Genomic DNA, 113496 nt, shown 5'->3' on the forward strand with positions numbered 1-113496 from the left:
GCTCAGTCGAAAGACTGGGCCTTTTGTTTTATCTGTTGTTTGTCGGGAAACGCTCACCGGGAGCAGGACAACATCGCCGGCAACGCTGTTGAACCGCCGGAGGCCGGCCCAGGAGGGGGGGAGCATCAGGATGATACGACGACTCATGCACCGCGGCCAGCCATCAGTTCAGTAAAAAGCCCGTCCTCACCGACGGGCTTTTTGCGTTTTGGCGGTTGTCGGTACATATCGCTTTTCATATCTCGCGGTGCTGAATATATCCCGCTTCTTTTTATGACACTTTATTTATTAATAGAAAATATTATTTTCTGCGCTTATTAATGACGTAAAAACACAGAATAAAAAATCCAGATTTATATTTAAAAATATTTATTTGACTGATATTTTTTATTTTAATCATTATTTATCAGTATGTTAAAATAGTTTGTTTATATTTAACGACACGTGCTGTTGTAACTGGACTTTCGCAGGGAAATGTTTTAGTGTCATTAACAGTTTGTTAACTCGATCGAGTTCGTGTCACTGTAATATCGATATAATGTAGCGCGTACGATCTGTATTAATGCTATCCCGATGTCGCTGAGATACCCCTCCCCCCACGCAGTCTAATGGGTGTGGCATCAATGTTATCGAGCGGCACGATGAGAATATAAATGAAGATCCTTTTAAAATGGTCGCCTTTGCGCCGGTTCATCCGTTACCTGCAGGAACGCTTCACCTTTTTGGTTCTGCTGTGCTGGCCGGCGATTATCTGGGTTGCTTGCCGGGTGTGCGTCTGGGCCGTTGACAGCGTCATGCTGCTGATGGGGAAACCGGTAAGCGAATCCTTTACCGTCTACCTGCAGCCGCTGATGACGTTCAGCGCGTTAGTGCGTATTTCGCTGAGCTGGGTGGTTCTGCTGTTTATTCTGTTCAGCATGGCGATGGGCTTTACCTGGCTGCTACGTCGCGTGATCAACCGCAAGCACTAACTGGGTCCTTATCGCCGGTGGCCGCCACCTGACGGACGGCCACCGCGCGCCACTCACGCCATCGTACCAATCGTTTTACGAAAACGTAGCAGTGCGATAGTGAAGAACACGCCGCCGATGGCCATCAGGGTTAAAAACTGCGGCCAGACGATGGCAAAGTCAGCCCCCCGATACAGAATCGCCTGCGCCAGGCTGACAAAATGCGTGGTCGGCATGGTTAACATAATATCCTGCACCGCCTGCGGCATGCTTTCCCGCGGGGTCGAGCCGCCAGACAGCATCTGCAGCGGCAGCAGCACCAGAATCATCAGCAGCCCCAGCTGCGGCATCGAGCGAGCTATTGTTCCCATAAAGATACCGATGGACGTGGTGGCAAACAGGCTCAGGGCCACGCCCAGCATAAACAGCGGGATGGAACCTTCAATCGGCACCTGCAGCACTCCCTGGACCATGAGCAGCAGCGACAGCCCGGAAACCACCAGCACCACCAGCCCCATCGACCAGATTTTTGCCAGCATAATTTCGAACGGCGTTACCGGCATGACCAGCAGGTGTTCGATCGTACCGTGCTCGCGCTCGCGGATCAGCGCTGAGCCGGTCAACACGATGGCCAGCAGGGTGATGTTATTGATGATGGCCATGACCGCGCCAAAACGCTCCTGTTCGAGATTGGGGTTAAAGCGCATGCGCACCGCCAGCTCGACCGGTAGGGTATCGTTACCCCGATAGCGAGCTACGAAGCTGTTCACCTCCCCGCTAATAATATTCTGGATATAGCCATTGCCGGTAAACGCCTGGCTCATACGCGTGGCGTCGACGTTCACCTGAATTTCCGGCTGCCGTCCGGCGAGCACATCACGCTGAAAGTTGGGCGGGATATTAATGGCAAAGGTATAGTTCCCGGCATCCAGCCCGGCATCCATCTCATCTTCATTAATCAGCTCAGGCGGTAAAAACCACGGCCGATAAAAGCCGTTGATAATTCGCGAAGAGAGCTGCGATTTATCCATATCGGCAATCGCGACAGGCGCCAAATGCAGCGACCCCGGCATCACGGTCGCTGAGGAATAGACCGATACGGTAAAGGCGAACAGGATTAAGGTCAGCATCGCCTTATCGCCGAGCAGACTGCGCAGCTCCTTGATGCCGAGATGATAGATATTGCGTAATCCGCGCATCATCCCTCCTGTTTTTTCAGTAGCCACACGCTGAGGCCGAGCACCAGCGGGATGGCTATCAGCAGCGGTATAAAGGACGCCCACAGATCGGTCAGATTCAGGGCTTTTGAAAATGTGCCGCGGGCAATGGTCAGGAAGTGGCTGGTCGGGTAAATCTGCCCAATCCAGCGACCTGGCCCCTCCAGCGAAGCGACCGGGTCAATCATCCCGGAAAACTGCGTGGCCGGTATCAGCGTAATAATGGCGGTGCCAAAGATGGCCGCAATCTGGCTTTTCATAAAGGTCGAGATCAGCAGCCCCAACCCGGTAGCGATGGTGACATACAGCAGCGCCGCCAGCGTCAGGGTCAGAAAACTCCCCTTATGCGCCACGCCAAACACCAGGACCGACAGCGCGCACAGCAGGAAGAAGTTAAACATGCCCAGCGCGATATACGGCAGCTGCTTGCCCAGAAGAAACTCGCTGCGGGTCGTCGGCGTGACGTACAGATTGATGATTGAACCCAGCTCTTTTTCACGTACCACGCTCAGCGCGCTGAGCATCGCCGGGATCATCATCAACAGCAGCGGGATCACCGCCGGAACAATGGCCGGTAGGCTTTTCACGTCCGGGTTATAGCGATAGCGCGTCTCGATGGATATCAGCGAGGTATCGCGACCGGGCGTAGCCTGCCGTCCGGCCATCTCCTGCAGCCAGGCCAGATGCATCGCCTGGACGTAGCCGCGCACCGTCTCGGCCCGGTTAGGCATAGCGCCGTCCACCCAGACGCCAATTTTTACCGGCGTGCCGCGGGCAATATCACGGCCGAAATCAGGCGGAATTTCAATGGCGACGGCCAGCTCGCCGTTGCGCATCCGTCTGTCCAGTTGGTCATAGCTCTGCAGCGGCGGTTGCTCAATGAAGTAGCGCGAACCGGCGATATTCTGCGACCAGCCCTGACTGCTGAGGGTCTGGTCGCGATCGAGGACCGCGAAGCGCAGATCTTCCACGTCCATGCTAATGCCGTATCCCATGATGAACATCAGAATCACGGTACCCAGCAGCGCCAGGGTCGAACGTACCGGATCGCGCCGCAGCTCCAGCGCTTCACGTCGGCTGTAGCTAAACAGTCGCCGCAGGCTGAACGCCTGGCGTGGGGCCGTCGTTCCGGCGGGAGCGCTAACCGGCGGGGCGGGCGGTATTTGTTCGACGGGCCGCTGGGCATCCTGCAGCCAGGCGATAAACGCCTCTTCAAGGTTTGCCGCTCCGCGCTGCGCAACCAGCGCCTGCGGCGTATCGCTGGCCAGTACCTTCCCGGCGTGCATCAGCGAAATGCGATCGCAGCGCTCGGCTTCATTCATAAAGTGGGTCGAGATAAAAATCGTCACCCGATCCTGGCGGGCGAGATCGACCATCAGCTGCCAGAACATATCCCTGGCGACCGGATCGACGCCGGAAGTTGGTTCATCCAGGATCAGCATTTCCGGACGATGGATCACCGCCACGGCCAGCGAAAGGCGCTGGCGAATACCTAACGGCAGAGAGGCGGGCAGCGCATCTTCAACCTCCGTTAACATAAAACGCTGGCTCATTTCCGCCACCCGAGCGGGGATGTCGGCATCCGGAATGTGAAATAAACGGGCGTGCAGTTCGAGGTTCTGCCTGACGGTCAGTTCGCTGTAGAGGGAGAAAGCCTGCGACATATAGCCGACGCGGCGCCGGGTTTCGATATCCCTGGGATTGACCGGCTGACCAAATAGCCAGGCTTCGCCTTCGCTGGCGGGCAGCAGGCCGGTCAGCATTTTCATGGTGGTTGATTTACCGCAACCGTTCGAACCGAGGAAACCAAAAATCTCGCCGCGCGCGATGCGGAAGTTCACATGGTCGACCGCCACGAAGTTACCGAAGCGCATGGTCAGGCCACGGGCTTCAATCGCGATGTCATTTTCCTGAGCGTTACGCGGCGCAATGATCACCTCTTTATGCGCTTTGCGCTGGGCTTCCGGCAGCAGGGCGATAAACGCCTGCTCCAGGGTCTGACTGCAGGTTTGCGCTTTAAGTTCTGCGGCACTACCGGTCGCCAGTACTTCCCCCGCGTTCATCGCTACCAGCCAGTCGAAGCGTTCCGCCTCTTCCATATAGGCCGTGGCGACCAGTACGCTCATCTCCGGCTGGCGTTGGCGGATGCTGTCAATCAGCGCCCAGAACTGGGCGCGAGAAAGTGGGTCAACGCCGGTCGTGGGTTCATCAAGGATCAACAGCTGCGGGTCATGGATCAGCGCGCAGCACAGGCCGAGCTTCTGCTTCATCCCGCCGGATAATTTCCCGGCAGGGCGATCGCGGAAAGGATCCAGTCCGGTGCTGCGCAGGAGTTCATCGATGCGGTTCTCGCGTTCGGCTTTGTCATGACCAAACAGGCGGGCAAAGAAATCAACGTTTTCATACACCGACAGGGTGTGATAGAGGTTTTTACCCAGACCCTGCGGCATCCAGGCGATTTTGGGGCAAACATCCCGGCGGTGACGCGCATCGCGCATATCGCCGCCGAGCACCATCACGTTACCTTGCTCAATGACCCGCGCGCCGGAAATCAGCGACAGTAAGCTGGATTTGCCGACGCCGTCAGGGCCGATCAGGCCGACCATCTGACGAGCGGGGATGCTTAGCGTGATATCCCGCAGCGCGACGGTGGTGCCAAAGCGCTGGCCGACGTGTTCCAGCAGGGCGACCGGTGGGTGAGTATCCTGCTCAACGCCTCTCATTGCGGTAACCTCACCGTGAGCGTATCGGGCCACGCCCGCTGGCTATCCAGGCGGACATACGCCATGCCGGGCAGACCGGTTTTCACATACTCAAGATGCTGCTCCAGCAGCTCCGGCGGGATGCGGGCCTTCACGCGGAACATCAGCTTCAGGCGTTCATCGCTGGTTTCTACCGTCTTTGGCGTAAACTGCGCGACGCTGGCGACAAAGCTGATATGGGCAGGCACCACCAGGCCCGGCGCCGCGTCCAGCACGATGCGCGCTTCGCTGCCCAGCGCCAGCTGGCCTGCCTGCTCGGTAGGCAGGAAGAAGGTCATATAGACATCGGAGAGATCGACCATATTCAGCACCCGGCCGCCGGCGGCCAGGACCTCGCCCGGTTCGGCGACGCGATACTGAATGCGGCCGTCGCGCGGCGCTTTGAGTTCGCTATCGTCAATATCGGCGAGGATGCGCCGTTCGGTTGCCTGAGCGGCATCAACGCGGGTCTGGGCCTGAATAATGCTGGTACGGGCGGCTTCAATTGCCGCTTTTGCCGCTGAGACCTGGGCTCTGGCGGATTCGAGCGCTGCCCGGGCGCTTTCCGCTGCCGCCTGATCATCGTCAAGCTGCTGGGCTGACACCGCGCCGCGCTGTGACAGCGCGCTGGAGCGCACGTGGCGTTTGGCGGTGGAGTTTAGCTCCGCCTGCCGCTGTTTCACCACCGCTTCCGTGGCGCGCATTTCGCTTTGGCGCTGATCCAGCAGCGCTTTGGCGGCGGCGACCGCGCTTTCCGCCTCTTTAATCTGGGCGGCCGCTTCGAGGCGCTGTTCGTTCAGCACCCGAATATCCATCCGCGCCAGCACCTCGCCCTTGCGCACAAACTGCCCCTCTTTGACCAGAATGGCGTCGATGCGTCCGGCGGTTTTGGTGGCGATATCCACCTCGGTGGCTTCTATTCTGCCGTTGCTGCCGGCAAAGCCCTGCGGAAGTCCCGGCGGACGCAATGCCCACCATATCAGGGCGGCGATAACCGCCAGCAGGCCGATAAGGCACCAGGCCCAGTGCTGTTTGATTTTGTCCATACGCTACTCGCTCTGTTCCATATTGCTGAGTGATGCGCGTTTCTTCTCTCCGTCGCACGGAGCGTTATCCCTTTGAAAGACAGAGGTGGGGAGGGGCAAGGCCGACCGGCGCGCACGTCCAGCTGCGCGACTACCCGGTGAAATAGATGTGCTATGAATGTGGTCATCATCAGCAATCCTGGCCTTAAATGAAACACGCATAAATATAGCTACTGTCTATGGGATACTAGCATTTACCGCGAGTATGTCCATACGATTAACATGGGTTATTGCTGTCGCAGCGCCAATCGCCGCAAACGGTTGGACAGGCGAGCGGGAAGCCCGGTTGCTGAATTTTTAATCTGGTTGACCAGGGCGAACTGTTGTATGATTTGCGGCCTTGAAAATAGACTTATGTCGGCGAGTGCTTTATTTAATGAGCGATGAAAGCAAGAAATATATCTCAGTTATTTTTAAGGAGTGGTTGCCGTTGTATGACGGCCTGAAGCCGGAAGTGAAGGCGATTCTTAAAAATATTGCCGCTGAGCAGTCTGAGGCGCTGGCCGCTCGTTTTTATGACTTCATTTTTCAGGATCCCGATATCGCCCGCCACCTGACTTACGATCTGGTTCAGGAACGTCTTAGCCGTTCGCTGGCCGTGTGGGTCAACGACATTTTGACCAGCGAGAAAGATCAGCTGCAGGCGCTGGCAGAAAGGCAATACCATATTGGCAGTATTCATGCGCGCATCGGCATCCCCGCCGAGGCCGTACTGCGCGGCGCGCGCCAGCTCAAGGCCGGGCTGATTGAATATGTGCGGGATAACGATAAGATTGATCACCAGACCGGTCTTGCGACCATCCACTACGCGGTAATGGCGATTAATATGGCGATCGAGATGATGTGTCATGCCTACACCTTATCGCACTATCGGGCGACGAAAAATGAAGAAGCCTTTCGTCTGTATAGCCTGATGGATAATGTGCCAATGGAATATGGCAAACAGCAGGTTTCGCTCTCCGGCTGGGAAAATAGCGCGATTTTTAATATTGTCAGTGAAAATAAGAGCGATATTAACGGGACGTTATTATCTGAATCTGAGTTTGGCCTGTGGTTCCGTCATAAATGCGTGCGCTATTTTAACAAGAACGCGCAGATGGAAGAGATCGCCGACTTGATTACGCAGGTAGACAATTTAATCGCCGGCTGGAAATCCTCAGACAGCAGCGCAGAATATAAAAATACGCAAACTTTGCTCCAGAGCATCCACATCCATTGCCAGAAAATCAGCAGCCAGCTCGGGGTTATCTTCAGCAGTCTGTCGCAGATGCAGAACGGCAAAGACACCCTGACCAGCCTGCTAAACCGCCGTTATCTGCCGGTCGTCCTCAAGCATGAGGTCACGCTCGCTATGGAACATGAACTGCCGATGACGGTGGCGATTGTGGATATTGATCATTTTAAAGAGATTAATGATAACTGGGGCCATATGGTGGGCGACCGGGCAATCAAGCACGTTGCCGACCTGCTCAGCAATAACATCCGCTCCAGCGATTATATCTTTCGCTACGGCGGCGAAGAGTTTCTGCTGGTGCTGGTGGAAACCGGCGCGGCCGAGGCTTTTGCGCTCCTTGAGCGCTTACGTAAAAGCATTAGCCAGCTCCCGTTTAATGTCGGCGGCGAGACCAATATCGCGATTACCACCAGTGCGGGCTTTGCCGTGCATACCGGCCATCCGGATTATAACCGGCTGCTGCGCAACGCTGACAGCGCGCTGTACGTGGCCAAGCGCAGCGGGCGCGACTGCGTGAAGATGCATCAGGGTGAGCAGGACCCGCAGCATTAAGGCGTCGCGCCCGGCGCTCAGAACAGAACCGGCAATCCTAATCCGCGCATCACCTCATGCAACGTTTGCTGCGTGAGACGATGCGCACGTTTGCTACCCTGGCGCAGCACCTCCAGCAACATTCCTTTATCCGCAATATACGTTGCCCGGCGTTGGCGAATGGGCGCCAGCAGCGTCTGCAGACACTCCTCCAGCGCGTTTTTGCACTGTCGGTCACCCAGTCCGCCGCGTTGATAATGCGCCTTCATCTCGGCGACGAAGGCAGGGTCGGGATGGAAAGCATCGAGGTACGTAAAGACAACATTGCCTTCGATTTGGCCAGTATCGCTGACCCGCAGATGGGTCGGGTCGGTATACATTGCGCCGACCGCACGATGAATCTGCTCTTCGCTGGCCGAGAGCGTGAGCGTATTGCCCAGCGACTTTGACATCTTGGCGCCGCCGTCAATGCCGGGCAGACGGCTGACATCGCTGAGCAGCGCCCGGCAGTGCTGCAGTACCGGCGTCGTGGTCAGGCTATTCATTTTATGGACGATCTCATTGGTCTGTTCGATCATCGGCAGCTGATCGTCGCCGACCGGCACCAGACCCGCCTTAAACGCGGTGATATCGGCCGCCTGGCTGATGGGGTAGGCCAGAAAACCGACCGGTAGTGAACGGGAGAATCCCTTCTGGGCGATTTCACTTTTGACCGTCGGGTTACGCTCGACGCGGGCGACGGTGACGATATTCATATACAGCGCGCTCAGCTCCGCCAGGGCGGGAAGCGCCGATTGCAGGCAAATCGTGGTCTTGTGCGGGTCGATACCTACCGCCAGATAATCGGCCATCACCTCAAAGATATTGCTGCTGATTTTCTGTGGGTCGCTGCCGTTATCGGTTAATCCCTGCAGATCGGCGATGAGGATAAACTGTTGATGATCGTGCTGAAGCTGCACGCGCTGGCGTAGCGATCCCACGTAGTGGCCGAGATGCAGCTGGCCGGTGGGGCGATCGCCGGTAAGAATGGTCGGGTTGGTGTTCATCAGAGACTCCTTACGATGCTATTAAGCCGAAAGACGTCGCTGAGAAACGATAAAGCCGCCTTCCGGCGGCTTTAAAAATGGAAAAGTGAATCGTGCCGCCTGTTATGCAGGCAGCCACCAACGATATGGGCGGGCAATGACGACGATTCTGTTCATCAGACTATCCTGCCACGAAACGCGGCGGCAGTGAAAGCGGTTTTTTTTATTGCGGCAATAACGGTTTACAGAGTGCGGTTTTGCGCCCTCATGGAACTCAATGAAGGCGCAGGCGGGACTTACATGCTGGAGAAGACGTTCATGATGATGCCGCCGGAAATAATCAGCACCATGGCGAGGATCGCCGGCAGATCCGGTTTTTGTTTGTAGAGGATCATCGAGCAGATGGTGACGCCGACGATACCAAAGCCGCACCATAGCGAGTAGGCGACGCCCACCGGAATCGTGCTCATCGCGCGAGTGAGGGCGAAGTAGCACAGGCCGTAGGCGCAGACCACCAGTACCGATGGCGCCAGTTTGCTAAAGCCGTTGGTCTTTTTGATCATCGAGGTACCGGTGATTTCGGAGCCGATAGACAGCGCCAACCATAAAAATCCGAGATTAAACATATACGATTCCTTTTGCGTTAGTTGGCGACTTTTTTGTCCAGAGATGAGGGTGAAGCAACCGGTTTAGCTGGCGTATCTTCGCTCTCTTCGCTACCCATTTTGGAAAACAGATTCATGATAACGATGCCGCTGGCGATAACGGCCATGCCGATAATCGCCGCGGTGTCCGGATGCTGACCGTAAAATGCCATCCCCAGCGTCGACACCACCAGAATTCCGGTACCGGACCAGGTGGCGTATGCCAGACCAACGGGAATATCTTTCACCGCGCGGGAAAGGGAGTAGTAGCAGGTGCAGTACAGCAGCACCAGCAGCCCGAGCAGCAGCATTTTGGTGCTCCCTTCGCTGCTACCGAACATTTTCAGGGTGGAAGTGGCCGAGGTTTCCGAAAGGATAACCAACAGCATCCATAGCCAACATTTTGTTTTTGAAGACATAATAAACTCCGGATCTATTTATTAAGGTAGGGTTCTTTTTTTCTGTTTTTCAAAAAATCGATAGCGGCATCGGTTAACTGCGCTTCGGGGGCGCAGGCCAGCGCCGGATTATTCACGATGTCTGTGACAGTGAGATAACGCCGCGTGCCGGCGGTGGGTACCTGAGCGAGCGCCTCCGTTCCTGCCGCCAGCTTCGCCAGTAGCTCATTCATGGTGCACAGCGTGACACCGCATGCCGTCAGCCTCGTCAACGTGGACTGCATATGTTCGGCGTAGGGCGTAGCGCTGTCTGCTCCGCGCAGCTGGTTTAACTCGCTGGCCGGATCGCAGTGATAGCGCAGCGCCAGTACCGGCAGGCCGGCAAGCAGAGCTGCATGCAACCGCCTGGCTTGTGGGTTTTGCAAGGTGCCGTTCACCAGATCGGCCGCCAGCGGATAGTCGAGAAACGGCACCACCACGGCCCGCCAGCTTGCCGACGGCAGCGCTTCCTGCCAGGTATCGCCCGGCAGCGTTTCACCGACCGCCTGCCATTGCGCGGCATCCGGCACTCCTTCGTCCAGCGCCAGCTGCAGACGCTGTCCGCATCCCGCCAGACGGCTGCGGATGGCCTGGCGATAGCCCGCGGCCGGGCCAACCATCACCAGTACCGGCGGCCGCAGGCGCTGAATAATGCGTTCCACCAGGTATTCCATCTGTTCGTCGGTCATGGCTGGCCTCCGTTAAGCGATGAGCGTGACCTGCGCGCCGTTTTTCAGTCCGGCGGCATTGGCTTCTTCGGTATCAATATGAAATTCCAGCGCGAAGTCCTCGCGCACCCGCACCACCACTTCGTCGAAGGTCAACTGGCGTTCGCCGTTGCTGCGGACGCTCACCTTCTGGCCATTGGCGACGTTCAACTGCCGCGCATCCTGCGGCGACATATGGATATGCCGCCAGGCGCAGATCACCTGAGAACGCAATTCGACGTGGCCTGCCGGGCCGATCAGCAGCGCGTTACCCGCGTTCTCCAGCTGGCCAGATTCGCGAACCGGCGCTTTGATGCCGAGGGTAAAGCAGTCGGCGCGGGAGATTTCCAGCTGAGTCACCGGGCGGGTTGGCCCGAGGACGCGAACCTGAGCGAGCGAGCCCTTCGGGCCGACGACGGTAACGCACTCCTGGGCGGCAAACTGCCCCGGCTGGCGCAGGGGTTTAAACGGCGTCAGCGCATAACCCTGGCCAAACAGCGTCTCGACATCCTGCTGAGACAGATGAACATGGCGGTTAGAGATACCGACCGGGATATCGGGCGCGGAGCGCGTCAGCCGGGCGGTGATTTTTTCATGTAGCAGGGTGTCGATCATGCCTTCTTCCCTTTCTTCATCGCGGCATTTTTATCTTCAGGCTCCCCCGGTGCTGGCGGGGAAGGCGGCGTCTGCGGCGCGACTTTTTCCATCGGTAGCGGTACTGCGTTTTTCTCGTCCACGTTTTTCATGTCAGCGTGGTTCGCGGGCGTTTTTGCCTCCGGGCGACCTTTCAGATGACTCAGCGCCGCCACCACGCTGGGTTCCGGACGGGCGATGACCAGCGACTTGACGTGCTGCGCAGCGCCCGCCACCTCAACGCCGCGCTCAATAGCGGTGTGGATGGCGCTGATCTCGCCTTCGAAGCAGACGCTGACCAGCCCCGATCCGATTTTGCGATAGCCAATGCAGGTCACGCCTGCGGCTTTACAAGCGGCGTCTACGGCCTGAATGGCGGTGACCAGCCCTCGCGTTTCAATTACGCCTAAACTTTTCATTGTCGGCTCCTGTTAATGGCGGACTAAGCGAATATCAAAATCAAACTGCGTGAAGAACGTCTCCAGCTGGTTCAGCTCTTCGGACGAATAAGACGGGTCCTGGGTAATGGGGTAGGGCATATCCAGGCGCTCGTATTTTTTGCGGCCCAGCTGGTGGTACGGCAGCATGTCGATACGGCGGATATTTCCGCGCTTCGCCAGTTTCTGCACGTAATCAATAGCCCCGGTAATGGCATCGAATGAGTCGTTATATCCGCGAACCAACGGCATGCGAATAATCACGTTAGCGCCGGAGTCCACCAGCCATTCCAGATTGCGGCGAATACCTTCATTGCCGATGCCAAATAACGCTTTATGGTGTTCGCTGTTGATTTGCTTAATATCGAATAAGAAGGTGTCGGTTACCGGCGCCAGCTTTTGATAATTGGCCAGCGGGGTCGTACCCTGGGTTTCGATGGCGGTATTGAGCATCATCTTTTTGCATTCGCTGAACAGCGCCACGGCAAAATCGGTTTGCAGGCTCATTTCGCCGCCGCCGATGGTCACGCCGCCGCCGGAAGCGATGTAGAAGTCATAATCTTGCATGATGATATCCATCAGCTCGCTGACGGTGACGTCTTTACCCATAATATCCAGCGCGTTCTGGGTGCAAATCTCTTCGCATTTGCGGCAGCCAATACAGTCTTTATTACGGTCGACAAAATGCTTCATCTCGCCGTTTTCTTCTGCCCGGTAGTGAATGCCGGCCGGGCAGACATTGACGCAGTCGCCGCAGTTAATGCATTTGTCGTGCGAGAACATGACCTGGAACTGGCTATTCAGCCCCTCCGGGTTAGCGCACCATGGGCAGCGTATATTGCAGCCTTTGAAAAAAACCAGTGTGCGAATTCCATCGCCGTCGTAGATCGAATATTTCTGAATATTGAATATTCGCCCGGTTAATTCTTGTTTTGCGCTCACAGCTACCTCCAGTAAAACGATCGGGACATCCGTGTCCAAAAACGTCCGTGTCCTTATCAGAACTTCTCAATCACCGTACGGCTGATAATTTCGTCCTGTACCTCTTTGCACAGCTCAACGAAGTAGGCGCTGTAGCCGGCGACGCGGACGATCAGGTCGCGATATTTTTCGGGTTCCTGCTGGGCTTTTTTCAGCACTTCGTTATCGACATAGCTGAACTGCATCTGGCCGTTGCCGAGAATCGACGCCGTGCGTAGCAGGGTAATCAGGCCGTGACGACCTTCCGGAGTATCCAGCAGTCCCTGGAGGAACTTGAAGTTATGCACCATGCCGATGTTCATGGTCTCCACGTTCATCTTGCTGACTGACTTGATGATGGCGGTTGGCCCCTGCTTATCCGCCCCCTGCGTCGGGCTGATGCCGTCGGAAAGCGGCATCCATGCCAGACGGCCGTTCGGCGTGGCGTTGGTCAGCTCGCCAATCGGCGTGTTGTTGGAGATAGAGAGGGTGCCGTGGCTCAGCGTGGAGTAGAGCATTTTGTACTTGCGGCACTCGCGCTCGGTCCACTCGGTAATATCCAGTGCGTACTGGTCAACGTAGTTATCGTCGTTACCGTATTTCGGCGCGTTCAGGCAGTCGCGGCGCAGGGCTTCAAAGCCTTCGAAGTTCGCCAGCATCGCATCGCGCATCTGCTCGAGGGTGTATTTCTTATCTTCGAATACCAGCTTACGAATCGCCGCCATCGAATCGACGTAGGTCGCCAGACCGGAGAAGATCAGCCCCGGGCCGTGGTTGATCATCGCGCCGCCGGCGGCGACGTCTTTGCCGCTCTCCATGCAGCCTTCCACCAGCAGCGACATCAGCGGTTTCGGCGCCACGTCGCGGTGCACGCGCTGGCTGATCACTGTGCCAATGGCCGACAGACGGACGATATGGGCAATCTGCTGTTTCACCGCCGCGTCAAACGCTTCGAAGGTGCGCAGTTCGCGCAGGTCGCCGGTATCCAGCCCCTGATAACTATCAAACAGCACCATCCGGCCGCGGTTTAAGACGAACTCGATAGCGATAGGCCATTGGGTGTAACCGGTAGAGGTCCACTGATAGATACGGCCGGATTTCTGCGGTTCGACGCAGCCCATCAGGCAGTAGTCGCGCGCGTCTTCGAAATCGAAGCCTTTACGCAGCATCATTTTGATATGGGAGTCATCGAAGTGGCAGGCCGGGAAACCCATCCCCGCCTTGACGACGTCGACGATTTTTTCCATATATTTCTGCGGTGACTGGTTGTGGATACGGCAGGCCAGCGACGGCTGGTAAACCTTCACAAAGCGCACGGCGTCCATAATCAGGTAAGTCAGGTCGTTACAGGCATCGCCGCCGGAGCGCTTCTGTCCGCCAACGGTCAGGTTGATAAACGGCTGATAACCGGCGAAGTATTTCGCCCCCAGCTCGCTCGACATCCACATCAGCTCGGCGCATTTGATGATAAACGCCTGCAGCAGCTCCAGCGCAGCTTCGTGAGTCAGGCGGCCTTCGCGGATATCGGCTTCAAACATCGGGTAGCAGTACTGGTCTACGCGGCCCAGCGACAGCCCGGTCTGGTTCTCTTCAATTTCAAACAGCGACTCCACGGTCCAGATACTTTGCAGCGCTTCCTGCAGGGTCTTCGGCGGGTTTGCCGGGACGTTCTGGTTCACTTCGGCAATGGTCAGCAGCTCGGCGCGACGCTGGGCGTTTTGCTCAATAGCGGCCAGCTCGCGGGCGCGCGCGGCGATGCGGTGAGCGTAGTTGATCACCCCTTCGCAGGTTTCAATCGCCGCCTTGTAGTAGTAGATGCGGTCGATATCTTCCGGGTTTTCCATGCTCAGGCTGGCAAGATGCGCCTCAGCGTCGGCTTTAATGCCGTTCATCCCTTTGGTGAACAGCAGCACGTCATAGCCCGGGCAGGTATCGCCGCCGCCGTTGATCTGATGGTAGGAGAGGTCGCTGACGAAGGTTTCGCCGCTGAACGCCCACACGCCCGCTTCGCGGTACTGGGCTTCACAGATCTCATCCAGCGAGCGACCTTCCCAGAACGGTACGATCTCTTCGCGGATGGTTTTCTTATCTGCTTCGCTGATCTCAAACGGATCCTGCGGACGGGTGCTCATGGTATCGAGCTCGTCGCGCACCCAGCGCCAGGCGATATCCGGCGAGAAGGCCCCCGCGCGCGGCTTGCCGCACGGATGGCCGACGATCAGCTCATCGTCCTGAATCAGAATCGGCGCGGTTTCGCAGGCGTGACGGAAAGCTTTGGCGCGCAGCAGAATGGTCGGCATACCCGGATTCGCTTTCACCACCTCGGTAAAGGCCAGCGCGCGGTAAATAGAGACGCTCGGGCGCACCGTCAGGTAGTGGTTACGCAGGCGCTGCATGCGCGGGGTCAGCCCTTCTGCTGTTGTGGTTTCGCTACAGGCGGCAAATGGCGCGGCGGAGACCTTTTGTGCGCCGTGGAACAGACGTACCGGCAGATTGAGCGCGCTCAGATTGCGTTGTGCGCAGAGGAACAGCGCGGACAGTTCGTTGATGATCGTACTGGGGTCATCGAGGCTGGCGCCGTGGCGCAGGGCGTCGAACATCGGGTAGCCGTCGATGGCGCAGGCGGCGCGGACTTCGCTCAGCTGTGCCAGCTTGAACCACAGGCACTCAACGATTTCATAGGCCCGTTGCGGCGTCAGGGTGCCGTTGGCGATGTCGCGCTGATACCACGGCAGCAGCGCCTTATCGGCACCTTCCGGGTTCACCGCATAGCTGCCGTTGTCCAGCTGCAGCGCCAGCTGAAACAGATAAAATGCCTGGCAGGCCTCTTTGAAGTTACGTGCCGGGTGGGCCGGAACGTGATGCAGAATCGCCGCGCTCTCCAGCAGTTCGGCCTGGCGGTACGGGTTGCTTTCCGCCGCCGCGAGCGTTTCGGCGCTGGTGGCCAGATTCTGCGCCAGGGCGAGGAGGGCGTCGCAGGCATAAATGGCGGCGCGGCAGCCGTTGACTTCATCCATACCGCTGCGGCTGACGGCGCTACCCAGGCTGCGGGTTTTCTCTTCCAGCTGGTGTTTAATCGCCAGCACGCCTTTTTCAATAATCAGCCGGTAATCCGGGGAGTCCAGGTCGCTGCTGAGATTCAGGAAACGGAATGCCGACGGACGCTGCGCGGCGCTTTCATCGTGAAAAATTGCCCCGTGCGGTTTGCGGGTCTGGTCGCCGACAATGAGCTCATCGGGGCTGATGCACAGCGGCAGCTGGCGCATCAACTCATAGAAACGACGCGCCGGCTTGACGGCGGCAGGAATGCCCGCGATATCGCCATCAAGGGCGTTCAACGTGGCGGCATGTTCGGTGCACAGGGTGCTTTTTTGTGAGAGTAAACGTTCAGCCAGCACGTGGACGCGCGGCGTTAAGCTGTAGTGTGCCATGTAGTATTCTCCAGATGTTCTGTTCCGCGGCTGATAGCAACCCTGCGGTGAGTACTGTGTCTGTGTTTCTGCCGGGGGGCGGCTGACGCCTGACCCGGCCTGACATTCGGCCCCTTGTCGGCCCGCGCAAGCGCAGCGCCGCCGGGCAATTACCGGCTGCCGCTCCAGGCCCGGCGATAAAGCTCGATCAACGCGTTGGCGTCCGGCGTGCGTGGATTGGTCGGTGTACAGCTGTCGCGTAGCGCCTGGCCAACCATCTCCGTCAGGCGTTGCTCAAACTCAGCACTGGCAATGCCGGTGTCACTAATGCCGGTCGGCATCGTCATCTCATCTTTTAATGTCTGAATAGCGACCAGTAAGCTGGCGACGCCCTGGCGGGTATTGGCCGCAGGCAGATCCAGCAGATGGGCTAAGCGCGCATATTTGCGCGCGGCGTCGGTCGCGCACTGCCCGTGATAATCGGCGTTCCAGGCCACTACCTCAGCCATTAACAGCGCGTTCGCACGGCCGTGGGGGACGCGAAAAACGCCGCCCAGCGCATGGGCCAGACTGTGGGTAATGCCCAGCGAGGCGTTGGTAAACGCCATGCCCGCCATGCAGGAGGCGTTGTGCATCTTTTCGCGAGCCAGCAGGTTGTCGCCGCTGCGCCAGCAGGTGGGCAGATAGCGGAAAACCTGCTGCACCACTTTTTCAGCCAGCGCATCGGAAAAGTCGCTGGCGGCGCGGGAGACGTAGGCCTCCAGCGCGTGGCACAGAACGTCCATTCCGGTATCGGCGGTGATCGCCGGCGGGACCGAAGCCACCAGCGCCGGGTCGAGAATGGCGATATCCGGCAGCAGCGTCGGATCCACCAGCACCAGTTTTTCGGCATCGGCCTTGACGACCGAAAAGGCGGTCACTTCGGAACCGGTACCGCTGGTGGTCGGGATCGCCACGAAGCAGGGACGCTGGCGTCCGGCCTGCGGACGGGTCTGCGCCAGGGCGAAAATAACCGCTTTGGCCGCGTCAATGACCGACCCGCCGCCCAACGCCACCACCAGATCCGGATAGCTGGCATCCATCAACTTCATCCCGCGGACGATAGTGGCGATATCCGGATCCGCTACCACGTCATCCCAGACCTGGAAGGTGATGCCGCGCTGGCGCCAGGGGCCCGTCACGCGTTCGGCGAGACCAAATTTGACCATCGCCTTGTCGGTCACCAGCAGGACGTTGCGGGCGGGGAGCTCGTCCAGAACCGCGAGCGCGTCCTGGCCAAAGCGGATCCGGGGTTTCAGCAAAAATTCACTCATTGGGTTATTCACTCCTTAAGCGTCCCGAAACACGTTCTCGACAATGGCAACCACCGACATGGCTTTGTAATGCTCGGCGTTGAGCGCGAAATACTCTTCAGCCAGAACGATGTCGTGCATGCCGGCGCCGACGCTATCGACGGCGACCCAGGTCTGGTCCTTCATGGGCTGCTGGTCATCGTCCAGTTTGACGATCAGCAGCAGGTTACTGCCGCGTAGCTCAGCGCATTTCTGCGTGGCGACGACATGTCCGACTACCTTTGCGAGAATCATTGTTTTTATCGCCTTATTTCAATGCGTTACTGGCCTAAGCGCTCAAGCACCTGGCGGATGATGCGTTCCACGTTCTGCTCGTTGATCTCGCCTTCCGCTTCGACGGCGGCGACAGCAAAACGGTTATCTGCCCCTGCGCTGCCGGGGGTCGCGACGGGGGTCGCGGCGCCAGGAGAGGTGAAGCGCACGTCGTCGAGAATGCTGCGTTGCGGGTTAGCTGCCGGCGTGACGATGGTCGGCTGCGGTTCAGGGCGGCTGCCCGGCGCGCGCAGTTCATCGATGGAACGTACGCCGTAGCCGACCCGGCGGATGTTGAGCAGGTTCATCGGGCCGACGTTATCGGAGCTGGAACCGCCGCCAACGGCGCCGCAGCCGAGCGTCAGCGCCGGCGTGATATTGGTGGTTGCACCGATGCCCCCTAACGCCGCCGGGGTGTTAATCAAAATGCGGTTAACCGGTTTTTCGAGGCAGAACTGACGAATCACATCCTGATTGCGGGTATGGATTACCAGCGTATGGCCGAGGCCTTCGTTGGTCAGCAGTTCCATCACCCGGTGGCAGGCCGCTTTCCAGTCCTCTTCCACATACAGGCCGAGAACTGGACACAGTTTTTCGCGAGAGTAAGGGTTCTGGTGAGAGACGGTGGTCTGCTCGGCGATCAGCACTTTAGTGCTGGCCGGAACGCTGAAGCCAGCAAGCTGGCTGAGATACAGCGCAGTTTTACCCACCACTTTCGGGTTGATGGTGCCGTTCGGGCGCAGAAGCAGAGCCGCCATTTTGGCCGCTTCACCTTCATTCATGAAGTAGGCGCCCTGGGCTTCCAGCTCGCGGTGTACTTCGTCGTAAATGCAGCGTTCAACGATGATCGACTGCTCGGAGGCGCAGATCACGCCATTATCGAAGGTTTTGCTGGTGATAATATCTTTCACCGCGTGGTGAATATCGGCGCTGCGCTCGATAAAGGCCGGTCCGTTTCCCGGGCCGCCGCTGATGGTCGGGGTGCCAGAAGCATAGGCCGCGCGCACCATGCCTTCGCCGCCGGTGGCCAGAATCAGCGAGACGTCTTTACTGTGCATCAGTTCTGAAGTGGCTTCGAGGGTCAGCTGGCTAATGGCATCAACGCTGCCTGCCGGCGCGCCTGCGGCTTCGGCGGCGCGCTTGACGATCTCAATCGCTTTCCAGCTGCACTGACGCGCGCCTGGATGCGGCGAGAAGATAATCGCGTTGCCGGCTTTCAGGGCAATCAGCGTCTTATAGATAACCGTAGAGGTGGGGTTCGTTGACGGGACCAGCGCACAAATCACGCCCAGCGGCACGCCCACGTCCATCACTTTTTTTAGCGGATCGTCATGAATGATGCCGACGGTCTTCATATCTTTGATGGCGTCGTAGACGCGCAGCGAGGCGAAACGGTTTTTCAGCACTTTATCCTGCCAGTTGCCAAATCCGGTCTCTTCCGCGGCCATTTTCGCCAGCGCTTCGGCGTGGTGCGCTGCTTCCTGGGCCACGTTTTTCACGATGGCGTCGATTTGTTGCTGCGAAAAGGTGGCCAGAATCGCCTGAGCCTTTTTGGCGCTGCGCACCAGTTCCCGCGCGTTCTGGCGGGACAGCAAATCGTTATCCAGTTCAATCATGAGTCTATCCTTCATCAGACTAAAAGAGTGGAGACGGGGCGCGCCCTGTCAGGTCATGCCTTGTGCTGCGACGCGATTTTTTCGATATCGTTATGGGGGCGGGCAATGACGCGAGAGGTCACCACTTCGCCAATGCGTTTTGCCGCTTCGACGCCGGAATCTACGGCGGCATTGACGGCGCCGACATCGCCTTTCACCATCGCGGTGACCAGCCCGGAGCCGACGTTTTCATAGCCAATCAGCTCGACGTTGGCGGCTTTACACATCGCGTCCGCGGCTTCAATACAGGCCACCAGACCTTTGGTTTCGATCAGACCAAGCGCTTCTTTCATCATGTTGTCTCCCGTTATTCCGCGACTTTGTAATGCGCGACGATTTTGTTGATGTCGTTATGCGGGCGGGCGATAACCAGCGAGGTCACCACTTCCCCGATGCGCTGCGCCGATTCCACGCCGGAGTCCACCGCCGCTTTGACGGCGCCGACGTCGCCTTTCACCATCGCGGTGACCAGCCCGGAGCCGACGTTTTCATAGCCAATCAGCTCGACGTTGGCGGCTTTGCACATCGCGTCCGCCGCCTCAATGCAGGCCACCAGACCTTTGGTTTCAATCAGACCTAATGCATCACCCATTTGCGTTCTCCTGGCCTTAAGCCTTGTGTTTAATGACGATTTTGTTGATGTCGTTATGCGGGCGGGCGATAACCAGCGAGGTCACCACTTCCCCGATGCGCTGCGCCGATTCCACGCCGGAGTCCACCGCCGCTTTGACGGCGCCGACGTCGCCTTTCACCATCGCGGTGACCAGCCCGGAGCCGACGTTTTCATAGCCAATCAGCTCGACGTTGGCGGCTTTGCACATTGCATCCGCCGCTTCAATGCAGGCCACCAGACCTTTGGTTTCAATAAGCCCCAATGCATCACCCATTGTGATCTCCTCCAGAACAGGTTTTGTGATTCGGGAAAACCGTCCGCGTTACGGCGTCAACACGCGGTAGCGGCGTTCGACGTCCACTATAGGGAAATGAAGACTGAGTGAAATTTAAATCCGTGAAATGTTTATTTTTAGATTTTTACTCGGTTATTTAGCCTTTTATAGCCTCTGATTTATCTGTTTGTGCTGATGTATCGTGCGGGAATTTGGCGTTGCCACGGGGGGGTTTTAGCGCGTTGAGACGCGCCGCGGGGAATGTTAATGGGGTGCTAATTTATTGCGGACGCGGGGTAATATATCCCTCAATTAAATGTGGGTATGGTCATGTTTTTTTCCGCCAGATAAATGCAAAAAGTGCGCTTTCGCGGTGAGGGCGATACCGGGAAAGCAGGGGAGTGGGATTAATCGAACTGACTGCCGGATTTCAGGGTGCAGACATACAGCGGAGAGTTGATGGAGCTCAGCAGAATTGCCTTCTCGTTGAGCTTCTGGGCGTTAAGAAACAGGCCATCGTGGCTGTCGGACATCTCACGCATAAAATAGGCAAAGATCACGTCCGGGGACTCGTCGATGGACGAGGCGCTGGATTCCCATTTGCTGATGCGGTAGTGGCGCTCGGTGGCAGAGATGCGCTGGCTGGTCCAGTTAAATTTGACGTAGCGTTGCAGATAGAGCCAGCCGGCCGCAGAGTCGGTATAGCCTTCGACCACCATCGAGCCTTTGCCGTTGGCGGCAAAATTAAAATGGATATTGCCGTTCACGTTCTCTTTATCCATGTTCTCAAAACGCATGATGGCTTTGCTGGAACAGCTCATCACGCCGTCTTTTTCAACCGGCAGCAGTTTCCAGGCGCTGATCCCCGCGGCGGTGATAAACACCAGGGCCGAGAGAGCGAAGAAGGGACGGGGGGCGAGTCTCATTGCGGCTTCCAGGAGTAGTAGAAATAGTTATCGCAATAGCTGAACGGGTTGTCTTCATGCATGGCGCAGTGGGCGAGAAACACCCGGCCCAGGCCGTTAGTTTCCAGCCTGTCGCCATAGAAGAAGACGAAGCGTTCGCCGGGTTTACACTCCAGCTTCAGCCGCTGGCGCACCTCATCAAAATTTTTGCCGTAGGCGCTGGCGGAGACCGATCGCAGCATCTCGTCGCTGGCCAGCAGCTCGCACTGGCTGTGGGTCATCTGCGTCAGGGTGATGGGACGGGATTCACTGCCGCCGACGAAAGCAAACGTCAGCAACAGTAGCGCGATGGCCAGCAGACTGGCGCCGGCCATATACCAGCAGGTGCCCCGGGCATGCCGTGAGAGGGCGGGCGCTTCCTCGGCGCAGGCGAGGGGGGGCTCGGACTCCTGCACCGGCGCGACTTCTGCCGCGGGCGCGGGCGGTGCCTCCGGTATGTCGTCAATGATGGCGATGGTTAATTCGGGGTTGAGCTGCAGCATACCGCGCGACACCGTGACGATGATGTTCTCGATGTCGTAATGACGGAAGGTTTTGCGCAGCATGCTCAGATACTGGTTGAGGTTGCTATTGGATGATGTTAATCCGTTGTCATCCCAGACTTTTTTCAGTACCTCATCGCGGCTGATAACATCGGTATGGCGCAGGAAATAGTAGAGCAGCGCGCTGGCAGTGATAGACAGCTGGCTGTCCGGTTCGGTGCTTCCCGGTAGGGTGAGTGTGCCGTCCGTTGCATCATAAATGAGACGGGCATTGATGTTGTAGCGCATCGCGGCCTCAATCTAAGAGCCTACATGAGGCTATTTTATTTGTCAGTCTGGTCCAGGGAGCGTCTACATATTTCACGTATGCCCGGGTGCCCAGACGGCCTGCAACCATCCATGACGCCTGACGGGGCAGGCTTTTCCGGCATCACGCCGGAAGCGTCATCCGCGTCAGATCGCGCACCAGCGATCGGCGGTGGTCGGCGCCCATGGTGCGTCCTTCCGTCAGTTCCGACAGCCAGATACCGTCCGCCGCATAGCGCACCAGGGTGCCGGTATGGCTATTATCCAGCGCATCGCCCTGCGCCAGATGCCCCAGCATCCAGTCTCGCCAGCATTTTCTCAGCACCGGCTCATCCGGCATCGCCAGGGACAACACCATCAGCTGCCGGCTTTCGTCGGTATCCGTCAGGTCAGAGAGATAGTGCAGGTAGGCGCGGGTAAAACGGCCATAAGAGACATTATCGGCCGCCATCAGCCCCGAGATGGCCTCTTCCATAATGGCCAGCAGACGGGCGAACAGCGCAAAAATGAGCGCCTGCTTGTTGGGGAAATGATGCAGCAACCCGCCTTTACTGACGCCTGCTTCACGGGCGACGGCATTCAGCGAGAGCGACGCGATGCCATCCCGGCCGGCAATCATTGCCGCCGACTCCAGCAGCTGCTGATGCCGGCGGGCAGGATCTTTTTTTCGGTGCTGGGCTTCCATATTCATGGCCCGAATCATACCGACCAGACGGTATGATTATTTTTGATAGCGATCAAGATGCGGGGCGGTGTCGCGCCGTGGATTGTCGTTATTGCGCGGGGGGTCACAATTCGTCATATGAATTCCGGTGATATCTGCGGTATCTCAGCAATCACCGGGAAGACATGACTTTGTCGTCTGATGCAGCGCAAATCCGCATTCGCCAGGCGCCAGCTCCGGGCGCAGCGTCAGGGAGGGGATCAGATAGTCGCCGTGGTTTTGCCGGCGGAACGGGATGGGGGGCGTTTCCGCCAGCGTATCCAGCCGCTGCCCCAGCTCGCGGCACTGCCGGGCAAAGCGCTGCTCGTCCGTTTTCTCCGTGCGATAGAACACCAGCGGCGGCAACACCGAAAAACCGGGGTAGAACAGCATTCCGTGCTGGATGGGGAACAGGATGTCGTCGATGGGGCCGTTGATACCGCGCGGGGCGTAATGCTCCGCCCAGCCGCCGGTGGTGACGATCAGCATTGCCCGTTTGCCCGCCAGCGTCCCTTCACCATAGCGGTCGCCCCAGTGGCGGTCGCTGTGCTCGCCGACGCCATAGGCAAAACCATAGGCGTAAACCCGGTCGATCCAGCCTTTCATAATGGCGGGCATCGAGAACCACCACAGCGGAAACTGAAAAATCACCGTATCCGCCCACAGCAGTTTCTCTTGCTCCGCAACGATATCTGCGCTTTGGGTTCCTTGTTCAAAAGCCTGCTTTGAATCGAGCGTCGAGCGCCAGAACTCGCCAACCGGCGGGGCACTGCTGTCGTCAGCATCAAAGCCCGCTTTCCAGCGCATGGCGTAGAGATCGGAGACCTGCACCTCGTGCCCGGCCTGCTGCAGATGTTGCACGGCAAAATCTTTTAAACCGCCATTCAGCGAGCGCGGTTCCGGATGGGCGTAAATCAGCAGTACTTTCATGGTAATCACCTCTGAGCGATGGAGAGCTGCAGAGTAAGCAAGCTGACGCTATAGTAGAAATTAATTGCTTAAATCTCAGGTATAGCCATGATTAATTTACATCGTTTGGATCTCAACCTGCTGCGCACCCTCGACGTGTTGCTGAGTGAGAATAACGTCACGCGGGCGGCGCAGCGGCTCAACCTGTCGCAGCCGTCGGTGAGCATTCAGCTGGCGCGCCTGCGGGAAATTTTTGCCGACCCGCTGCTGCTGCCCGGGCCGCGCGGGATGCTGCCGACCGCCCGCGCTGATGAACTGCGCGGACCGTTGCGCGATGCGCTCGCCGCACTCGAGCTGGCGGTGGCGCCTGCCAGCCATTTTGATCCGGCGACGGCGGCGCAAACCTGGCGCGTCGCGGCGACAGATTATATGGCCTCGGCGATTTTACTTCCGGCGCTGCACACGCTGCGTCGGGCCTCCCCAGGCAGCCGCCTGGCGGTCTTTGAGCTGCAGCCCTCGCGGCTGGTGTCGCAGGCAGAGCGTGACGAAGTGGATCTGTTTTTCCATACCCGTGACGGCGCGCCGGCGGAGCTGCATCAGCGAGTCTTGTTCAGTGAACGCTATGTGCTGGCGGGCAGAGTCGGGCATCCGGCGCTGCAATCGGCGCTCAGCCTGGCGCAGTTCTGCCAGCTGGAACAGGTGATTGTTTCGCCGGACGGCGGCGGTTTTCATGCCGCGACCGATATCGCGCTGGCTAATCTTGGCCTGGCGCGACGGGTTGTCCTTTCGGTGCCACATTTCCTGTTTATGCTGGAGACGCTGCGCAACAGCGAGCTGGTGGCGGTGGTACCGGAGCGGCTGGCGCGTGGGGTAAGTGGTCTGATGGTCGTCGAGCCGCCGCTGGCGGTGGCCGGGTTTGATATGCTGATGCTGTGGCACGAACGCTGGCATCGCGACCCGGCCCATCAATGGCTGCGTCAGCAAATCGTGATGTCATTAGAGGATAAGTCATGTTAAGCGGATTGAATCACCTGACCCTGGCGGTCAGCCGCCTGGCGCCGAGCGTGGCGTTTTATCACCAGTTGCTGGGGATGACGCTGCACGCCCGCTGGGACGGCGGAGCCTATCTTGCCTGCGGCGATCTGTGGCTGTGCCTGTCCCTCGATCCGCAGCGGCGCATCACTCCGCCGGAGGAGAGCGACTATACCCACTACGCCTTTAGCATTGCCGAAGCTGACTTCGCCGGGTTTGCCGCCCGTCTGGAAGTGGCCGGGGTGACGATGTGGAAGGTGAACCGCAGCGAAGGGGCGTCTTATTACTTCCTCGATCCCGATGGCCACAAGCTGGAGCTGCACGTCGGCAGCCTCGCTCAGCGCCTGGCCGCCTGCCGCGAGCAGCCGTATAAAGGGATGGTTTTTTATGGCGAGGAGCCGCAGGCGAGCCGGAACCCGTAGCCCGGCTGAGCGCTGCGCCACCGCCTGAATCGCCCTGCGGTTGCTCCCCGGAGGCGGCGCCTGGCGCGCCTTGTCCGGGCTACTGGCTCCATCGGCTGCAAACCCGTAGCCCCGGTAAGCAAAGCGCCACCGGGGGACAAGCCAGTTCGCTACTGCCAAGAATTCACTCCATCGCCACCTTCACCGCATCCCCCAGCTTCACCATCACCTCCCGGTGCTTCTCGATCGGCGGCAGGGCGCAGTTGATCCTGACGCAATTGCGGTATTTCCCGGACGCCGAGAACAGCGAACCCGGCGCGACCTGGATTTTCAGGCGGCACAGCTGCTTTGCGACGCAGACCATATCGACGTGCTCAGGGAGCTCAACCCACAGCATATAGCCGCCCTTCGGTCGGGTGACGCAGATCCCGCAGGGGAAGTATTCCCGCAGCCAGCAGGTGTAGATCTCCATATTCCGCTGATAAATCTGCCGCATCCGCCGCACGTGGCGATGGTAGTGGCCTTCGCGGATAAAGTTACAGGCGGCCAGCTGGGTTGAAGGAACGTTGGTCCCGCTGGCGGCGTATTTCATCTGTAGCAGACGATCGTAGTAGCGGCCGGGCGCGATCCAACCGATACGCAGGCCTGGAGCGATAGTTTTGGTAAACGAGCTACACAGCATTACCCGGCCGTCGATATCCCACGAGTGAATGGTGCGCGGACGCGGGTAGTCGGTGGCCAGTTCGCCGTAAATATCATCTTCGAAAATGACGATATCGTGCCGCTGGGCGAGGGTCAGCACCGCGCGTTTGCGGGCGTCCGGCATGATAAAACCCTGCGGATTATTACAGTTAGGCACGAGGATAACGCCTTTGATCGGCCACTGCTCCAGCGCCAGCTCCAGCGCTTCAATACTGATCCCGCTGTCCGGATCGGTCGGGATCTCAATGGCTTTGATCCCCAGACCGCGCAGCAGCTGCATGGTGCCGTAATAGGTCGGCGACTCCACCGCGACGATGTCGCCAGGCTGGCACACCGACAGCAGGGCCAGCGACAGCGCGCTGTGACAACCGCTGGTGATCACCAGATCGTTGGCGGTGACGACGGAACCGCCGTCCAGCATCAGGCGGGCGATCTGCTCCCGCAGTTCGCGGCGCCCGGCCAGCTCGTCGTAGTTCAGCACCTCGTTGAGGTTATGCTGAATCACCCGGCTAAGCTCACGCCACAACGGTTTCAGGCTCGGCTGAGTGACGTCCGGTGAGCCGCCGCCGAAGGGGATGATGGTTTTGTCGTTACGGGCGTCGAGCATGGTCAGCACCTGATCCCACTGGGTGATCTCCACCGGGCGCTGAACCGGGCGCGACATCGGCGGTACCGGCGGCTGGGCTTTACGCGGGGCGACAAAATAGCCGGAACGCGGCTGCGGGGTGATCAGCCGCTGCTGTTCCAGCGTCTGGTAGGCCTGCTGCACGGTACTAATGCTGACACCGTGCTCCTGACTCAGGCTGCGTACCGACGGCAGTTTTTCGCCGTCGCGATACAGCCCTTGCTCAATACGTTCTGCCAGCAGACTGGCCAGATGTTGGTAACGCGTCATGCTGTATCCCTTATTGCCACCATACAGATAGATAAACCAGTACAGATGGATGAAAAAAAAGCCACGCAGATACCGTTTTAGCCAATCTGTATGTTAAAGAAAAGTATTTTGTGCATCTGTATTGTTGGGCTTCAGATCCGCGAAGATAAAGCCTCTGGCAAGGCGAGGAGGTAGAGGATGGAATTTCACGAGAACCGGGCAAAACAGCCGTTTATCGGCTTCGTATTACTGGGCCGCATGATAAGAAAATGGTGGTTACGGCAGCAAACGCGACGGGTTTTGCAGCGAATGAGCGATGAACAGCTCAAGGATGTCGGGCTGAGGCGAGATCAGCTCAATTAAAAAATGCGTTTTTCCCCGGATGATGGCCTAAACGCGCTATCCGGGCGACCAGTCCATAGCCCCGGTAAGCGCCGCGCGGCCGGGGTTTTCCCGGGGGGCGGTGCTGCACAGCTGTCCGGGCGACAAAACCGCACGATGCCATAGCCCCGGAAAGCGATAGCGCGAGCGGGGAAATGTCCGCCAGGATTATTACATTCACAATATTTATCAATTAATGCTTCTGCGCCCACTGTTTCTTGATACTTACCCTGATAAGTATTATTTTCTTCTCAGCTAACTGAGGAAAGAAACATGACCGAAGACGAACTGTTCGCCCGCCGCCCGATGGGGATGCGGATGGCGATGGTGGTCCGCCAGTGGCGCGCGACCATCGACTCTGCTATCACCGATACCGGACTGACCCAGTCAAGCTGGACGGTGCTGATGCAGCTGCATCAGCTGGGGGACAACGTGTCGGTCAGCGAGCTGGCGGAGGTGCAGGGTATTGAACTGCCGCCGCTGATGCGCACCCTCACGCAGCTGGAAAACCAGGGCTATCTGGTGCGTTCAACATCGCCATATGACAAACGCATACGCCTGCTGACGCTGACGGCGGAAGGCCGGTCGATACTGGAAGATCTGAACCGTGTGATTGAGACCTATCAATCCCGCGTCACCCGGACCATTCCTGCGGCGGATCTCGCCACCTTCAGCGCTACCTTAAATCACATCGCCTGCAATTTGCGGACAATCCGCGAAGAAGATAACAAGATCTAAAAAACTATGATGACCCCTGAACAAAAATTTGCCCGCTGGGTAAGGGTAAGTATTGTCGCGTTCCTGACGATATTCGCCTGGTTTATCGTTGCCGATATCTGGATCCCGCTGACGCCGGACTCGACCGTCATGCGGGTCGTGACGCCCGTTTCACCGCGCGTCTCCGGCTATGTGTCGCAGGTCTATGTGCACAACAATAGCCAGGTGAAGAAAGGAGACCTGCTCTATGAGCTGGATCCGACGCCGTTTATCAACAAAGTCCAGGCCGCGCAGATAGCCTATGAACAAGCGAAGCTGAGCAATCAGCAGCTTGATGCCCAGCTTGCCGCCGCGCGCGCCAACCTGCGCACCGCACAGTTCACCGCCCGCAACGATAAAGTGACTCTGGATCGCTATCAGCGCCTGAGCACCATGCAGAACGTTTCGCAATCGGATCTCGATAAGGTGCGCACCACCTGGCAGACCAGCGAACAGTCGGTCAGCGCGCTGAATGCCAGTATCCAGAATCTGCTGATCCAGCGCGGGGAGCGCGACGATAACCGTAACGTGACGCTGCAAAAATACCGCAACGCGCTGGAAGAGGCGCAGCTCAACCTTGGCTGGAGCAAAGTCTACGCCGAAACGGACGGGATGGTGAGCAACCTGCAGCTCAATCCGGGTCTGTATGCCACTGCCGCCACGCCGCTGCTGGCGCTGGTCAGCAACCATACCGATATTGTCGCTGATTTTCGTGAGAAGAGCCTGCGCCACACCGGGGTGAATACCGATGCCGCGGTGGTCTTCGATGCCCTGCCGGGGAAAGTCTTTCCGGCGCACGTGACCAGCAGCGACGCCGGGATTTTAGCCGGCCAGGAAGAGGTTAACGGCCAGCTATCGCAGCCGGAGCAGTCTACCCGCTGGGTGCGCGATGCCCAGCGGATGCGGATCCATGTCGCTCTTGATGAACCGCTGGACAAACCGCTGCCGACCGGCGCCCGTGCCACGGTTCAGCTCTATAACAGCGAGGGTCCGTTTGCTCGCACCTTTGCCGGCCTGCAGATCCATCTGGTGAGCCTGCTGCACTATGTCTATTAATACGCTGGCTCGCGTTTTTACCCCGCACGGTAATATCGTTTACACGGCGAATGACTTTCGTCAGACGCTGCGGATCGCCTTTGCCGGGATGATAGCGCTGAGTATCTCGACCTTCTACGATGTGCAGTACGGCGTCTTCTTTGTGGTCTATCCGCTGATGCTGCTGTCGCTGGTGCCGGTTTTTAATCGTCATGTCGCCAGGCAGTTTATCTTCAGTGCGGCGGTAAACTGCGTTGAAATGGTGCTGATCGTCGGCTATCTGTCGCAATGGCCGATTGTGATGACGCTGGTGGTTTTTGGCCTCTACGTGATGCGTTTTCGCTTCATGAGCCAGGGGCCGCTGTTTCTGCTGGGGTCGATGGGGGTGGTCTGTCAGAGCACGATGCTCAACTTTATGAGCTATCCCACCAGCAACTGGCACACGCTGCTGTTCTCTAATATGGAAGCCTGTGTGATGGCGGTGGCGCTCAGCGCGTTAATGAATTACCTGATTCCGGACGTCGAACCGCGTAAGCCGCCGCCGCGAATCGAGAAAGACGCCGCCAGGGTGCGCCATGAATCGCTGCTCTCCGGCACCGTCGCCACCCTGATTTTCGTGGTCTTCCAGATCTGCGATCTCAGTGACTCTCTTTCGGCGCTGATGGCGGGGATCCTGATCCTGTTCCCGATGCACTATCGCGGCGCGGTGATAAGCTCGGTGTGGCGTGTCGCGGGGGTGGTGTTGTCCTGCCTGTATATTCTGGTGGTGCAGCTGCTTATCTACGATTTCAGCAACCATATGGTATTGATGATGCCGCTGATTGGCCTGGGTCTGGCCTTTAGCGCCCGCCTGCACGTGATGGAAAAGGTTGGCGCCGGGGTGGGCTTCGCCAGCATCACCACCATCGGGATCATGTTCGGCCAGAACCTGCACCCGGACCAGGATCTGATCTTCAGCGATCTGTACCGTATTACCTCGGTGACCGCCTCGCTTATCATTACGCTGACGCTGGTTTTCCTTGTGCACCGGATTCTGAACTGCTTTGCGCCGACGCGGTTCGTCATCACGGAATAGCCTCAGGCCGCCAACGCGCTCTGCTGGCGATCGGGGGATTGATAGGGATCCCATGGGCGATCGCTACGGCCACTGCGCGCGCGTTATGCCGGGTGGCGGCTGGCGCCTTACCCGGCCTGCAAACAAGACCGGGGCTGGGCGGTCCGCGATCGGCTGTAGGCCCGCGCAAGCGAAGCGCCGCCAGGCGATGATTGACGCCCTGGCAGGGATAGCCCTTATGCCTGCTGCGGAAAGTTAGCCAGCAGCTGGTAATCATCCCCGGCAACGCGAAATATGGCTTCCGTTTGGCCGGGGATAACCCACTTCTGTTCTTCTCCCGGCAGACAGTGCAGATAAATGCACAGCCCGCAGCCGCCGCGCAGCTGACGTGGAATGTCCTTGACCTGAAAGGATAATCCCGCCGCCTGCAGGGCTTTGCGCATCCGTACCACCCCTACCGTCGAATGAAATAAAAACAGATATGCCGTCATCCTCGCCGCCTCAGGCGTTGGCCGATCAGCGCCGCGCCGATGGCGCCGGCAAACTGGGCGTCCGGGTGCCTGTGCACCGTCAGGCCGAGGTGACGCTCCAGCATCGCGGCGAACGTCGCGCAGTGGCTGACGCCGCCGGTAAACAGCAATGGCCCCTGCGCGGATAAGCGGCCGATAAAGTTCGCGCTGCGCCGGGCCATGGCGTTGATCACCCCGGCCAGAATCGCCTCCGGTGCGACCCCGGCTGAACGCAGGCTGATCACTTCCGATTCGGCGAATACCGTGCACATGCTGGTGATGGCGTGCGCTTCAACGCCTTCGGTAATGGCGTCCAGCTGCTCGACGCTGGCGCCGAGGGTTCGCGAAATCACCTCCAGAAAGCGACCGGTGCCGGCCGCGCATTTGTCATTCATCAGAAAGTCGCTGAGGTTGCCCTGCGCATCCAGCTGGATGACTTTGCTGTCCTGGCCGCCGATATCAATCACCGTGCGGGTTTCCGGCGCCAGCAGACGTGCGCCGAGCCCGTGACAGGAAATTTCCGTCACCTGTTTATCGGCAAAATCGACCAGTTGGCGACCATATCCGGTGAGGGTTAAAAAGGGCGTTTCCGCGAGGTCTGCGCGCAGCGTCTCCCAGGCGTCGTTGATGGCGTCGGCGGGGCGAAAGGGGGTCGGGCAGAGAAAACGGCGTGCAATGACGCCGTCTGCCAGCAGGATACCTTTTGTCGCGGTGGAGCCGGAGTCAATGCCTACCGTGTAGATCACGCGCGCTCCTTACAACATTTCGATAAATGCGGCGACACGGGTACTGAGCTGGCCGAGGTCTGCCGTCGAATAGTCGGTTTCAATCGCGATATAGGGAATGTCGTGCCGCTGACGTACGTGGCGCTTAATCGCCAGCGATTCAACGGCATAGGTATGGCAGGCCTGCAGGATGACGTCGACCACGCCATCGGCCTGATACTCCTCGACCATCTGGCTCAGCAGCTGCAGGCGCCGATCGTTGGGCGAAATGCAGGAGCAGCCAATAGCGAGATATTTATCGGTTAAGGCATCGTAGACGTCGCCGTCTTCCGCCACACAGTGCTCGGTAGCTTTCGCGCCGGTGCAGTTCTCATAACCCACCACCCAGCCGCCGTTGTCTTCGATGGCGCGGACCACTTTTTCCGCCGCACCGCCGATTGGGCAGCCGGTAATCAGAATACGCGGGCGGGCCTCCAGTCGTTGACCTTCGCGCCATTGCTGATGGATACGTTCTGCCATCGCGTTGAGTTCATCAATCAGCGCGGTTTTGTCGAAGCGGAAGGTCGCGCCGTAAACCACTTTCAGAATGTCGCCGCCGCTGAGCGCCGGTGGATTTAACTGCCCGAGGCGATAGAAATTGGCCAGCGCCCGGCGTTCGCGATTTTTCAACACGATGGCTTCGCGCAGCGCCGCCTCGCTGATTGGCGTAGCGAAACGCGTTTCAATCACCTGCTGCAGGCGCTTGATCTCCGCTTTCCACAGCGCCCGGGAGGCGGTGTCGCTGGCGCTGTTCGGTAGCTGCATCACGTGTACCGCCTTGAACTCGGCCATGTATTCGTACATCTTTTTTTTGCCATCGCAGGTGGTTTCGCCGACCACCAGGTCAGAGAAGTAAAAGTAGGGGCATTTATCGGTTTTGCCGAAGCCATAGCTGCTTTTAATCAGCGGGCAGAGGTTGCGCGGCAGGTCTTTCTCCGCCTCTTCAATGGTCTCATCGGAGGTGGAACACAGCGAGACGACGACAGCGCCCGCCGCCATGGCTATCTCCTGTGGCATAAAGGTACAGTAGGTGCCGACTAGCGGCACATTCTGTTCTTTAAGGTCCATGACGGTGAGAAAACCCTGCTGACGAGCTTCCGAGAATTGGTCGAAGATGGCGGGTAGATCGGTGATGAGCGACATGATTTTCCTTCCCCGTACACGGGAGATGATGAAAGAGTCGCCATTATAGCCCTGTTATTTATGTGTGTTTGTTGATCTTCCACGCATCCCGCGGCGTTAGTAGACCTTCTTCAAATCCATCTCTTCCTGAATGCGCTCGCTGTAAGCCACGTGGGTGCGGATCGCCTCCTCAATCCCGGCGTTATAGAACATAGGGCCGAGCTCTTTCGCGATAAAATCGACAAAGAACTCGGCGTCAAACTGCTCCAGTTCAAGGTCAAAATTCTGTTCGCAGTATGCGCATAGCTTTTCGCGAAGCAGATCGCGTTCGCCGGGAGTCAGGGTAATGTCAGCCATTTTTGCTCCTTAAATGGGCTCTGAATGCATCAAAAGGCAGAGGAGATAAGGTTAGCTGGGGATCCAGCTATCCCACGCGGGCACCGGGCCGAGTTCTGCCACCAGGAAATCGATAAACGATCGTACTTTAGGATTGCTGTATTTGCTGGGGAAATAGAGCGCATACAGCGCGTGCGTCTCGCAGGCGATCGTCCCATCGAGGATCAGCGGCGTGATCTCCTCTTTCTGAATATGATCGCCGATTAGATAGGTCGGCAGGTAGGCAACGCCCTGATCTTCCAGCACCGATTTTAACAGCACCAGGCTGCTGTTGGCCTGGATAGGCATGTGCAGCTTAAGCTGATGCGGGCGATCGTGCTCGTCGGTCACCTTCAGCACCGGCGTCAAGCCGGGATAAACCAGGCAATCATGATTCACCAGATCGCTGCGCCGCACCGGCATCCCTTTTTTAGCCAGATAGCCGGGTGACGCACAATAAGCCCAGCGAATCGAAACCAGTTTGCGCATGGCGTAGTTTTGCGGCGGTGCGGTGGAGATACGCAGAGCGATATCGAAGTCGGTTTCATTGAGGTTGACGAAATTATCGTTCAAATCAATATACAGATTCACATCCGGGTACTGCTGACGATATTTATCCACCAGGTTGACCAACCGGGAGTAGCCAAAGGCAATGGAGCAGGTAATTCGTAATTCACCCTGCGGATTATGATAATAGCCGGAAGTGGTATTTAACGTATCATCAAACTCTTTTAGTAACTTATTGGCGCGATTAAATAGATATTGCCCGGCGTCGGTCAAGGTAATACTGCGGGTGGTACGCTTAATTAATGTCGTGCCCAGCGTATCTTCCATTGCCGAGAGGCTTTTACTGACCGCAGAAGGCGAGACGTTAAGCTGTGCGGCGGCCTCGGATAATCCTCCGCAGTCGACAATTTTGATAAAAAACTCCAGATGCTTGAGTGAAATTGGCGTGCTCATTTTTTCCTTAAATTCACAAGTGATTTGCAAAAACGGTACGAATGAGCCGTTACATTCGTATCTGAAACATGCAACTATTGAATCACAGGAAACAACTTGCTGGCAAAATGAAAAAATAACAACTTAAGTGAGTTGCATCACAAAATAAAAGGAGGCACCGCAGAAAGTCATTAAATTGTGAATTTAATCTCATTTAATATAATTTTAATTAAAAGGTACCGGTTATGTGGTCACGACTCGAACCCTACAAATCCTCTATTATTTTATTAATTGCCCTGGTGATCGGCGGCCTGACAGGTATTTACGCCCCAGGACTGGCGGTTAAATTACAGCCGATAGGTCAGATATTCCTTAACCTGCTATTTATGATTATTGTCCCGCTGGTGGGCATCAGCGTGATGTCATCGATCGCCAGTATGACCGACCTGAAAAGGCTGGGACGCATTATGGCGATTATCTTCATTGTTTCGATTGCGATGGCCTTTATTCCCGCGGCCGGCATCGTCGCGCTCGCCTTATGGTACAACCCGGCGCAGGGGGTCACCATCGATCTGTCACAGTCGGTGCAGGCGGGCAGCGGGAAGATGGATTTTGTCAGCATGATCACCACCAGCGATTTTATCGGGCTGTTCTCGAAGTCCAATATTCTGGCGCTGATCGTGATGGCGATTATTGCCGGTGTGGCCATCGGGCAATCGGAACAGGCGGGTAAACGCATAGCCTCGCTGCTGGAAGATGCCAATACCGTCATCATGAAGATCGTCTCGATCATTATGAAAGTCGCGCCGATAGGTCTGGGCTGCTATTTCGCCGCGACGATGGCCAGCCAGGACTCGGGGCTGCTGTTGACCTTTGCCCGGGCAATCGGCCTGTTTATGGTTGCCACGCTGGCCTATTTTATCTTCGGTTCGATTCTCTATTCATATATCGGCGGCGGCATGCCGGCGGTGAAAGCATTCTGGCGCAATGCGGTTGAACCGTCGGCGACCGCGCTCGGGACCTGCTCCTCATTAGGGACGCTGCCCGTCACCCTGCGCGCCGGTAAAGCGATGGGCATTAACCCGGAAATCGTCGATGTCTCTATTCCGCTGCTGGTTAACCTGAATAAGGGCGGTGTGGCCATGATCGCCGCGCTGAAGATCGTCTTTATCTATTCGGTGCTGGGGATGGAGTTCACCAGCGAAACCTTCTTTCTGACCATGCTGATCGCCGTGCTCTCCGCCATTATCGTTGGCGGCGTACCGGGCGGCGCATTCCTCGGTGAAATTTTTATCGTCACCACGCTGGGGCTGCCGATGGAGGCGATCCCGATGCTGGTGGTACTGGGCACCATCACCGATGCTCCGGCTACCCTGATCAACGTGATTCATGATTTGAACGCCGCGCAGATTGTGGAACGCTTCGCTGGAAAAAAGCCGGCACCGGCTGAACTGAAATCCACGGCTGCCGCCGTATAAGCTTTCGCACGGATATAAGGATATTACAGGAGACGTTATGAAGAATTCACTCAAGCTCGACACGCAGTTAATTATCGCCGGACGCGATAAACGCTACACCCAGGGGGCGGTAAACCCGGTTATCCAGCGCGCTTCTTCGCTGGTCTTTGAGACGGTGAAAGATAAAAAATTTGCTACCGCCAATCGCGCCAACGGCGAGCTGTTCTACGGCCGTCGCGGGACCTACACTCATTTCGCGTTTCAGAAAGCGATGAGTGAACTGGAAGGTGGCGCGGGCTGCGCGCTCTATCCGTGCGGGGCCGCGGCGGTGACCAATGCGATTCTGGCGTTCGTGCAAAGCGGCGACCATATCCTGATGACCGGCGCGGCCTATGAGCCAACGCAGGACTTCTGCAATAAGATCCTCAGCAAATTCAACGTTGAAACCACCTATTACGATCCGCTGATCGGCGCCGGGATTGCCGGGTTGATCCGCCCGGAAACCAAAGTGGTCTTTCTGGAGTCCCCCAGCTCAATCACCATGGAAGTCCAGGATGTACCGGGAATGGTCAACGCGATCCGCGCGGTAAATCCGCAGATCGTTATCATGATCGACAACACCTGGGCGGCGGGCGTGCTGTTTAAGGCGTTGGACTACGGCGTGGATATCTCGATTCAGGCAGGCACCAAGTACACCATTGGCCATTCCGACGCCATGCTGGGTACGGCGGTCTCCAACGCCCGCTGCTGGGATCGTCTGCGCGAAAACTCCTATCTGATGGGGCAGACGCTGGATGCGGATACCGCCTATAACGGCAGCCGCGGGCTGCGCACGTTGGCGGTACGCCTCAGACAGCATCAAGAGAGCAGTATCCACATTGCTCGCTGGCTGTCGGCGAGGCCGGAAGTGGCGCGGGTGAATCATCCGGCTTTAGCAGAGTGTCCGGGCCATGAATATTTCCAGCGGGATTTCACCGGCAGCTCGGGCCTGTTCTCCTTCGTACTGAAAAAGCGCCTGACGGATGAGCAAATGTCGATGTTCCTCGACAACTTCTCGCTGTTCCATATGGCCTACTCGTGGGGCGGGTTCGAGTCGTTGATTCTGGCTAACCAGCCGGAAGAGCTGAACAGTATTCGTCCAGCTGGCGAGGTGGATTTCAGCGGGACGCTGGTCAGGGTACATATCGGGCTGGAGGATGTCGGCGATTTGATTGCCGATCTGGAGGCCGGGTTTACCCGCATCGGCTAAACACCGGGCCCCGCCAGCGTGCGGGGCCCTGTTTTGCGCTCGCTTAATGCACAAACAGCGCCGGGATCTGCGAGAATAACCACAGTACGAGGCCGATAGAGCCGCCGACCAGGGTGCCGTTGATGCGGATAAACTGCAGGTCTTTACCGATATTGAGTTCAATTTGCCGCGACATATCCCGCGCATCCCAGCTTTTGACCGTATCGCTGATATGACGAGTCAGGAAGGCGGCAAACTCTGGCGCCACTCGATGGGCCGCCTGCTCCAGGTGTTCGTTTAGCGACTCGCGCAGCGCGTCATCGTGGAGCAACGTTTCGCCAAACCACTGCCCGGCATCGGCAATCCGCTGTTGAATCCGCGAGTCGTCGCGGGTGACATCGTTTTTGATCCACGCCCGCAGGTCGGCCCATACCTCGCTGAGGTAGCGGTTAAAGGCCTCATCATTTTTCAGGTAGGCCTTGATGCCCTCCGCTTTTTTCGCCAGCAGCGGATCGGTTTTCAGGTTATCGATCAGTTTTAAGGTGGCGCGATCGAACGCCTGGCGGATCTGATGGCTGCGATCCTGGGTGACTTCGTCGAGCAGCGTATTCACCGCGTCGGTCACCATGTCGGCGCTGTGTTCGCCCAGCCATTCGGTGGGCAGAATTTTGGCCTTCAGCGGATGCTCGGTCTCCAGCCAGTGGACAATGCCACGGGCAATAAACGCGCGCGAGCTGTCGCGCTGCAGCAATGCAATGAGCTGGGTAATGAGCGAGTCCAGCAGCTTCTGATGGCGATTGTTGCGGGTTAATCCCTCCAGCATCATGGCGCTGGTCTGCGTCAGATCGACCTTATCAATCGCCTTATGTACCGCCCGGCGCAGCAGGCGCTGAATACGGGCGTCATCGGTCAGCTCCAGAAAGCCGCTCATCACCTGCAGCAGATGGTGGCCCACCCGGCGGGCATTTTCCGGCTGGCTGAACCAGTTGCCGAGCATCAGGGCAGGTTCATAGCGACGGATGAGCGCCACCAGCGAGGGCGTATCGAGAAATTTTTCCTGCACAAAATAGCCAAGATTATCGGCGATCCTGTCTTTATTGCGGGGAATAATCGCCGTATGTCGGGAGATAAACGGCAGCGGGATACGACGAAACAGTGCCACCACCGCGAACCAGTCGGCCAGCGCTCCGACCATCGCCGCTTCGGAGATAGCCTTGAGCGCGCTGACCCACGGCGTCGGCGGCAGTAGCAGCGTGGTGATAAAAATGGCGACCGCAATCAGCAGTAGCGACAGCGCCAGCAGTTTGGCGCGTTTCAGTTCAGCAATTTTTTCCATAGGCTTAAGCATATAGCCTGACGGCGGACTCGTGCAAAAACTGCCACACAATCCAACAGCCAAAAGCCATCAGTACGCCGCCCGCCGCCCGCTCAACGCGCCAGACTACGGCGGAAAGGCGACGCTGCACCGCCGGGAGGGCGATCATCGTCACCAGCAAGAGATCCCACAGCAGCACGATACTGGTCATCCAGACTCCGCTGACGACCTGCTGCACCAGCGTGACGTCCGGGCCCAGCAACGAGGTCATCAGCGCCAGATAAAACAGGGCGTTTTTAGGATTGAGCAGTGAAGAACCCAGCCCCAGAAGAAGCTGTTTTACCAGCGACGGGCGTGAAGCCGAGGCGCTATTGTGGACATCCAGCGTCGTCGGGCGGCTTCTCAGCAGCAGGCTGCCAATCCACAGCAAATATGCGGCGCCCAACAGCTCGACGACGGTAAACAGCAGCGGCGTCTGACGCAGTATCCCCCAGCCGATAATCGCCAGCACAATGTACAGCCCGTTTCCGGCGGCGATACCGACGCACAGGCCGACGCTGCCGCGCAGGCGATAGCGGATGGCGTAGCCCATCAGTAAAAAGAAATCTGGCCCCGGGCTAAGCAGAGCAACGAAGTGGGAGAGCGCCAGCGCGGGAAACGCGGGCGGGAAAAACGACGTCAACATGTCCATAGCGACCTCACAAAGAACCTGAGATCAGCCTATGGCAAGCGGGGCGCTAATTATTGTCTGATATTGATCGGCCTAGCGCGTACTGGCGCGGCGTAGCGGCGGTGTAGCTGACAAAGGTTTTGTGGAAATGGCTCTGGTCGGCAAATCCGGCCTGGTAGCCGACGTCGGCGATCTCATCTCCGGCGCGCAGGCGCGTTTTGGCAAATTCGATGCGTGCCATATTCATAAAGCTGGCGGGCGTCAGGCCAGTGTCCTGCTTAAAGGTGCGAATCAGCGTCTCTTTGCGCAGGGCGAACTCGTGGGCCAGCGCATCAAGGGTGGGCGGTTCCTGTAAATCGGCCGCCAGGCGACGGAAGAGCTGCGAACTGGTAGCGCGCAGCGGTAGTGGCGGGGCGGGGCATAGCGGGAGCGCCCGCAGCAGTTGTGCAACCTGTTCGGGGAGCGCTGCCGTTTTCTGCTGCTCCATTAGCACCACAATCTGCTGATATTGTGCGAAAAGCTCAGGATCGCGGATCACGGGATGCGGCGCGTGCACCTGCGCCTGACTCGGGAAAAGCGGCAGCCGTTGCCGGCACCACGTCATGTCGAGGTACAGCATATGGTAGCTGCGCGGCCGGCCATCGCGCGGGTTACAGCTGTGCGGCGCTTGAGCGGGGATAATGATCAGATCGCCGGGACGCAGCAGATATTCCCGGCCGTTGCACAAACAGCACGTTTCCCCTTCGATAATCGCCCCTACAGAGAGCTGCGGATGGCGGTGCCGTTTATAGGACTGGCGACTTTGCCGGGTGCTGCGCAGTTCCAGCCAGGGCAGCTGTTCGTCGCGCCAGAAGGTTTGCAGGATATCGCGCGTATGGCTCACGAAAGACTCCTTAGCGAAGGGGATAGGGGGTTTATAGCACGCCCGTCCGGGTCTGTCTGCGGGCGCGACGCTCGCGTCATCGGCGGCGATATCTCTCCAGAATCCTCCGTATATACCTAACTTTACCCGCGCGATTAGCCATCTCTACTACCCTTAATACCCTGAGTAGTTTTTATGACTACATAAATAGCGATAACAAGGAGACATACGATATGGCTTATCAGACGGTGAATCCTGCAAATAATCAGCTGATTAAACAGTACGCTGCGCACAGCGATGCGGACGTCGAAGCGGCGCTGCAGAAGGCGGATGCGCTCTACCATTCCGCCTGGTCGAAGGGGGATATCGACCGGCGCCTCCCCGTTCTGCACAGGCTGGCGGATCTTATCGACAGCCGGGTTGACGAGCTGGCGAAAATCGCCAGCCAGGAGATGGGGAAATTGATTGCGCAAAGCCGCGGTGAGGTGAAGCTCTGTGCGCAAATCGCCCGCTACTATGCCGATAATGCGAAATCGTTTCTGGCTCCGGTGAAATATCCCTCCGACATCGGCGAGGCCTGGGTTGAACACCATCCTGTCGGCGTGCTGATGGCCGTGGAACCCTGGAACTTTCCTTACTACCAGCTGATGCGGGTACTGGCGCCAAACCTGGCGGCGGGGAACCCGGTTATCGCCAAACATGCGAGTATCGTTCCGCATTGTGCAGAGACCTTCGCCCATCTGGTGCGTGAGGCGGGAGCGCCCGAAGGGGCGTGGACCAACCTCTTTATCTCCCAGGAGCAGGTGGCGAAAATCATCGCCGACGATCGCGTCCAGGGGGCAGCGCTGACCGGTTCGGAAAAGGCTGGCAGCGTGGTGGCGTCCCAGGCGGCAAAATACATCAAAAAGGCGACCCTCGAACTGGGCGGTAATGATGTGTTTGTGGTACTGGATGATGCCAGTCTGGAGAAGGCGGTGAAGACTGGCGTACAGGCGCGACTCAACAACGCCGGCCAGGTGTGCACCGCGGCGAAACGTTTTATCCTGCACGAAAACATTGCCGACCAGTTCTTGAGCCAGTTCACTGAAGCCTTCCGCCAGGTGAAAATCGGCGATCCGCTGGACGAGAGTACGACGCTGGGCCCGCTCTCCTCGAAAGATGCGCTGCAAACGCTGACCAGACAGGTGGATGAGGCGGTGAAAAACGGTGCCAGAGTGCATCTGGGCGGTAAACCGGCGCCGCGGGAAGGCTGCTTTTTCGAGCCAACCATTCTGACCGGCATTACCCGTGATAACCCGGCGTACTTTGAAGAGTTTTTCGGCCCGGTGGCGCAAATCTACGTGGTGAAGGACGACGATGAGGCGGTGAAGCTGGCGAACGATTCGCACTATGGTCTGGGGGGCGCCGTGTTCAGCCAGGATATCGAACGGGCGAAACGGATGGCGTCGCGGATCGAAACCGGGATGGTCTATATCAACTGGTTAACCGATACCGCGCCGGAGCTGCCGTTCGGCGGCGTGAAGCGCTCTGGCTTTGGCCGTGAGCTGTCCGATCTGGGGATTAAAGAGTTTGTGAACCAGAAGCTGGTGGTGATTCGCCGGTAATCGAACGTTGTGAGCCATGAATAAAAAACCTGCCGGATGGCAGGTTTTTTTACGCTTACCGGCAGGTCAGAAGGTGACCCCACCGCCAATATAGGCACCATCAATCAGGGTGTGGTTCGGACGACCGTCTTTGCCGTCAACGCTGACATGGCGGTAACCCACTTTCAGCGTCACCGGGGTAATGGGCGTCCAGCTCACGCCGCCGTTGGCTTCAACGTAGTTTTTCACGCTGTTATTCAGGCCTTCCGGCGCGGCATAACCTTCGCCGAAGACGTGGATGCTGTCGGTCAGCGCAACGTTAACGCCGCCGCCGATGGGGAACGCCACGCCGTTATCGCCTTTTTTCGGCCCAAGGTAGATGGCTTTCGCGCCGGCATTGAGCATCACCGGGCCAACTTCCAGGTTATAACCTGCGCCAACGCCGCCGGTCTGGGTACCGTCATCGGTATTTTTCAGCCAGTTGCTTTCGGCATAAAGGCCGGAGGAGGATTTACCCAGTTCCATATTAAGGTTGGTAAAGTTTTTACCCTGCTCGACGGTAAAGCCCATCGCCATTGCGGAGCCAGAAACCGCGGTTAGCGCAGAAAGGATAAGGATATTGAGCTTTTTCATAGTAGATGCCTCGTCGTAAAACTAATCTGCGGATACCCTATCAAACGATTTTTACAACTGCAAATATGACTATTTTCGATTTTTTATTCTGGGTTTGTTATTGAAATACATCTGCAGATGTTGTGAATTAGTTTCTTTGTCGCGGCGTCAATCATTAACGTTTTACCGTTTAGGGTCAGTTTAGCTGTTTGGCTAAACCTGAATTGAACAAACGGGGAAAATGAGTTGCAGAGAAAATAGTCTACCTCTGTGATTATTCTTGAAAGTATTTCAATTGTTACCAATAAAAATTTTAATTTACATTTTTGCTGATGAATTGAGCGGGCGGTCGTTCATATTCAACGCGGTATTGCTGAGTCAGGGGGAAGATTATGCTCACCCCGTTTTCGATCAGCGTATTACCGTGTGATACGCAGAAAAGCGGAGCGACAGTTCTGTAATGTTTAATGAATTTAACTGATTTTTTTTGAATTAAAATAAAATCGTTGAGAACGAATATATCTTCTGGTGGGCATTTCTTGTCAATATAGCCTTCCGACGACCTTTTGCGGAATCCATAATGGCCAGGAGCGGCTATGTACTACAGAAATGAAGTCATCCGTTATTTGCAATCCAATAACATTCTCGCATTGAAACTTGATCATGCGCTGGCGGGCGTTGAAAACGCGGTGGCAGATCAGATTGCATTGACCGGTGCTGGCGCAAAACGCGCGTTGTATTACGCATCCTGCTTTACTGATGAATATCAGGATGTTTGTCAGCGGCAAAAAAATGAAGATGGACGATTTACTCTCTCGGTCATTCACCTTTTTCAACATGACGATGTTGTTTATGAAATGTTCAAGGTATATTTTGAAGAAATATTTAAATATAAAACGTCCGATCAACTAGAGCATATCAAAAAAATGCTGATGGCGGTCAATATACACATTGCGGCGAGTTCTCTGACCGGTTATGGTTTCATATTAGCGGTCACCTCCTCAGTTACGGTCGGTATGAACCTAAACCTTGATATGCGAGTCTTAGCGGGACGTGCGACGGGGATGGCGATTACACTCTCTGGCATATATGGGATTGTCCAGAAGGCAGCAGATAGCGCTCATCGACTCCAGTTTACCTGGCCGGCCTATTACTCTGTACTCTACGCTCAGGGACTGGAGATGATGTATTTTCTGATAGAACCATTGTTTGAGCGAGTTGGGGCGCTTAAGGCACAATGGGCATCGGACAGTGACATTGCAGAAATTATTACCAGGATGATTCAATAATTGTGATGAATATTATTAAAAGGATTTTCTGTAGGATATTTAGGTCCTTGGTTTCGCTCCACGGGCCTGGATTGCTGACTTTGTTATTTGCAATGGCATTTATTTATTTTTTCCCCTCTGGTCCCCTCTGGCCTGTGGGGGTGTTCGCTATATTCATAATATATATATTTGCACGTTATGTGAAATGGTAAACGCCAGAGAAAACGGTTTATTACATTTGCTTATAAGGAAGTTATATATGTCTACTCCCGCACATCTCTGGCTTGAGGATGAAAACGGTTCGCCGATTGTTGGCGGCTGTTTAATGCCCCTGCGTGCAGGTTCTATCGAATTAAAATCATTCTCGCACGGCATCACCATTCCCGTTGATCCGCACTGGGGCAAACTTACCGGTACGCGCGTTCATCGTCCGATCGCCATAGTGAAAGAGTTCGACCAGACGACACCCGTTCTGTATCGCGCGGTGTGCGAAGGTCGCACCCTGAAAAAATCGACGATCAGGATGTACCGTATTATGGAATCAGGCCTTGAAGCCGAGTATTTCAATATCGTCCTCGACAACGTCAAAATCACCACGATTGCACCGTACCTGTCACCCACCGGTCTGAGCAGCACGCACCTTGAAACACTCGAATTGCGTTATGAGGCCATCGTCTGGAAGTACACCGAAGGGAACATTATTTATCGTGATACCTGGAATGAATTCTGTACCGCCTGATGCCTTCATGCTGACCTCCTCCCTCCGGGAGAGGGAGAAGTCCGAACCGTTACTTGCGCAATCCGGCAAACGCCGCGCGAATCTCCTCTTCCGGCAAATTAATGCCGATAAACACCAGCGTGCTGTGGGGCGTTTCATCGCCCCACGGGCGATCCCAGTCGGCGCTGTATAAGCGCTGGACGCCCTGGAACAGCAGGCGATTTGGCTCGCCGTCAATCCATAACATCCCTTTGTAGCGCATCAGCTGCTCGGCGAAAGAGAGCAGCAGGTTTTCCATCACCCGCGACACTTCACTGATATCGACCGGGTAATCCAGTTCGACCACGATAGACGCGACGTCGTTTTGCTTATCGGCGATAAAGTGAAAGCGCGGCGCGCTGCTCACCACCTTCTCTTCCAGCATAAAGCCGCTGGTATTAAACAGCTGGCTCAGGTCGATATCACCGTGGATCACGGTATAAACCGGCGCCCGGGCGTTAATCCTCGCCAGCCGTTCGCGCAGCCTGTCGCTGTCGCCCGCCACGTCCGTTTTTGTCAGCAGAATCCGATCGGCGTAGCCCACCTGCGACTGGGCGATGGTGAACTGGTTCATCTGCTGATCGGCATGGACCGCATCCACCAGCGCAATCACCCCGTCAAGCAGATAGCGTTCGCAGAGAACTTCATGAGAGAAGAAGGTCTGAATAATCGGGCCGGGGTCGGCCATGCCGGTGCACTCAATCACCAGCCGGTCAAAATCAATGTCGCCGCGATCGCGGCTGTCGAGCAGGTCGAGCAGTGCGTCTTCCAGCTCGTTGGAGCGGGTACAGCAGATGCAGCCGTTGGTCAGGGTTTTGATCTGCGTGGCGCGGTCGCCAATCAGCTGATCGTCAACGGCAACTTCGCCAAATTCGTTTTCGATAACGGCGATTTTAAAGCCGTGCTGTTCGTTAAGAATATGGCGCAGCAGGGTGGTTTTACCCGCGCCAAGAAAACCGGTCAACAGGGTGACTGCAATCGGTGCCATGTTTGCCTCCATTAACAGCAGCGTACGCCGCCTTTGCCGTCGCCGCCGTAGCGGGCCTGCTGGCGTTCGCGGAAGAATTCGTTATAGGTCATGTAAGGCTTATCCGGGTGGTTGGCTTTCATATGTTCGACGTAGTTGTCGTAGTCCGGAATGCCAATCAGCATTTTGGCTGCCTGACCCAGGTATTTTTTTGCTTCGCCTAAGTTACCAAACATAACTCATCCTGATAAGAAAAAGCCCGGTGGCGCTACGCAGACCGGGCCTACAGAACCTTGTAGGGCGGGTCAGCGTAGCGCCACCCGCCGTTTTTTTAATGATGTGACGAGGTTTTCACGCCGCCTTCCGGAACGGGCACGTACGGGGTCTCTTTGTCGGTGCGGACTTTGTTGTTACGCACGTTGAGCCACGTTTTGATGCCGTAGAAGATGATGCTGTATACCACCACCAGGAACAGAATACTCAGACCGGCGTTAGTGTAGTTGTTCACCACGATATGGTTCATGTTAGCAATCTGCTGCGCGGTCAGTTCGCCGCCGGAAGCAATCTTCTCTTTATACTGCTGAGCCATGAAGAAGAAGCCTTCCATCTGCGGGTTGGTGCTGAACAGTTTCAGACCCAGCGCCCAGGTGGTGCACAGCAGCAGCCATGCGGCCGGGATCACGGTAACCCAGATGTATTTGGTACGCTGCATTTTGACCAGTACCACGGTACCCAGCACCAGCGCCACGGCGGCCAGCATCTGGTTAGAGATACCGAACAGCGGCCACAGGCTCTTCACGCCGCCCAGCGGGTCGACCACGCCCTGATACAGCAGGTAGCCCCACAGCCCGACGCAGCCCGCGGTGCCGATAATGCCCGCCACCAGCGAGTCGGTTTTCTTGAGAAACGGCACGAAGTTGCCCAGCAGATCCTGCAGCATAAAGCGGCCTGCGCGGGTACCGGCATCCAGCGCGGTAAGGATAAACAGCGCTTCAAACAGAATACCGAAGTGGTACCAGAAGCCCATATCCGCCATCGGCATGATTTTGTGGAACACATGAGCGATACCCACGGCCAGAGTCGGCGCGCCGCCCGCGCGGTTCAGTACCGACGGCTCGCCGATATCTTTCGCCGTTTGCAGGATTTGCTCAGGTGAAATCACAAAGCCCCAGGAGCTGACGGTCGCCGCTGCGTGAGCGGTCACATCCTTCAGCTGTGCGGCAATCAACGCGGCGTTTTCACCGCCCATTTCGTGCAGGTTCGGCATGGTGATGCCCAGGCCTGCCGGTGGGGTGTTCATCGCGAAGTAGAGGCCCGGCTCAATGATCGACGCCGCAACCAGCGCCATCACCGCCACGAAGGACTCCATCAGCATCGCGCCGTAGCCGATAAAGCGGGCGTCGGTTTCATTAGCCAGCAGCTTCGGCGTGGTGCCGGAGGCGATCAGCGCATGGAAGCCAGACACTGCGCCGCAGGCGATAGTGATAAACAGGAACGGGAACAGCGCACCTTTCCACAGCGGACCGGTACCATCGATGTATTGGGTGACCGCCGGCATTTTCAGATCCGGGTTGAGGATCACGATGCCCAGCGCCAGGCCAACGATAACGCCGATTTTCAGGAAGGTCGCGAGGTAATCACGCGGCGCCAGAATCAGCCACACCGGCAGCAGCGCGGAGATAAACGCGTAGCCGATCAGGGTAAAGGTGATGGTGGTGTCTTTAAAGGTCAGCGCCGGGCCCCAGTACGGGTCGTGGGCAATGATGCCGCCGAAGTAAATGGACGCCACCAGCAGGACGATACCAATCACCGACACTTCACCCACGCGACCCGGGCGCAGGAAGCGCATATAGATCCCCATAAACAGGGCGATCGGAACGGTCGAGCAGACGGTAAAGACGCCCCACGGGCTTTCTGCCAGCGCTTTTACCACGATCAGCGCCAGCACCGCGAGGATGATGATCATAATCAGGAAGCAGCCGAACAGCGCAATGGAACCCGGAACCGGCCCCATCTCTTGCTTGATCATCTCACCCAGCGAGGCGCCGTTACGGCGCGAGGAGATAAACAGCACCATAAAGTCCTGTACCGCCCCGGCCAGCACCACCCCCGCCAACAGCCACAGGGTACCCGGCAGGTAGCCCATCTGCGCGGCGAGAACCGGGCCCACCAGAGGACCGGCGCCGGCGATAGCGGCAAAGTGGTGGCCGAACAGCACGTAGCGGTTGGTCGGGACGTAGTTCAGACCATCGTTGTTAATGACCGCCGGCGTAGAACGCGTAGGATCGAGCTTCATCACCTTTTGCGCGATATACAGGCTGTAATAACGGTAGGCGACGAGGTAGACGGAAACTGACGCCACCACGATCCACAGCGCACTGACGTGCTCACCGCGGCGCAGAGCGACGACTGAGAGGCAAAATGCCCCGATGATTCCAAGAATCACCCAGGGTATGTGCTTGAATAACTTTTTAGTATCCATAGTAAAACCTGGCGTTAATAAGATGAATAATGGGCCGAAGCCGTCTGGGTTTAAGTTAGGGGTTGAGGAGGTATTGGTTAGCTATGCTGGGGACGATCTTGCCAGAACTCCGCGCGCGTAAAGTTGGGTAAATCTGTGAGTGGTTCTATGTGGGGTTAAGCGGTTACCAGGCGGGATAAGCGGTTGGCCAGGAAATGAGCAGCGGGTAAACATGTGATTGAGATCACAAGATTTTTTCCACCTCTTTTTCCTCCCCGTAGGGGAGAGGAAAAAGAGAGGAGGACAGAGAAAGGGGGACAGAAAAGAGAATGTCAGAAGCGAAGGTAGCAGAACGTTATACCGCGACCTCCATTTCCATCATCACCGGATGGAAACGGCGCTTAAAGTAAATCAGCCCATGGCCTTCCTGGCTCAGGGTGATGTTCTTGATCTCGACCAGATAGACCAGGTGGCTACCGATGGTCTGCACCTGGCTTATCTCCCCTTCAAGGCTGGCCAGCGCCCCTTGCAGAACCGGCTGTCCCAGCGCTCCTTTTTGCCAGCAGGAGAGGCTAAAGCGTTCTTCCATGGCCATCCCGGTCATGCCGGCGAAATGGCGAGCCATCACTTCCTGCTCATGGTTCAGTACGTTAACGCACAGTTTGCCGTTCCCCTGGAATACCGGGTTCATCGCGCTGTTGGCATTGATGCACACCATCACCGACGGCGGCGTATCGGTTACCGAGCACACGGCTGTGGCGGTGATGCCGCAGCGGCCGGCGTCGCCCTCGGTGGTAATGACGTTGACCGCCGCCGACAGGCTGGACATGGCATCGCGAAAACGCAGACGTTGTTCATCTAATTGCATTGTGACCTCCCGCTGCCGAATTACTTCAGCAGCTTATCCAACATATTGATATCAGAGTTGTTGTGCAGGTGCGGCACCGTCCAGCCGTTCTGGTCGTACTCGGACAGGCAGCGGTCGACCATCGCCATCATTTTGTCCATGTTGCCGGAGCTTTGCGCCTGACGCAGACACTGCAGGCGGATTTCGTCCTGACTTCCGGAATAGTTGATTTCATACAGCTCGTGGCGGCCGCCGAATTCACTGCCGATCGCGTCCCACATCAGCTTGAGGATCTTGATACGTTCAACGTGGTCCATGCCGTTGGAGCCGCGAACGTATTTAGCCAGATACTGGTCGATCTGCGGGTTGTTCAAATCGCGTGCGCTGGATGGCAGATAGATCAGACCGCTGGTCACGTTACGTTCGATAATATTTTTGATCCTGGCGTAGGCCATCGGCGCCATGACGCGGTAGGTCTGCAGCGCGGCGTGATCCGGCAGCCAGGCGCCATTCACCCACGGCGTCGCTTCGGAGCACATGGAGTCGCTCAGCGCCCAGAACATATTGCGCCAGGCGACCACTTCGCCGAGATCGGCCTGTACGCCGCGGAACTCCATGGTGCCGGTACATTCCAGCGAGCGTTTGAGCAGGGCGGTGATAAAGTCGAGCTTGACCGCCAGGCGTACGCAGGCCTGCAGCGGATACATACGCGCAAAGCCGCCTTCCATCGTCCAGCGACGGCAGCGATCGAAATCGCGATAGATCAGCACGTTTTCCCACGGAATCAGCACCTTATCCATCACCAGGATCGCATCGTTTTCATCAAAGCGGCTGGAGAGTGGGTAGTCGTACGGCGATCCGGTGACCCCGGCAACCATCTCATAGGAGGCGCGGGAGATCAGTTTGACCCCTTCGGCATCCATTGGCGCGACGAACATCAGGGCGAAGTCCGGGTTTTCCCCCATCACCTGCGCAGAACCAAAACCGATCATGTTGTAGTGGGTCAGCGCCGAGTTGGTGGCGACCACTTTCGCGCCGCTGACGATGATCCCGGCATCGGTCTCTTTTTCCAGCTTGATGTAGACGTCTTTCACTTCATCGGCCGGTTTATGACGGTCAATCGGCGGGTTGACGATCGCGTGGTTAAAGTACAGGCCGGTTTCCTGAATGCGGGTGTACCAGTTGCGGGCGTTCTGTTCGAACTGGCCGTAGAAGGCCGGGTTCGCGCCCAGCGCGCAGCCGAAGGCGGCTTTGTAATCCGGTGTGCGGCCCATCCAGCCGTAGCTCAGGCGCGACCACTCGGCGATCGCATCGCGCTGCTGGCGCAGGTCATCGGCGCTTTTCGCCACGCGGAAGAATTTATGGGTATAGCCGCCGCTGCCGGTATCGGTGTTCCAGCACAGGGAGTCCTGCATTTCTGGCTTATGCAGCGCATCGTACAGCTGGCCGACGGAGGCGGCGGCGTTGCGGAAGGCCGGGTGCGTGGTGACGTCTTTGACGCGCTCGCCGTAGATGTAAATCTCGCGGCCATCCTGCAGGCTCTTCAGGTACTCTTCACCGGTTAACGGGCGTTTCGCGTCTGCGCGGAAATCTTCAGGTTTCATAGGGGCCTCTTCAGTATTTATCGGAATATCCCGTCCCTGCTTCGGGCTGCCTGTCTGGCGGCTGCCTGCGAATGAGTTCGGGTCTCAATGTTAAATTTATGTTTTGTTTTTGTTGTTCAATTGAAGCGGTTATTGCGCCATTCGTGAAGGGACGTTTGCGACAACGGCAGGTACTTTTCAGGGGGAGTGCGGTTCTGTGATCGAGAGGGTGTTTTCGCTGTAGAAGCCAGCCTTTTTCCCGGCGGTGCTACGCTGGCCGGGTGACGTTACGGGCGGTTTTTAGGGCCTACCCGCCCTACGGATCGTAGCCCGCCAGCGGGGAATTAAGACACCGGTACTTTTTGCGCACGGTAGCTGCTGGGCGAGCAGCCGACCTGGCGACTAAAAAAACGAGCGAAATAGGCGGGGTCTTTAAACCCCAGTTGCCAGGCTATCTCATTGACCGCGCTGTCGGAAAACAGCAGCAGCCGTTTGGCCTCGCGCAGCTGGCGGTCGAAGATCAGCCGCTTCGGCGGTCGGTTGGCAAAGCGGCGGCAGATGTCGGTCAGCCGTGATTCGGTAACGTGCAGCTCGTTGGCATACTCCGGTACCGCCCAGTGCTGGTGGTAGTGGCTGTCGATCATCTGGTTAAAGCGCTGAAACAGCTTCAGCTCGCCGCGCATCCCGCTGGCGGCATGGTCGTCGAGCCTGGCGTTACGCAACAGCAGCGTGAACACCGCCTGCGCCAGCAGCGCCAGAGTATGTTCGCGCCCCGGCAACTGGGCGGTCGATTCGCGTTTAATCAGCTGCCAGTAGTGCGCCAGCGCCGTCAGTTCATCGGGTTTATCCGCCAGCGACAGACACATACCCGGCAGCCCGAACGCTTCCCGCGTGCCGGGATAGAGGACCTCCAGCAGCGGCCAGATCAGATCTTCGCGCACGGTCAGCACGTGCCCGTCGCTGTCGGACTCGGTGATAAAAGCGTGCGGCACCGACGGCGGCGTCAGGACAAACAGCGGCGCCTGCACCGAGTAGCGGTGATCGTCGAGCTGCAGTTCAATCTGCCCGGTATCGAGAAAGTGCATCTGAAAGTACTGGTCGTGTCGATGCGCCTGCATGTCGCGGCCAAAAAAGGCCGCCATGCGGGCAAACGACTGATAGTGCACATCCTCGGTCCCCAGACTCTCATCGTAATCTTTGTTGATATCGATATTGGCGATTGAGGGCTGACACATGGGCACTCCTTAATGACTTTTCTGTGCGGCGAGTCCTGCCTCGGTGGCGGCGTCTTCCCGCGCACTCATCGGAATCCGGGTCAGTACCAACGCGCCGACGATCAGCAGTCCGGCGACAAACCACAGTCCGGAGCTAAAGCTGCCGGTGGCATCACGCAGAATACCGATCAGCAGCGGGCTGACGGCGGATCCGATGTTGCCGATAGCGTTGATGACCGCCAGCGCCACCGCCCGCGATTGCAGGCTGATCACCCGATCCGGGGTAGTCCAGAAAATCGCCATCGCGGTAAAAGAACCCACGGAGGCCATAATGATGCCGATCAGCTGGATCAGACCGTGGTGGGTGGCAGAGGCCAGCAACCATCCGGCAGCGGCGAACAGATAGGGCAGGATGGTATGCATCTTGCGCTCTTTACGCCGGTCGGATCGCCGGCTCCACCAGATCATCCCGAAAATCGTACAGAACTGCGGAATTGCCGCCAGCATGCCGATCACAATGTTGCTACTGCCGGTATTGAAGCTTTGCAGGATCTGCGGAGTCCAGATATTGATAGCGCTCAGGGTATTGGTCAGACAGAAGTAGGCGAGCGTGTACATCAGCACCGCCGGCGTCAGCACTTCCCGCAGGGTAGAGCGTGCGGAAGTTGGGATAACGCTGGCGCTTTCGCGCTCGCGTTCAATCATCGTTTTCAGCGCCTGCTTCTCCTCCTTATCCAGCCAGCTGGCCTGATCCGGGGTATCGTTGAGGAAGAACCAGGTCACCACGCCGAGCACCACCGACGGCAGCCCCTCCAGCAGGAACAGCCACTGCCAGCCCTTCAGATTCCACAGGCCATCAAGCGCCAGAATATAGCCGGAGAGGATAGAGCCAAGCATCATGGTCACCGGCATCGCTATCATAAACAGGGCGTTGGCGCGGGCGCGGTGAAAGGCCGGGAACCACCAGGTCAGATAGACCAGGATCCCTGGCAAGAAGCCGGCTTCAGCGATACCGACCAGCATGCGCAGGATATACAGCGTATGCGGGTTGGTGGCAAACATCGTACAGGTTGACGCGATCCCCCACACCACCATGATCCCGGCGATCCAGCGGCGGGCGCCGACCTTCGCCAGCATGATATTGCTGGGGATCCCGCACATCACGTAGGTGACGTAAAACAGCGTCGCGGCCAGACCAAACATGGTGGAGGTCAGACCGAGATCTTTGCCCATCGTCAGCCCGGCGAAGCCGATATTAATGCGGTCCAGAAATGAGAAAACAAAAAGCACGAACAGGAAGGTGATAAGGCGGCGGAACAGCTTTTTGATCACCCGGTTTTCTACTTCAACGACTTTATTTTCATTATGTTGCAGGGTAGAGGTCGTCATGATGCGCTCCACATTATCCGTTCAGTAGACAGATTTATTGTTATCAGTTGTGGTGGTGATTGCGTCGGTAAACCGTGCTGCCAGCGCTTCTGCGCTGCGGGCCAGCAGGGTGGTGTCGACGCCGACGGCGACGAACAGCGCCCCCAGCTCGAGGTAGCGTTTCGCTAGCTGTTCATTGGCCATCAGAATGCCCGGGGCTTTACCCGCCTCGCGAATCAGGACGATGGCGCTTTCAATGGCCGCCTGCACCTCAGGATGCTGCGGATTACCGCCGAAGCCCATGTCCGCGCTCAGATCCGCCGGGCCGATAAACACACCGTCGACGCCTTCTACCGCGAGAATCTGCGGCAGATTTTTCAACGCCTCGCGGGTTTCAATCTGTACCAGCACGCACATGGCATCGTTGGCCTGATGGATATAGTCCGGAATGCGGTTCCAGCGGGAAGCACGCGCCAGGGCGCTGCCGACGCCGCGAATACCGGCCGGCGGATAGCGGGTGGCTTTCACCGCCAGCCGCGCTTCATCGGCGTTTTGTACCATCGGCACCAGCAGCGTCTGTGCGCCGATGTCCAGCAATTGCTTGATCTGCACCGGGTCATTCCACGACGGGCGAACCACCGGTTGGCTGGAGTAGGGGGCGATCGCCTGCAGTTGGGTCAGCACCGTTTGTACATTATTCGGCGCGTGTTCGCCGTCGATCAGCAGCCAGTCAAACCCGGCGCCGGCTAACAGTTCGGCGCTGTAGCTGCTGCACAGCCCCAGCCACAGGCCGATTTGTGGCCGCCCGGCCTGCAGCGCCTCTTTAAACGTGTTATTCATCATCTTCCCCTTACACAAAGCGGCAGCTGATTGCGCCCATGTTGCCGTAATCGACGTGGAAGGTGTCACCCTTGCGCGCCGGTACCGGGCGGGTAAACGAGCCGCCGAGGATGATCTGCCCGGCTTCCAGCTGGACATCGTATGGCGCCAGCTTATTCGCCAGCCAGGCGACGCCGTTTGCCGGATGGTTCAGCACCCCGGCGGCAACGCCGGTCTCTTCGATCACCCCGTTGCGGTACAGCAGAGCGGAGATCCAACGCAGATCCAGCTCGTCGGGCTTAATCGGACGCCCGCCGAGAATCACCCCGGCGTTGGCGGCGTTATCGGAGATGGTGTCGAAGACTTTGCGCGGGCGCTGGGTCTGCGGATCGATGTTGTGGCAGCGGGCGTCGATCAGCTCCAGCGCCGGGATCACATAGTCGGTGGCGTTATAGACGTCGAACAGGGTGCAGTTCGGGCCACGCAGCGGTTTCGCCAGCACGAAAGCCAGCTCGACTTCAATCCGCGGCACGATAAAACGATCGGTTGGAATGTCGCTACCATCGTGAAAAAACATATCATCGAGCAGCGCGCCGTAGTCCGGCTCGCTAATTTGCGAACTGGCCTGCATCGCTTTTGAGGTCAGGCCGATCTTATGGCCTTTCAGCACCCGCCCTTCGGCGATCTTCATCTCGACCCACTCGCGCTGGACGGCGTAGGCGTCCTCAATGGTGATCGACGGATAATCCAGCGAGATCGCGCGGATCTGCTCACGTTGTTTTTCGGCCTGATTCAGTCGCTGGGCGATCAGGCTGCGGGTTTGTTTATCGAGCATAGTGGCTTCCTGTTACCTCGTTCGGTGTCGCGGTGTCTCGGTGTCACGGCGCCGGGTGGCGCTGCGCTAACCCGGCCTACGGTTGGTGCATTGTTCTGGCCGGCGGCGCTACGCTAACCCGGCATACGGTGCTGTTACCTCGTTCGATGTCGCGGTGTCACGGCGCCGGGTGGCGCTACGCTGACCTGGCCTACGGTTGGTGCATTGTTCTGGCCGGCGGCGCTACGCTGACCCGGCCTACGGTTCGGCATCAGTTAGCCTTTTGTAGGCCCGGTAAGCGCAGCGCCACCGGGCGAAAAGGCGCGCTATTTAAACAAGGCGTGGACGTTGTTCTGTTTGTAATTCAGCGTCGGGTGCAGTTCTTCAATCTCAAATGACAGCGCCAGATAGCGGCTCTCCATCAGAGCGGCGAAGTGGCTTTTAATCAGCCCGAACAGCATTTCGCCGACCTCTTCCCGGCTCTCCATACTCCGCCCGCTGCCGATTTTCAGCGTCATATGCACGAAGGCGTAATCCTGCCTGCCGTCGGCCATTTGCCAGGTGTCCAGCCAGATGGCGCGGCTGCGGATGCCACCTATCGGGAAGATGCCGGTGGCGGCCAACGCCTGATTAACCTGGGCGAACAGGCCGGGTAAATCAGCCTGTTCGCGGATGTTGTCGGTACATTCAGCGATAAAATGCGGCATAGTGGCTCCTTACGCCTGGGCCGGAAGCGGGAACACGGCGTTCACCTGGCCGGTGCCGGAACTGGCGAACAGGTCGGTAATAAACTCCACCTTGCCGTCATATTTGTCCCAGCCGAGCACGCCGAGCAGCATTACCGTGTCGTGCATATTGCCCTCGCCGTAGCAGTAGTCGGCGTATTCCGGCAGCATGGTGCAGAACTCTTTAAACTTGCCTTCACGCCACAGCTTCACCACGCGCTCATCCATCTGATGGTCAAACTCGCGGGTGTAGCTGTTCATCCCCTCTTCGGCGCGCTGGTCGTCGATAAAGCGGTGCGACAGTGAGCCGCTGGCGAACACCGCCACGGTACCGTCATATTTTTCAATCGCCTTGACGATGGCTTCGCCCAGCTTGCGGCTGTCGGCAAAATCGTGAACGGTGCAGAACGCGGAAATCGACACCACTTTGAAATGCTTATCGCTGTTCATGTAGCGCATCGGCACCAGAGTGCCGTACTCCAGCTTCAGGCTGGGAATGTTGTGCGCTTTCGCCCGCACGCCCAGTTTGACCGCTTCGTCGGCAATCAGCTGACCCAGCTCCGGGTTGCCGTCGTAGTCGTAGGTCATGTCGCGGATAAAGTGCGGCAGTTCGTTGCTGGTATAGATGCCTTTGAAATGGTCGGCGCAGTTAATGTGGTAGGCGCTGTTGACCAGCCAGTGGGTATCGAAAACGATAATGGTATCGACGCCCATTTCACGGCAGCGCTTGCCAATTTCTTTATGGCCGTCGATGGCAGCCTGACGGCAACCATGATTTTTCCCCGGTAGTTCAGAGAGATACATTGATGGCACGTGAGTGATTTTGGCGGCTAACGCTAATTTGCCCATGCGGTGTTCTCCTTACATAACCTGAATAGTGTGAGCCGCAGCCAGCCTGGGCGCGGCTCGACGGATGACGGTTATACGCCCCATTTCGGGATCGGATGGTCACCCATGGAAATACAGACGTTTTTCATTTCGGCGAACACTTCAAAGCTGTACTCGCCGCCTTCACGGCCGGTGCCGGAGGCTTTCACGCCGCCAAACGGCTGACGCAGGTCGCGGACGTTCTGGGTATTGACGAACACCATGCCGGCTTCGATGCCGCGCGCCAGACGCAGCACTTTGCTGATGTCCTGGGTCCAGATGTAGGACGCCAGGCCATATTCGATGTCGTTCGCCAGGCGCAGCCCTTCCGCTTCGTCTTTAAACGGCAGCAGGCAGGCTACCGGGCCAAAAATCTCCTCTTGCGCGACGCGCATCCGGTTATCCACGTCTGCCAGCACCGTCGGACGCAGGAAGTTGCCGCCTTGCAGATGCGCGGGCAGATCGGACGGCTTGTCCGGGCCGCCGGCCAGCAGGGTGGCGCCTTCTTCGATCCCGAGGCGAATATAGCCGGAGACTTTTTCCCAGTGCTGCTTGCTGATCAGCGCCCCGACCTGGGTATTCGGATCGGTCGGATCGCCCACGCGCAGGCGGTTGGCGCGTTCTGCAAAGCGTTTAACGAATTCCGGGTAAATGCTCTGCTGAATGAAGATGCGCGACCCGGCGGTGCAGCGCTCGCCGTTGATTGAGAAGATGGTGAACAGGGCGGCATCCAGCGCGCGCTCGATATCGGCATCTTCAAAAATCAGCACCGGGGATTTGCCGCCCAGCTCCATGGAATACTTCTTCAGACCGGCATTTTTCATGATGTTGCGCCCGGTGGCGGTACCGCCGGTAAACGACACCGCGCGGACGTCGTGATGACGCACCAGCGCATCGCCGGCGCTGGCGCCGTAGCCCTGCACCACGTTGAGTACGCCGGCCGGAATACCGGCTTCCAGCGCCAGTTCGCCCAGACGATCGGCGGTCAGCGGCGACAGCTCTGACATTTTCAGCACCGCGGTGTTGCCCAGCGCCAGACACGGCGCGACCTTCCAGGTGGCGGTCATAAACGGCACGTTCCACGGCGAGACCAGCGCACACACGCCGACCGGCTGCACGAGGGTGTAGTTGAGCATCTTGTCGTCAACCGGATAGGTCTTGCCGTTCATCTGCTGGCACACTTCGGCGAAAAACTCGAAGTTGTGCGAAGCGCGCGGGATCAGCACATTTTTGGTCTGATGGATCGGCAGGCCGGTATCAGCGGTCTCCATTGCCGCGATCTCCGGGACGTCGCGATCGATCAGATCGCCCAGCCGGCGCATCAGGCGCGCGCGCTCTTTCATCGGTAGGTTGGCCCATTTCGGGAACGCTTCTTTCGCGGCGGCAACGGCCTGATTCACTTCGGCTTCACCGCCGGAGGCGACTTCCGCCAGCACTTCGCCGGTGGCCGGGTTGGTGGTGTGGAAATACTCTGCGCCCGCGACGTTTTTGCCGTTGATCCAATGGTTAATTTTTTTCATGACAGCTTCTCCTCATACGCTTGCTGGCTGATGATGCGGTTGACCAGGCGGCCGACGCCTTCGACTTCGACGATCACTTCGTCACCCGGCACCACATCGGACAGCCCTTTCGGCGTGCCGGTGGCGATCATGTCGCCCGGTTGCAGGGTCATAAATTCGCTTAGGTAAGCGATCAGGAACGGAACGCTGAAGATCAGATCGGCCGTCGTGCCCTGCTGGCGCAGCTCGCCGTTGACCCAGGTGCGCAGAGTCAGATTATGCGGATCCGGGATCGCCTCTTTCGCGACGATCCACGGCCCGATGGGCGTCAGCGTGTCGCGGCTTTTCACCCGCAGGTTCGGGCGGTAGTAGTTTTCCAGATAGTCGCGAATGGCGTAGTCATTGCAGACGGTGTAGCCGGCGACATAGTCCATGGCATCGGCTTCGGCGACGCGGCGCGCGGTTTTGCCTATCACCACCACCAGTTCGGCTTCGTAATGCATGTACTCCACGTTGTCCGGGCGTACCGACTCTTGTTGATGACCGATAAAGGTGTTCGGCGCTTTGATAAACACCAGCGGCTCCTCCGGCGGCTTAAACTCCAGCTCGCTGGCGTGGTCGGCATAGTTCAGACCCAGCGCGAACAGCGTTCCGTCGGCGGGAGGCAGCCAGCGAAAGTCGCCTGCTTTAAGCAGGGTGCCATCGGCGAGGCGAAGCTGGTCGCGTTCATCGATCTGTGCGTCGTAGCGGGTGCCTTGCCATTCAATACGTGCCTGTTTCATGCCAGCTCTCCTTCTGCAACAACCGGGTTTTCCAGCGCCGGGAAACCTTCGGCGAGGATCCGCACGCGATCGCCGGGCTGCAGCGTGACGCGGGCGTGAGGGGTACCGATCAGGATGGCATCGCCGGGATTCAGGGTGGCAAACTCGCTCAGCGCGCTTAACAGTTCGGCGGCATTGCGCTGCAGATCGCCGGTGTTCCAGCTGTCGGCCTCGCGGCCGTTGATTTCAGTGATGATGGTCAGATTGTCCACGCTATGCACCGGGGCGAGGGTGCCGATGGGGCAGAAGCCATCGCGACATTTGGCCTTAATCGCCGGGCGGTAGAAGCTCTCTTCCGGCAGGCTGATGTCATTGGCCAGCGCATAGCCGGCGATAAAAGAGGCCGCATCGGCGGCGGAAACCTTACGCGCGGTTTTGCCGACAATCAGCGCGACGGTGGCGCCGCTCTGCACGGTTTCACCCTGCGGATAGGGAATGGCCTCGTTCGCACCGATGACGGTATTGCGCGGTTTGATAAACCAGACCGCGGTCTTCGGCGGGGTTTTGTAAGGGGCCTGTTGGAACGCGTCGCGCCAGGCGTCAAGCTGGCTGCGATGGTTAAGCGCAACGGCGAAGATGGTACCTTTCATTCACCACTCCTCTGGTACTGATGTCGGATGCTAAGGGATATTCATTAATATGTTAATGATCATCTTTTATTCCTTGTGGCGGGGTTTGGCAAACAGAAGTGAATGTTTTGTGATCTGATTAACAATAAATTTACAGTGTAAATTTTTATATGTTATTAATCAGTTTCTTATCGTTTTTTATTGTCTCAGCTGGTACTTTTCAGGTGCAGAAACCGGTTGCGTCATGGCAGGATAGGCGCTAATTATTAACTTATTAATAAACTTAAGAGTGCGATGTCGAGGGTATGTGATGCATGATTCGTTAACCATTGCGTTGTTGCAGGCGCGGGAAGCGGCAATGGGCCATTTCCGACCGATCGTTAAACGCCATAATCTCACCGAGCAGCAGTGGCGTATTGTGCGCATCCTTGCGGAAAATCCGTCGATGGACTTTCACGATCTGGCGTTCCGCGCCTGCATCCTGCGCCCCAGCCTGACCGGTATTCTGACCCGTATGGAGCGTGACGGTCTGGTGCTGCGTCTCAAGCCGGTCAACGATCAGCGCAAGTTGTATATTTCGCTGACGCCGGCGGGCTACACGCTGTATGAAAGCGCGCAGGCGCAGGTGGAAGAGGCCTATCGCCTGATTGAAGCCCAGTTCACCAGTGAAAAGATGCAGCAGCTGACTGCGCTGCTGGAAGAGTTTATTGCGCTCGGCAACCGTCAGGGGGCCGGGCACAGTGATGAGGAAGAGTAGCTCAGCGCATTGTTCGGGTATTGGCCAGCGTGATAAGGGTTTCGGCTCTGGCGGGAGAGAGCGGCTCGCGCGGCTGCGGTAGCGGCCAGCCGTACAGCCAGCGGGCGGTGGTCGCGCAGGTTTTTCCCTGACAGGCGCCCATTCCGCAGCGGCGGGTCAGTTTTGCCTGGTGCCAGCTATCGGCATCGGCAACGTCGCCGCAGCGTACATCTTCGCAGCGGCACAGCAGGCTATCCGGCGTGGCGGCGTTTTTCAGGCTCTCGGGCAGGGTGAATGTGCGGTTGACCGCATGAGCAAATGCCTGCCAGCGCCCGCGACGGGCAAAGAGGGCCTGGGCGCAAGCCTCGGCGTCAGCTGCCGCAAAGCCGGCAATTTCACCTTCTGCCAGCGCCAGTTCGCTGCCGCCAAAACCGGTGCATTCGCCCGCGGCGTAGATGTTCGCGACGCTGGTCTGCTGCCAGCGATTCACCGCTATTGCCTCGTCAGCCAGCGCGCAGCCGAAGAGCAGCGCGGTTTCAATATTGGCTACCAGGCCGTAACCGATAGCCAGCCGCTGGCAGGCGATTGTCCGTTCAATGCCGCGGGCATCGCGCAGCGTAATGGCTTCGAGCTGCGTCTCGCCGTGGGCGCGAATCACCTGGCTGCTGCTCAGATAGCGTCGCGGGGCGAGGGTAGCCAGCTGGCGAAGTTTTTCCGGCCAGCGCCACAGGCTGCTGCCAAAACGCAGTAATGCGCTGAGCGGGGCCTGCTCAACAATCTGTCGTACTTCACCTCCGCTTTTTTTCACCGTCGCGGCCACCGCCAGCAGCAGCGGACCGCTGCCGGCAATCACCACTTTTTGCCCCCGGAGCGTCAGACCGTGTTTGATTTGCGCCTGTAACCCGCCGGCGCCGGTGACGCCGGGCAGCGTCCAGCCGGGGAAAGGCAGCGAGAGTTCCCGTGCGCCGCAGCAGAGGATCAGCTTTTGCCATTCGACAAGCCCGCTGTCGTCGGCGGTTTCGAACAGGACGCTATGCGCCGAGGGGCGGGCGATAAGCCGGGCACCGTTCAGCGAGGTGATATTTTTCTCCGCAGCAACGGCTTCCCGGTAGCGGCGCGCCAGGGCAGGGAGCTGCACCTGCGGACCCTCGCGCCAGATCTGCCCGCCGGGGCGCGGATTATCGTCGAGGATAACGACCTGCTTACCGCAGGACGCGGCCGCCAGTGCGGCGGCGAGACCCGCCGGGCCGCAGCCGAGAATCAGAATGTCACAGCGCAGGGTTTGCATGGCAGCTCCTTTCAATCGTCATTCCGGGCTGGCACAGCGTCTGGCAGGCCAGCACCCGCCGTCCGTTGACGGTCACCCGGCACTCCTGGCAAATGCCCATGCCGCAAAAAGGGGCGCGGGGCTGTCCGCCGACGGCCACACGTGTGGTGGGATTCGTCGTCAACGACAGCGCTGCCGCGACGCTGATTCCCACCGGAACGTCGTGTGTTTTACCTTCAATCATCACCGGGATAGTCAGGCTCATGCGATAGCCTCTTTTTTCAGCAGGCGGGCCGGTAGCCACGCGTCGGGGGCTAACGGACAGCGCTCGCCCAATAACTGGGCGACGAGCAGCTCTGCGCTGGCGGGGGCGGTGGTGACGCCGAGCCCTTCATGACCCAGCGCCAGCCACAGGCCGGGACGCGACGGGTGGGGACCTATCAGGGGATTTCCGTCCTCTGACGCGGCGCGAAAGCCGCTCCAGCAGCGGATAATATTCAGCCCGGCCAGGGCGGGCAGGAAGTGCCGGGCGCGGTCGAGCATCTGCGCCAGCAGCGGCAAATCCAGCTGGCGTTCTGAGTTATCAAACTGCCGCGAAGAGCCGATCAGCAGCTGTCCGGTGGGGCGCGGCTGGACGTTAAACGCCACCGAGGTGCCGCCGCCGTGGGCGCTGGCACCGTAGCCCAGTTCGACCAGCTGATGATGGAGTAACGGGCCGTAGCGGTCGGTGATCGCCAACTGGCCTTTCTTTGCCCGCAGCCAGTTTTCCCCCAGCAGCCCATTGGCGCCGAGGCCGCAGGCGACAACGATAGCCGGTGCCCGCAGCTGTTTTCCGCAGGTCAACGTCACCGCCGGCTCGGCGATTTCCATGGCGCCTTCGGTGAGGCAGGTCAGGTTGTCTCCCGCGTCGGCGATAAACCAGCGCGCAACTTCAGGGGCGTAGACGATACCATCGCCGGGAACCCACAGTCCGCCCTGTAATCCTGCCTGCAGCAGCGGTTCTCGCTGCGTCAGCTGTGAAGGGGTCTGCATCTCGCTGGAGACCTGATATGCGGCCATCCGCCGCTGTTTTTCCCGGGCGATCTCCAGCTCCTGGGAGGTTTCCGCCAGCCACAGAGTGCCGCAGCCGCGCCAGGCGCAGCGCTCGGGCATTTGCGGCGTGAGGGTGCGCCAGCGTGCCAGTGACCAGGCGGAGAGCGCCAGTTCGGCGGGATCGTCATCCATACACACCAGATGCCCCATTCCGGCTGCGGTGGCGCCCGGCTGGCGATCGTCGAGCAGAATCACTTTTTGCCCGCGTTTCGCCAGCTGCCACGCGCAGGCGGCACCGACGATCCCGGCGCCGATCACGATGACGTCGCCGTGGTTCACGGCACGATCCCCCAGCAGAAGGGATCGTCCGGGTTGAGGATCAGCCGGGTATCGCCGCACACCCAGGCTGCGCCGCGGATCGTCGGAATGATACCGACGTCGCTGCGCGTATAGCTGGCGGTAAACTGGCTGCCGATAATACTGGCCTGCTGCCAGAGTTCGCCGGGCTGCAGCTTGCCATCTTCGGCCAGACAGGCCAGTTTGGCGCTGGTTCCGGTGCCGCACGGCGAACGATCCCAGGCTTTCCCCGGGCACAGTACGAAGCTGCGGCTGTCGGCATCGGCATCATCGGCAAAGAGTTCGATATGGTCGATTTCGCCACCGTCATCGCCGCGGATCCCGGCGGCTTCCAGCCCTTCACGTACGGCCCACGCATACTCGGTGAGCTGCGGAATTTGGGCGGGTTCGAGGGTGAAAGGGTGATCGTTGATGAGGAAAAACCAGTTGCCGCCCCAGGCAATATCACCGCTGACGGTACCCACCGCGGTGTTGACGCTGAGCTGCTTTTTGCTGCGCCGGGCAGGAACATTTTCCACCGAGACGCTGCCGTCTTCATGTAGCGTCGCGCTGACGTTGCCCACCGGCGTTTCAATCAGGTGGATGCCCGGCTTGATGCGACCAAGCCATGCCAGCGAGGCGATAAGCCCGATGGTGCCATGCCCGCACATGTTCAGAAAGCCGGCGTTGTTGAAGAAAATCACTCCGGCGGTTGCCTGCGGTGAGACCGGTTTGCACAGCAGCGCCCCCACCAGCACATCGTTGCCGCGCGGCTCCAGGATAACCGCCTGGCGCCAGCGATCGAATTCGCGGGCGAAGCGTTGGCGGCGCTCCGCCATGCTGCCGTTCCCGAGATCCGGAAAACCGTCCACGATCAGGCGGGTCGGTTCACCGCCGGTATGAGAATCAATGGCTCTGAGTTCAATGGGATGACGTGGCACAGTCATGGCTATCTCCGGAGGTTAACGATTTGTTTCATCATGCTGGCGCAACAGACCGCCTCCGGCTTGAACGCTTTCATCAGAGAAAATGACGAAATCGGCACAGTAAACGGCGGAGCCTGTTTATGGGTGGCATAGTTATTTCTTATTAATCATTTGCTTATTGCTGTGGTAAACCGAAAGTCGCGATCGCGCCAGCGGCGTACTCAGGGGAAAATATAAACCGGAGTCAGGATCGCAAAACGCGGTATTGCTGCTTGATGTGTTACCAAAAGGTGAATAAATATCCTCCCGTCACCCGCCATGAGGAAGCCTTATGTTCTGCGTTACTGCTGCTGCTTCGGAGCACGCTCCGGTTGAGGATACGGATCTGGCCGTGGATGAGCTGAGCCAGATTTGCGAAGGGCTGGCGCGCCAGCGTCCGGAAAACATGCCGTCGTTGCTCAATGCGCTGGCGCTTATCGCGCCGCTGCTGAACGCGATTCCCAATGTGGTCTTTTTTATCAAAGATGCCCAGGCGCGCTACCTGCTGGCGAACCTGACGCTGGCCCGTCGCTGCGGCTTTAAAAGCGTCTCCTCGCTGTTAGGCAAAACCTCGGCCGACGTCTTTCCATCGGCGTTGGGGCAGGGCTATACCGAACAGGATTTGCGGGTGTTGAGAGAGGGGGTGACCCTGCGCGACCAGCTCGAAATGCACCTCTATAACGGACGTGAGCGCGGCTGGTGTCTGACGCAAAAGCTGGCGCTGCGCGATGTTCACGGCCAGGTGATCGGCATGGCGGGGATCTCGCACGATCTTCAGGAGGCGCATGCCCGACACCCGGCGTGGCAGCGGCTGGCGATCGTCGACGATCATATTCGTCGCCACTACCATCGACCGATCACCATGGAAGAGCTGACCGGGTTGAGCGGCATGTCCGTGGCGCAGATCGAACGCTATTGCAAACGGATCTTTCACCTCACGCCGCGGCAAATGATCCATAAGGTCCGCCTCGAAAAAGCCACCGAGCTGCTGGCGGGAGAGACGCCGATTACCGATATTGCGCTACAGTGCGGCTATACCGATCACAGCGCCTTCAGCCGTCAGTTTAAAGCGATGACCGGCTCTACGCCGCGTGATTTTCGCCTGACGCTGGCGGGATAATCGCCGGCTCACACTTTTGTGCGACTGTGCTAATTTCGTCATCGTATTGGAAGAAAACCGACAAGCCGCCGGGTCCATGAAACGTCAATCTGTCAGTGAAAATTCACCATTCATTCACTTTGACTTAACAAAATGACGACAAGGAACCGAGCATGAGCAAAAAAGCGATTCACTGGAGCGGCGTATTTCCGGCAGTCAGCACGCAGTTTCGTCATGATTACTCCCTCGATTTAGACGCCACCCATGCGGTGATGAAAAACCTGGTCAGAGACGGTGTCTCCGGGCTGGTGGTGTGCGGCAGCGTCGGGGAAAATACCTCGCTGACAACCGAGGAAAAACTGCAGATTATTGAAGTGGCAAAGGATGCGGCGGGCGGCAAAATTCCGGTGATCGCCGGGGTCGCCGAGTTCACTACCGCGTTCGCGCAGAAGATGGCGAAAGAGGCCGAGCGCGTTGGCGTCGACGGGATTATGGTGATGCCGGCGCTGGTCTACTCCTCGAAGCCGCACGAAACCGCCGCTCACTTCCGCAGCGTGGCCACCGCCACCGACCTGCCGATTATGGTTTATAACAACCCGCCGATTTACAAGAACGACGTCACGCCAGATATCCTCGCCACCCTGACCGATTGCGACAATATCGTCTGCTTCAAAGACTCATCCGGGGACACTCGTCGTTTCGTCGATCTGCGTAACACCGTCGGCGACCGCTTCGTGCTGTTCGCCGGGCTGGATGACGTGGTGGTGGAGAGCATCGCCGTGGGAGCGGAAGGGTGGATTTCCGGAATGTCGAACGCTTTCCCGCGTGAGGGCGAAACCCTGTTCCGTCTTGCCGCACAGAAACGTTATGACGAAGCCATGGCGCTGTATCGCTGGTTTATGCCGCTGCTGCACCTGGATGCGCGCCCGGATCTGGTGCAGTGCATCAAGCTGTGCGAAGAGCTGCTGGGACGCGGCAGCGCCGTCACCCGTCCGCCGCGCCTGGCGCTGGAAGGGGAGACCCGTCAGCAGGTGGTGAACATTGTGGAACAGGCGCTGGCGACGCGTCCTGTGCTGCCGGACGTGGGCCTGTGAGGCGGGGAGCGACGATGAGCGAAACAGAAATGACGGCGGGTCGGCAGTTTATCGCCGGGCGTCGCGTCGCCAGCGGCGAAGCCACGCTCCTCAGCCTGAAGGCTGCGGATGGCGATGCCAACGGCCACCGTTTTTATCCGGCCTCCCGGGAGGAGGCCGCACTGGCGGCGCAGGCGGCGGCGCAGGCTTTTGCCGCCTATTGCGAAACCTCGCCAGAGACGCGCGCGCGCTTTCTGGAGACCATTGCCGATGAACTGGACCGGCTGGGCGAGACCTTTTTTGCCATTGCCCATGCTGAGACCGCACTGCCGCTGGCGCGTTTACAGGGCGAACGGGCGCGCACCAGCGGTCAGCTGCGAATGTTTGCCGGTCTGCTGCGGCGCGGCGATGTTCTGGGGGCGCGCATTGATACGGCGCTGCCGACGCGTCAACCCTTACCGCGAGCGGATCTGCGCCAGTACCAGGTGGCGCTTGGCCCGGTTGCGGTATTCGGCGCCAGCAACTTTCCGCTGGCCTTCTCTACCGCCGGCGGCGATACCGCCTCGGCGCTGGCGGCCGGTTGCCCGGTGGTGGTTAAGGCTCATCCCGGGCATATGGCAACCGCAGAGCAGACGGCGCAGGTCATCGTGCGGGCGGTGGAGAAATGCGCCTTGCCCGGCGGGGTGTTCAACATGATTTTTGGTACCGATATCGGTGCCGAACTGGTGCGTCATCCGGCGATTCAGGCGGTGGGATTCACCGGCTCGCTGACGGGGGGAAAAGCGCTACTCCAGCTGGCGCAGCAGCGCCCGCAGCCAATCCCGCTGTTTGCGGAAATGTCGGCGATTAATCCGCTGATTATTCTGCCCCAGGCGCTCGCCGCGCGTGCGGCGTCGCTGGCCAAAGATCTGGTGGCGTCGTTTACCCTTGGCGGCGGGCAATTTTGTACCCGCCCGGGGCTGATTCTGGCGCTCAAGGGCGAAGGGCTGGCGCGCTTTAAAGCCGCGTTATGTGAACAGGTTCAGGCCGCGCCCGCTCAGGTTCTGCTCAACGCGCCGACCCTGCACCACTATCGCGCCGGTGTCGAGACGCTCGACGCCTGTCCGGGTGTGCAGCGGCTGGCCAGCGGTGAAGCGGCCGGCGGCCGGCGGGCGCAGGCGTTGTTGTACCTGGCGACGGCGGAGGCGTTCATGGCACCGGATAGCGTGCTGCAAACCGAGGTGTTTGGCCCGCTGTCGGTGCTGGTGGAAGTGGCGGACGAGGCGCAGATGATGGCGCTGGTGAGTACGCTGCAGGGGCAGTTGACGGCGACGCTGCATGCCGATGCGGACGATCGTCCCCTGGCGACGCGTCTGCTGCCGCTGCTCAGCGATAAAGCCGGGCGGGTGCTGTTTAACGGCTATCCCACCGGCGTGGAAGTGTGCGATGCGATGGTGCACGGCGGCCCCTGGCCGGCCACCACCGACGCGCGCGGCACATCGGTAGGGACCCGGGCGATCGAACGTTTTCTGCGGCCGGTTTGCCTGCAGAACGCCCCTGCCGCGTTGCTGCCGCCGGCCTTGCAGGATGCTAACCCTTTGAACCTGCTGCGCCTGGTGAACGGCCAGTGGACCCGGGAAGCGATTTCCCCCTCATGTTGACGGAAGGGCATCACGATGACTATTCACACTACGCATAACAGTCAAACCCGCGTTGCTGAGTCGGGTAAGTTTAAAAAGCAGCTGACCTTAACCGATCTGACGTTTATTGGCCTGGGGGCGATTTTTGGTTCCGGCTGGCTTTTTGCCGCCAGCCACGTCGCGTCGATTGCCGGGCCCGCCGGGATCGCCTCGTGGGTGATCGGCGGCTTTGCGGTTTTGCTGCTGGGTATCGTTTACTGCGAACTGGGGGCGGCGCTGCCGCGCGCCGGGGGGATTATTCGTTATCCGGTCTTTTCGCACGGTGAGTTGATGGGGTATCTGCTGGGTTTTATTACGCTGATTGCCTTCTCAAGCCTCATTTCTATCGAAATTGTCGCCGCCCGTCAGTATGCCGCCGCCTGGTTCCCGGCGCTGACCCAGCCGGGATCCAGCTCGCCGACCCTGCTGGGCTGGGTGGTGCAGTTCCTGCTGCTGTGCTTTTTCTTTGCTCTTAACTACTACAGCGTCAAAACCTTTGCCCGCTCGAATAACTTTATCAGCGTGCTCAAGTTCCTGGTGCCGCTGCTGGTGGTGATTACCCTGTTCACCTTCTTTAAGCCGGAAAACCTGCATACTCAGGGGATTGCGCCGTTCGGTATGTCCGGAGTAGAAGCGGCGATCAGCGCCGGCGGGATTATCTTTGCCTATCTGGGCCTGACGCCGATTATTTCCGTCGCCAGCGAGGTTCAGCATCCGCAGCGTACGATTCCGGTGGCGCTGATTCTGTCGGTGGTGCTGTCGACCATTATCTACGTGCTGCTGCAGCTGGCGTTTCTCGGCAGTATTCCGACGGAAATGTTAAGCGGCGGCTGGGCGGAAGTGAGTAAACAGTTCTCGCTGCCGTATCGCGATATCGCTATCACCCTCGGTATGGGCTGGCTGGCCTTTATGGTGATTAGCGATGCGATCATCTCCCCGAGCGGTACCGGCAATATTTACATGAACGCGACGCCGCGCGTTATCTACGGCTGGGCGAAAGCCGGAACCTTCTTTAAAGCCTTTACCCACATTGATAAAGAGTCCGGCATTCCGCGTCCGGCGCTGTGGTTGACCTTCGGTCTGTCCATCTTCTGGACGCTGCCGTTCCCCTCCTGGGAGCAGCTGATCAGCGTGGTCTCTGCCGCGCTGGTGTTGAGCTATGCGATCGCGCCGGTGACCGCCGCAGGGCTGCGCCGTAACGCGCCGGATCTGCCGCGTCCCTTCCGCGTGCGGGCGTTCGCGATTATTGGGCCGGTGTCGTTCATGATCTCCGCGCTGATCGTGTACTGGTCCGGCTGGACCACGCTCTCCTGGCTGCTGGGGCTGCAAATCGTCATGTTTGTGGTCTACATCCTGTGCAAAGGTAAAGTGCCGGTACATACCGTCAGCCTGGCGCAACAGGTGAAATCCTCGCTGTGGCTGATCGTCTTCTATGCGCTGATCATGCTTTTTTCCTGGCTGGGCAGTTTTGGTGGTACTAATGAGATACCTCACCCCTGGGATACGGTGCTGGTCGCGGTGATGTCGCTGGCAATTTATTACTGGGGCGCGCGCAGCTGTCTCCCCCAGGCTAATTTTAGCGGAGACGAAGAAGAGTAGAGGAGAAGGTCATGGAAACGGTAACCCTGTCGTTACCCGAAGCTTATGCGCTGGCGATGCGGGCGCTGAGCGCTAATGGATTCAACGAGGATCACGCGGCGGCGGTAGCGCGCAACGTCACCGGTGGGGAGCGCGATGGCTGCGCTTCCCACGGCCTGTGGCGGCTGTTGGGAATCGTTGACACCCTGCGTAAAGGTAAGGTCTCCCCGGATGCCGGGCCGCAGATTGACGACCGGGCGCCGGGGATTGTTCGCGTCGATGCCGGCGGCGCGTTTTCGCTGCTGGCGTTTGAGCGGGCGTTGCCGCTGCTGGTGGAGAAGGCGCGCCGCAGCGGTATCGCCGCGCTGGCCATCAACCGCTGCGTGCATTTTTCGGCGCTGTTTGCCGATATTGAACCGTTAACGGATGCCGGCCTGGTCGGACTGGCCTGTACGCCGGGCCATGCATGGGTGGCGCCTGCGGGCGGCAGCCTGCCGCTGTTTGGCACCAATCCCGTCGCCTTTGGCTGGCCGCGGGGAGATAAGCCGCCGTTTATTTTTGATATGGCCACCAGCGTGGCGGCGCGCGGCGAGATTCAGTTGCATCAACGTGCCGGGAAAGCGTTGCCGGAAGGATGGGGGATTGATAGCCAGGGTCAGCCGACCACGGACGCCGGAGAGGTGCTGGCCGGGGCGATGCTGACCTTTGGCGGCTACAAAGGCTCAGCGCTGGCGGCGATGGTCGAGCTGCTTGCCGGGCCGCTGATTGGCGATATGACCAGCGCGGAATCGCTGGCGTGGGACGGTGGCGCGGGCGGGCTACCCTATGGCGGAGAGCTGATTCTGGCGCTGGATCCGCAGCGGTTCCTCGGCGCGGAGGCTGATGCGCATCTGGCTCGCGCGGAGACGCTGTTTAACAGCATGCAGGCTCAAGGGGCGAGACTCCCGGGCGAACGGCGCTATCTCTGCCGTCAGGAGAGTGAACGCCAGGGCGTCACCATTAGCCGTTCGTTATTTGATGAGATTTCCGCGTTGAGCGAGTAGTTGAGCCGCCTGCGGATTTGTCGGGGCCCGGGCAACGGGAGGGCGGTGGTTTCCCCGGTGGCGCGATGCCTGGCGACGGGAGAATGGGTTTTCTGGCAGCCAGATAAGGCGGCTGCCGCTATCCGGGAACGTCATCAGAACAAGGTGTCCAGCTCCTCGGGCAGGGGGGCTCGTCATCGACCGGCCGCAGGGGGATCCCCTTGCCGAAGCTCAGACACGGATGGCGGTGCCAAACACCACCATGCCGCCGATTTGCATATCGCAGCCCTGACCGAAAACGGCTTACAGCGTCAGGCGCATGGCGCAGCGCGTTTCCGGCGGCAGACCGTGTTCCGTTTCCAGCTCCCTTTTCGCCGCCAGTCCCGCCGGCAGCCTTAGCTCGCTCAGCATTGAAAATCCCAGACGCGTGTAAAACGGCGCATTCCACGGCACGTCGCGGAAGGTGGTGAGCGTGACCGCCGGATATGCCGCCTGCCGGGCAGTCTTAATGACCTGCTCCAGCATCATGCGGCCAATGCCTCGTCCCTGCCACGCCTGATGAACGGCGATCTCGACGATAAACAGCGCATCATCCAGCGGTTCGATCAGCAGGAAGCCTATCGGTTGTTCATCGGCCACGGCCAGCAGGCTATGGTCAGTTTCAAGGAACAGCCGGTGGCGCTCGGGGCTTATTACTTCGCTTTCCGCCAGCCAGGCTAGCGCCGGGATCTGGCGAAAAGACTGGGCCGCCGAGCGCTCAATTGCGGGCAGGAGAGGAATGTCGCGCTCTTGAGTCAGGCGTAACGTCGCGGCGGCAGTTATAGTGTTAGTTTTCATCACCTCAGCATAGCAGCCTCCGGGAGAAATGTATGGAGCTTACCGCCGTTTCCGCTACCCAGTTCAGCGTTGCGCAACTCACGACGATCCTCAGCGACTGTTTTGAAGATTACCTGGTGCCGGTTTCGCTGCCGCTGGCGGTGTTCGTTCAGCGTTTCAGCTCTGAGGGACTGAGCCTGCTTGATTCCTGCGTCTGGCTGGATGGCGAGACGCCGGCGGCAATCGCCATCGTGGCCCGGCGCGGCGATGAGGCGAGGCTGGCGGCCTTTGCGGTGCGTCCGGCCTGGCGTGGAAAAGGCATGGGCCGTCGGCTGATGACACCGCTCATGACCTCGCTACGCGAGCAGGGCGTGCGGCGGATGTGGCTGGAGGTGATCCGCGAAAACTATGCGGCGGTGGCGCTGTATCAGTCGTTAGGCTTTGTTGTACATCATGGGCTATGCGGATTTGTCAGTACCCGGGCAGAGGATGCCGCGGCAGCGGTGCTGGAAGAGGGCGATGTGCTCCCTCTGCTGCGCAGAGCCGGAGCGGAGATCAATGGTCGTCTGCCGTGGCTGATGGACCCGTTTACCTTCGCTACGCTGCCATGCCGGACGCTCACTCTGAATCAGCAGGCTTTTGCGGTGCTGGCAACCTTAACCTCCACGCCGCAGCTACAGTTTTTGTGGGTTGAGCCCTCCGTTCGCGGCCGCGGACTGGCGCATGAGATGCTGAGGGCGCTGGCCCGGCAGTTCCCCGGCCTGAGTACTTCGGTGATTATTCCCGAATCATTTACGCCGCTGTTTAGCGCAGCGGGGTATGCGACCCTGGCGCTAAAGCAGTATGAGATGTGCGTGGAGTTCAGCGGGTAACCGCCTGCCGAATGCTAGCGAATGCGCCCCGGTTCAGGTCATGAGCCGGGGCGGCAGAGTTAACCGTCGCTTTTTACCACTTTAAGATCCACCATGCCGATTCCCAGCTGACGCGGCGCGTGGCCAAGGATATTCCCTTCGTTGGTGGACTGCGGATCCGGCGGGACGATAATCAACGTATCGCTGCGTGACGGGTTGTCGAAATGTAGCGTGGTGGTGGAGACCTCGTTGGCCAGGGTGAGGATCTGTTCGCTGTTGCCCACGCGGACCGGGATCGGTTTATTGGCGTTCGGCCCGTAGGCTTTGGCGGTAATCACCAGATCGAATTTTTCCGGTAGCGGTTCTTTATATTCAATCTTCACTTCGCTGCCGAGCTGGGCGTTGGACCAGCGGCCCCACGATTCCGGGCGGGAAATCCCGCTGAACTGCCTGACCTCTTCCGGCGCGCCGGCAACGTTAAAGACAAAGCTGTCGGCTTTGTAACGAATATCGTTATCGACGATCTTCAGGGTATCGACGTTGCCTTTGTAGCGCTCCATATCGATAACGGTATCTTTAAACGCCGTTTTTCCCTGCCACCGGGGCTTATCAACATGCTGCACCTTCTGTTCGCCGCCGAGCTGGCCCTGGGAAACGCACCAGTCGGTGGAGAGTGCCAGTTCAGAGGACCACAGCTGGCCCATTTTGTAGCAGCGATCGATCCACACGAAGTTATCCCGTGGGGCAAAATCGGCCAGCTGGAAGCGCAGCGGGGCGGAATATTCGCTCTCCGGCAGCGGCTCAACGCGTTTATCGGATACCCGCAGCAGCAGGGGGAGGCGGAAATGGCTGCCGGAGAATGAGATGGTGTTCTTTTGGCTGTCGATGGTGAAGTCTTTCATCTCTTTCGGGAAGTTCCACAGGCGGATGATATCCGGTTTCCATGCCAGCACTTTCTCTTTCATATTCATGAAAATACCGGACAGCGATTGCCCGGACAGGCTGCTGCGGCCCAGACCGATAAAGTTATCGCCGCCAAGGATGTCCAGCACCGTGGCGCCGTTGTCCATGGTATTGCGCTTCACGGCCAGCGTCTCCTGCTGCGGCTGGTCGCCGCGCAGAACAAAGAACAGGTTGCTGCGATCCTGCTTGTTGAGATAGTCCCAGGCGGTGTTTTTCATCGCCAGATGATCGGAAGAGACCACGATGACCGTATTTTTGAAATACGGGGAGGCTTTGATTTTCTCAATCAACGCCGCGATATGCTCCTGACTACAGGTGACCGCGCTAAAGGAGAGGTTCTTTTTCCCGCCGATATCATAGCTTTTACGCTGGCAGGTGCGGGAGATAAAGCCGTCCGGATGGTGGGTGTCGACCGTCAGCGCAAAGAGCGAGAAGCGTTTACCGGATTGAGAAAGCTCTTCGAATTTTTTCCAGGTTTCATCCAGAACGGTGTCATCGTAGAAGCCCCAGTCATTGCGGTAAGCGGGGTCGGCAACCGTGCTTTTCAGCTCTTCAGCGCCGTACAGGTAGTCAAAACCGTGGGATTTCAGGAACACATCTTTGCCGGCGAAACGCAGGTTGGCGCCCTGCACGAAATAGTTTTCATAGCCGGAGTTTTTCAGAATGTCGCCGAGGCAGATATTCTGCGGGAAGAAGCTGGAGACCGAGGCGGAGGCGTTGCCTTCAAACGGCGCAAACAGCGGAATACCGCACTGGGAAGCCACCATGCCGGCGATGGTGTAATCGGTACCCGGAAGCTGGGTGGTGTTGCTGAAATCGAGTCCTTCGTTTTTTAGTTTGCCGAGTTCGGGCGTCAGGTCGGGAAAGGCGTCGTTATCAAAATAGGTGCGTTCGAGGCTTTCCCCGTAGATATAGACCAGGTTCAGCTTCGGGTTCGGAATGCTCTTCGCCGGCTCTTTGTAATAGGTGATAAAATCGGGATCGCCGTCGCGGGACTGCGATTTGACCAGTTCGCTGATTTGACGAAACGCCGGGCTGGCATCCACGGAGGCCAGCGCCAGCACCAGTGCCAGCAGGCTGTAGCCGAAGTGATGAGGATGGTGGCGGCGACGACGTAACACCCATCCCAGCGCGCTGAATACGGTCACCAGCGCCGCCACCAGCCCGACGCCGGGAAGAATATATTTACTGACGCCGGCCCCGGTCAGGCTGTTGGTCAACGTATAGAGGACCGCGTCGTTAATACCGTCCCCGGTGAAGTAGTCGCTGGCATAGAGGGTAATATTAAGAACCACAAACAGCCCCAGCACCGTTAACGTGGCGGCAAACCACCAGGTGTTACGACCGGCTTTTAAGGCATAAATCACCACCGAGGTGAGGAACAAGGCGATGGATAACAACTCTGACACAATTCATCCTCATTAGCGCCAGTTGACCGCTGGCAGGATAGACTATTTTCCACGCTACACTGTAATTGCAGTGCCATATGGCTGCAATTGTAGAGTCATGAAACTGTGCAGTAGTTCAGAATTGGTTTAGAAATGGTCATTTTTGATCGGGGTCACATCCCTCAACCACGGGATTGTGTGCTGAAGAATGACGAAAATCATGGCTGCGGCCGCGTTAACAGCGCTAAGGCAGTAAACGCGGCGTCAGTGAAAAAAATCAGGAGAGGAAGTTAACGCCCTGTTTTAAGACCAGATCGCAGGCTTTGGTTTTTACTTTCTCCGCCAGCGGGCTGCTGCCGAGCGTGTTGAGGTTCAGCTGCTGACCGCTATTATTGCTCAGAAGCCCCTGCAACCCTTCCAGATAGCTGGTGTCCTCTTTCTGTTTTTCCGGCGTGCTGAGGCCGAGTTTATCCAGAACCTGATTTTTGACGTTTTCCGTGTTGGTGACCGAGGCCAGTTTTTGTTTGGCACAGTAGGACATAATCCCGGCGGCATTGTTCATGCTGCTGGCGGTCAGGGACTGATTGCCGCCGTTCAGCAGGCTGGTCAGCGAGGACATCGACAGGGCGCCGCTTTCCTGAGAGCCGCTCTGGCTGCTAAGCTGGCTGGCGGCGCTGGAGAGGGAGTCCTGCCAGGAAGCCGCGTGGGCGCCGGCGGTAAAAAATACGCCGGCAATCAAGGTCGTGCGGAATAAGAGTTTTGCAGATTTCATCAGTGTACTCATCATGGTTACTTAAGCATTTCTGCAGTATAACCCCGGCAGGGTTCGGAAATATCTCAATACTCTTTGCCGGTGACCCGATGACGATAGCTGTCCCAGTTGAAGATGACCCACAGGCTGTTGCCAAGACGCATACGATCCATGACGCGCTCGCCGAGCAGCTTGTTCATCTCGTCCATGTTGCTGTTGGTCAGCATCCCGGTCGGGCGCTTTGAGGAGGAGCGGCGATCGACGATCTGATTGATGATCACTTTTTCGTAGCGCGACTCCGTCTGCATCCCGATCTCATCGATCACCAGCAGATCGACCTTGCTCAGATCGTTAAGGAGCTGTTCTTCGCTGGTTTCCCGATTGCCAAACGTCTCTTTCATCGCCGACATAATATCAGCGACGGTGATGATCAATACCGATTTCCCGCGTAGCAGCAACTCGTTGCAAATGGCGGCAGCCAGATGGTTTTTGCCGGTGCCGGGTTTGCCGGAAAAGATGAAACTGGCGATGTTGCCATCAAACTCTTCAACGTACTGGCGTGCCCTGGACAGCGCGTTCATCTGGCCTTCGCACTCGACCCGGTAGTTTTCAAACGAACAGTTCTGGTGCAGCGGACGGATGCCGGAGCGGTTAAACGTCCGCTGCATTTTCATGGCGCGGTTTTCGCGCTCCAGCGCTTCAGAACGCAGTTTGCCCTGCTCTTTTTGCCAGGCCAGCAGCTCTTCGCCGGTTTTAAACGCCGGTTCGACATGGGCTGGCATCATTTTTTGCAGACGCTTCATCAGGTCGCCAACGTTTTTCATGCTCATCCTCTGAAACCTCGTGGAATATGGCTATCCGGTTCGCTGACCGTATTCACATCGCGCCGCGGCTGGCCGCCGTTGCTGGCCCGGCCGATCTGTACGCTGCGCGCCAGCTTTTGCTGCCATTGCACATGATGAAAGACTTTGCCTTCTGCCTGCCAGTAGGCGACAAACGCCGCCAGCTCTTCCGGCGTCACCGGTTGGCTGAGGGCGATGCCCCAGAGCGCGGCCATGCGCTGGAAATCCGCGTCCGGCTGCCAGTCGGCATACATGGCGAATTTCCCCACGGGGATAGCGGTTGGCGCTGCGCTGGGTTCGTCGAAAAACTGCGTATCGAGCGCAACATCGCTGCCGGGGCGAGCCAGTTTTGCTTCCAGTTCCAGCAGCTGCGCCAGGCGTTCCGGCGTGAGCGCGTAGAACGCCGGGGCATTGTTGGCAAAAACGGCAACCGCGCCGCTGGCCGATTTTGCGAGAACGGCCGCGTGGTCCTGAATAAAATCATCCAGGCCGCTAAAATCGGTGGTTAATATTCGCGAAGACATAACACTATCTCAATTCTGAACAACAATAGAGAGGGGTCATCGCCCCCGGATACCTGTCGTCTTTCAGGCGCTTTATTGCTGACTACGGGCGTTAATCCGACCCGCTGGCTTCAGGCAGCGGGTCGGGATCGCCTCTGCTGTCGCAGTAAAGCAAACTGAAATCCATTGGCTATAGTAGCACAGCGTCGGGCCAAATCCCTGCTATACCCGTGGGCGCTTACGGTACAGCCAGAGACCCGGAATGGAAAGACCGATAGAGAGGGCGCCAACGATGGAGGAGGCCTTGAGGAAATTACTCAGCAACATGATCATCATCTCTTCCGAGTAGCCAAAATGGCTGATTTTCACCGCCGAGATCATTGCCGTATAGGCGGAAATTCCGGGGAACATCGGGATCACGGCCGCGACGGTGAAAATTTTGGGATGCGCCAGGTACCAGCGGGACCATTGAATGCCGATGCTGCCAACCAGCAGAGCGGCGAGGAACGTTGCCCACTCAATATTGAACCCTGCGGTCATCATCACCATGCGCGAACCGTGGCCGATTGCTCCCAGCAGCGCACACCAGCGCAGCGCGCGCTGCGGTACGTTAAACACCATAGCAAACCCGGCGGCCGGAATGGCCGACAGCGCCATATCCTGAAGCAGCGTGAACAGATACGAAATTATGCCCATCCGCGTAGCCCCCACATGGTCATTGCCATCACCACGCCAATGCAGGTGGCCAGCGTCAGCAGGCTGGCCAGCGCCCAGCGCGCCAGGCCGGTATTGATATGCCCTTTAAACATATCCGCAACGGCGTTAATCAGAGGGAAACCGGGCACCAGCAGCAGCACGCTGGCGGCCATCGCCACCGTTGACGTGTTGGTAAAGGCGGGAAGGCGCAGCATCAACCCGGAGATGGTGGTGGCGACAAAGGCGGTGATACAGAAGTTTATCTGCGGATGCATCGAGCGATGGGTCAGGAGCTGGCGAATATACATGGCGATAGTGCTGGCGCAGAAGGTGACCAGCGCACCGTCCCAGCCGCCGTTGTTGAGCTTGCAGAAACAGGCGCAGGAGAGTCCCACCATCAGAACCACCAGCCAGCGCGGATAGCGCAGCGGCTTAATCTGCGTAAAGCGCTTCTCCACATCTTTATAATCCAGCAGCTTATGCTCGGCCATAATCACAATATGCTGCACTTCCGTCACTACGTGCATATTGATGCCGCGATCGACGTTTTTACGCGTAGAGGTCAGGCACTCGCCGTCTTTAATCGTCGTGAGCACAATTGCATTCGAGGAGATGGCGCTTTCAACGCTGTCCATACCGAGCGCCCGCCCCAGACGAGTCGAGAGCTCCTCAACCAGCGCGCTCTCTGCGCCATGCTGTAACAAGAAAAGTCCACACTGAATACATAGTCGCGTAATTGTGCGCTGAACTGCCCGATCTGCTTGCATAAGTACCCGCTGTCCGTCACATCCGATGCCGTCATGTCTGTTGATACTTTAACCTGAACTCGCGCTTTCTCTGAGGGGGAGCGGATCAAACAATGTGCAAAAAGTCTCCGCAGGCGGCCGAAATAGAATTTGAACTCCGCCACACTTCTTTAAAACTGTTGGAAAGTGCATTTTTTGTACGGATTTTTGCCTTCTTTTTCTCGCCCGGGTTATCAAAAATGCAGGAGAGAACTTTTATTAAACAAAAAACAAACAAATAATTAACCACTGAGAGTGAGGCAATCCTATGAAAACACAGGTCGCGATTATCGGGGCTGGCCCCTCCGGGCTGCTGCTGGGGCAACTGTTGCATCGTGCCGGGATCGAAACCGTTATTCTCGAGCGGCAAACGCCGGACTATGTGCTGGGGCGTATCCGGGCGGGGATTCTGGAAAGCGGCACCGTCGGTCTACTGCGAGAGGCCGGAGTATCGCAGCGCATGGATGCAGAGGGGCTGGTGCATCATGGGGTTGAGTTTTTATTTGAGGGGCAGCGGGTACCGGTTGCGCTGACGGAGCTGACCGGTGGAAAAAGCGTGATGGTATACGGCCAGACCGAAGTGACCCGGGATTTAATGGCGGCTCGGGCTGACTGCGGCGCACCGATCATTTATGGCGTCAGCGAGGTGATGATTCAGGATGCGAAGAGCGATCGGCCGTCAGTCTCCTTCGTCAGCGGCGGGGAAATCTGCCGCCTGGAGTGTGATTTTATCGCCGGTTGCGATGGTTTTCACGGTGTCTCGCGACAAAGCATCCCGCGTGAGATTCTTAAAGAGTATGAAAGCGTCTGGCCGTTTGGCTGGCTGGGTCTGTTGTCAGACACGCCGCCGGTTAACCCGGAGCTGATTTATGCTCACCATGAACGGGGATTTGTTTTATGTAGTCAGCGCTCACTAACAAGAAGCCGCTACTATTTGCAGGTGCCGCTGAGCGACAAGGTTGACGCATGGTCGGACCAACGTTTCTGGGACGAGCTGAAGCGCCGCCTGCCGGATGAGCTGTCTGGCAAGTTAGTGACTGGTCACTCACTTGAGAAAAGTATTGCGCCGCTGCGCAGCTACGTGGTGGAGCCGATGCAGTACGGGCGGCTGTTCCTGGTGGGCGATGCGGCGCATATCGTGCCGCCGACCGGAGCAAAAGGGCTGAATCTGGCCGCTTCCGATGTGAACTATTTGTGGCGCATTCTGCGGGAGTATTATCACCGCGGCCGCACCGATCTGCTGGCGAGCTATTCTCGTTTTGCTCTTGATCGGGTGTGGAAAGGGGAGCGGTTCAGCTGGTTCATGACTCGCCTGCTGCATGATTTTCCGCAGCAAAGCGAGTTCGATAAAAAAATGCAGGCGGCAGACCGTCGCTATTACCTCGGATCGCGCGCCGGGTTGACCACCATAGCAGAAAACTATGTGGGTTTGCCCATGGAGCGAGTGGCGTAGGGAATCAACAGCTGGAGTTGTCATGCAGGACACCAATACCGTTCCCGTTTTTAAATTATATGGCGAAGAGCGCGACTGGCCTACGCCCGATCTCCTGCACTGCGAGTCGATTGTGCAGCGCAGCAGCCTGTATGAGTGGCATATCCGCATGCATCAGCATGCGGAGATGGTGCAGCTGCTCTATTTACATAAAGGCAGGGCGGAGATCGAAATTGAAGGGACAACTACCGTGATGACCGAATCCTGTATTCAGGTGGTACCGGCGTTGTGCATTCATGGGTTTCGTTTTTCACCCGGCACTCAGGGTTATGTTCTGTCGCTGGCGCTGCCGCTGCTCAGCCATTTTGAACGCCAGTTTGGCCGCCAGCTTGATGTTCTCGCTCAGCCGCAGTGCGTGCCCGTAAAGCACTCTCGCGGGCATATCCGTGCGCTGTTTACAGCACTACGGGAAGAGTATTGCGAAGAGCTGGATGCCCGGGAAATGATGCTGCACTCGCTCTTAGGCGCGCTGCTGGTTTGGCTGAACCGGCAGTGCCTCCCGACGTCGGTCGCCGAAGGGAAAGCGGAACGAAAGCGCAGCGTCATGCGTCATTTCTCTCGCCTTATTGAAAGCCATTACCGGGAACATCTGCCGCTGGCAGAATATGCCCGCCAGGTTGGGCTGTCGGCGACGCACCTCAATTATTTGTGCCGTGAATTTCATGGCTGCAGTGCTCTGGGTGTTTTGCACCAAAGACTGATGCTGGAGGCGCGGCGTAATTTGCAATATACCACGATGACTGTGACTCAACTTTCTGATTACTTAGGGTTTTCAGATGCAACTTATTTTTCCCGTTTTTTTCGTCGCTATAGTGGCGTGTCGCCAAAAACATTCAGGAATGAAATTAAATAAACTCTGATGTGATAGGTTTGCGTAATTCTTTCTAAAGTCTGCTTTCATTTTTTCTAATTTATTGTTGCTCTTTATGTATGCTAATGTCGTTTATTGCGAAGGCCAGCAATGCAATTCCCCACACTAACATTTGGTACAGAGCGTAGGGCCGAAACGTTCGCCAGGGGTGACACAGATTCACCTGGCAAAATAATATTATGGTTGCCAGGGGGCCATCTGTTTTATGCCAGACGTGAATCTTCTACAGAAAACGGAGGATTTATGTTACCAGGACATGATCAGTACGGCATCATCATCAGCAAACTTCCGGTTATGCAGTCCGGTTTAAAAACAATCACCAGTGAATGTCTCCCCGACTATATATTCAGCCGCTGCCGTTCGCCGGAGGAACTCACGCTAACCGAACTGGGTCGAACCCGGCTGGTCATTGTCGACCTGTCCGGCGTTCTCAGCCAGCCTCAGGAAGTTTGTGAATATTATTGTTTTTTAATGACTCAGTATAAAGATATTCATTGGGTTTATATTATCGGACGCGCCAGCGATCGCGAGGCTCAGATATTTTTAGCTCGCGATAACAGTACATTAGTTTCCGACACGGCGCCGGTGGCACGTTTAGGTGCAGCGATATGCACGGGAGGAGCGAGGCGCCCGGAGGAGTCGTCTGCCTCCAGTACTAAAGCGACTTTTCTCAATACGCAAACCGATACGGTGTCGATGAGCCCGGAGATGGTAAGCACTTTGACTTTATCTGAACGCAAGGTTTTACGGCTGCTGGCAAAGGGCTGGGAAATTAATCAAATAGCCTTCTTATTGAAAAAAAGTAATAAAACGATTAGCGCGCAAAAGAATAGCGCCATGCGCCGTTTATCCTTGAATGGCAATGCGCAGATGTATGCCTGGATTAATAGCGAACAAGGGATGAAAGAGTTAAATATATCCTCAGAATATGGAGAGTCGCAGGAATGGAGAAGCGTAACGAAGCGCAACGCATTGCTGTCATCGAACAGTGCGTGATGACCGAGACGGCGCTTCGTTTTATCTTAAACGATCGTTATAACGAAAATAGTGGCGTTCATTTTTTCAAAGATATTCAGTCATTGACGCAAACGATGAATATCAGGCATGTCACTGCGATTATTTTTTCACTTTCCGGTCATCGTCAGCTGCGACTGGAAAGTTTACTTTTTTTTCAGGAGGCTGCTTATACCCATCCGAATATTCTGCGAATTATTCTGGCGAATAGCGGAGAAGAGCGTGACTTAATTACTCAACTGGTGCCATTTCACCTGCACGGCGTGTTAAATAAATCCTGCGGTCGTGAAACGTTGCAGGAGCAGCTATTTCAGCTACTTGAGCAGCAACTCACCCCTCTTAACGAACCAGCCAGCCGCAAGGCGCTCTACGGTCATCGCCTCAGTTCAATCGAGCAAACAATTCTTCGCTATATCGCCTGCGGCCATTCATTGTCAGAGATAGCGGTTCAGCTGGACCGGAATATCAAAACCATTCATGCCCACAAATACAATGCGATGGCCAGGCTGGGCATCAGCTCAGCTCTCGGTCTGCTGAGCGCAGCCGATATACTGATCCATCTCCCGCCGCCGTGCGGCGGAGATGCTGCGGAGGCAGGGATAGCGTAGCTGTGCTTCAGGGATTCTACTGGCAAACATCAATCCAGGTGGCTTCGGTCAACTGCGCCATTCTGTCCGGTGAAATGCGTACTGCGCTATGGATAGCGCCTGCGGCCGGTAAGACTTCCGGGTACTGTTTTAGCGAAATATCGCAGTAGATCGCCAGCGGATTTTCCAGCCCGAAAGGGCACACGCCGCCCACCGGATGCCCGGTCAATATCACCACCTCGTCACTGCTGAGCATGCGCGCTTTCGCGCCAAATGCGTCCTTCAGTTTTTTATTATCCAGCCGGGCGTTGCCGCTGGCGACGACAAGGATGACCTGTTCTTTCACTTTTAATGAAAGGGTCTTGGCGATTTGCCCAGGTTCGACATGATGCGCGGCGGCTGCCTGGGCAACGGTGGCCGTACTTTGATTCAGTTCGATGATGTCGATATCGGGGGCATGTTCGGCAAAAAACTGCCGCACGGACTGCAGGCTCATTGGGATCTCCTGATTAATGACCGATTTAATCTGTCACAAGCCCGGGGGAGTGTAAATATTGTTGATTGAGAATCAGGAATTATTCCAATTTCTGGATCTTCTTCACAATCACCGTAACCGGTTACTGTAACCGGTTGCTGTTCTGCTCGCTCAGATGAATACTGGATGGGTAACTTCCCTGTATCACATATAACAAAGAGCCGTGTATGAATCGTGCTGACTTGAACAGTATAGAGAATGGAATGGCCGGCGTGGTTGTCCGTTCACAGAACAACTTTCATCACAACGGCAGAATAATCGTTGTTGGGCCAGTATCTAAAGCCTGTCAGGAGGGCTGCTATGTCTGCTAACCATGCTGCGTTTAATCTGATATTTCGCTTTGTAGAAAATTATATAAGCCCTGTCGCCGGGCGAATCTCGTCGCAGCGCCACGTGATGGCTATCCGTGACGGTTTTATCTCGGCGATGCCGTTTATGATTGTCGGGTCATTCCTGCTGGTCTTTGCCTACCCGCCGTTTTCGCCAGATACGACCTGGGGGTTTGCGCGCGCCTGGCTGGATTTGGCGAAAGAGTTTGAAGGGCGGATTCTGACGCCGTTCGATATGACGATGGGCATTATGTCTATCTACATTTGTGCCGCGATCTCTTATAACCTCGGCAAGCACTATGAGAAGACCAATCAGCTCGATCCCTTTATGTGCAGCATGTTGTCCATTATGGCTTTTCTGCTGGTGGCAGCGCCAAAAACGAACGGCACCCTGCCGGTCGATAGCCTCGGCGGCACGGGGATTTTTACGGCGATTCTGGTGGCCGTGTACTGCGTTGAAATGATGCGTTTCCTGAAGGCGCACAATATCGGTATTCGCCTGCCGGATCAGGTGCCGCCGATGATCAAAAACTCCTTTGATCTGCTCATTCCGGTACTGGTGGTGGTGCTGACGCTCTATCCGCTCAGCCTGTTTATTCAGCACCATTTTGACATGCTTATTCCGCAGGCCATCATGGCCATCTTTAAACCCCTGGTATCCGCAGCGGACTCGCTGCCGGCGATTTTACTGGCGGTGCTGATCGGTCATTTGCTGTGGTTCGCCGGGATCCACGGCGCGGCGATTGTCTCTGGCATGCTGCAAATGTTCTGGCTGACTAACCTCGGGATGAACCAGCAGGCGCTGGCTCAGGGTGCGCCGCTGCCGCATATCTTTATGGAGGCGTTCTGGACCTTCTTTATTGTTATCGGGGGGTCTGGCGCCACAATGGGACTGGTCTTCTGCTACCTGCGCAGTCGGTCGGCGCATTTGCGTTCAATCGGTCGACTGAGCGTCGTGCCAAGCCTGTTTAATATTAACGAGCCGGTTATTTTCGGCACCCCTATCGTCATGAACCCGGTCTTCTTTATTCCGTTCCTGCTGGCGCCGATGGTTAACGCCATATTGGCCTGGGCGGCGATGAAGCTGGATCTGATTGGGCGAGTGATTTCAGTTGTACCGTGGACGGCTCCGGCGCCAATTGGCGGCGCGTGGGCATTGGGCTGGGATTTCCGGGCGGCAATACTGGTGGTTATTCTGGCCTGCGTCTCGGCGATTATCTACTTCCCGTTCTTTAAGGTATATGAGAAACAGCTGCTGGCGCAGGAGGCTGAAGAAGCTCAGCGCATGGAAGAAGAGAGCCAACAGACAGCATAAGATAACCGGCGGGCGGTCCGCATGCCGCCCGCCGTGAATGGCATTATTTCAGCGTGCAGTCCCCGCACTGAAGAACGTCTGGCAGACGATTACGTTGACAGCAGGTGCGGCGCACCAGCAATCCTTCGCGTAAAATCACCGTTCGCCACAGCGGATTGTCCTGGCCATCGGCAAACTGCTTTTCAAAGAAGCAGTGTTGACGCAGGGCTGTAACCTGCTCGTCACCCAGCAGCGCTTTCATTTCCCCCAGATACCAGTTGATCAGATAGCCGGTATTGCTCCAGATAAGCTTGCCATTGATATCTCCGGTTGCTTCCAGCGCCTGTACCACCGGCAGCAGGGCGTTGGTCACCAGCGTTTCCATACGCGTTTGCGGCGAATGGCTTCTGGCGGAGGAGTCTGCCTTGACATCGATCCAGAAGCAGGCCGCGCGGCCCGTTTCGTGAAATTCAACGCGAAAACGCTCCGGCGCGACGCTGATAGCGGTCTCTTCACTGAGCAGCGCCAGCATCAGCGGAGGCACCAGCAGGCCGATGTACCATTGCGCCCAAAGTGAGAGCAGCGGCTTTTGTTCACGCGGCATCGTCGGCTGGTTGCGATAGATATGATCGGACCAGGTGGCCAGCAGGGAGCTGAGTACCGTGGGCGCAGACCATTCAGCGAGCGTCAATGCGCATGGCGGGGCCTCTTCATCCAGGCGAAGAAAATCCAGCAGATGAGGACGAAGGGTGGTGATTTTTTCCCGAATCGCATTCGCCAACGCATCTTCGGCCGGCAGCAACGGAGCCTGCCAGATGATGTCGATGTCATTGCGGAATGAAGCAGAACGGTAAACCATCAAATCGCCAGATATGAATCTAAATGAGAATGATTAGTGATACTAGTTAGTTGTCCGGGCGATGGCAAGATATTTGTCTGCGCCGCGTGCGCTGTACCATGCGGCGGCGGGGCGGGATCAGCTGGCGAGAATAATGTTGCGGCCCTGGCCTTTGGCTTCGTAGAGCGCCGTATCGGCTCTTTTCAGGGCGCCATCGATATCGGAATCCATGAGAGGCGTCATGCCAATACTGATGGTGACATTGGTGGCGACGCTTTCATTAAACATATGAGGAATTTTCAAATCGTAGACCTGCTGGCGGATACGCTCTGCGGCCAGAGAAGCCGCTTCCGTGGTGCTGTTTGTTAACAGCACCATAAACTCTTCACCACCAAAGCGCGCGACAATATCACGCGATCGTACGGCATTGCGAATCGCGGCGGAGACCTGAATCAATGCCTGATCGCCCATCATATGGCCATAGTGGTCGTTGTAGGCTTTAAAGTGGTCAATATCCAGCAGCAGTACATGATGGTCACTGTCACTCACCGCCAGAAGGGTATCCAGGCGATTCTGCAGGCCGCGCCGGTTATATAAGCCGGTGAGAGGGTCCAGCATACTCAGATCGTTCAGGGTGTTGCGTTCCTGCAGTAATTTATCCATCAGCCCCTGGGTAAAGGCATCGCTACGTTTTTGAATGATGTTTTGCAACGTAATGCCGGCAATGGGGAGCGTGAGACAATACAACATACGTAACCACTGTTCACCTTCGGCAAGGAACAGACAGGCGATAAATGTGGGTAAAGAGTGCAGGGTAAAGGCAGTGATATTATTGGGGAATGCAATAGCGCCAATAAACAATATGCTTAATAGCGCAATGACCAGAAAGTTAAAATGAGGCGCTGGCAGTAACAATGCTTTTTCCGTTATATGCGAGGCCCACAGCACACCAAATATCAGAGAAATAAAAGGAATATTTATTTTGCGCTGTGAAAACTTCCAGTGCCATAGCGCCAGGGCGGCGCTGAGAATAACGATCAGGACGCAGGGAAGGGTAAAGCTGACAGGGGTATACAGCGGACTGACTAGCGAGAAAACCGCAGAAATAAAAGTCAGCAGCAAAAAGAGCCGTAAGGAATATTGATATTTTTTGTCATAATGTTTTTGCCAGGATTGTGCAGTCATATTGGGCGTGTCGTTATTAGTCATTAAATTTCAAAATGATGGCTGCCAAAAATGAACGATAAAAAGCACTGCACACAGTGCGGTTTTTGCGAAATAATCAAATATTTTAATACATTAGTACGGCGCGTTTAATTTATCACCTTCACCGATCTATGTCATCAGGCCGAACGTAAAGAACGAAATATCCTGACAGGCAAAACATGACAAATGATAAAGGCTATCATATGATATTGGTTATCATTATCGATTAGAAAGGTGAGAACATGTTGCAGCGAGCTTTGGGCAGTGGATGGGCAGTGCTGTTGCCTGGGATACTGGTTGCGGCACTGGGAGGGGCTGGTCTGTCGGTAGATGCCTGGCGTGGGCTGGTTACGGTCGGGCTATTGATGACGGCATTGATGATCTGGCACCGGCGCTTACGGCATTTCGTACTGTTACCGTCATGCGTGGCGTTAATCAGTGGAATCATGCTGATGGCGTTGAATTTGAAACTGATGGGGTAATACAGAGAAGGGTAAGAATATTGGTGCGAGGGGGGGGACTTGAACCCCCACGTCCGTAAGGACACTAACACCTGAAGCTAGCGCGTCTACCAATTCCGCCACCTTCGCACAGTATTCTTAATTTTTGATATCGCCTCGTTGGTGCGAGGGGGGGGACTTGAACCCCCACGTCCGTAAGAACACTAACACCTGAAGCTAGCGCGTCTACCAATTCCGCCACCTTCGCACAGTGCGAGCGATATCTGCGTGGTTTATGGTGCGAGGGGGGGGACTTGAACCCCCACGTCCGTAAGGACACTAACACCTGAAGCTAGCGCGTCTACCAATTCCGCCACCTTCGCATACCATCGACACTATGAAAGTATCGTTACCACGGAGGCGCATTCTAGTGGTTTTCAGCTATTCGTCAATAGTTAATTGTGTGGCCTGGATTGATTGTTGCAAAAATGGTCGAATTTGCGGAGGGAGAACCGGCGGCGGGGTTGCCCTGCCGCCGGAGAAGACAAAAAATTATTTTTTCGCCTGACGGGTCATGACGGTACGGTAAACCTTAAAGCGACCGGTTTGGGCAATCACTTCATGGAAGCCGAAGACTTCATCCAGCACATCCGGATACGGCAGGAAGGCGTTGGCGACAATACGCAGCTCCCCGCCGCTGTTCAGATGACGGACCGCGCCGCGAATCAGCGTTTGCGCAGCTTCCTGGCTGGTCTGCAGGCCATCATGGAACGGTGGGTTGGAGATAATCATGTCGAAGCGACCGTTCACTTCGGAGAACACATTGCTGGCGAACACGTCACCTTCAATGCCGTTGGCGGCGAGCGTTGCGCGGCTCGCTTCGACCGCTGGCGCGCTGACGTCGCAGAGCGTCAGGCGGACCTTCGGCGAGTGGCTGGCCAGTACGGTCGCCAGCACGCCTGCGCCGCAGCCAACATCGAGCACTTTACCTTTGGTGTGCGGCGTCAGCGTTGAGAGCAGCAGCTGGCTGCCAATGTCCAGTCCGTCACGGCTGAATACGCCTGGCAGCGTTTTAATGGTCAGATTTTCCAGCGCGTATTCGCCCCAGTACTGCTGCGGATCGAACGTCGGCTGTTTTTCCAGACGCCCGTGATACAGCCCGCAGCGGCGTGCGCTGTCCACTTTCGTCAGGGGGACATATTCGGCCAGCATCTGTTCGGCGCTGCGAACGCCGCTGCGGTTTTCACCGACGACGAAAACGTCAATCCCGACCGGCAGCAGCGACAGCAGGTTCATCAATTGAAACTGCGCTTCCGGTTTGTTCTTTGGCCAGTAGTAAATCAGCGTATCGCAATCGGCAACGTCGCTGGCTTCGGCTACCAGACTAAAACGTACGTTTTCGCCCATCTGGCCGTTCAGGGCTTGCCAGTGGTGAAACTGTTGGGTGTGGGCGCGGCTGGCCGCGGTGTCCAGACGTGCGGGCAGGTCATCCTGCAGGTCACCGGCAAACAGAACGCGTGCGGGTTCGAAATCATCACTGTGGCGCAGCAAGACTTCACTTGCCGGGGTAAAAGCAGACATGAAACACTCCTTCATTAAGACTGGCGCCGATTATACACGTTATCCAGAATGCTGCCTCTTTGTTGGCGCTGCTGGGGCCGCCTGCGCGCGGATAACGCGATACACCTCATCTCTGACCGAGCGACAGGCACGTCGTACGTAGTTTGTTGGCGCAGATAAGCGGGATTTGCTATATTGCGCGCTTAATTAACAGGAGTGTTTCGCTATGACTTCCCGACGAGAGTGGCAATTACAGCAGCTGGGTATCACCCGGTGGTCGCTGCGTCGCCCCGGGGTGTTACAGGGTGAAATCGCTATCTCGCTTCCTGGGCATATTCGTTTGGTGATGGTGGCGGAAAACCCGCCGTCGCTGACTGGACCGCTCGCCAGCGATATTCTGCGTGCTCTGGCGCTGTCGCCGGATCAGGTACTGCAGCTCACGCCGGATCGCGTGGCTATGTTGCCGCAGGATAGCCGCTGCAACAGCTGGCGGCTGGGTACTGACGCACCGTTACCGTTGGCGGGCGCGCAGCTTTCGACGCCCGCTTTTGATGAACTCCAGACCAGCGCGCCTGCCCGTATGGCGCTCTGGCAACAAATCTGCGCTCATGAACACGATTTCTACCCTCAACACGGCTGATTTGCCCCGTGCATGGCAAATAGAACAACGCGCCCACGCTTTTCCGTGGAGCGAACAAACCTTTGCCAGTAATCAGGGCGAGCGTTATCTGAACCTTCAACTGACGGTTGATGGCGAGATGGCGGCCTTTGCGATTACGCAAATTATCCTCGATGAAGCGACGCTGTTTAACATCGCCGTCGACCCGGCTTTTCAGCGGCGCGGCCTTGGGCGAGCGCTGCTGGAGCAGGTGATTGATGAGGTTGAGAAACGCGGGGTCGTGACGCTGTGGCTGGAAGTGCGTGCGTCGAACGTAGCCGCTCTCGCACTTTACGAGAGCTTAGGTTTTAACGAGGCAACCATTCGTCGTGACTATTATCCCACGGCCGACGGGCGTGAGGATGCGATCATAATGGCGTTGCCAGTCAGTATGTAACAGCCTGTTCGCCAGGCTTTTTTAAGGGTAGGTCTGACGCTGCGATGCTCAGATCTGCTGTAACAAGACGCCTGTAGGGCGGGCAATGACAGGGTGATACGATGAAGTGGGACTGGATTTTCTTTGATGCCGACGAAACGCTGTTTACGTTTGATTCTTTTACCGGTCTGCAGCGAATGTTTCTCGACTATAGCGTGACCTTTAGCGCTGAAGATTTTCAGGACTATCAGGCCGTGAATAAACCACTGTGGGTGGATTATCAGAACGGTACGATCACTTCGCTGCAGCTGCAACATCAGCGTTTTAATAGCTGGGCGGAGCGCCTCAGCGTGCCGCCGGGCGAACTCAACGACGCCTTTATGAATGCGATGGCCGAGATCTGCTCGCCGCTGCCGGGGGCGATATCGCTGCTGAATGCCCTGCAGGGGAAGGTAAAAATGGGGATCATCACCAACGGGTTTACCTCGCTGCAGCAGATCCGTCTGGAACGCACCGGCTTACGCGATCACTTTGATTTATTGATTATTTCTGAAGAGGTCGGCGTGGCGAAGCCGGACGCGCGCATTTTCGAATACGCGCTGGCGCAGGCGGGTCATCCCGATCGTTCCCGCGTACTGATGGTCGGCGATACGGCAGAGTCCGATATCCGCGGCGGGGTGAATGCCGGCCTTGCCACCTGCTGGCTGAACGCTCATCAGCGTGAACTGCCTGCCGATCTTCACCCCGACTGGACGGTGACCTCTTTAAGCGACCTGGAGCAGCTCCTGTGTAAACACTGATTGCCTCCCCCCTATTGATGGGTAAAATAGCCGCAATTTTTCGTATTCCACATGCGTGGCCGGTTGCCGCGTTTACTAAGAAGAATCAATTATGACGTTGTCTCCTTATCTGCAAGAGGTGGCTAAACGCCGCACTTTTGCCATTATCTCTCACCCGGATGCCGGTAAAACGACCATCACCGAGAAGGTATTACTGTTCGGACAGGCGATTCAAACCGCCGGTACCGTGAAAGGCCGTGGTTCGAGCCAGCATGCAAAATCAGACTGGATGGAGATGGAAAAGCAGCGTGGTATCTCCATTACCACGTCGGTGATGCAGTTCCCGTATCACAACAGCCTGGTTAACCTGCTGGATACCCCGGGCCACGAAGACTTCTCCGAAGATACCTACCGTACCCTGACGGCGGTGGACTGCTGTCTGATGGTCATCGATGCGGCAAAAGGCGTTGAAGATCGTACCCGTAAGCTGATGGAAGTGACCCGTCTGCGCGATACGCCGATCCTGACGTTCATGAACAAACTCGACCGTGATATCCGCGATCCGATGGAGCTGCTGGATGAAGTGGAGAACGAGCTGCGTATTGCCTGCGCGCCGATCACCTGGCCGATTGGCTGCGGTAAGCTGTTTAAGGGCGTGTACCATCTCTACAAAGATGAGACCTATCTCTATCAGACCGGTAAGGGCCACACTATTCAGGAAGTGCGGATCGTAAAAGGGTTGAATAACCCGGATCTCGATCTGGCCGTCGGCGAAGATCTGGCGCAGCAGCTGCGTGATGAGCTGGAGCTGGTACAGGGCGCTTCAAACGAGTTTGATAAAGATCTGTTCCTCGCCGGTGAAATCACCCCGGTCTTCTTTGGTACGGCCTTAGGTAACTTCGGCGTGGATCATATGCTGGATGGCCTGGTTGAGTGGGCGCCGGCGCCGATGCCGCGCAAAACCGATACCCGTGAAGTGACGGCGGAAGAAGAGAAATTTACCGGTTTCGTCTTTAAAATTCAGGCCAACATGGATCCGAAACACCGTGACCGCGTGGCCTTTATGCGCGTGGTGTCCGGTAAGTATGAGAAGGGCATGAAGCTGCGTCAGGTCCGTACGGGCAAAGACGTGGTGATTTCCGATGCGCTGACCTTTATGGCCGGCGACCGTTCTCATGTGGAAGAGGCGTGGCCGGGCGATATTATCGGTCTGCACAACCACGGCACGATTCAGATCGGTGATACCTTCACCCAGGGCGAGATGATGAAATTCACCGGTATCCCGAACTTCGCACCGGAGCTGTTCCGTCGTATTCGCCTGAAGGATCCGCTGAAGCAGAAGCAGCTGCTCAAAGGGCTGGTACAGCTTTCTGAAGAGGGCGCGGTACAGGTCTTCCGTCCGATCGCCAATAACGATCTTATTGTCGGCGCGGTCGGGGTGCTGCAGTTTGATGTGGTCGTGGCTCGTCTGAAGAGTGAATACAACGTGGAAGCGATCTACGAATCGGTGAACGTGGCGACCGCACGTTGGGTGGAATCCACCGACGTGAAAAAATTTGAGGAATTTAAGCGTAAAAACGAAATTCAGCTGGCCCTCGATGGCGGTGATAATCTGACATATATCGCGCCAACGATGGTTAACCTGAACCTGACGCAGGAACGCTATCCTGACGTTCTGTTCCGTAAAACTCGCGAGCACTAATCCCTTCCGGAGCGCGGCTCTCACCGCGCTCCACGCTATTTTGTTGTTGTTTCCTGCGTTATAGAAAGTTCTTAAAGATCCCGTCAGCGTGACTTTTTGTGCATATTTTCCGTCTCTTTCATGACCTTCTACTATATTTAATAAGTAATTTTTAAGATTCTGGCTTAATAAGCTACTTATTTTGCTTTAGCGATATAGAAATAACGAGGACAGAGAGATGACAAGACTAAAGGATGCCGGGACGTTGCTGGCTCTCTTCTTAGGCTCAGCCATGATAAGCGCCTCGGCATATGCAGAAAATCCGCCGGCGAACAGCGCACAATCGGTTGCCTCCAGCGCCGGTCAGGCCGTCGACAGCTCGCTGAACAAAGTTGGCGATTTTATGGATGACAGCACTATCACCGCCAGGGTGAAAGCGGCGCTGATTGACGATAAAAATATTCGCAGCAGCGATATCTCTGTGAAAACCGAGAATAAAGTGGTGACGCTGAGCGGCTCGGTTGACAGTGCGGAGCAAAAAGATCTGGCGGTGAACGCCGCGAAAACGGTCAAAGGCGTGACCACCGTGCATGACCAGTTGAACGTGGTCGCAGAGAAGTCTGCTAGCCTGAAGGGGTACGCAGGCGATACGGCCATTACCAGTCAAGTCAAAGCCAAACTGTTGGCGGATGACATTGTACCGTCGCGAAAGGTCACGGTTGAAACCCGTGCCGGGACCGTACATTTATCCGGAACCGTTGATTCTCGTCAGCAGGCGGATCGCGCGGCAGACATTGCCAAAGCCGTTTCGGGTGTAAAAAACGTAGAAAATAATCTTAGCGTTAAATAAACCCATTCATTTAATAACGTTATTTCCCGTTAACTATTCAACTCTTTGAATTGCGCGTTGAATGACATGCGGGAGGTAAACAAATGAATCCTCTGGCGCTTATTCAGGTCATTTTATCGAGGAACACGGGCATCGCCCGAGCACCAGCAATTCGACGTATGACGAGTTAAGAAAAAGAGCATGACAGGGTTGATTTATGCGCGGCCTGAGCGCGCAGAAAAGCGACCGTTATCCACTATGGTAAGGAGCACATTATGTTTCGATGGGGCATTATTTTTCTGGTCATTGCACTGATTGCCGCCGCGTTAGGATTTGGTAGCCTGGCGGGTACGGCTGCCTGGGCTGCAAAAATCGTCTTTGTCGTCGGTATTATTCTGTTCCTGGTTAGCCTGTTTACCGGGCGCCGGCGCCCATAGAAAGCGGTCTTTCCCTGCCGCGCAGGACGCGAAAGGCGTTTTAATGACATAGCGTTTTACATAAAGCCAGTCCTCAGGACTGGCTTTCGTGGTTTCAGGGGGGTAATAATTGCAGGACGGCGCGGCGATGGACGCCAGGATTTCAGATCCCTTGTGGGCGGTGAACGTCGCCCGACGGGCCGGGAGCGCTGGGGAGAGACCCCGCCGGATTATTTTGGGCTGGTACAATAAAACATAACAGGAAAGCAGGGTGGGACATCGAATTCCCGTAACGCTTGGCAATATTGCGCCGCTGTCGGTCAAACCATTTCTTCCGGGCAAGCTTGGCCTGGTGTGCGAGGGTGGCGGTCAGCGAGGTATTTTTACCGCCGGAGTACTGGATGAGTTCATGCGCGCGGGATTCAACCCCTTTGACATTATGCTGGGAACATCCGCCGGGGCGCAGAACCTGTCGGCCTACATGTGCAACCAGCAGGGCTACGCCCGCAAGGTCATCACCCGTTACACCACGGCCCGGCAATTTTTCGATCCTATGCGTTTTGTCCGCGGCGGCAATCTTATCGACCTTGACTGGCTGGTGGAGACCACGGCGCAAAAAATGCCGCTGGCGATGAGCTATGCGGAAGAGCAGTTCGCTCTGGGGAAAGAGCTGTGGATGTGCGCCTGCCGGGGCGATGATTATACGCCAGACTATTTTGCCCCCACGCAGACCACGTGGCTCGATTTGATCCGCGCTTCCAGCGCGATCCCCGGCTTTTATCGCAGCGGCGTCATGCTGGATGGCATCAGCTATCTGGATGGCGGCGTCAGCGATGCGATTCCCGTACAGGAGGCGGCCCGACGCGGGGCGCAAACCATCGTGGTTATCCGTACGGTGCCTTCACAGATGTTCTATACCCCGCAGTGGTTTAAGCGAATGGAGCGTTGGCTGGGGGAAAGCAGCCTGCAGCCGTTTGTGAACCTGGTCCAGCATCACGAGGCCACCTATCGCACTACCCAACAGTTTATTGAGAAGCCGCCGGGTAAGCTGCGCATCCTGGAAATTTATCCGCAGAAACCGCTTAAAAGTATGGCGCTGGGAAGCCGTCTACCGGCGCTGCTGGAAGACTACAAGACCGGGCGGCAGTGCGGGCGTTATTTCCTGGCGACGGTCGGCAAACTGCTGGCAGACCGTCCACCGCTGGTGCGTCATTTGCCGCGAGTCACGCAGCCGGCCTCGGTTGTGGTGCCGGCGGCTTCCGTCGCCAACGATTCCCATCCGGCCACTTTCGTTACCGCCCCGCAGGCTAATGATGCCAGCTTTGATAACGAGGATCTGGCATGACGTGGACGTTTATCGATACGCATTGTCATTTTGATTTCCCGCCCTTCGCCGGCCATGTGGCCGAGAGTCTTGCCCGGGCGGCGCAAGCCGGGGTGACGCAGATAATTGTCCCGGCCATTGAAGCGGAAAATTTCCCCCGCGTATTAGCGCTGGCGGAGCAGCATGAAGCGATTTATGCCGCCGTAGGACTGCATCCCATTGCGATCGAACGGCATGATGAGCGCAGTCTTGAGCAGTTGGAAGAGTGCCTGCGCCAACGCCACCGAAAGGTGGTCGCCGTGGGGGAGACGGGGCTCGATCTGTATCGTGAAGATCCGCAGTTTGAGCGCCAGAAGAGCATGCTGGAAGCGCAGCTGCGGCTGGCGAAGCGGTACGATCTGCCGGTGATTCTCCACTCCCGCCGTACTCACGATACGCTGGCGATGCTGCTGAAAAAACATGCCTTGCCGAGAACCGGCGTGGTACATGGTTTCGCGGGAAGCCTGCAGCAAGCGGAACGTTTTGTTCAGTCAGGTTATAAAATTGGCGTCGGCGGGACCATAACCTACCCACGTGCCAGTAAAACGCGTGATGTGATGGCGCGTCTGCCGCTATCGGCACTGCTGCTGGAGACGGATGCGCCGGATATGCCGCTCAATGGTTTTCAGGGGCAGCCAAATCGACCCGAGCAGGTGGCCCGCGTCTTTGCCTCGTTATGTGAACTGCGGCAGGAACCTGCGGATGTCATTGCGAATGCGTTGTTAGACAATACGAAAGCGTTGTTCTGTAACCTGTGACGTAGGCGTAGCGCACTGTCAGTGATGACGCTCGTGAGTCCGCCGCGGCTAAGAGGTTGCGGCATCATCGCCGGCAAGGGCGTACTGCCTCGCTGCCCGGCTCCCCTTCCTTCCACGCACTCCTGAGAATGTTATAATTCCATCATCGTCTTTTTTCAGTAACCTGCTTATTTTTCAATGATTATTGCCTGATTTTCAATTTTTAGCACAATATGCATTCGCTTTTGTCGAGGAGTATTGTGGTTCTATGTTATTATATTAACATCCCCTTGTGTCTGAGGATTTTGATTATGCTTAAAGTAAACCTGGCGTCTTTCAGCGTAATACCGCAGCCATAAAGGTGATCAATGTCACATTAAAGTAATGCAAATTCTCTATGAGTTTTCATTAACTGTGATGAATGTCGAAGTGTAACGGCGAGGTGATGTTACAATAGTAACAGACTCGCAAGGTGAACAAACTATTGAACCGGCAATAAGCCGTCGGAGTGTAAAATGACTGATTTATCTGCAAGCAGCCTGCGCGCGTTGAAACTGATGGACCTGACCACGCTGAATGACGATGACACCAATGAAAAGGTGATCGCTCTGTGCCATCAGGCAAAAACGCCGGTAGGGAACACAGCGGCTATCTGCATCTATCCGCGCTTTATCCCGATCGCGCGTAAAACGCTGAACGCGCAAGGCACCCCGGATATCCGTATCGCCACGGTCACAAACTTCCCGCATGGTAACGATGATATCGATATCGCGCTGGCGGAAACCCGTGCGGCCATCGCTTACGGCGCGGACGAAGTTGACGTGGTATTCCCGTACCGCGCGCTGATCGCGGGTAACGAGCAGGTCGGATTCGATCTGGTGAAGGCCTGTAAAGAGGCTTGCGCGGCGGCCAACGTGCTGTTGAAAGTGATCATCGAAACCGGTGAGCTGAAAGAAGAAGCGTTAATTCGCAAAGCCTCTGAAATTTCTATTAAAGCCGGGGCGGATTTCATCAAAACCTCGACCGGTAAAGTTCCGGTAAACGCGACGCCGGAAAGCGCACGTATCATGCTGGAAGTGATCCGCGATATGGGTGTACAGAAAACCGTTGGCTTTAAGCCTGCGGGCGGCGTCCGCAGCGCTGAAGATGCGCAGCAGTTCCTGGCGATTGCCGATGAACTGTTTGGTGCCGACTGGGCGGATTCCCGCCACTATCGTTTCGGCGCCTCCAGCCTGCTGGCAAGCCTGCTGAAAGCGCTGGGTCACGGCGACGGTAAGAGCGCCAGCAGCTACTAAGGCGTAACGGCGACAAAACCGTAGCCCGGAGGAGGCGCAGCTGCGCCGACCCCGGGAGATTCCCGGCGTCGCGACGCTCGGCCGGGCTACAGGATCTTAGCGCGGGCGCAGACAACGCCGCCCGCCGAATTTGACCTTATTCCTCAGGGGGTTACCTTGTTTCTCGCACAAGAAATTATTCGTAAAAAACGTGATGGCCATGCGCTGAGCGATGACGAAATTCGCTTTTTCATCAACGGGATCCGCGATAACACCGTTTCTGAAGGGCAGATCGCGGCGCTGGCGATGACCATCTTTTTCCACGATATGTCTATGCCAGAACGCGTCTCGTTAACCATGGCAATGCGGGATTCAGGAACCGTTCTGGACTGGAAAAGCCTCAATCTGAATGGCCCGATTGTCGATAAACACTCCACCGGCGGCGTGGGCGATGTGACTTCGCTGATGCTTGGTCCGATGGTCGCCGCCTGCGGCGGCTATGTGCCGATGATCTCCGGGCGCGGCCTCGGTCATACCGGCGGCACCCTCGACAAACTGGAAGCCATTCCAGGTTTCGATATTTTCCCGGATGACGCCCGTTTCCGCGGCATTATTAAAGATGTTGGCGTCGCCATCATTGGGCAGACCAGTTCGCTGGCCCCTGCCGACAAACGTTTCTATGCCACCCGCGATATTACCGCGACGGTGGATTCCATCCCGCTCATCACCGCCTCGATTCTGGCGAAAAAACTGGCGGAAGGCCTGGATGCGCTGGTGATGGACGTCAAAGTAGGCAGCGGCGCCTTTATGCCGACCTACGAACTCTCCGCAGCGCTTGCCGAAGCGATCGTTGGCGTTTCCAACGGTGCCGGCGTGCGTACTACCGCGCTGCTGACCGATATGAACCAGGTGCTGGCATCCAGCGCCGGTAATGCCGTCGAAGTCCGTGAAGCGGTTCGCTTCCTGACCGGCGAATACCGCAATCCGCGTCTGTTTGATGTGACTATGGCGCTGTGCGTGGAAATGCTGATTTCCGGCAAGCTGGCCCAGGATGACGCCGACGCGCGGGCGAAACTGCAGGCGGTGCTGGACAACGGCAAAGCGGCGGAAGTCTTTGGCCGGATGGTTGCCGCGCAAAAAGGGCCGACTGATTTCGTCGAGAACTACGATAACTATCTGCCTACCGCCATGCTGAGCAAAGCGGTCTACGCTGATGGTGAAGGGTTTGTCGCTGAAATGGACACCCGTGCGCTGGGTATGGCGGTGGTGTCGATGGGCGGCGGTCGTCGCCAGGCGTCCGATCCGATTGACTATAGCGTCGGCTTTACCGACATGGCGCGCCTGGGTGACAGCGTTGACGGGCAGCGTCCGCTCGCGGTTATCCATGCCAAAGATGAAGCCAGCTGGCAGGATGCGGCGAAAGCCGTCAAAGCGGCAATTAAACTGGACGATAAGGCGCCGAAAGAAACCCCGACGGTCTATCGCCGAATCACCGAATAACGGTATACTGATCTGATCGCTTTTTTGCAGCGCAAAAGGTACGGAGAATAATATGAAACGTGCATTTATTATGGTGCTGGACTCTTTCGGCATCGGTGCGACTGAAGATGCCGCTCGCTTTGGCGACGTCGGCTCAGACACGATGGGCCACATTGCTGAAGCCTGCGCTAAGGGCGAGGCTGACCATGGCCGTAAAGGCCCACTCAATTTGCCTAATCTGACCCGTCTGGGGCTGGTCAAAGCTCACGAGGGCTCGACCGGTAAGATTGCTGCCGGGATGGACGCCAGTGCGGACGTCATTGGCGCATACGCCTGGGCGCATGAGCTCTCTTCCGGTAAAGATACGCCGTCCGGCCACTGGGAAATCGCCGGTGTACCGGTTCTGTTCGAATGGGGCTACTTCAGTGACCATCAGAACAGCTTCCCGCAGGAGCTGCTGGATAAACTGGTTAAACGTGCAAACCTGCCGGGCTACCTCGGTAACTGTCACTCTTCCGGGACGGTGATTCTGGATGAGCTTGGCGAAGAACATATGAAAACCGGCAAGCCGATTTTCTATACCTCCGCTGACTCCGTGTTCCAGATTGCCTGCCACGAAGAGACCTTTGGTCTGGATAAACTCTACGAGCTGTGCGAAATCGCCCGTGAGGAGCTGACTGAAGGTGGCTACAACATTGGCCGCGTTATCGCGCGTCCGTTCGTGGGTGATAAACCGGGCCACTTCCAGCGTACCGGCAACCGTCACGATCTGGCCGTTGAACCGCCTGCGCCGACCGTGTTGCAAAAGCTGGTTGACGAGAAAGGCGGCCACGTGGTTTCCGTTGGGAAAATCGCCGACATCTATGCCAACTGCGGGATCACCAAAAAAGTGAAAGCGACCGGCCTGGATGCGCTGTTTGACGCGACCATCAAAGAGATGAAAGAAGCGGGTGATAAGACCATCGTCTTCACTAACTTCGTGGACTTCGACTCTTCCTGGGGGCATCGTCGCGATATCGCCGGTTATGCTGCGGGTCTGGAACTGTTCGACCGCCGTCTGCCGGAGCTGATGGAGCTGGTGGGTGAAGATGACATTCTGATCCTGACCGCTGACCACGGCTGTGACCCGAGCTGGCAGGGTACTGATCATACGCGTGAGCATATCCCGGTACTGGTCTACGGCCCGAAAGTTAAACCGGGCTCGCTGGGCCACCGTGAAACCTTCGCGGATATCGGCCAGACCCTGGCGAAATACTTTGGTACGTCCGACATGGAATATGGCAAGGCCATGTTCTAAGGTCATTGCCCGGTGGCGCTATGCTGACCGGGCCTGTGGTTTTGTAGGCCGGGTAAGGCGCAGCCGCCGCCCGGCAAAAACAACAATATAAAAGGAACTGAAGATGGCAACTCCTCATATTAATGCAGAAATGGGTGATTTCGCTGACGTCGTGTTGATGCCGGGCGACCCGCTGCGCGCGAAGCACATCGCGGAAACTTTCCTTGAAGACGTGCGCGAAGTGAACAACGTGCGCGGCATGCTGGGCTTCACCGGTACCTATAAAGGCCGCAAGATCTCCGTCATGGGCCACGGCATGGGGATCCCGTCCTGCTCCATCTACACCAAAGAGCTGATCACCGATTTCGGCGTGAAGAAGATTATTCGCGTGGGCTCCTGCGGCGCGGTACGTGCTGATGTCAAACTGCGTGATGTGGTGATTGGCATGGGCGCGTGCACCGACTCCAAAGTTAACCGTCTGCGCTTTAAAGATCATGATTTCGCCGCTATCGCTGACTTCGGCATGGTGCGTAACGCGGTTGATGCTGCAAAAGCGCTGGGCGTTGATGCCCGTGTCGGCAACATCTTCTCCGCAGACCTGTTCTATACCCCGGATCCGTCCATGTTCGATGTGATGGAAAAATACGGCATCCTGGGCGTGGAAATGGAAGCCGCCGGTATCTACGGCGTAGCGGCGGAGTTCGGGGCGAAAGCGCTGACTATCTGCACCGTTTCCGATCATATTCGTACGCATGAGCAAACGACCGCGGCTGAGCGTCAGACGACGTTCAACGATATGATCAAAATCGCGCTGGAATCCGTTCTGCTGGGCGATAAAGAGTAAAGGTTGTATTGCCCGGTGGCGCTGCGCTTACCGGGTCAATCAAACCGTGCGGGATCTGCCGGCCGGATAGGGCGTAACCGCTAGTCTCGCGCTGAGCGGTCAATCAAACCGTGCGGGATCTGTCGGCCGGATAGGGCGTAAACGCTAGTCTCGCGCTGAGCGGTCAATCAAACCGTGCGGAATCTGTAGGCCGGATAAGGCGTAGCCGCCATCCGGCTTTTTTATCAGCGCACCGCGCCGGCAATCCATGCCGACAGCTCCCGCAGCTCTTTCTCCTGCTCCGGGAAATCCACTAATAATGCTTCACACGCCTGCTGCAGCACGTCAGCACGATACGGGCAGCCCTGCAATCGCGTAGCCAGCGTTTCCAGCGGCGCCGGATTCAGGCTATCGGTAAAGACCTGCGCACGGGTGATATGGCCTTTCTCAACGTCAAAGTGCAGCTCAACCCCACCCCAGACGAAGCGCTCATCCAGCAGGTGCGAGAAGGCCGGCGCCTGGCCAAAATTCCATGCCCAGCTGCTCTGGCGGGCGAAGGTTTCGGCAAAGTTCGGCAGATCCGGCGTCTTATCGGGCGAAATCACTTCCGCGGCGACGCGCTCGCCGTAGTAGGTGAAAAAGGCCTCTTCAATCGCCGAGCAGACCTGCTGGTGCGTAATACCCGGCAGCAGCTCAACCAGATTGGCTACGCGGCCGCGTACCGAAGTGATACCTTTCGCCTGTAGCTTCTTTTTATCCGGGTTGAGATAGTTTGCCAGACGACTTAAATCGGCATTCAACAGCAGCGTTCCGTGGTGAAAACCGCGGTCAAGGGTTTCGCGGTAGGCCGAACCGGAGATTTTACGATCGCCTTCGGCAGTTTTGACCACCAGGTCATTGCGCCCGGATGCTTCAGCCGTGACGCCCAGCGCCTCCAGCGCAGCCAGTACAATCCGGGTGGAGACGGTTTTATCGTACTCGGGTTTACCTGCCATGAAGGTAAAGCAGGTGTTGCCGAGATCGTGGAATACCGCGCCGCCGCCGCTGCTGCGGCGGGCCAGACGGACGTTATCCTCTTCCATCCGGCGGGTGTTGCACTCTTTCCACGGGTTTTGCGCCCGCCCAATGACCACCGTGTCGGCATTGCGCCACAGGAACAGCACGCGCTGGGTGGCGGGCATCTGGCGGAAAATACACTCTTCAACCGCGAGGTTGAACCAGGGATCCGTAGAATCTGAGAGCAGCAGGCGTAGCGTCGACATCAGCGATTTCCTTATTCTGATTCATCTTTGTCTTCGTCCTGCACCGGCTTATTGGCGGTGAGCAGGAAGGGCGATTGCTGCCAGCGGGTGCGCTTGCCCTGCAGCAGCGTGCGGGTCAGCACCACGCCGATAGCCAGTGACAGCAGCAGCATCAGACGTAAAATATTGGTGGTATTATCCACCTGTTTCGCCTCGGTGGCTAACGTATGGGTATCCAGCGTCAGGCGCAGGTAGCCCAGCGGCCCGTTTTTACCCTGAATCGGCTCCACGATCTGCTGATTGAAGTAACCGCCCGCTTTTTTGCCGTCCAGCGCCAGCCTGTCGCGCACGTTGACCCCTTCGCCCGAGCGAGCGACCAGATCGCCCTGGTCATCATAGACTCCGGCATCGAGGACCCGGCTCTGGCGGGTCAGCAGCTCCAGCAGCTCACCGATCCGTTTTTCATCAGGGGTCTCGCTGCGCATCATTGGCGCCAGATTCAGCGTAACCTGCTGCGCAAGAGTGCGAGCCAGTTCTTCTAACTGTGGATTACGTTGCTTTTGGCTGTTCTGGCTGAACCACGACGCTCCCTGCATCAGGGCAACGAGAAGCGCGAGGCAGATAAGAACAATGACGGCGCGATGCAGTCGGAATTTCAGTTTTGCGCGTACCATATTCCACCTTTAATATTTACAGCTTAATGTTGCCAGAAGCGCTGGTTACAAGGTAGCCTCATGCGTTATTTTCCTGGCCTGAATAAAGAAATGTGGAGCCGTAATGCCAAACAGTTTGACCTGGTGCGATCTGCCCGAAGATGTTTCCCTGTGGCCTGGATTACCGCTTTCGCTGAGCGGTGATGAGGTCATGCCGCTGGATTATCATGCCGGACGCAGCGGCTGGCTGCTCTACGGGCGCGGCCTTGATAAACGCCGGCTGACGGCCTGGCAGCGTGAGCTGGGAGCGGCGCTGGTTATCGTTGCCTCCTGGGTTGTCGAAGATTATCAGGTTATTCGTCTGGCGGGCTCTCTGACGCTGCGGGCAACCCGGCTGGCGCACGAAGCGGGGCTGGATGTCGCCCCGCTGGGGAAAATCCCGCATCTGCGCACGCCTGGGCTGCTGGTGATGGATATGGACTCCACGGCGATTCAAATCGAGTGCATTGACGAAATCGCCAAACTGGCCGGAACCGGCGAAATGGTGTCGGAAGTGACCGAACGGGCGATGCGCGGTGAGCTGGACTTCACCGCCAGCCTGCGTCAGCGGGTGGCGACGTTGAAAGATGCCGATGCCAATATTCTGCTGCAGGTACGTGAATCGCTACCGCTGATGCCGGGGCTGGCGCAGCTGGTGCTGAAGCTGGAGACGCTGGGCTGGAAAGTCGCGATTGCCTCCGGCGGATTCACCTTCTTCGCCGAATACCTGCGCGACAAGCTGCATCTTGACGCCGTGGTCGCTAATGAGCTGGAGATTATGGACGGCAAGCTGACCGGAAACGTCATTGGCGATATTGTCGATGCCAAATATAAAGCCGCCACGCTGCGAAAACTGGCGGAAAAATATGCAATCCCGCCGGCGCAGACCGTGGCGATCGGCGATGGCGCCAACGATCTACCGATGATCAAAGCGGCGGGGCTGGGGATCGCGTATCATGCTAAGCCAAAAGTGAATGAGCAGGCGGAAGTGACGATCCGTCACGCTGACCTGATGGGAGTCTTCTGTATTCTCTCAGGCAGCATGAATCAAAAGTAAGAGGTAACACGTGGCGAAAGCTCCAAAACGCGCATTTGTCTGTAATGAATGTGGTGCGGATTACCCGCGCTGGCAGGGGCAGTGCAGCGCCTGTCATGCCTGGAATACCATCACCGAGGTGCGTATTGCCGCTTCGCCGCAGGTGGCGAGAAACGAGCGTCTGACGGGCTACGCCGGGAATGCCGGCGCGTCGAAGGTGCAAAAGCTGTCGGAGATCAGCCTTGAGGCGCTACCGCGTTTCTCCACCGGTTTTAAAGAGTTTGACCGCGTGCTCGGCGGTGGCGTGGTGCCGGGCAGCGCCATTCTGATTGGCGGCAGTCCGGGGGCGGGTAAATCGACGCTGCTGCTGCAGACGCTGTGCCGCCTGTCGGAAAACATGAAAACGCTGTACGTCACCGGGGAAGAGTCGTTGCAGCAGGTGGCGATGCGCGCTCATCGCCTGGGGCTGCCGACCGCTAATCTCAATATGCTCTCCGAGACCAGCATTGAACAAATCTGCCAGATAGCCGATGACGAAAAGCCGCAGCTGATGGTTATCGACTCGATCCAGGTGATGCATATGGCTGACGTTCAGTCGTCGCCGGGCAGCGTCGCCCAGGTACGCGAAACGGCAGCTTATCTGACCCGTTTTGCGAAAACGCGCGATGTCGCGATCATCATGGTCGGTCATGTGACCAAAGATGGCTCGCTGGCCGGGCCAAAGGTGCTGGAGCACTGTATTGACTGCTCGGTGCTGCTGGATGGCGATGCCGATTCTCGCTTTCGTACCCTGCGCAGCCATAAAAACCGCTTTGGCGCGGTGAATGAGCTGGGGGTGTTCGCGATGACCGAGCAGGGGCTGCGTGAAATCAGTAACCCTTCGGCGATTTTTCTCAGCCGCGGCGATGAAGTGACTTCCGGCAGCTCGGTGATGGTGGTCTGGGAAGGCACCCGTCCTCTGCTGGTGGAGATTCAGGCGCTGGTCGATCATTCAATGATGTCTAACCCGCGTCGCGTCGCGGTAGGGCTGGAGCAGAATCGCCTGGCGATTTTGCTGGCGGTACTGCACCGTCACGGCGGCCTGCAGATGGCCGATCAGGATGTTTTTGTTAACGTCGTCGGCGGGGTGAAGGTAGCGGAAACCAGCGCCGACCTGGCGCTGCTGCTGGCGATGGTTTCCAGTCTGCGCGATCGTCCGCTGCCGCACGATCTGGTGGTGTTTGGTGAAGTGGGGCTGTCCGGCGAAATCCGTCCGGTGCCCAGCGGCCAGGAGCGCATCTCCGAGGCGGCGAAACATGGTTTTCGTCGCGCCATCGTCCCGGCAGCCAACGTGCCGAAAAAAGCACCAGAAGGGATGCAAATCTTTGGTGTGAAAAAGCTTTCAGACGCGCTAAGCGTGTTTGACGACTTATAATTAAATACCCGCCGCCTGTTCGGCGGCAGAGGGCTGGCCGCGTGGGGCCGTATGAATGGCTGAGTTGCTTCCGTTCATCGGGCTTCGCCCGCCTGCTTCCCGTAACCAACAGGGTATTTCTTCAGTTTTGCTAAAGCAGGAGGCTCTTGTGTCATCTTTCGACTATCTCAAAACCGCGATTAAGCAAAAGGGCTGTACGCTGCAACAGGTCGCGGAAGCCAGCGGAATGACCAAAGGCTATTTGAGCCAGCTGCTGAATGCCAAAATCAAAAGCCCAAGCGCGCAGAAGCTGGAAGCCCTGCACCGTTTTCTTGGCCTGGAATTCCCGCGTCGGCAAAAGAGCGTCGGCGTGGTATTTGGTAAGTTCTATCCGCTGCACACCGGACATATCTATCTGATTCAGCGCGCCTGTAGCCAGGTGGATGAGCTGCATATCATCATGGGTTACGACGATACGCGCGATCGTCAGCTGTTTGAAGACAGCGCGATGTCGCAACAGCCGACGGTTTCCGATCGTCTGCGCTGGCTGCTGCAAACCTTCAAATATCAGAAAAATATCCGTATTCATGCGTTTAATGAAGAGGGGATGGAACCTTATCCCCACGGCTGGGACGTCTGGAGCCGCGGGATCCGCGCATTTATGAGCGATAAAGGGATCCAGCCGAACTGGATCTACACCTCGGAAGAGGCGGATGCGCAGCAATATCTGCAGCATCTGGCGATCGAAACCGTGCTGATCGATCCGAAACGAACCTTTATGAGCATCAGCGGCGGACAGATCCGTGAAAACCCGTTCCGCTACTGGGAGTACATCCCGACGGAAGTGAAACCGTTCTTCGTGCGTACGGTGGCGATTCTTGGCGGCGAATCGAGCGGGAAATCGACGCTGGTCAATAAGCTCGCGAATATCTTTAACACCACCAGCGCCTGGGAGTATGGTCGCGATTACGTCTTCTCGCACCTCGGCGGCGATGAGATGGCGCTGCAGTATTCCGACTATGACAAAATTGCGCTTGGCCACGCGCAGTATATTGATTTTGCGGTTAAATATGCCAATAAGGTGGCGTTTATCGACACCGATTTCGTCAGCACCCAGGCCTTTTGCCTGAAGTATGAAGGGCGTGAACATCCCTTCGTGCAGGCGCTGATCGATGAGTACCGTTTTGATCTGGTGATTCTGCTGGAGAACAATACCCCGTGGGTGGCCGATGGTTTACGTAGCCTCGGCAGTTCGGTGGATCGCAAGGAGTTCCAGACGCTGCTGGTGTCGCTGCTCAAAGAAAATGAGATCGACTTTGTGCATGTGAAAGAGTCGGATTACGACACGCGCTTTCTGCGCTGCGTTGATCTGGTCAAGCAGCTGATGGGTGAGCCGGGCTAACCACCGCCAGAGGAGTTCTGGCGCGCGCTGAGCATAAAAAAACGGGTGGCCTGGGCCACCCGTTTTTATTACTTCGCAATACGCTTGTACTTGATACGCTTTGGCTCCAGCGCATCGGCGCCGAGGGTGCGTTTCTTGTACTCTTCGTACTCGGTGAAGTTACCTTCGAAGAATTCGACTTTACCTTCATCCTGGTAATCCAGAATGTGGGTCGCGATACGGTCGAGGAACCAACGGTCATGCGAGATAACCATCGCACATCCCGGGAACTCCAGCAGGGCGTTTTCTAACGCGCGCAGGGTTTCGATATCCAGGTCGTTGGTCGGTTCATCGAGCAGCAGCACGTTACCGCCAACCTGCAGCAGCTTCGCGAGGTGCAGACGACCGCGCTCACCGCCGGAAAGTTCGCCCACGCGTTTACCCTGGTCGACGCCTTTAAAGTTAAAGCGACCGACGTAGGCGCGGCTAGGCATTTCGGTGTTGCCGATCTTCATGATATCCAGCCCGCCGGAGACTTCTTCCCAGACGGTTTTGCTGTTATCCATCGCGTCGCGGAACTGATCGACGGAAGCCAGCTTCACGGTTTCACCCAGGGTGATAGAACCGGCATCAGGCTGTTCCTGACCGGACATCATGCGGAACAGGGTCGATTTACCGGCGCCGTTAGGCCCGATAATCCCGACGATTGCCCCTTTCGGTACCGAGAAGGTCAGATCGTCAATCAGCACGCGGTCGCCGTAAGACTTACGCAGGTTGCTGACTTCAACCACTTTATCCCCCAGACGGGCTCCAGGCGGAATAAACAGTTCGTTGGTTTCGTTACGCTTCTGGTATTCAACGTTGTTAAGCTCTTCAAAGCGCGCCAGACGGGCTTTGCCCTTAGACTGACGGCCTTTCGCGCCCTGGCGTACCCACTCCAGCTCTTTCTCGATGGATTTGCGGCGCGCCGCTTCCTGAGAGGCTTCCTGCGCCAGACGCTGATCTTTCTGCTCCAGCCAGGAGGAGTAGTTGCCTTCCCACGGAATCCCTTCGCCGCGGTCCAGTTCGAGGATCCAGCCGGCCACGTTATCGAGGAAGTAACGGTCGTGGGTAATCGCCACGACGGTCCCTTCGAAGTCGTGCAGGAAACGTTCCAGCCAGGCCACGGATTCAGCATCCAGGTGGTTGGTCGGTTCGTCGAGCAGCAGCATGTCTGGTTTTTCCAGCAGCAGGCGGCACAGCGCCACGCGGCGGCGTTCACCACCGGACAGGTTGGCGATTTTCGCATCCCAGTCCGGCAGACGCAGGGCATCGGCCGCACGTTCCAGCTGCACGTTCAGGTTATGGCCGTCGTGAGCCTGAATGATCTCTTCAAACTTGCCCTGCTGCGCCGCGAGTTTATCGAAGTCGGCGTCTGGCTCAGCGTATTTGGCATACACCTCATCCAGGCCTTTTAGCGCGTTAACCACTTCGGCTACCGCTTCTTCTACCGACTCACGTACGGTCTGCTCCGGGTTCAGCTGCGGTTCCTGCGGCAGATAGCCAATTTTCAGGCCAGGCTGCGGGCGGGCTTCGCCTTCGATGTCGGTATCGATGCCGGCCATAATACGTAACAGGGTAGATTTACCGGCACCGTTCAGACCGAGAACGCCGATCTTCGCGCCAGGGAAGAAGCTCAGGGAGATATTTTTCAAAATATGACGTTTCGGCGGAACCACTTTGCCGACACGATGCATGGTATAAACGAATTGAGCCACGGTGGACTTCGCCTCTTTTATTTTGATGAATAGTTTTCAAAGGCGAAGTGTAGCCTTTTTCACGCGTTAAGCCCAGAGAGGCGATGGGATTCACAGAAGAGTAAAAAAATGTCCAGGACGTGGCACGTTTGGCGTTGTCTGGTTAGCATATCTATAGCGACACTGGGACATTTAAAAAGCGGCATGATGCTGCTCTGATGTAGTGAGATGTACTTTTAACAGAGGAAGAGCTTGTGGAAAAAGCCAAAACGATGGCATGGCGTCTTCTGGCGGCCAGCGTGAGTCTGCTGACGCTCAGCCAGTTGGCACATGCGGATTCACTGGATGAACAGCGCAGCCGCTACGCTCAAATTAAGCAGGCATGGGATAGCCGGCAGATGTCCGTTGTCGAACAGCTTATGCCTACGCTGACCACCTATCCGCTGTACCCCTATCTTCAGTACCGGCAGATCACCGACGATCTGATGAACCAGCCGACGCTGGTGGTGAAAAACTTCATTGAAGCGAACCCGACGCTGCCGCCGGCGCGCACCCTGAAATCGCGCTTTGTTAACGAGCTGGCGCGGCGTACCGACTGGAGCGGACTGCTGGCGTTTAGCCCGGAAAAACCCGCCAGCACCGAAGCGCAATGTAATTACTACTATGCGAAGCTGAGCGTGGGCCAGGCGCAGGAAGCCTGGGACGGCGCGAAAACGCTGTGGCTGAGCGGTAAAAGCCAGCCTAATGCCTGCGATGCGCTGTTTAGCGCCTGGCGTTCCTCCGGCAAGCAGGATCCGTTGGCATATCTTGAGCGTATCCGCCTGGCGATGAAGGCGGGTAACACCGGCCTGGTTAGCGTGCTGGCGCAGCAGATGCCGCCTGAATACCAGACGATTTCATCAGCGGTGGTGGCGCTGGCAAACGATCCGAATACCGTGATGACCTTCGCCCGCACCACCGGGGCGACGGACTTCACCCGCCAGATGGCGGCGGTGGCCTTCGCCAGCGTGGCGCGCCAGGATGTCGAAAACGCCCGGCTGATGATTCCGTCATTGGTGCAGGCACAGAAGCTGAATGAAGATCAAACCCAGGAGCTGCGGGATATCGTTGCCTGGCGCCTGATGGGCAACGATGTGACCGAAGAGCAGGCCGTCTGGCGCGATGACGCTATTATGCGCTCGCAATCCACTGCGCTAGTAGAGCGCCGGGTGCGAATGGCGCTGGGCGCCGGGGACCGCCACGGGTTGAATACCTGGCTGGCGCGCCTGCCGATGGAAGCGAAAGAGAAAGATGAGTGGCGCTATTGGCAGGCGGATCTGCTGCTGGAGCGCGGGCGTGACGACGAAGCAAAAGCGATCCTCCGTTCGTTGATGCAGCAGCGCGGGTTCTACCCGATGATTGCCGCTCAGCGTCTGGGAGAGGATTTCACCTTCCGGATCGATAAAGCGCCAGAGAATCTCGATCCTGCGCTGACCTCCGGGCCGGAAATGGCCCGGGTACGCGAGTTGATGTACTGGAATATGGACAACACCGCCCGTAGCGAATGGGCAAATCTGGTGACCAGCCGGACGAAAGATCAGCAGGCGCAGCTGGCGCGCTATGCATTCAACCAGCACTGGTGGGATCTCAGCGTTCAGGCGACCATCGCCGGGAAGCTGTGGGACCAGCTGGAAGAACGCTTCCCGCTGGCCTACAACGATCTCTTCGCGCGCTATATCAGCGGCAAAGCTATCCCGCAGAGCTATGCGATGGCGATTGCTCGCCAGGAGAGCGCGTGGAACCCGAAAGTCCGCTCTCCGGTTGGCGCCAGCGGCCTGATGCAAATCATGCCGGGTACGGCGACCCATACGGTGAGTATGTTCAGTATCCCTGGCTACAGCAGCCCGTCGCAGCTGCTGGATCCCGCGACCAATATCAATATCGGCACCAGCTATCTGCAGTATGTTTACCAGCAGTTTGGCAATAACCGCATCTATGCTTCCGCGGCCTACAACGCCGGTCCGGGGCGGGTTCGAACCTGGCAGGGCAATAGCGCCGGGCGAATCGATGCGGTGGCATTTATCGAGAGTATCCCGTTCTCGGAAACACGGGGTTATGTGAAGAACGTGCTCTCCTACGATGCCTATTACCGTTACTTTATGGGGCAGAAAGCCCCCATGCTGAGCGATGCAGAGTGGCAGCAGCGTTACTGATACTCAGCGGATTGCGCGTGACAAAACGGGCTGAACGCCGCGCTGTTACGCGAAACCCATAGAGTATTGACCGGAGTATGTTATGCTTTGTACTCGTTAATGAGTACATTCGACAGGCGGCCTTGGTCGCCTGTCTCAACATGGCGGCGTAACATGACCCAACAATCCCCTTATTCAGCGGCTGTAGCCGAACAGCGTCATCAGGAATGGCTTCGCTTTGTGGCGTTACTCCAGCAGGCGTACGCCGACGATCTGCATCTACCATTGCTGCAATTAATGCTGACGCCCGACGAGCGCGAGGCGCTGGGCACGCGCGTACGGATCATTGAAGAGTTGCTGCGTGGCGAGATGAGCCAGCGCGAGCTCAAAAGCGAGCTCGGCGCCGGGATTGCCACCATTACCCGTGGTTCTAACAGTCTGAAATCCGCGCCACCCGAGCTGCGACAGTGGCTGGAGCAGGCGCTGCTTAACGGTAAATAAGGTTATGGAACGGGCTTAATGCCAGTACTACCGCCTGGTGGTAGACGCTGCTGCGCGTGAGCTTCCCGGCGGTAAAGACGCCGATAGCCCCTTCTTTACGGCCAATTTCATCGATGCCGGTATGCTGTGACATCACCGGCCCTAGCGCTTCCCCGGCACGCACTTTTTCCAGAATCACCGCCGGCAGCGGCAGCGTCGCCGAGCGCGCTTCGCCGCGCTGATGATGATCCTCAATCACTACCCAGCTAAAAGTGCTGCCTTCGTCGATCCCAGCTTCAATGGCGACCCAGAAGTCGGCATTTGGCTGCACGGCGCGCGCATTGGCGACCCTGTTTCGTGCGCCAGCACGCGTTTCCTCGTTACCAAACGGCTGTTCCGGCACGCCACTCTCGACGGAGACGGACTCAATGTGGCAGGATCCTTCGCCGAAGATCTCGTTAAAAGCCTGTAGAATTGCCTGAATTTTGGCGGGATTAGTGGTAGCTGAGACAACATGGTGCATAATCAAACAACTCAGAATAAATTTACGTCATCGCAGTATACTCCAAATCGTTTTCGTTGCAGCGCGCGACGCCGGCAACCGAAATTGTGAAGAGCACAGAACGGAAAAATAGCATGTTACAGGTACACCTTGTTCGCCATGGCGAAACGCAGTGGAACGCCGAGCGGCGCATTCAGGGCCAGTCAGACAGCCCGTTAACCCCTCACGGCGAGCGCCAGGCCTGGCAGGTCGGCGAACGTGCCAGAACGCTGGGCATTACGCATATCATTGCCAGCGATTTGGGGCGCACGCGCCGGACGGCAGAGATTATCGCGGAAGCCTGCGGTTGCGATGTCATCCTTGATTCACGGCTGCGTGAGCTGGATATGGGGGTTCTTGAAAAACGTCATATCGACTCGCTGAGCGAGGAAGAAGAAGAGTGGCGTCGCCGGTTGGTTGATGGGACCCCGGACGGCCGTATCCCACAGGGGGAGTCGATGCTGGAGCTGAGCGAGCGTATGCACGCGGCACTGGCGTCCTGCCTGGAACTGCCTGCCGGAAGCCGGCCGCTGCTGGTGAGCCACGGTATTGCGCTGGGCTGTCTGGTCAGTACGATTCTGGGGCTGCCGGCACACGCGGAACGCCGCCTGCGTCTGCGTAACTGCTCAATTTCTCGCGTTGATTATCAGCAGAGTCTGTGGCTGGCATCGGGCTGGGTCGTGGAAACCGCGGGGGATGTGTCGCATCTTGACGCCCCCGCGATGGATGAACTACAGCGTTAACGACGAATCGGGATCAGGTATTCGCAACGCAGCTGAATCGGCGTTTCTTGATCCCGGCTTTCATCCTCAGGGAAGAAGCGTTCGATATCCAGACCTTTGCGGCGGGTAAGGTTCAGCATTGGCATGCAGGTGCCGTACACCGTCAGGATAAACTCCTGCAGTCCGCTTCCTAACCCTTCATAAGTGAACATCACATACTCGCCGCCTTCCAGAATGATCGGATGGGAGTTGTGCAGGTGGCCGTTGGCCATCTCCGGCGTCAGCGCAGTGGTGTAGAAGACCTCTTGCTCGTCATCTTTCTCGAGACTAGGACGCGGTTCGTGCAGACCGTACAGCGTGGGCGGAATCGACGGTGAATTGCCGAGGAAATCACGCCAGAACTGAACGCGCATCTGGTTACGGAAGTCGGAGATTTCCTCCAGCTTGCAGGTGTAGCTCTGAGTGATGCCAATCAGCTGGGTATTGCTCAGGGTGACGAACTCATGCTGCGGCATCGTGAATTCACCCAGGCGCAGCGGGGGACGCATCCCGTAAGAGCTCCAGTCAGGAGAGCGGCGGTACAGCGCCGGCGTTAACGAAAACTGCTTTTTAAACGCGCGGGTGAAGGTCTGCTGCGAGTCAAAACGATACTGTAGCGCAATGTCGAGAATCGGGCGGGCGGTCAGGCGCAGGGCGACCGCTGATTTTGATAAACGGCGAGCGCGAATATAGGCACCGATGGCTTGGCCGGTCACGTCTTTAAACATTCTTTGCAAATGCCACTTGGAATAACCGGCCTTGGCTGCCACATTATCTAGTGAGAGCGGTTGATCCAGGTGACCTTCCAGCCAGCTAAGGAGATCGCGAATAATCCCTGCTTGATCCATAAAATGTCCTCATCCTTAAACTCAGGTGCCTGCTACTAAGTAAGGTAGCGGATAATAGCATTTTTTGATGTTTTAGCATTCAGTGTTTTTTTTGCTTATAAATGCGATTTGTCAGCAGGTTTTTTAGCTGTTTTGGTAACGCTGTGATCTATAAACCTTTTCCGCTGAGTCTATAATCATCGCTCAGCAAAATTTTAAGAAAATGGTAACAATATGAAATACAAGAGGTTAGTTGCGGGGCTGCTTTTACTGGCGGGATGTCAGGTGGCACAGGCGGAACAAATTGGCTCCGTAGATACCGTATTCAAATTCTTTGGTCCGGATCATAAAATCGTCGTTGAGGCCTTCGACGATCCGGATGTGCAGAACGTGACGTGCTATATCAGCCGGGCGAAAACCGGCGGGATTAAGGGTGGTCTGGGTCTGGCGGAAGATACGTCAGATGCGGCAATTTCTTGCCAGCAGGTAGGGCCGATCGAACTGAACGATAAAATCAAAAACGGTAAGTCGCAGGGCGACGTGGTTTTCCAGAAACGTACTTCGCTGGTGTTTAAAAAGCTGCAGGTGGTCCGTTTTTACGATAGCAAACGTAATGCGCTGATCTACCTGAGCTATTCGGATAAAGTCGTTGACGGTTCACCGAAGAATGCGCTCAGCGCCGTGCCTATCATGCCGTGGAATAAATAACGCGGCGCATCGTAGCATCCGATTCGCACATAAAAAAAACGGCGCATTAAGCGCCGTTTTTACGTTGCGGGAGCAGGAAAACGAATGTTATTCCTGCAGGTCGCCGCAGAAGCGATAACCTTCGCCGTGAATCGTGGCGATGATTTCCGGAGTATCCGGAGTAGACTCGAAATGCTTACGAATGCGACGGATGGTCACGTCAACGGTACGGTCGTGCGGCTTAAGCTCACGGCCGGTCATTTTCTTCAGCAGTTCAGCACGTGACTGGATCTTGCCCGGGTTTTCGCAGAAGTGCAGCATCGCGCGGAATTCACTGCGCGGCAGCTTGTACTGCTCACCATTCGGGCTGACCAGCGAACGGCTATTGATATCCAGTTCCCAGCCGTTGAACTTGTAGCTTTCTACGCTGCGACGCTCTTCGCTCACGGTACCCAGATTCATGGTACGGGAGAGGAGGTTACGTGCGCGAATGGTCAGTTCACGAGGGTTGAACGGTTTAGTGATATAGTCATCAGCGCCGATTTCGAGGCCCAGAATCTTATCAACTTCGTTATCGCGGCCGGTCAGGAACATCAGCGCGACGTCAGCCTGTTCACGCAGTTCACGCGCTAACAGGAGACCATTTTTACCTGGCAGGTTGATATCCATGATCACCAGGTTGATATCATTTTCAGACAGGATCTGATGCATTTCCGCGCCATCGGTCGCTTCGAACACATCATAACCTTCTGCTTCGAAAATACTTTTTAACGTGTTGCGTGTTACCAACTCGTCTTCAACGATAAGAATGTGCGGGGTCTGCATGTTTGCTACCTAAATTGCCAACTAAATCGAAACAGGAAGTACCAAAGTCCCTGACCTGCCTGGTACATGTCGCAAATTAACATGCCCGGCGTAACATGACTAAAGTACGTAATTGCGTTCTTGATGCACTTTCCATCAACGTCAACAACATCATTAGCTTGGTCGTGGGTACTTTCCCTCTGGACCCGACGGTGTCAAAAACGGCTGTCATCCTAACCATTTTAACAGCAATATAACAGGCTAAGAGAGGCTGAACACCCCATAAAACTACGCTTCGTTGACATATATCAAATTCAATTGTAGCACGTTAACAGTCTTGTGAAATCATTGCATTGAAATGCTATTTATAGTCACAAATCTTACACTGCTCAAATGGTTGCGCTGGTAAATTGATAAACATGTTGAATCCAATGAACGTTCAGCGCGGTTGCGACAAATATCATTGGCAAACATATGGATAAATGCGTTCTGTTAACATACTCCGTCCCGTGGTTCGTTGGAAACAGTTTAGGCTTTTTTATGGGTAATAACGCGCAATTTTAGTGATTTTTGTTGCAAATTTGTAAATTTTCGCCGCGTAAAATGGGGATAATTTTCATTTTCGCCGCGTGAGAGAGTAGAAGAGAGCCAGCATGCACGTATCTATTGTATTAGTCGCCCCGGCCAGGGCAGAAAACGTTGGCGCGGCGGCACGCGCGATGAAAACGATGGGTTTTCGCGACCTGCGTATCGTTGACAGCGATGCCCACCTTCAGCCTGCGGCGCGTTGGGTTGCGCATGGTTCCGGAGATATTCTCGATAACATAAGCACTTATCCAACGCTGGAACAGGCGCTGCATGACGTTGACTTTACCGTGGCGACAACGGCCCGTAGCCGGGCGCGTTTCCATTACTACGCCACGCCGCAGCAGCTGCTGCCGCTGATGGCGGAGAAAGCCGGGTGGATGAACCATGCGGCGCTGGTCTTTGGTCGGGAAGATTCCGGACTTACTAACGAAGAGCTGGCTCTTGCCGATGTGCTGACAGGCGTGCCGATGGTGGCCGACTATCCTTCGCTTAACTTAGGGCAGTCGGTGATGGTCTATTGCTATCAATTGAGTACCCTGGTTCAGCAGGCGTCGGCCGTTTCTGCCAGCGTCGATGAAAATCAGCTGCAGGCATTGCGTCTGCGGGCGCTCGATTTATTGACCCGACTGGGCGTGGCTGAAGACCTCAAACTGACCGACTGGCTCCAGCAGCGAATTGGGCTTTTAGAGCAGCGAGACACGGCAATGTTGCACCGATTACTGCACGACATTGAAAAAAACCTGCCAGAGTAAAGTTCTGATATAAGTTTTAAGTATGGTTATATCTGCCAGTATCAAGCGCGGTGTATCGAAAATTCAGGTGAATTGTCAGGTCATTGTGGCGCATTGACCCGCTGCAGTGAAACGGGTGAAATGTAAAAATTCGTTGACTTAAACCGGCAGATACTTTAACCAATATAGGCACAGGACACAGACAGATAAAAATTACAGAGTACACAACATCCATGAAACGCATCAGCATGTTGACAACCATTATCACCATCACCATTACCACAGGTAACGGTGCGGGCTGACGCGTACAGGAAACACAGAAAAAAGCCCGCACCTGAACAGTGCGGGCTTTTTTTTCGACAAAAAATCTAGGGGTAACAACCATGCGCGTGTTGAAGTTCGGCGGTACATCAGTGGCAAATGCAGAACGTTTTCTG

Annotated in this window: 114 protein-coding genes, 3 tRNA genes, 1 pseudogene and 1 other annotated feature (1 of these 119 only partly in view); of the genes and pseudogenes, 50 read left to right on the forward strand and 68 right to left on the reverse strand. The window is 57.0% G+C overall.

Going from position 1 to position 113496, the window contains the following annotated elements; genetic code table 11:
* Positions 1 to 321: hypothetical protein (locus BV390_RS31305; protein ID WP_206098730.1), on the forward strand; the 321-nt coding region annotated here is incomplete at its 5' end.
* A gap of 332 nt (positions 322 to 653) precedes the next feature.
* Positions 654 to 971 (forward strand): hypothetical protein, encoded by a 318-nt coding sequence (locus BV390_RS18650; RefSeq protein WP_032689658.1) that lies wholly within the window; start codon positions 654 to 656, stop codon positions 969 to 971.
* A gap of 53 nt (positions 972 to 1024) precedes the next feature.
* Here BV390_RS18650 and BV390_RS18655 read toward each other — a convergent pair whose 3' ends face one another.
* Genes BV390_RS18655 through BV390_RS18665 form a run of 3 tightly spaced genes read right to left on the reverse strand, consistent with a single transcriptional unit; the run spans position 1025 to position 5954 of the window.
* On the reverse strand, positions 1025 to 2149 hold the full coding sequence (locus BV390_RS18655) for an ABC transporter permease (RefSeq protein WP_032689657.1): 1125 nt from the start codon (positions 2147 to 2149) through the stop codon (positions 1025 to 1027).
* Positions 2149 to 4890, reverse strand: coding sequence for a ribosome-associated ATPase/putative transporter RbbA (gene rbbA, locus BV390_RS18660; protein WP_085397213.1), 2742 nt, complete (start codon positions 4888 to 4890; stop codon positions 2149 to 2151). The genes BV390_RS18655 and rbbA overlap by 1 nt, the downstream gene beginning before the upstream one ends.
* The gene (locus BV390_RS18665; RefSeq protein ID WP_085397214.1) at positions 4887 to 5954 is read right to left on the reverse strand and encodes an HlyD family secretion protein; all 1068 of its coding nucleotides are present in this window, start codon (positions 5952 to 5954) and stop codon (positions 4887 to 4889) included. Before BV390_RS18665 ends, rbbA begins: the two co-directional genes overlap by 4 nt.
* Before the next feature lie 415 nt (positions 5955 to 6369).
* On the opposite strand from BV390_RS18665, the gene BV390_RS18670 reads away from it, so the two are divergent.
* Complete coding sequence (locus BV390_RS18670; RefSeq protein WP_032689654.1) at positions 6370 to 7779, forward strand: diguanylate cyclase; 1410 nt, start codon at positions 6370 to 6372, stop codon at positions 7777 to 7779.
* Positions 7780 to 7796: 17 nt separating this feature from the next.
* Here the strand turns inward: BV390_RS18670 and trpS are convergent, their stop codons facing one another.
* The 18 genes from trpS to BV390_RS18760 all read right to left on the reverse strand — a co-directional run bounded on the left by trpS (position 7797) and on the right by BV390_RS18760 (position 23543).
* The gene (trpS, locus tag BV390_RS18675; RefSeq protein WP_085397215.1) at positions 7797 to 8804 is read right to left on the reverse strand and encodes a tryptophan--tRNA ligase; all 1008 of its coding nucleotides are present in this window, start codon (positions 8802 to 8804) and stop codon (positions 7797 to 7799) included.
* A 275-nt stretch (positions 8805 to 9079) separates the two neighbouring features.
* Positions 9080 to 9409 (reverse strand): DMT family transporter, encoded by a 330-nt coding sequence (locus BV390_RS18680; RefSeq protein ID WP_004857466.1) that lies wholly within the window; start codon positions 9407 to 9409, stop codon positions 9080 to 9082.
* 17 nt (positions 9410 to 9426) lie between these two features.
* The gene (locus tag BV390_RS18685; RefSeq protein ID WP_032689651.1) at positions 9427 to 9846 is read right to left on the reverse strand and encodes a DMT family transporter; all 420 of its coding nucleotides are present in this window, start codon (positions 9844 to 9846) and stop codon (positions 9427 to 9429) included.
* A gap of 14 nt (positions 9847 to 9860) precedes the next feature.
* Positions 9861 to 10553, reverse strand: a complete 693-nt coding sequence (locus BV390_RS18690) for a hypothetical protein (protein WP_032697895.1) — start codon at positions 10551 to 10553, stop codon at positions 9861 to 9863.
* A 12-nt stretch (positions 10554 to 10565) separates the two neighbouring features.
* Complete coding sequence (locus BV390_RS18695) at positions 10566 to 11186, reverse strand: phosphate propanoyltransferase (RefSeq protein ID WP_032697897.1); 621 nt, start codon at positions 11184 to 11186, stop codon at positions 10566 to 10568.
* Positions 11183 to 11623 carry a BMC domain-containing protein gene (locus tag BV390_RS18700; protein ID WP_032689646.1) on the reverse strand — a complete coding sequence of 147 codons (441 nt, stop codon included), beginning with the start codon at positions 11621 to 11623 and terminating at the stop codon, positions 11183 to 11185. The genes BV390_RS18695 and BV390_RS18700 overlap by 4 nt, the downstream gene beginning before the upstream one ends.
* A 12-nt stretch (positions 11624 to 11635) precedes the next feature.
* Complete coding sequence (gene cutD / locus BV390_RS18705; protein ID WP_004857478.1) at positions 11636 to 12583, reverse strand: choline TMA-lyase-activating enzyme; 948 nt, start codon at positions 12581 to 12583, stop codon at positions 11636 to 11638.
* A 56-nt stretch (positions 12584 to 12639) separates the two neighbouring features.
* Entirely contained in the window at positions 12640 to 16032 is a 3393-nt protein-coding gene (cutC, locus tag BV390_RS18710; protein ID WP_064793513.1) for a choline trimethylamine-lyase, read from the reverse strand.
* A 149-nt stretch (positions 16033 to 16181) separates the two neighbouring features.
* Entirely contained in the window at positions 16182 to 17324 is a 1143-nt protein-coding gene (locus BV390_RS18715) for a 1-propanol dehydrogenase PduQ (RefSeq protein WP_032689644.1), read from the reverse strand.
* A 15-nt stretch (positions 17325 to 17339) separates the two neighbouring features.
* On the reverse strand, positions 17340 to 17597 hold the full coding sequence (locus BV390_RS18720) for a EutN/CcmL family microcompartment protein (RefSeq protein ID WP_032698241.1): 258 nt from the start codon (positions 17595 to 17597) through the stop codon (positions 17340 to 17342).
* Positions 17598 to 17623: 26 nt separating this feature from the next.
* Positions 17624 to 19231, reverse strand: a complete 1608-nt coding sequence (locus BV390_RS18725; protein ID WP_085397216.1) for an acetaldehyde dehydrogenase (acetylating) — start codon at positions 19229 to 19231, stop codon at positions 17624 to 17626.
* Positions 19232 to 19284: 53 nt separating this feature from the next.
* Positions 19285 to 19563, reverse strand: a complete 279-nt coding sequence (locus BV390_RS18730; protein WP_015585230.1) for a BMC domain-containing protein — start codon at positions 19561 to 19563, stop codon at positions 19285 to 19287.
* 14 nt (positions 19564 to 19577) lie between these two features.
* Entirely contained in the window at positions 19578 to 19862 is a 285-nt protein-coding gene (locus BV390_RS18735; protein WP_041143877.1) for a BMC domain-containing protein, read from the reverse strand.
* Between the two features lie 16 nt (positions 19863 to 19878).
* Entirely contained in the window at positions 19879 to 20157 is a 279-nt protein-coding gene (locus BV390_RS18740; protein WP_001540796.1) for a BMC domain-containing protein, read from the reverse strand.
* Between the two features lie 407 nt (positions 20158 to 20564).
* Entirely contained in the window at positions 20565 to 21083 is a 519-nt protein-coding gene (locus tag BV390_RS18745) for a FidL-like protein (RefSeq protein ID WP_085397217.1), read from the reverse strand.
* Positions 21080 to 21892, reverse strand: coding sequence for a winged helix-turn-helix domain-containing protein (locus BV390_RS18750; RefSeq protein ID WP_085397218.1), 813 nt, complete (start codon positions 21890 to 21892; stop codon positions 21080 to 21082). Before BV390_RS18750 ends, BV390_RS18745 begins: the two co-directional genes overlap by 4 nt.
* A 142-nt stretch (positions 21893 to 22034) precedes the next feature.
* A complete protein-coding gene (locus BV390_RS18755; protein WP_032689640.1) occupies positions 22035 to 22613 on the reverse strand; it encodes a TetR/AcrR family transcriptional regulator in 579 nt (192 codons plus the stop codon).
* A gap of 126 nt (positions 22614 to 22739) precedes the next feature.
* Positions 22740 to 23543, reverse strand: a complete 804-nt coding sequence (locus tag BV390_RS18760) for an NAD(P)H-dependent oxidoreductase (RefSeq protein ID WP_032697902.1) — start codon at positions 23541 to 23543, stop codon at positions 22740 to 22742.
* An 87-nt stretch (positions 23544 to 23630) separates the two neighbouring features.
* Between BV390_RS18760 and BV390_RS18765 the strand changes: the two genes are divergently transcribed.
* Entirely contained in the window at positions 23631 to 24539 is a 909-nt protein-coding gene (locus BV390_RS18765; protein WP_032689638.1) for a LysR family transcriptional regulator, read from the forward strand.
* On the forward strand, positions 24533 to 24976 hold the full coding sequence (locus tag BV390_RS18770; RefSeq protein WP_032689637.1) for a FosA family fosfomycin resistance glutathione transferase: 444 nt from the start codon (positions 24533 to 24535) through the stop codon (positions 24974 to 24976). The genes BV390_RS18765 and BV390_RS18770 overlap by 7 nt, the downstream gene beginning before the upstream one ends.
* A gap of 163 nt (positions 24977 to 25139) precedes the next feature.
* Here the strand turns inward: BV390_RS18770 and BV390_RS18775 are convergent, their stop codons facing one another.
* Positions 25140 to 26552 (reverse strand): aminotransferase-like domain-containing protein, encoded by a 1413-nt coding sequence (locus tag BV390_RS18775; protein WP_032697905.1) that lies wholly within the window; start codon positions 26550 to 26552, stop codon positions 25140 to 25142.
* A 177-nt stretch (positions 26553 to 26729) separates the two neighbouring features.
* Between BV390_RS18775 and BV390_RS18780 the strand changes: the two genes are divergently transcribed.
* From BV390_RS18780 to BV390_RS18795, 4 genes are all read left to right on the forward strand, one after another.
* Positions 26730 to 26894: a DUF1127 domain-containing protein gene (locus tag BV390_RS18780; RefSeq protein ID WP_064497381.1), complete on the forward strand. Its 165-nt coding sequence runs from the start codon at positions 26730 to 26732 to the stop codon at positions 26892 to 26894.
* A 291-nt stretch (positions 26895 to 27185) separates the two neighbouring features.
* Positions 27186 to 27650 carry a MarR family winged helix-turn-helix transcriptional regulator gene (locus BV390_RS18785; protein WP_032689634.1) on the forward strand — a complete coding sequence of 155 codons (465 nt, stop codon included), beginning with the start codon at positions 27186 to 27188 and terminating at the stop codon, positions 27648 to 27650.
* Positions 27651 to 27656: 6 nt separating this feature from the next.
* The gene (locus BV390_RS18790; RefSeq protein ID WP_032689633.1) at positions 27657 to 28724 is read left to right on the forward strand and encodes an HlyD family secretion protein; all 1068 of its coding nucleotides are present in this window, start codon (positions 27657 to 27659) and stop codon (positions 28722 to 28724) included.
* Positions 28714 to 29778: a DUF2955 domain-containing protein gene (locus BV390_RS18795; RefSeq protein WP_085397219.1), complete on the forward strand. Its 1065-nt coding sequence runs from the start codon at positions 28714 to 28716 to the stop codon at positions 29776 to 29778. Before BV390_RS18790 ends, BV390_RS18795 begins: the two co-directional genes overlap by 11 nt.
* Before the next feature lie 215 nt (positions 29779 to 29993).
* On the opposite strand, the gene BV390_RS18800 is transcribed toward BV390_RS18795, so the two are convergent.
* The 5 genes from BV390_RS18800 to BV390_RS18820 all read right to left on the reverse strand — a co-directional run bounded on the left by BV390_RS18800 (position 29994) and on the right by BV390_RS18820 (position 33487).
* Positions 29994 to 30248 carry a putative Se/S carrier protein gene (locus BV390_RS18800; protein ID WP_032689631.1) on the reverse strand — a complete coding sequence of 85 codons (255 nt, stop codon included), beginning with the start codon at positions 30246 to 30248 and terminating at the stop codon, positions 29994 to 29996.
* A complete protein-coding gene (gene yjiL / locus BV390_RS18805; protein WP_032689630.1) occupies positions 30245 to 31012 on the reverse strand; it encodes a putative 2-hydroxyacyl-CoA dehydratase activator YjiL in 768 nt (255 codons plus the stop codon). The genes BV390_RS18800 and yjiL overlap by 4 nt, the downstream gene beginning before the upstream one ends.
* Before the next feature lie 9 nt (positions 31013 to 31021).
* A complete protein-coding gene (locus tag BV390_RS18810; protein WP_085397220.1) occupies positions 31022 to 32173 on the reverse strand; it encodes a double-cubane-cluster-containing anaerobic reductase in 1152 nt (383 codons plus the stop codon).
* Positions 32174 to 32269: 96 nt separating this feature from the next.
* Positions 32270 to 32509, reverse strand: coding sequence for a DUF2164 domain-containing protein (locus BV390_RS18815; RefSeq protein ID WP_032689628.1), 240 nt, complete (start codon positions 32507 to 32509; stop codon positions 32270 to 32272).
* 51 nt (positions 32510 to 32560) lie between these two features.
* Entirely contained in the window at positions 32561 to 33487 is a 927-nt protein-coding gene (locus BV390_RS18820) for a LysR family transcriptional regulator (RefSeq protein WP_032697909.1), read from the reverse strand.
* A gap of 224 nt (positions 33488 to 33711) precedes the next feature.
* Between BV390_RS18820 and BV390_RS18825 the strand changes: the two genes are divergently transcribed.
* Together BV390_RS18825 and metC are read left to right on the forward strand one after the other, a co-directional pair.
* Positions 33712 to 34944, forward strand: a complete 1233-nt coding sequence (locus BV390_RS18825; RefSeq protein WP_032689626.1) for a dicarboxylate/amino acid:cation symporter — start codon at positions 33712 to 33714, stop codon at positions 34942 to 34944.
* A gap of 37 nt (positions 34945 to 34981) precedes the next feature.
* Complete coding sequence (gene metC, locus BV390_RS18830; RefSeq protein ID WP_032689625.1) at positions 34982 to 36172, forward strand: cystathionine beta-lyase; 1191 nt, start codon at positions 34982 to 34984, stop codon at positions 36170 to 36172.
* Between the two features lie 43 nt (positions 36173 to 36215).
* Here metC and BV390_RS18835 read toward each other — a convergent pair whose 3' ends face one another.
* From BV390_RS18835 to BV390_RS18845, 3 genes are read right to left on the reverse strand one after another with little or no spacing between them, the layout of a single operon-like run.
* Positions 36216 to 37499 carry a DUF445 domain-containing protein gene (locus BV390_RS18835; RefSeq protein WP_073554190.1) on the reverse strand — a complete coding sequence of 428 codons (1284 nt, stop codon included), beginning with the start codon at positions 37497 to 37499 and terminating at the stop codon, positions 36216 to 36218.
* Positions 37492 to 38157 carry a LysE family translocator gene (locus BV390_RS18840; RefSeq protein WP_032697911.1) on the reverse strand — a complete coding sequence of 222 codons (666 nt, stop codon included), beginning with the start codon at positions 38155 to 38157 and terminating at the stop codon, positions 37492 to 37494. Before BV390_RS18840 ends, BV390_RS18835 begins: the two co-directional genes overlap by 8 nt.
* 46 nt (positions 38158 to 38203) lie before the next feature.
* On the reverse strand, positions 38204 to 39019 hold the full coding sequence (locus BV390_RS18845; protein ID WP_032698231.1) for an AraC family transcriptional regulator: 816 nt from the start codon (positions 39017 to 39019) through the stop codon (positions 38204 to 38206).
* 212 nt (positions 39020 to 39231) lie between these two features.
* Between BV390_RS18845 and BV390_RS18850 the strand changes: the two genes are divergently transcribed.
* Complete coding sequence (locus BV390_RS18850; protein ID WP_064385497.1) at positions 39232 to 40602, forward strand: NAD-dependent succinate-semialdehyde dehydrogenase; 1371 nt, start codon at positions 39232 to 39234, stop codon at positions 40600 to 40602.
* Between the two features lie 66 nt (positions 40603 to 40668).
* Here the strand turns inward: BV390_RS18850 and BV390_RS18855 are convergent, their stop codons facing one another.
* Positions 40669 to 41214 carry a YfaZ family outer membrane protein gene (locus BV390_RS18855; protein WP_032689621.1) on the reverse strand — a complete coding sequence of 182 codons (546 nt, stop codon included), beginning with the start codon at positions 41212 to 41214 and terminating at the stop codon, positions 40669 to 40671.
* 575 nt (positions 41215 to 41789) lie between these two features.
* Here BV390_RS18855 and BV390_RS18860 point away from each other — a divergent pair.
* Together BV390_RS18860 and BV390_RS18870 are read left to right on the forward strand one after the other, a co-directional pair.
* Positions 41790 to 42482: a hypothetical protein gene (locus BV390_RS18860; RefSeq protein ID WP_064385495.1), complete on the forward strand. Its 693-nt coding sequence runs from the start codon at positions 41790 to 41792 to the stop codon at positions 42480 to 42482.
* A gap of 238 nt (positions 42483 to 42720) precedes the next feature.
* Positions 42721 to 43200 carry an Hcp family type VI secretion system effector gene (locus BV390_RS18870; protein ID WP_064385494.1) on the forward strand — a complete coding sequence of 160 codons (480 nt, stop codon included), beginning with the start codon at positions 42721 to 42723 and terminating at the stop codon, positions 43198 to 43200.
* Positions 43201 to 43249: 49 nt separating this feature from the next.
* On the opposite strand, the gene yjiA is transcribed toward BV390_RS18870, so the two are convergent.
* The 13 genes and pseudogenes from yjiA to BV390_RS32120 all read right to left on the reverse strand — a co-directional run bounded on the left by yjiA (position 43250) and on the right by BV390_RS32120 (position 57793).
* Positions 43250 to 44206, reverse strand: coding sequence for a GTPase (gene yjiA / locus BV390_RS18875; protein WP_032698225.1), 957 nt, complete (start codon positions 44204 to 44206; stop codon positions 43250 to 43252).
* A gap of 11 nt (positions 44207 to 44217) precedes the next feature.
* Entirely contained in the window at positions 44218 to 44421 is a 204-nt protein-coding gene (locus tag BV390_RS18880; protein ID WP_004857555.1) for a YbdD/YjiX family protein, read from the reverse strand.
* A gap of 95 nt (positions 44422 to 44516) precedes the next feature.
* The gene (gene btsT / locus BV390_RS18885) at positions 44517 to 46667 is read right to left on the reverse strand and encodes a pyruvate/proton symporter BtsT (RefSeq protein ID WP_032689618.1); all 2151 of its coding nucleotides are present in this window, start codon (positions 46665 to 46667) and stop codon (positions 44517 to 44519) included.
* A gap of 334 nt (positions 46668 to 47001) precedes the next feature.
* A complete protein-coding gene (locus tag BV390_RS18890) occupies positions 47002 to 47514 on the reverse strand; it encodes a 4-hydroxyphenylacetate 3-monooxygenase reductase subunit (protein ID WP_032689617.1) in 513 nt (170 codons plus the stop codon).
* 20 nt (positions 47515 to 47534) lie between these two features.
* Positions 47535 to 49097 carry a 4-hydroxyphenylacetate 3-monooxygenase, oxygenase component gene (hpaB, locus tag BV390_RS18895; protein ID WP_032689616.1) on the reverse strand — a complete coding sequence of 521 codons (1563 nt, stop codon included), beginning with the start codon at positions 49095 to 49097 and terminating at the stop codon, positions 47535 to 47537.
* Between the two features lie 323 nt (positions 49098 to 49420).
* Positions 49421 to 50311 (reverse strand): 4-hydroxyphenylacetate catabolism regulatory protein HpaA, encoded by an 891-nt coding sequence (gene hpaA / locus BV390_RS18900; protein ID WP_047663958.1) that lies wholly within the window; start codon positions 50309 to 50311, stop codon positions 49421 to 49423.
* A 9-nt stretch (positions 50312 to 50320) separates the two neighbouring features.
* Complete coding sequence (hpaX, locus tag BV390_RS18905) at positions 50321 to 51679, reverse strand: 4-hydroxyphenylacetate permease (RefSeq protein ID WP_032689614.1); 1359 nt, start codon at positions 51677 to 51679, stop codon at positions 50321 to 50323.
* A 21-nt stretch (positions 51680 to 51700) separates the two neighbouring features.
* Positions 51701 to 52498 (reverse strand): 4-hydroxy-2-oxoheptanedioate aldolase, encoded by a 798-nt coding sequence (gene hpaI / locus BV390_RS18910; RefSeq protein WP_032698223.1) that lies wholly within the window; start codon positions 52496 to 52498, stop codon positions 51701 to 51703.
* Between the two features lie 10 nt (positions 52499 to 52508).
* Complete coding sequence (gene hpaH, locus BV390_RS18915) at positions 52509 to 53312, reverse strand: 2-oxo-hept-4-ene-1,7-dioate hydratase (RefSeq protein WP_032689612.1); 804 nt, start codon at positions 53310 to 53312, stop codon at positions 52509 to 52511.
* Positions 53313 to 53617: 305 nt separating this feature from the next.
* A complete protein-coding gene (locus BV390_RS18920) occupies positions 53618 to 53998 on the reverse strand; it encodes a 5-carboxymethyl-2-hydroxymuconate Delta-isomerase (protein ID WP_032689611.1) in 381 nt (126 codons plus the stop codon).
* Positions 53999 to 54007: 9 nt separating this feature from the next.
* Positions 54008 to 54865, reverse strand: coding sequence for a 3,4-dihydroxyphenylacetate 2,3-dioxygenase (hpaD, locus tag BV390_RS18925; RefSeq protein ID WP_064793503.1), 858 nt, complete (start codon positions 54863 to 54865; stop codon positions 54008 to 54010).
* Positions 54866 to 54936: 71 nt separating this feature from the next.
* Complete coding sequence (gene hpaE, locus BV390_RS18930; protein WP_032698218.1) at positions 54937 to 56403, reverse strand: 5-carboxymethyl-2-hydroxymuconate semialdehyde dehydrogenase; 1467 nt, start codon at positions 56401 to 56403, stop codon at positions 54937 to 54939.
* A pseudogene (locus BV390_RS32120) lies at positions 56400 to 57793 on the reverse strand (fumarylacetoacetate hydrolase family protein). Before BV390_RS32120 ends, hpaE begins: the two are co-directional and overlap by 4 nt.
* Positions 57794 to 58082: 289 nt before the next feature.
* On the opposite strand from BV390_RS32120, the gene hpaR reads away from it, so the two are divergent.
* Positions 58083 to 58529 carry a homoprotocatechuate degradation operon regulator HpaR gene (hpaR, locus tag BV390_RS18950; protein WP_032689606.1) on the forward strand — a complete coding sequence of 149 codons (447 nt, stop codon included), beginning with the start codon at positions 58083 to 58085 and terminating at the stop codon, positions 58527 to 58529.
* Between the two features lies 1 nt (position 58530).
* On the opposite strand, the gene BV390_RS18955 is transcribed toward hpaR, so the two are convergent.
* From BV390_RS18955 to BV390_RS18970, 4 genes are read right to left on the reverse strand one after another with little or no spacing between them, the layout of a single operon-like run.
* Positions 58531 to 59796: an FAD-dependent oxidoreductase gene (locus BV390_RS18955; protein ID WP_085397221.1), complete on the reverse strand. Its 1266-nt coding sequence runs from the start codon at positions 59794 to 59796 to the stop codon at positions 58531 to 58533.
* Positions 59777 to 60040 carry a 2Fe-2S iron-sulfur cluster-binding protein gene (locus tag BV390_RS18960; RefSeq protein WP_046853125.1) on the reverse strand — a complete coding sequence of 88 codons (264 nt, stop codon included), beginning with the start codon at positions 60038 to 60040 and terminating at the stop codon, positions 59777 to 59779. The genes BV390_RS18955 and BV390_RS18960 overlap by 20 nt, the downstream gene beginning before the upstream one ends.
* Positions 60037 to 61146: an NAD(P)/FAD-dependent oxidoreductase gene (locus BV390_RS18965; protein WP_085397222.1), complete on the reverse strand. Its 1110-nt coding sequence runs from the start codon at positions 61144 to 61146 to the stop codon at positions 60037 to 60039. Before BV390_RS18965 ends, BV390_RS18960 begins: the two co-directional genes overlap by 4 nt.
* Positions 61143 to 62090 (reverse strand): 4-hydroxyproline epimerase, encoded by a 948-nt coding sequence (locus tag BV390_RS18970; protein WP_085397223.1) that lies wholly within the window; start codon positions 62088 to 62090, stop codon positions 61143 to 61145. Before BV390_RS18970 ends, BV390_RS18965 begins: the two co-directional genes overlap by 4 nt.
* Before the next feature lie 310 nt (positions 62091 to 62400).
* On the opposite strand from BV390_RS18970, the gene BV390_RS18975 reads away from it, so the two are divergent.
* The 5 genes from BV390_RS18975 (at position 62401) to BV390_RS18995 (ending at position 68559) form a co-directional block, all read left to right on the forward strand.
* The gene (locus BV390_RS18975; RefSeq protein WP_032689601.1) at positions 62401 to 63228 is read left to right on the forward strand and encodes an AraC family transcriptional regulator; all 828 of its coding nucleotides are present in this window, start codon (positions 62401 to 62403) and stop codon (positions 63226 to 63228) included.
* 152 nt (positions 63229 to 63380) lie between these two features.
* The gene (locus tag BV390_RS18980; RefSeq protein ID WP_032689600.1) at positions 63381 to 64301 is read left to right on the forward strand and encodes a dihydrodipicolinate synthase family protein; all 921 of its coding nucleotides are present in this window, start codon (positions 63381 to 63383) and stop codon (positions 64299 to 64301) included.
* A 14-nt stretch (positions 64302 to 64315) separates the two neighbouring features.
* Positions 64316 to 65920: an aldehyde dehydrogenase (NADP(+)) gene (locus BV390_RS18985; RefSeq protein ID WP_085397224.1), complete on the forward strand. Its 1605-nt coding sequence runs from the start codon at positions 64316 to 64318 to the stop codon at positions 65918 to 65920.
* Positions 65921 to 65935: 15 nt separating this feature from the next.
* A complete protein-coding gene (locus BV390_RS18990; protein ID WP_046853121.1) occupies positions 65936 to 67537 on the forward strand; it encodes an APC family permease in 1602 nt (533 codons plus the stop codon).
* Positions 67538 to 67548: 11 nt separating this feature from the next.
* Positions 67549 to 68559 (forward strand): Ldh family oxidoreductase, encoded by a 1011-nt coding sequence (locus BV390_RS18995; protein ID WP_032698211.1) that lies wholly within the window; start codon positions 67549 to 67551, stop codon positions 68557 to 68559.
* A 282-nt stretch (positions 68560 to 68841) separates the two neighbouring features.
* On the opposite strand, the gene BV390_RS19000 is transcribed toward BV390_RS18995, so the two are convergent.
* Entirely contained in the window at positions 68842 to 69375 is a 534-nt protein-coding gene (locus BV390_RS19000; protein ID WP_085397225.1) for a GNAT family N-acetyltransferase, read from the reverse strand.
* A 32-nt stretch (positions 69376 to 69407) separates the two neighbouring features.
* Here BV390_RS19000 and BV390_RS19005 point away from each other — a divergent pair, with 32 nt between their 5' ends.
* On the forward strand, positions 69408 to 70226 hold the full coding sequence (locus tag BV390_RS19005) for a GNAT family N-acetyltransferase (protein ID WP_032689597.1): 819 nt from the start codon (positions 69408 to 69410) through the stop codon (positions 70224 to 70226).
* A 59-nt stretch (positions 70227 to 70285) separates the two neighbouring features.
* Here BV390_RS19005 and opgB read toward each other — a convergent pair whose 3' ends face one another.
* The 6 genes from opgB to BV390_RS19035 all read right to left on the reverse strand — a co-directional run bounded on the left by opgB (position 70286) and on the right by BV390_RS19035 (position 76115).
* A complete protein-coding gene (opgB, locus tag BV390_RS19010; RefSeq protein WP_085397226.1) occupies positions 70286 to 72577 on the reverse strand; it encodes a phosphatidylglycerol--membrane-oligosaccharide glycerophosphotransferase in 2292 nt (763 codons plus the stop codon).
* 256 nt (positions 72578 to 72833) lie between these two features.
* Positions 72834 to 73328, reverse strand: coding sequence for a YjjA family protein (locus BV390_RS19015; protein WP_032689595.1), 495 nt, complete (start codon positions 73326 to 73328; stop codon positions 72834 to 72836).
* 65 nt (positions 73329 to 73393) lie between these two features.
* Positions 73394 to 74131: a DNA replication protein DnaC gene (gene dnaC, locus BV390_RS19020; protein ID WP_015585195.1), complete on the reverse strand. Its 738-nt coding sequence runs from the start codon at positions 74129 to 74131 to the stop codon at positions 73394 to 73396.
* Positions 74132 to 74133: 2 nt separating this feature from the next.
* Entirely contained in the window at positions 74134 to 74673 is a 540-nt protein-coding gene (dnaT, locus tag BV390_RS19025) for a primosomal protein DnaT (protein WP_032697935.1), read from the reverse strand.
* A gap of 201 nt (positions 74674 to 74874) precedes the next feature.
* Positions 74875 to 75348: a threonine/serine exporter gene (locus BV390_RS19030; RefSeq protein WP_032689593.1), complete on the reverse strand. Its 474-nt coding sequence runs from the start codon at positions 75346 to 75348 to the stop codon at positions 74875 to 74877.
* The gene (locus tag BV390_RS19035) at positions 75339 to 76115 is read right to left on the reverse strand and encodes a threonine/serine exporter family protein (RefSeq protein ID WP_032689592.1); all 777 of its coding nucleotides are present in this window, start codon (positions 76113 to 76115) and stop codon (positions 75339 to 75341) included. The genes BV390_RS19030 and BV390_RS19035 overlap by 10 nt, the downstream gene beginning before the upstream one ends.
* A gap of 286 nt (positions 76116 to 76401) precedes the next feature.
* Here BV390_RS19035 and pobA point away from each other — a divergent pair, with 286 nt between their 5' ends.
* The 4 genes from pobA (at position 76402) to bglJ (ending at position 80118) form a co-directional block, all read left to right on the forward strand.
* A complete protein-coding gene (pobA, locus tag BV390_RS19040; protein WP_032689591.1) occupies positions 76402 to 77586 on the forward strand; it encodes a 4-hydroxybenzoate 3-monooxygenase in 1185 nt (394 codons plus the stop codon).
* 22 nt (positions 77587 to 77608) lie between these two features.
* On the forward strand, positions 77609 to 78478 hold the full coding sequence (locus BV390_RS19045; protein ID WP_032689590.1) for a helix-turn-helix domain-containing protein: 870 nt from the start codon (positions 77609 to 77611) through the stop codon (positions 78476 to 78478).
* A 261-nt stretch (positions 78479 to 78739) separates the two neighbouring features.
* On the forward strand, positions 78740 to 79492 hold the full coding sequence (locus BV390_RS19050) for a helix-turn-helix domain-containing protein (protein ID WP_064385483.1): 753 nt from the start codon (positions 78740 to 78742) through the stop codon (positions 79490 to 79492).
* Positions 79441 to 80118, forward strand: coding sequence for a DNA-binding transcriptional activator BglJ (bglJ, locus tag BV390_RS19055; RefSeq protein WP_227517241.1), 678 nt, complete (start codon positions 79441 to 79443; stop codon positions 80116 to 80118). Before BV390_RS19050 ends, bglJ begins: the two co-directional genes overlap by 52 nt.
* 16 nt (positions 80119 to 80134) lie before the next feature.
* Here the strand turns inward: bglJ and BV390_RS19060 are convergent, their stop codons facing one another.
* Positions 80135 to 80593, reverse strand: a complete 459-nt coding sequence (locus BV390_RS19060) for a YbaK/EbsC family protein (protein ID WP_032689587.1) — start codon at positions 80591 to 80593, stop codon at positions 80135 to 80137.
* 339 nt (positions 80594 to 80932) lie between these two features.
* On the opposite strand from BV390_RS19060, the gene BV390_RS19065 reads away from it, so the two are divergent.
* On the forward strand, positions 80933 to 82276 hold the full coding sequence (locus BV390_RS19065; protein ID WP_032689586.1) for a PTS sugar transporter subunit IIC: 1344 nt from the start codon (positions 80933 to 80935) through the stop codon (positions 82274 to 82276).
* A gap of 43 nt (positions 82277 to 82319) precedes the next feature.
* Here the strand turns inward: BV390_RS19065 and fhuF are convergent, their stop codons facing one another.
* A complete protein-coding gene (gene fhuF, locus BV390_RS19070) occupies positions 82320 to 83114 on the reverse strand; it encodes a siderophore-iron reductase FhuF (protein ID WP_085397227.1) in 795 nt (264 codons plus the stop codon).
* Between the two features lie 117 nt (positions 83115 to 83231).
* Positions 83232 to 84278, reverse strand: a complete 1047-nt coding sequence (locus BV390_RS19075) for a GGDEF domain-containing protein (RefSeq protein WP_032689584.1) — start codon at positions 84276 to 84278, stop codon at positions 83232 to 83234.
* Between the two features lie 263 nt (positions 84279 to 84541).
* Here BV390_RS19075 and BV390_RS19080 point away from each other — a divergent pair, with 263 nt between their 5' ends.
* Positions 84542 to 84781 (forward strand): DUF1435 domain-containing protein, encoded by a 240-nt coding sequence (locus BV390_RS19080; protein WP_032689583.1) that lies wholly within the window; start codon positions 84542 to 84544, stop codon positions 84779 to 84781.
* A gap of 21 nt (positions 84782 to 84802) precedes the next feature.
* On the opposite strand, the gene BV390_RS19085 is transcribed toward BV390_RS19080, so the two are convergent.
* From BV390_RS19085 to rsmC, 4 genes are all read right to left on the reverse strand, one after another.
* A tRNA-Leu gene (locus BV390_RS19085) sits at positions 84803 to 84889 on the reverse strand.
* 31 nt (positions 84890 to 84920) lie between these two features.
* Positions 84921 to 85007 (reverse strand) — tRNA-Leu (locus BV390_RS19090).
* Between the two features lie 28 nt (positions 85008 to 85035).
* A tRNA-Leu gene (locus tag BV390_RS19095) sits at positions 85036 to 85122 on the reverse strand.
* Positions 85123 to 85291: 169 nt separating this feature from the next.
* Entirely contained in the window at positions 85292 to 86320 is a 1029-nt protein-coding gene (rsmC, locus tag BV390_RS19100; RefSeq protein WP_032697940.1) for a 16S rRNA (guanine(1207)-N(2))-methyltransferase RsmC, read from the reverse strand.
* 205 nt (positions 86321 to 86525) lie between these two features.
* Between rsmC and BV390_RS19105 the strand changes: the two genes are divergently transcribed.
* The 12 genes from BV390_RS19105 (at position 86526) to deoD (ending at position 98011) form a co-directional block, all read left to right on the forward strand.
* Positions 86526 to 86939, forward strand: a complete 414-nt coding sequence (locus BV390_RS19105) for a DNA polymerase III subunit psi (RefSeq protein ID WP_085397228.1) — start codon at positions 86526 to 86528, stop codon at positions 86937 to 86939.
* On the forward strand, positions 86908 to 87354 hold the full coding sequence (rimI, locus tag BV390_RS19110) for a ribosomal protein S18-alanine N-acetyltransferase (protein WP_032689581.1): 447 nt from the start codon (positions 86908 to 86910) through the stop codon (positions 87352 to 87354). Before BV390_RS19105 ends, rimI begins: the two co-directional genes overlap by 32 nt.
* Positions 87355 to 87455: 101 nt before the next feature.
* Positions 87456 to 88133: a pyrimidine 5'-nucleotidase gene (gene yjjG / locus BV390_RS19115; RefSeq protein ID WP_032689580.1), complete on the forward strand. Its 678-nt coding sequence runs from the start codon at positions 87456 to 87458 to the stop codon at positions 88131 to 88133.
* A gap of 91 nt (positions 88134 to 88224) precedes the next feature.
* Positions 88225 to 89814: a peptide chain release factor 3 gene (gene prfC, locus BV390_RS19120; RefSeq protein ID WP_004857644.1), complete on the forward strand. Its 1590-nt coding sequence runs from the start codon at positions 88225 to 88227 to the stop codon at positions 89812 to 89814.
* Positions 89815 to 90031: 217 nt separating this feature from the next.
* The gene (osmY, locus tag BV390_RS19125) at positions 90032 to 90643 is read left to right on the forward strand and encodes a molecular chaperone OsmY (RefSeq protein ID WP_032689579.1); all 612 of its coding nucleotides are present in this window, start codon (positions 90032 to 90034) and stop codon (positions 90641 to 90643) included.
* A 254-nt stretch (positions 90644 to 90897) separates the two neighbouring features.
* Complete coding sequence (locus tag BV390_RS19130; protein WP_004857650.1) at positions 90898 to 91059, forward strand: DUF1328 domain-containing protein; 162 nt, start codon at positions 90898 to 90900, stop codon at positions 91057 to 91059.
* A gap of 250 nt (positions 91060 to 91309) precedes the next feature.
* Complete coding sequence (locus BV390_RS19135) at positions 91310 to 92383, forward strand: patatin-like phospholipase family protein (RefSeq protein WP_032689578.1); 1074 nt, start codon at positions 91310 to 91312, stop codon at positions 92381 to 92383.
* Positions 92380 to 93159, forward strand: coding sequence for a TatD family hydrolase (locus BV390_RS19140; protein ID WP_032697942.1), 780 nt, complete (start codon positions 92380 to 92382; stop codon positions 93157 to 93159). Before BV390_RS19135 ends, BV390_RS19140 begins: the two co-directional genes overlap by 4 nt.
* A gap of 494 nt (positions 93160 to 93653) precedes the next feature.
* Entirely contained in the window at positions 93654 to 94433 is a 780-nt protein-coding gene (gene deoC / locus BV390_RS19145) for a deoxyribose-phosphate aldolase (protein ID WP_004857657.1), read from the forward strand.
* A 156-nt stretch (positions 94434 to 94589) separates the two neighbouring features.
* Entirely contained in the window at positions 94590 to 95912 is a 1323-nt protein-coding gene (deoA, locus tag BV390_RS19150; RefSeq protein WP_032689576.1) for a thymidine phosphorylase, read from the forward strand.
* A gap of 52 nt (positions 95913 to 95964) precedes the next feature.
* Complete coding sequence (gene deoB, locus BV390_RS19155; RefSeq protein ID WP_004857660.1) at positions 95965 to 97188, forward strand: phosphopentomutase; 1224 nt, start codon at positions 95965 to 95967, stop codon at positions 97186 to 97188.
* A 103-nt stretch (positions 97189 to 97291) separates the two neighbouring features.
* Positions 97292 to 98011, forward strand: coding sequence for a purine-nucleoside phosphorylase (gene deoD, locus BV390_RS19160; RefSeq protein ID WP_004857662.1), 720 nt, complete (start codon positions 97292 to 97294; stop codon positions 98009 to 98011).
* Between the two features lie 224 nt (positions 98012 to 98235).
* Here the strand turns inward: deoD and lplA are convergent, their stop codons facing one another.
* On the reverse strand, positions 98236 to 99252 hold the full coding sequence (gene lplA, locus BV390_RS19165) for a lipoate--protein ligase LplA (protein WP_064385470.1): 1017 nt from the start codon (positions 99250 to 99252) through the stop codon (positions 98236 to 98238).
* 11 nt (positions 99253 to 99263) lie between these two features.
* Positions 99264 to 99905, reverse strand: coding sequence for a YtjB family periplasmic protein (locus BV390_RS19170; RefSeq protein WP_032689562.1), 642 nt, complete (start codon positions 99903 to 99905; stop codon positions 99264 to 99266).
* A gap of 103 nt (positions 99906 to 100008) precedes the next feature.
* Between BV390_RS19170 and serB the strand changes: the two genes are divergently transcribed.
* The 3 genes from serB (at position 100009) to nadR (ending at position 103754) form a co-directional block, all read left to right on the forward strand.
* Entirely contained in the window at positions 100009 to 100980 is a 972-nt protein-coding gene (serB, locus tag BV390_RS19175) for a phosphoserine phosphatase (RefSeq protein WP_004857669.1), read from the forward strand.
* Positions 100981 to 100990: 10 nt separating this feature from the next.
* A complete protein-coding gene (gene radA, locus BV390_RS19180; RefSeq protein WP_004857671.1) occupies positions 100991 to 102373 on the forward strand; it encodes a DNA repair protein RadA in 1383 nt (460 codons plus the stop codon).
* 148 nt (positions 102374 to 102521) lie between these two features.
* Positions 102522 to 103754, forward strand: a complete 1233-nt coding sequence (gene nadR, locus BV390_RS19185) for a multifunctional transcriptional regulator/nicotinamide-nucleotide adenylyltransferase/ribosylnicotinamide kinase NadR (protein WP_032689559.1) — start codon at positions 102522 to 102524, stop codon at positions 103752 to 103754.
* 68 nt (positions 103755 to 103822) lie between these two features.
* Here nadR and ettA read toward each other — a convergent pair whose 3' ends face one another.
* Entirely contained in the window at positions 103823 to 105490 is a 1668-nt protein-coding gene (gene ettA / locus BV390_RS19190) for an energy-dependent translational throttle protein EttA (RefSeq protein ID WP_032689558.1), read from the reverse strand.
* 233 nt (positions 105491 to 105723) lie between these two features.
* Between ettA and sltY the strand changes: the two genes are divergently transcribed.
* A complete protein-coding gene (sltY, locus tag BV390_RS19200) occupies positions 105724 to 107661 on the forward strand; it encodes a murein transglycosylase (RefSeq protein WP_047663988.1) in 1938 nt (645 codons plus the stop codon).
* Between the two features lie 153 nt (positions 107662 to 107814).
* On the forward strand, positions 107815 to 108141 hold the full coding sequence (gene trpR / locus BV390_RS19205; protein WP_015585187.1) for a trp operon repressor: 327 nt from the start codon (positions 107815 to 107817) through the stop codon (positions 108139 to 108141).
* Here trpR and yjjX read toward each other — a convergent pair.
* Complete coding sequence (gene yjjX, locus BV390_RS19210; protein ID WP_032689554.1) at positions 108128 to 108643, reverse strand: inosine/xanthosine triphosphatase; 516 nt, start codon at positions 108641 to 108643, stop codon at positions 108128 to 108130. The genes trpR and yjjX overlap by 14 nt on opposite strands.
* 113 nt (positions 108644 to 108756) lie before the next feature.
* Here yjjX and gpmB point away from each other — a divergent pair, with 113 nt between their 5' ends.
* Entirely contained in the window at positions 108757 to 109404 is a 648-nt protein-coding gene (gpmB, locus tag BV390_RS19215; RefSeq protein WP_004857683.1) for a 2,3-diphosphoglycerate-dependent phosphoglycerate mutase GpmB, read from the forward strand.
* Here the strand turns inward: gpmB and robA are convergent.
* Positions 109401 to 110270 (reverse strand): MDR efflux pump AcrAB transcriptional activator RobA, encoded by an 870-nt coding sequence (gene robA / locus BV390_RS19220; protein WP_004857685.1) that lies wholly within the window; start codon positions 110268 to 110270, stop codon positions 109401 to 109403. The genes gpmB and robA overlap by 4 nt on opposite strands.
* Before the next feature lie 213 nt (positions 110271 to 110483).
* Here robA and creA point away from each other — a divergent pair, with 213 nt between their 5' ends.
* Positions 110484 to 110957 (forward strand): protein CreA, encoded by a 474-nt coding sequence (gene creA, locus BV390_RS19225; RefSeq protein WP_004857687.1) that lies wholly within the window; start codon positions 110484 to 110486, stop codon positions 110955 to 110957.
* An 87-nt stretch (positions 110958 to 111044) separates the two neighbouring features.
* Here the strand turns inward: creA and arcA are convergent, their stop codons facing one another.
* On the reverse strand, positions 111045 to 111761 hold the full coding sequence (gene arcA / locus BV390_RS19230) for a two-component system response regulator ArcA (RefSeq protein ID WP_002887843.1): 717 nt from the start codon (positions 111759 to 111761) through the stop codon (positions 111045 to 111047).
* A 95-nt stretch (positions 111762 to 111856) separates the two neighbouring features.
* Between arcA and yjjY the strand changes: the two genes are divergently transcribed.
* The 4 genes from yjjY to thrA all read left to right on the forward strand — a co-directional run.
* The gene (yjjY, locus tag BV390_RS30770; protein WP_049268126.1) at positions 111857 to 111997 is read left to right on the forward strand and encodes a YjjY family protein; all 141 of its coding nucleotides are present in this window, start codon (positions 111857 to 111859) and stop codon (positions 111995 to 111997) included.
* A 396-nt stretch (positions 111998 to 112393) separates the two neighbouring features.
* Complete coding sequence (locus BV390_RS19240) at positions 112394 to 113080, forward strand: tRNA/rRNA methyltransferase (RefSeq protein WP_032689552.1); 687 nt, start codon at positions 112394 to 112396, stop codon at positions 113078 to 113080.
* Between the two features lie 212 nt (positions 113081 to 113292).
* Positions 113293 to 113361, forward strand: coding sequence for a thr operon leader peptide (thrL, locus tag BV390_RS19245; RefSeq protein ID WP_085397232.1), 69 nt, complete (start codon positions 113293 to 113295; stop codon positions 113359 to 113361).
* Positions 113300 to 113417: a sequence feature (Thr leader region), on the forward strand. Its footprint overlaps the gene before it by 62 nt.
* Positions 113418 to 113442: 25 nt before the next feature.
* On the forward strand, positions 113443 to 113496 hold the 5' end (the start) of the coding sequence (gene thrA / locus BV390_RS19250) for a bifunctional aspartate kinase/homoserine dehydrogenase I (protein WP_085397229.1). 2409 nt of this gene lie beyond the right edge of the window; the window shows 54 of its 2463 coding nt (coding positions 1-54); it begins with the start codon at positions 113443 to 113445; its stop codon lies off the right edge, out of view.

It is taken from the genome of Klebsiella sp. YJ (genome assembly GCF_002108615.1).
In the GTDB taxonomy this organism is placed as follows: Bacteria; Pseudomonadota; Gammaproteobacteria; order Enterobacterales; family Enterobacteriaceae; genus Klebsiella; species Klebsiella planticola.

Bases quoted from the DNA above. Each gene is read 5' to 3' on its own strand.
- BV390_RS19050 (WP_064385483.1), top strand. From the start codon at position 78,740: ATGTTACCAGGACATGATCAGTACGGCATCATCATCAGCAAACTTCCG.
- BV390_RS18810 (WP_085397220.1), bottom strand. From the start codon at position 32,173: ATGTCGCTCATCACCGATCTACCCGCCATCTTCGACCAATTCTCGGAA.
- BV390_RS19065 (WP_032689586.1), top strand. From the start codon at position 80,933: ATGTCTGCTAACCATGCTGCGTTTAATCTGATATTTCGCTTTGTAGAA.
- BV390_RS18920 (WP_032689611.1), bottom strand. From the start codon at position 53,998: ATGCCGCATTTTATCGCTGAATGTACCGACAACATCCGCGAACAGGCT.
- BV390_RS19005 (WP_032689597.1), top strand. From the start codon at position 69,408: ATGGAGCTTACCGCCGTTTCCGCTACCCAGTTCAGCGTTGCGCAACTC.
- BV390_RS18770 (WP_032689637.1), top strand. From the start codon at position 24,533: ATGTTAAGCGGATTGAATCACCTGACCCTGGCGGTCAGCCGCCTGGCG.
- BV390_RS18850 (WP_064385497.1), top strand. From the start codon at position 39,232: ATGGCTTATCAGACGGTGAATCCTGCAAATAATCAGCTGATTAAACAG.
- hpaD (WP_064793503.1), bottom strand. From the start codon at position 54,865: ATGGGCAAATTAGCGTTAGCCGCCAAAATCACTCACGTGCCATCAATG.
- BV390_RS18780 (WP_064497381.1), top strand. From the start codon at position 26,730: ATGGAATTTCACGAGAACCGGGCAAAACAGCCGTTTATCGGCTTCGTA.
- BV390_RS18970 (WP_085397223.1), bottom strand. From the start codon at position 62,090: ATGACTGTGCCACGTCATCCCATTGAACTCAGAGCCATTGATTCTCAT.
- creA (WP_004857687.1), top strand. From the start codon at position 110,484: ATGAAATACAAGAGGTTAGTTGCGGGGCTGCTTTTACTGGCGGGATGT.
- arcA (WP_002887843.1), bottom strand. From the start codon at position 111,761: ATGCAGACCCCGCACATTCTTATCGTTGAAGACGAGTTGGTAACACGC.
- hpaH (WP_032689612.1), bottom strand. From the start codon at position 53,312: ATGCTCGATAAACAAACCCGCAGCCTGATCGCCCAGCGACTGAATCAG.
- BV390_RS18680 (WP_004857466.1), bottom strand. From the start codon at position 9,409: ATGTTTAATCTCGGATTTTTATGGTTGGCGCTGTCTATCGGCTCCGAA.
- BV390_RS19035 (WP_032689592.1), bottom strand. From the start codon at position 76,115: ATGCAAGCAGATCGGGCAGTTCAGCGCACAATTACGCGACTATGTATT.
- deoD (WP_004857662.1), top strand. From the start codon at position 97,292: ATGGCAACTCCTCATATTAATGCAGAAATGGGTGATTTCGCTGACGTC.
- BV390_RS18720 (WP_032698241.1), bottom strand. From the start codon at position 17,597: ATGATTCTCGCAAAGGTAGTCGGACATGTCGTCGCCACGCAGAAATGC.
- BV390_RS18870 (WP_064385494.1), top strand. From the start codon at position 42,721: ATGTCTACTCCCGCACATCTCTGGCTTGAGGATGAAAACGGTTCGCCG.
- BV390_RS19170 (WP_032689562.1), bottom strand. From the start codon at position 99,905: ATGGTACGCGCAAAACTGAAATTCCGACTGCATCGCGCCGTCATTGTT.
- hpaI (WP_032698223.1), bottom strand. From the start codon at position 52,498: ATGAATAACACGTTTAAAGAGGCGCTGCAGGCCGGGCGGCCACAAATC.
- deoC (WP_004857657.1), top strand. From the start codon at position 93,654: ATGACTGATTTATCTGCAAGCAGCCTGCGCGCGTTGAAACTGATGGAC.
- yjjX (WP_032689554.1), bottom strand. From the start codon at position 108,643: ATGCACCATGTTGTCTCAGCTACCACTAATCCCGCCAAAATTCAGGCA.
- BV390_RS18980 (WP_032689600.1), top strand. From the start codon at position 63,381: ATGAGCAAAAAAGCGATTCACTGGAGCGGCGTATTTCCGGCAGTCAGC.
- lplA (WP_064385470.1), bottom strand. From the start codon at position 99,252: ATGTCGACGCTACGCCTGCTGCTCTCAGATTCTACGGATCCCTGGTTC.
- trpS (WP_085397215.1), bottom strand. From the start codon at position 8,804: ATGAACACCAACCCGACCATTCTTACCGGCGATCGCCCCACCGGCCAG.
- BV390_RS18700 (WP_032689646.1), bottom strand. From the start codon at position 11,623: ATGAAAAGTTTAGGCGTAATTGAAACGCGAGGGCTGGTCACCGCCATT.
- BV390_RS18800 (WP_032689631.1), bottom strand. From the start codon at position 30,248: ATGACGGCATATCTGTTTTTATTTCATTCGACGGTAGGGGTGGTACGG.
- btsT (WP_032689618.1), bottom strand. From the start codon at position 46,667: ATGGATACTAAAAAGTTATTCAAGCACATACCCTGGGTGATTCTTGGA.
- BV390_RS19140 (WP_032697942.1), top strand. From the start codon at position 92,380: ATGACGTGGACGTTTATCGATACGCATTGTCATTTTGATTTCCCGCCC.
- dnaC (WP_015585195.1), bottom strand. From the start codon at position 74,131: ATGAAAAACGTTGGCGACCTGATGAAGCGTCTGCAAAAAATGATGCCA.
- hpaB (WP_032689616.1), bottom strand. From the start codon at position 49,097: ATGAAACCTGAAGATTTCCGCGCAGACGCGAAACGCCCGTTAACCGGT.
- BV390_RS18715 (WP_032689644.1), bottom strand. From the start codon at position 17,324: ATGAGTGAATTTTTGCTGAAACCCCGGATCCGCTTTGGCCAGGACGCG.
- BV390_RS18790 (WP_032689633.1), top strand. From the start codon at position 27,657: ATGATGACCCCTGAACAAAAATTTGCCCGCTGGGTAAGGGTAAGTATT.
- BV390_RS18670 (WP_032689654.1), top strand. From the start codon at position 6,370: ATGAGCGATGAAAGCAAGAAATATATCTCAGTTATTTTTAAGGAGTGG.
- BV390_RS19105 (WP_085397228.1), top strand. From the start codon at position 86,526: ATGACTTCCCGACGAGAGTGGCAATTACAGCAGCTGGGTATCACCCGG.
- gpmB (WP_004857683.1), top strand. From the start codon at position 108,757: ATGTTACAGGTACACCTTGTTCGCCATGGCGAAACGCAGTGGAACGCC.
- serB (WP_004857669.1), top strand. From the start codon at position 100,009: ATGCCAAACAGTTTGACCTGGTGCGATCTGCCCGAAGATGTTTCCCTG.
- BV390_RS19130 (WP_004857650.1), top strand. From the start codon at position 90,898: ATGTTTCGATGGGGCATTATTTTTCTGGTCATTGCACTGATTGCCGCC.
- BV390_RS18985 (WP_085397224.1), top strand. From the start codon at position 64,316: ATGAGCGAAACAGAAATGACGGCGGGTCGGCAGTTTATCGCCGGGCGT.
- BV390_RS18655 (WP_032689657.1), bottom strand. From the start codon at position 2,149: ATGCGCGGATTACGCAATATCTATCATCTCGGCATCAAGGAGCTGCGC.
- BV390_RS18725 (WP_085397216.1), bottom strand. From the start codon at position 19,231: ATGATTGAACTGGATAACGATTTGCTGTCCCGCCAGAACGCGCGGGAA.
- BV390_RS19240 (WP_032689552.1), top strand. From the start codon at position 112,394: ATGCACGTATCTATTGTATTAGTCGCCCCGGCCAGGGCAGAAAACGTT.
- BV390_RS18690 (WP_032697895.1), bottom strand. From the start codon at position 10,553: ATGACCGACGAACAGATGGAATACCTGGTGGAACGCATTATTCAGCGC.
- BV390_RS19075 (WP_032689584.1), bottom strand. From the start codon at position 84,278: ATGACTGCACAATCCTGGCAAAAACATTATGACAAAAAATATCAATAT.
- BV390_RS19000 (WP_085397225.1), bottom strand. From the start codon at position 69,375: ATGAAAACTAACACTATAACTGCCGCCGCGACGTTACGCCTGACTCAA.
- BV390_RS18960 (WP_046853125.1), bottom strand. From the start codon at position 60,040: ATGAGCCTGACTATCCCGGTGATGATTGAAGGTAAAACACACGACGTT.
- robA (WP_004857685.1), bottom strand. From the start codon at position 110,270: ATGGATCAAGCAGGGATTATTCGCGATCTCCTTAGCTGGCTGGAAGGT.
- hpaX (WP_032689614.1), bottom strand. From the start codon at position 51,679: ATGACGACCTCTACCCTGCAACATAATGAAAATAAAGTCGTTGAAGTA.
- BV390_RS18740 (WP_001540796.1), bottom strand. From the start codon at position 20,157: ATGGGTGATGCATTGGGGCTTATTGAAACCAAAGGTCTGGTGGCCTGC.
- osmY (WP_032689579.1), top strand. From the start codon at position 90,032: ATGACAAGACTAAAGGATGCCGGGACGTTGCTGGCTCTCTTCTTAGGC.
- BV390_RS18785 (WP_032689634.1), top strand. From the start codon at position 27,186: ATGACCGAAGACGAACTGTTCGCCCGCCGCCCGATGGGGATGCGGATG.
- BV390_RS18975 (WP_032689601.1), top strand. From the start codon at position 62,401: ATGTTCTGCGTTACTGCTGCTGCTTCGGAGCACGCTCCGGTTGAGGAT.
- BV390_RS18840 (WP_032697911.1), bottom strand. From the start codon at position 38,157: ATGGACATGTTGACGTCGTTTTTCCCGCCCGCGTTTCCCGCGCTGGCG.
- BV390_RS18815 (WP_032689628.1), bottom strand. From the start codon at position 32,509: ATGGCTGACATTACCCTGACTCCCGGCGAACGCGATCTGCTTCGCGAA.
- BV390_RS19030 (WP_032689593.1), bottom strand. From the start codon at position 75,348: ATGGGCATAATTTCGTATCTGTTCACGCTGCTTCAGGATATGGCGCTG.
- BV390_RS18775 (WP_032697905.1), bottom strand. From the start codon at position 26,552: ATGACGCGTTACCAACATCTGGCCAGTCTGCTGGCAGAACGTATTGAG.
- fhuF (WP_085397227.1), bottom strand. From the start codon at position 83,114: ATGGTTTACCGTTCTGCTTCATTCCGCAATGACATCGACATCATCTGG.
- BV390_RS18995 (WP_032698211.1), top strand. From the start codon at position 67,549: ATGGAAACGGTAACCCTGTCGTTACCCGAAGCTTATGCGCTGGCGATG.
- dnaT (WP_032697935.1), bottom strand. From the start codon at position 74,673: ATGTCTTCGCGAATATTAACCACCGATTTTAGCGGCCTGGATGATTTT.
- metC (WP_032689625.1), top strand. From the start codon at position 34,982: ATGAAGAATTCACTCAAGCTCGACACGCAGTTAATTATCGCCGGACGC.
- hpaE (WP_032698218.1), bottom strand. From the start codon at position 56,403: ATGAAAAAAATTAACCATTGGATCAACGGCAAAAACGTCGCGGGCGCA.
- BV390_RS19045 (WP_032689590.1), top strand. From the start codon at position 77,609: ATGCAGGACACCAATACCGTTCCCGTTTTTAAATTATATGGCGAAGAG.
- BV390_RS18955 (WP_085397221.1), bottom strand. From the start codon at position 59,796: ATGCAAACCCTGCGCTGTGACATTCTGATTCTCGGCTGCGGCCCGGCG.
- BV390_RS18835 (WP_073554190.1), bottom strand. From the start codon at position 37,499: ATGCTTAAGCCTATGGAAAAAATTGCTGAACTGAAACGCGCCAAACTG.
- BV390_RS19060 (WP_032689587.1), bottom strand. From the start codon at position 80,593: ATGAGCCTGCAGTCCGTGCGGCAGTTTTTTGCCGAACATGCCCCCGAT.
- bglJ (WP_227517241.1), top strand. From the start codon at position 79,441: ATGGAGAAGCGTAACGAAGCGCAACGCATTGCTGTCATCGAACAGTGC.
- BV390_RS18795 (WP_085397219.1), top strand. From the start codon at position 28,714: ATGTCTATTAATACGCTGGCTCGCGTTTTTACCCCGCACGGTAATATC.
- BV390_RS18685 (WP_032689651.1), bottom strand. From the start codon at position 9,846: ATGTCTTCAAAAACAAAATGTTGGCTATGGATGCTGTTGGTTATCCTT.
- BV390_RS18855 (WP_032689621.1), bottom strand. From the start codon at position 41,214: ATGAAAAAGCTCAATATCCTTATCCTTTCTGCGCTAACCGCGGTTTCT.
- yjjY (WP_049268126.1), top strand. From the start codon at position 111,857: ATGACTAAAGTACGTAATTGCGTTCTTGATGCACTTTCCATCAACGTC.
- prfC (WP_004857644.1), top strand. From the start codon at position 88,225: ATGACGTTGTCTCCTTATCTGCAAGAGGTGGCTAAACGCCGCACTTTT.
- BV390_RS18745 (WP_085397217.1), bottom strand. From the start codon at position 21,083: ATGAGACTCGCCCCCCGTCCCTTCTTCGCTCTCTCGGCCCTGGTGTTT.
- BV390_RS18990 (WP_046853121.1), top strand. From the start codon at position 65,936: ATGACTATTCACACTACGCATAACAGTCAAACCCGCGTTGCTGAGTCG.
- BV390_RS18650 (WP_032689658.1), top strand. From the start codon at position 654: ATGAAGATCCTTTTAAAATGGTCGCCTTTGCGCCGGTTCATCCGTTAC.
- yjiA (WP_032698225.1), bottom strand. From the start codon at position 44,206: ATGGCACCGATTGCAGTCACCCTGTTGACCGGTTTTCTTGGCGCGGGT.
- BV390_RS18665 (WP_085397214.1), bottom strand. From the start codon at position 5,954: ATGGACAAAATCAAACAGCACTGGGCCTGGTGCCTTATCGGCCTGCTG.
- BV390_RS18760 (WP_032697902.1), bottom strand. From the start codon at position 23,543: ATGAAAGTACTGCTGATTTACGCCCATCCGGAACCGCGCTCGCTGAAT.
- BV390_RS18765 (WP_032689638.1), top strand. From the start codon at position 23,631: ATGATTAATTTACATCGTTTGGATCTCAACCTGCTGCGCACCCTCGAC.
- BV390_RS18730 (WP_015585230.1), bottom strand. From the start codon at position 19,563: ATGAAAGAAGCGCTTGGTCTGATCGAAACCAAAGGTCTGGTGGCCTGT.
- deoB (WP_004857660.1), top strand. From the start codon at position 95,965: ATGAAACGTGCATTTATTATGGTGCTGGACTCTTTCGGCATCGGTGCG.
- rbbA (WP_085397213.1), bottom strand. From the start codon at position 4,890: ATGAGAGGCGTTGAGCAGGATACTCACCCACCGGTCGCCCTGCTGGAA.
- rsmC (WP_032697940.1), bottom strand. From the start codon at position 86,320: ATGTCTGCTTTTACCCCGGCAAGTGAAGTCTTGCTGCGCCACAGTGAT.
- BV390_RS18890 (WP_032689617.1), bottom strand. From the start codon at position 47,514: ATGCAATTAGATGAACAACGTCTGCGTTTTCGCGATGCCATGTCCAGC.
- hpaA (WP_047663958.1), bottom strand. From the start codon at position 50,311: ATGTGTCAGCCCTCAATCGCCAATATCGATATCAACAAAGATTACGAT.
- rimI (WP_032689581.1), top strand. From the start codon at position 86,908: ATGAACACGATTTCTACCCTCAACACGGCTGATTTGCCCCGTGCATGG.
- BV390_RS18755 (WP_032689640.1), bottom strand. From the start codon at position 22,613: ATGATTCGGGCCATGAATATGGAAGCCCAGCACCGAAAAAAAGATCCT.
- cutC (WP_064793513.1), bottom strand. From the start codon at position 16,032: ATGGCACACTACAGCTTAACGCCGCGCGTCCACGTGCTGGCTGAACGT.
- pobA (WP_032689591.1), top strand. From the start codon at position 76,402: ATGAAAACACAGGTCGCGATTATCGGGGCTGGCCCCTCCGGGCTGCTG.
- BV390_RS18735 (WP_041143877.1), bottom strand. From the start codon at position 19,862: ATGGGTGATGCATTAGGTCTGATTGAAACCAAAGGTCTGGTGGCCTGC.
- BV390_RS18825 (WP_032689626.1), top strand. From the start codon at position 33,712: ATGTGGTCACGACTCGAACCCTACAAATCCTCTATTATTTTATTAATT.
- BV390_RS18880 (WP_004857555.1), bottom strand. From the start codon at position 44,421: ATGTTTGGTAACTTAGGCGAAGCAAAAAAATACCTGGGTCAGGCAGCC.
- BV390_RS18695 (WP_032697897.1), bottom strand. From the start codon at position 11,186: ATGATCGACACCCTGCTACATGAAAAAATCACCGCCCGGCTGACGCGC.
- yjjG (WP_032689580.1), top strand. From the start codon at position 87,456: ATGAAGTGGGACTGGATTTTCTTTGATGCCGACGAAACGCTGTTTACG.
- BV390_RS19015 (WP_032689595.1), bottom strand. From the start codon at position 73,328: ATGAAATCTGCAAAACTCTTATTCCGCACGACCTTGATTGCCGGCGTA.
- BV390_RS18750 (WP_085397218.1), bottom strand. From the start codon at position 21,892: ATGCGCTACAACATCAATGCCCGTCTCATTTATGATGCAACGGACGGC.
- trpR (WP_015585187.1), top strand. From the start codon at position 107,815: ATGACCCAACAATCCCCTTATTCAGCGGCTGTAGCCGAACAGCGTCAT.
- BV390_RS18820 (WP_032697909.1), bottom strand. From the start codon at position 33,487: ATGAGCACGCCAATTTCACTCAAGCATCTGGAGTTTTTTATCAAAATT.
- BV390_RS19080 (WP_032689583.1), top strand. From the start codon at position 84,542: ATGTTGCAGCGAGCTTTGGGCAGTGGATGGGCAGTGCTGTTGCCTGGG.
- hpaR (WP_032689606.1), top strand. From the start codon at position 58,083: ATGCATGATTCGTTAACCATTGCGTTGTTGCAGGCGCGGGAAGCGGCA.
- BV390_RS18860 (WP_064385495.1), top strand. From the start codon at position 41,790: ATGTACTACAGAAATGAAGTCATCCGTTATTTGCAATCCAATAACATT.